The 113394-nt window shown below is 64.0% G+C and carries 101 protein-coding genes, 3 tRNA genes and 1 pseudogene (2 of these 105 only partly in view); 46 read left to right on the forward strand and 59 right to left on the reverse strand.

What is annotated here, in order from left to right:
* A pseudogene (locus KMZ29_RS05360) lies at positions 1 to 77 on the reverse strand (metallophosphoesterase family protein); its annotated part reaches 34 nt to the left of the window's first position; the annotation flags it as partial.
* Positions 78 to 345: 268 nt separating this feature from the next.
* Here KMZ29_RS05360 and KMZ29_RS05365 point away from each other — a divergent pair.
* From KMZ29_RS05365 to KMZ29_RS05380, 4 genes are all read left to right on the forward strand, one after another.
* Positions 346 to 726, forward strand: a complete 381-nt coding sequence (locus KMZ29_RS05365) for a hypothetical protein (RefSeq protein WP_215622765.1) — start codon at positions 346 to 348, stop codon at positions 724 to 726.
* 97 nt (positions 727 to 823) lie between these two features.
* Positions 824 to 1231 (forward strand): FixH family protein, encoded by a 408-nt coding sequence (locus KMZ29_RS05370; protein ID WP_215622766.1) that lies wholly within the window; start codon positions 824 to 826, stop codon positions 1229 to 1231.
* Positions 1228 to 2631, forward strand: a complete 1404-nt coding sequence (locus KMZ29_RS05375) for an efflux RND transporter periplasmic adaptor subunit (RefSeq protein ID WP_215622767.1) — start codon at positions 1228 to 1230, stop codon at positions 2629 to 2631. Before KMZ29_RS05370 ends, KMZ29_RS05375 begins: the two co-directional genes overlap by 4 nt.
* Positions 2628 to 5771 carry an efflux RND transporter permease subunit gene (locus KMZ29_RS05380; protein WP_215622768.1) on the forward strand — a complete coding sequence of 1048 codons (3144 nt, stop codon included), beginning with the start codon at positions 2628 to 2630 and terminating at the stop codon, positions 5769 to 5771. The genes KMZ29_RS05375 and KMZ29_RS05380 overlap by 4 nt, the downstream gene beginning before the upstream one ends.
* 12 nt (positions 5772 to 5783) lie before the next feature.
* Here KMZ29_RS05380 and KMZ29_RS05385 read toward each other — a convergent pair whose 3' ends face one another.
* Complete coding sequence (locus KMZ29_RS05385; RefSeq protein ID WP_215624148.1) at positions 5784 to 9476, reverse strand: PAS domain-containing protein; 3693 nt, start codon at positions 9474 to 9476, stop codon at positions 5784 to 5786.
* Positions 9477 to 9818: 342 nt separating this feature from the next.
* On the opposite strand from KMZ29_RS05385, the gene KMZ29_RS05390 reads away from it, so the two are divergent.
* From KMZ29_RS05390 to KMZ29_RS05405, 4 genes are all read left to right on the forward strand, one after another.
* Positions 9819 to 10223, forward strand: coding sequence for a phasin family protein (locus KMZ29_RS05390; protein ID WP_215622769.1), 405 nt, complete (start codon positions 9819 to 9821; stop codon positions 10221 to 10223).
* Positions 10224 to 10482: 259 nt separating this feature from the next.
* Entirely contained in the window at positions 10483 to 10914 is a 432-nt protein-coding gene (locus tag KMZ29_RS05395) for a phasin (protein ID WP_215622770.1), read from the forward strand.
* A 228-nt stretch (positions 10915 to 11142) separates the two neighbouring features.
* Positions 11143 to 11219 (forward strand) — tRNA-His (locus tag KMZ29_RS05400).
* Between the two features lie 116 nt (positions 11220 to 11335).
* Positions 11336 to 11725, forward strand: a complete 390-nt coding sequence (locus tag KMZ29_RS05405; protein ID WP_215622771.1) for an acyl-CoA dehydrogenase family protein — start codon at positions 11336 to 11338, stop codon at positions 11723 to 11725.
* On the opposite strand, the gene KMZ29_RS05410 is transcribed toward KMZ29_RS05405, so the two are convergent.
* A complete protein-coding gene (locus KMZ29_RS05410) occupies positions 11699 to 12226 on the reverse strand; it encodes a DUF2703 domain-containing protein (protein WP_215622772.1) in 528 nt (175 codons plus the stop codon). The genes KMZ29_RS05405 and KMZ29_RS05410 overlap by 27 nt on opposite strands.
* 128 nt (positions 12227 to 12354) lie before the next feature.
* Entirely contained in the window at positions 12355 to 12585 is a 231-nt protein-coding gene (locus tag KMZ29_RS05415; RefSeq protein WP_215622773.1) for a hypothetical protein, read from the reverse strand.
* Here KMZ29_RS05415 and KMZ29_RS05420 point away from each other — a divergent pair.
* From KMZ29_RS05420 to ltrA, 4 genes are all read left to right on the forward strand, one after another.
* The gene (locus KMZ29_RS05420; RefSeq protein WP_215622774.1) at positions 12584 to 12910 is read left to right on the forward strand and encodes a hypothetical protein; all 327 of its coding nucleotides are present in this window, start codon (positions 12584 to 12586) and stop codon (positions 12908 to 12910) included. The genes KMZ29_RS05415 and KMZ29_RS05420 overlap by 2 nt on opposite strands.
* A gap of 129 nt (positions 12911 to 13039) precedes the next feature.
* A complete protein-coding gene (locus tag KMZ29_RS05425; RefSeq protein WP_215622775.1) occupies positions 13040 to 13351 on the forward strand; it encodes a hypothetical protein in 312 nt (103 codons plus the stop codon).
* A 176-nt stretch (positions 13352 to 13527) separates the two neighbouring features.
* Positions 13528 to 14208 carry an AAA family ATPase gene (locus tag KMZ29_RS05430; protein ID WP_215605078.1) on the forward strand — a complete coding sequence of 227 codons (681 nt, stop codon included), beginning with the start codon at positions 13528 to 13530 and terminating at the stop codon, positions 14206 to 14208.
* A gap of 477 nt (positions 14209 to 14685) precedes the next feature.
* Positions 14686 to 16026 carry a group II intron reverse transcriptase/maturase gene (gene ltrA / locus KMZ29_RS05435; protein ID WP_369810114.1) on the forward strand — a complete coding sequence of 447 codons (1341 nt, stop codon included), beginning with the start codon at positions 14686 to 14688 and terminating at the stop codon, positions 16024 to 16026.
* A 129-nt stretch (positions 16027 to 16155) separates the two neighbouring features.
* On the opposite strand, the gene KMZ29_RS26845 is transcribed toward ltrA, so the two are convergent.
* The 5 genes from KMZ29_RS26845 to trxB all read right to left on the reverse strand — a co-directional run bounded on the left by KMZ29_RS26845 (position 16156) and on the right by trxB (position 20187).
* Complete coding sequence (locus KMZ29_RS26845) at positions 16156 to 16290, reverse strand: hypothetical protein (protein WP_256442494.1); 135 nt, start codon at positions 16288 to 16290, stop codon at positions 16156 to 16158.
* A 136-nt stretch (positions 16291 to 16426) separates the two neighbouring features.
* Positions 16427 to 16576 (reverse strand): hypothetical protein, encoded by a 150-nt coding sequence (locus KMZ29_RS05440; RefSeq protein WP_215622776.1) that lies wholly within the window; start codon positions 16574 to 16576, stop codon positions 16427 to 16429.
* A gap of 211 nt (positions 16577 to 16787) precedes the next feature.
* Positions 16788 to 17705, reverse strand: coding sequence for a 4-hydroxy-tetrahydrodipicolinate synthase family protein (locus KMZ29_RS05445; protein WP_215622777.1), 918 nt, complete (start codon positions 17703 to 17705; stop codon positions 16788 to 16790).
* 590 nt (positions 17706 to 18295) lie between these two features.
* Positions 18296 to 19219 carry a LysR family transcriptional regulator gene (locus tag KMZ29_RS05450; RefSeq protein WP_215614839.1) on the reverse strand — a complete coding sequence of 308 codons (924 nt, stop codon included), beginning with the start codon at positions 19217 to 19219 and terminating at the stop codon, positions 18296 to 18298.
* 2 nt (positions 19220 to 19221) lie between these two features.
* Positions 19222 to 20187: a thioredoxin-disulfide reductase gene (trxB, locus tag KMZ29_RS05455; RefSeq protein WP_215622778.1), complete on the reverse strand. Its 966-nt coding sequence runs from the start codon at positions 20185 to 20187 to the stop codon at positions 19222 to 19224.
* A 266-nt stretch (positions 20188 to 20453) separates the two neighbouring features.
* Between trxB and KMZ29_RS05460 the strand changes: the two genes are divergently transcribed.
* Complete coding sequence (locus KMZ29_RS05460) at positions 20454 to 20933, forward strand: Lrp/AsnC family transcriptional regulator (RefSeq protein ID WP_215622779.1); 480 nt, start codon at positions 20454 to 20456, stop codon at positions 20931 to 20933.
* Positions 20934 to 21061: 128 nt separating this feature from the next.
* Here KMZ29_RS05460 and KMZ29_RS05465 read toward each other — a convergent pair whose 3' ends face one another.
* The 9 genes from KMZ29_RS05465 to carA form a co-directional block, all read right to left on the reverse strand.
* On the reverse strand, positions 21062 to 21475 hold the full coding sequence (locus KMZ29_RS05465; RefSeq protein ID WP_215624150.1) for a DoxX family protein: 414 nt from the start codon (positions 21473 to 21475) through the stop codon (positions 21062 to 21064).
* Positions 21476 to 21732: 257 nt separating this feature from the next.
* Entirely contained in the window at positions 21733 to 22206 is a 474-nt protein-coding gene (greA, locus tag KMZ29_RS05470) for a transcription elongation factor GreA (RefSeq protein ID WP_215622780.1), read from the reverse strand.
* A gap of 142 nt (positions 22207 to 22348) precedes the next feature.
* Positions 22349 to 25678: a carbamoyl-phosphate synthase large subunit gene (gene carB, locus KMZ29_RS05475; RefSeq protein ID WP_215622781.1), complete on the reverse strand. Its 3330-nt coding sequence runs from the start codon at positions 25676 to 25678 to the stop codon at positions 22349 to 22351.
* Positions 25679 to 25913: 235 nt separating this feature from the next.
* Positions 25914 to 25990, reverse strand: a tRNA-Ala gene (locus KMZ29_RS05480).
* A gap of 98 nt (positions 25991 to 26088) precedes the next feature.
* Positions 26089 to 26784 carry a class I SAM-dependent methyltransferase gene (locus KMZ29_RS05485; protein ID WP_215622782.1) on the reverse strand — a complete coding sequence of 232 codons (696 nt, stop codon included), beginning with the start codon at positions 26782 to 26784 and terminating at the stop codon, positions 26089 to 26091.
* 249 nt (positions 26785 to 27033) lie between these two features.
* On the reverse strand, positions 27034 to 28476 hold the full coding sequence (locus tag KMZ29_RS05490; RefSeq protein WP_215622783.1) for a DUF1254 domain-containing protein: 1443 nt from the start codon (positions 28474 to 28476) through the stop codon (positions 27034 to 27036).
* Positions 28477 to 28533: 57 nt separating this feature from the next.
* The gene (locus KMZ29_RS26945) at positions 28534 to 28806 is read right to left on the reverse strand and encodes a DUF1214 domain-containing protein (protein WP_215622784.1); all 273 of its coding nucleotides are present in this window, start codon (positions 28804 to 28806) and stop codon (positions 28534 to 28536) included.
* A gap of 497 nt (positions 28807 to 29303) precedes the next feature.
* Complete coding sequence (locus KMZ29_RS05500; RefSeq protein WP_215622785.1) at positions 29304 to 29798, reverse strand: PaaI family thioesterase; 495 nt, start codon at positions 29796 to 29798, stop codon at positions 29304 to 29306.
* A gap of 175 nt (positions 29799 to 29973) precedes the next feature.
* A complete protein-coding gene (gene carA / locus KMZ29_RS05505; protein WP_215622786.1) occupies positions 29974 to 31164 on the reverse strand; it encodes a glutamine-hydrolyzing carbamoyl-phosphate synthase small subunit in 1191 nt (396 codons plus the stop codon).
* Between the two features lie 160 nt (positions 31165 to 31324).
* Here carA and KMZ29_RS05510 point away from each other — a divergent pair, with 160 nt between their 5' ends.
* The 4 genes from KMZ29_RS05510 (at position 31325) to KMZ29_RS05525 (ending at position 35333) form a co-directional block, all read left to right on the forward strand.
* Positions 31325 to 32026 carry an alpha/beta fold hydrolase gene (locus KMZ29_RS05510; protein ID WP_215622787.1) on the forward strand — a complete coding sequence of 234 codons (702 nt, stop codon included), beginning with the start codon at positions 31325 to 31327 and terminating at the stop codon, positions 32024 to 32026.
* Positions 32027 to 32085: 59 nt separating this feature from the next.
* A complete protein-coding gene (locus KMZ29_RS05515) occupies positions 32086 to 32541 on the forward strand; it encodes a GatB/YqeY domain-containing protein (RefSeq protein WP_215624151.1) in 456 nt (151 codons plus the stop codon).
* Between the two features lie 183 nt (positions 32542 to 32724).
* Complete coding sequence (locus tag KMZ29_RS05520; protein ID WP_215622788.1) at positions 32725 to 34335, forward strand: acyl-CoA synthetase; 1611 nt, start codon at positions 32725 to 32727, stop codon at positions 34333 to 34335.
* A gap of 218 nt (positions 34336 to 34553) precedes the next feature.
* A complete protein-coding gene (locus KMZ29_RS05525) occupies positions 34554 to 35333 on the forward strand; it encodes a DUF2189 domain-containing protein (protein ID WP_249779830.1) in 780 nt (259 codons plus the stop codon).
* A 22-nt stretch (positions 35334 to 35355) separates the two neighbouring features.
* Here KMZ29_RS05525 and KMZ29_RS05530 read toward each other — a convergent pair whose 3' ends face one another.
* From KMZ29_RS05530 to KMZ29_RS05540, 3 genes are read right to left on the reverse strand one after another with little or no spacing between them, the layout of a single operon-like run.
* A complete protein-coding gene (locus KMZ29_RS05530) occupies positions 35356 to 35868 on the reverse strand; it encodes an SRPBCC family protein (protein ID WP_215622790.1) in 513 nt (170 codons plus the stop codon).
* On the reverse strand, positions 35865 to 36341 hold the full coding sequence (locus tag KMZ29_RS05535; protein ID WP_215622791.1) for an SRPBCC family protein: 477 nt from the start codon (positions 36339 to 36341) through the stop codon (positions 35865 to 35867). The genes KMZ29_RS05530 and KMZ29_RS05535 overlap by 4 nt, the downstream gene beginning before the upstream one ends.
* On the reverse strand, positions 36334 to 36648 hold the full coding sequence (locus KMZ29_RS05540; RefSeq protein ID WP_215624152.1) for an ArsR/SmtB family transcription factor: 315 nt from the start codon (positions 36646 to 36648) through the stop codon (positions 36334 to 36336). Before KMZ29_RS05540 ends, KMZ29_RS05535 begins: the two co-directional genes overlap by 8 nt.
* Before the next feature lie 205 nt (positions 36649 to 36853).
* Here KMZ29_RS05540 and KMZ29_RS05545 point away from each other — a divergent pair, with 205 nt between their 5' ends.
* Entirely contained in the window at positions 36854 to 37471 is a 618-nt protein-coding gene (locus KMZ29_RS05545; RefSeq protein WP_215622792.1) for a LysE family translocator, read from the forward strand.
* Positions 37472 to 37567: 96 nt separating this feature from the next.
* Entirely contained in the window at positions 37568 to 38542 is a 975-nt protein-coding gene (locus KMZ29_RS05550; RefSeq protein WP_249779831.1) for a DUF3592 domain-containing protein, read from the forward strand.
* Here KMZ29_RS05550 and KMZ29_RS05555 read toward each other — a convergent pair.
* The 3 genes from KMZ29_RS05555 to KMZ29_RS05565 form a co-directional block, all read right to left on the reverse strand.
* Positions 38539 to 39474 carry a sigma-70 family RNA polymerase sigma factor gene (locus tag KMZ29_RS05555; RefSeq protein WP_215622793.1) on the reverse strand — a complete coding sequence of 312 codons (936 nt, stop codon included), beginning with the start codon at positions 39472 to 39474 and terminating at the stop codon, positions 38539 to 38541. The genes KMZ29_RS05550 and KMZ29_RS05555 overlap by 4 nt on opposite strands.
* Positions 39471 to 39899 carry an SDR family NAD(P)-dependent oxidoreductase gene (locus KMZ29_RS05560; RefSeq protein ID WP_215622794.1) on the reverse strand — a complete coding sequence of 143 codons (429 nt, stop codon included), beginning with the start codon at positions 39897 to 39899 and terminating at the stop codon, positions 39471 to 39473. The genes KMZ29_RS05555 and KMZ29_RS05560 overlap by 4 nt, the downstream gene beginning before the upstream one ends.
* 135 nt (positions 39900 to 40034) lie before the next feature.
* Positions 40035 to 40844: an N-formylglutamate amidohydrolase gene (locus tag KMZ29_RS05565; RefSeq protein ID WP_215622795.1), complete on the reverse strand. Its 810-nt coding sequence runs from the start codon at positions 40842 to 40844 to the stop codon at positions 40035 to 40037.
* 208 nt (positions 40845 to 41052) lie between these two features.
* Here KMZ29_RS05565 and KMZ29_RS05570 point away from each other — a divergent pair, with 208 nt between their 5' ends.
* The gene (locus KMZ29_RS05570) at positions 41053 to 41451 is read left to right on the forward strand and encodes a gamma-glutamylcyclotransferase family protein (RefSeq protein WP_215622796.1); all 399 of its coding nucleotides are present in this window, start codon (positions 41053 to 41055) and stop codon (positions 41449 to 41451) included.
* Positions 41452 to 41511: 60 nt separating this feature from the next.
* Here the strand turns inward: KMZ29_RS05570 and KMZ29_RS05575 are convergent, their stop codons facing one another.
* Genes KMZ29_RS05575 through KMZ29_RS05585 form a run of 3 tightly spaced genes read right to left on the reverse strand, consistent with a single transcriptional unit; the run spans position 41512 to position 42673 of the window.
* A complete protein-coding gene (locus KMZ29_RS05575) occupies positions 41512 to 42066 on the reverse strand; it encodes a chlorite dismutase family protein (protein WP_215622797.1) in 555 nt (184 codons plus the stop codon).
* Positions 42067 to 42096: 30 nt separating this feature from the next.
* Entirely contained in the window at positions 42097 to 42411 is a 315-nt protein-coding gene (locus KMZ29_RS05580) for a BrnA antitoxin family protein (protein ID WP_215622798.1), read from the reverse strand.
* A complete protein-coding gene (locus KMZ29_RS05585; protein ID WP_215622799.1) occupies positions 42353 to 42673 on the reverse strand; it encodes a BrnT family toxin in 321 nt (106 codons plus the stop codon). Before KMZ29_RS05585 ends, KMZ29_RS05580 begins: the two co-directional genes overlap by 59 nt.
* A gap of 256 nt (positions 42674 to 42929) precedes the next feature.
* Here KMZ29_RS05585 and dnaG point away from each other — a divergent pair, with 256 nt between their 5' ends.
* Both dnaG and rpoD read left to right on the forward strand, forming a co-directional pair.
* Positions 42930 to 44960, forward strand: coding sequence for a DNA primase (gene dnaG / locus KMZ29_RS05590; protein ID WP_215622800.1), 2031 nt, complete (start codon positions 42930 to 42932; stop codon positions 44958 to 44960).
* A 339-nt stretch (positions 44961 to 45299) separates the two neighbouring features.
* Positions 45300 to 47429: an RNA polymerase sigma factor RpoD gene (gene rpoD / locus KMZ29_RS05595; RefSeq protein ID WP_215622801.1), complete on the forward strand. Its 2130-nt coding sequence runs from the start codon at positions 45300 to 45302 to the stop codon at positions 47427 to 47429.
* A 279-nt stretch (positions 47430 to 47708) separates the two neighbouring features.
* On the opposite strand, the gene KMZ29_RS05600 is transcribed toward rpoD, so the two are convergent.
* Positions 47709 to 48074, reverse strand: a complete 366-nt coding sequence (locus tag KMZ29_RS05600; RefSeq protein WP_215622802.1) for a hypothetical protein — start codon at positions 48072 to 48074, stop codon at positions 47709 to 47711.
* Positions 48075 to 48307: 233 nt separating this feature from the next.
* Between KMZ29_RS05600 and KMZ29_RS05605 the strand changes: the two genes are divergently transcribed.
* Complete coding sequence (locus tag KMZ29_RS05605) at positions 48308 to 49114, forward strand: lytic murein transglycosylase (protein ID WP_215622803.1); 807 nt, start codon at positions 48308 to 48310, stop codon at positions 49112 to 49114.
* A 229-nt stretch (positions 49115 to 49343) separates the two neighbouring features.
* Positions 49344 to 50147: a lytic murein transglycosylase gene (locus KMZ29_RS05610; RefSeq protein ID WP_215622804.1), complete on the forward strand. Its 804-nt coding sequence runs from the start codon at positions 49344 to 49346 to the stop codon at positions 50145 to 50147.
* Positions 50148 to 50189: 42 nt separating this feature from the next.
* On the opposite strand, the gene KMZ29_RS05615 is transcribed toward KMZ29_RS05610, so the two are convergent.
* Positions 50190 to 51032 (reverse strand): SDR family NAD(P)-dependent oxidoreductase, encoded by an 843-nt coding sequence (locus KMZ29_RS05615; protein ID WP_215622805.1) that lies wholly within the window; start codon positions 51030 to 51032, stop codon positions 50190 to 50192.
* Positions 51033 to 51830: 798 nt separating this feature from the next.
* Here KMZ29_RS05615 and KMZ29_RS05620 point away from each other — a divergent pair.
* A complete protein-coding gene (locus KMZ29_RS05620; RefSeq protein ID WP_215622806.1) occupies positions 51831 to 53057 on the forward strand; it encodes a GGDEF domain-containing protein in 1227 nt (408 codons plus the stop codon).
* Positions 53058 to 53078: 21 nt separating this feature from the next.
* Positions 53079 to 53702: a peptidoglycan recognition protein family protein gene (locus KMZ29_RS05625; protein ID WP_215622807.1), complete on the forward strand. Its 624-nt coding sequence runs from the start codon at positions 53079 to 53081 to the stop codon at positions 53700 to 53702.
* 262 nt (positions 53703 to 53964) lie between these two features.
* Here the strand turns inward: KMZ29_RS05625 and rpoH are convergent, their stop codons facing one another.
* Entirely contained in the window at positions 53965 to 54864 is a 900-nt protein-coding gene (gene rpoH / locus KMZ29_RS05630) for an RNA polymerase sigma factor RpoH (protein WP_215622808.1), read from the reverse strand.
* A 216-nt stretch (positions 54865 to 55080) separates the two neighbouring features.
* Entirely contained in the window at positions 55081 to 56094 is a 1014-nt protein-coding gene (locus tag KMZ29_RS05635) for an RluA family pseudouridine synthase (protein WP_249779832.1), read from the reverse strand.
* Between KMZ29_RS05635 and KMZ29_RS26615 the strand changes: the two genes are divergently transcribed.
* Entirely contained in the window at positions 56093 to 56431 is a 339-nt protein-coding gene (locus tag KMZ29_RS26615; RefSeq protein ID WP_249779533.1) for a hypothetical protein, read from the forward strand. The two genes, KMZ29_RS05635 and KMZ29_RS26615, sit on opposite strands and share 2 nt — an antisense overlap.
* A 190-nt stretch (positions 56432 to 56621) precedes the next feature.
* Positions 56622 to 56696: transfer RNA gene (locus KMZ29_RS05645), tRNA-Glu, on the forward strand.
* A gap of 579 nt (positions 56697 to 57275) precedes the next feature.
* Here KMZ29_RS05645 and KMZ29_RS05650 read toward each other — a convergent pair.
* The 5 genes from KMZ29_RS05650 to KMZ29_RS05670 all read right to left on the reverse strand — a co-directional run bounded on the left by KMZ29_RS05650 (position 57276) and on the right by KMZ29_RS05670 (position 61775).
* Positions 57276 to 58529 (reverse strand): cysteine peptidase family C39 domain-containing protein, encoded by a 1254-nt coding sequence (locus KMZ29_RS05650; protein ID WP_215622810.1) that lies wholly within the window; start codon positions 58527 to 58529, stop codon positions 57276 to 57278.
* A 14-nt stretch (positions 58530 to 58543) separates the two neighbouring features.
* The gene (locus tag KMZ29_RS05655) at positions 58544 to 59971 is read right to left on the reverse strand and encodes a radical SAM/SPASM domain-containing protein (protein WP_215622811.1); all 1428 of its coding nucleotides are present in this window, start codon (positions 59969 to 59971) and stop codon (positions 58544 to 58546) included.
* Entirely contained in the window at positions 59964 to 60893 is a 930-nt protein-coding gene (locus KMZ29_RS05660; protein ID WP_215622812.1) for a radical SAM protein, read from the reverse strand. The genes KMZ29_RS05655 and KMZ29_RS05660 overlap by 8 nt, the downstream gene beginning before the upstream one ends.
* A 39-nt stretch (positions 60894 to 60932) precedes the next feature.
* Positions 60933 to 61151 carry a hypothetical protein gene (locus KMZ29_RS05665; RefSeq protein ID WP_215622813.1) on the reverse strand — a complete coding sequence of 73 codons (219 nt, stop codon included), beginning with the start codon at positions 61149 to 61151 and terminating at the stop codon, positions 60933 to 60935.
* A gap of 204 nt (positions 61152 to 61355) precedes the next feature.
* Entirely contained in the window at positions 61356 to 61775 is a 420-nt protein-coding gene (locus KMZ29_RS05670) for a CBS domain-containing protein (protein WP_215622814.1), read from the reverse strand.
* Between the two features lie 260 nt (positions 61776 to 62035).
* Here KMZ29_RS05670 and KMZ29_RS05675 point away from each other — a divergent pair, with 260 nt between their 5' ends.
* From KMZ29_RS05675 to KMZ29_RS05685, 3 genes are all read left to right on the forward strand, one after another.
* Positions 62036 to 64822 carry a UPF0182 family membrane protein gene (locus KMZ29_RS05675; protein ID WP_215622815.1) on the forward strand — a complete coding sequence of 929 codons (2787 nt, stop codon included), beginning with the start codon at positions 62036 to 62038 and terminating at the stop codon, positions 64820 to 64822.
* Positions 64823 to 64897: 75 nt separating this feature from the next.
* Positions 64898 to 66262 carry a serine hydrolase domain-containing protein gene (locus KMZ29_RS05680; protein ID WP_249779833.1) on the forward strand — a complete coding sequence of 455 codons (1365 nt, stop codon included), beginning with the start codon at positions 64898 to 64900 and terminating at the stop codon, positions 66260 to 66262.
* Positions 66263 to 66376: 114 nt separating this feature from the next.
* Positions 66377 to 67342 (forward strand): VOC family protein, encoded by a 966-nt coding sequence (locus KMZ29_RS05685; protein ID WP_215622816.1) that lies wholly within the window; start codon positions 66377 to 66379, stop codon positions 67340 to 67342.
* 63 nt (positions 67343 to 67405) lie between these two features.
* On the opposite strand, the gene KMZ29_RS05690 is transcribed toward KMZ29_RS05685, so the two are convergent.
* Positions 67406 to 68323, reverse strand: coding sequence for a J domain-containing protein (locus KMZ29_RS05690; RefSeq protein WP_215622817.1), 918 nt, complete (start codon positions 68321 to 68323; stop codon positions 67406 to 67408).
* A 556-nt stretch (positions 68324 to 68879) separates the two neighbouring features.
* On the opposite strand from KMZ29_RS05690, the gene KMZ29_RS05695 reads away from it, so the two are divergent.
* From KMZ29_RS05695 to KMZ29_RS05705, 3 genes are all read left to right on the forward strand, one after another.
* Positions 68880 to 69632 (forward strand): hypothetical protein, encoded by a 753-nt coding sequence (locus KMZ29_RS05695; RefSeq protein ID WP_215622818.1) that lies wholly within the window; start codon positions 68880 to 68882, stop codon positions 69630 to 69632.
* Between the two features lie 59 nt (positions 69633 to 69691).
* A complete protein-coding gene (locus tag KMZ29_RS05700; RefSeq protein ID WP_215622819.1) occupies positions 69692 to 70567 on the forward strand; it encodes a dihydrodipicolinate synthase family protein in 876 nt (291 codons plus the stop codon).
* 212 nt (positions 70568 to 70779) lie between these two features.
* Positions 70780 to 73305: a xanthine dehydrogenase family protein molybdopterin-binding subunit gene (locus KMZ29_RS05705; protein WP_249779834.1), complete on the forward strand. Its 2526-nt coding sequence runs from the start codon at positions 70780 to 70782 to the stop codon at positions 73303 to 73305.
* Here the strand turns inward: KMZ29_RS05705 and KMZ29_RS05710 are convergent.
* Genes KMZ29_RS05710 through KMZ29_RS05720 form a run of 3 tightly spaced genes read right to left on the reverse strand, consistent with a single transcriptional unit; the run spans position 73223 to position 76449 of the window.
* The gene (locus tag KMZ29_RS05710) at positions 73223 to 74419 is read right to left on the reverse strand and encodes an acyl-CoA dehydrogenase family protein (protein WP_215622820.1); all 1197 of its coding nucleotides are present in this window, start codon (positions 74417 to 74419) and stop codon (positions 73223 to 73225) included. The two genes, KMZ29_RS05705 and KMZ29_RS05710, sit on opposite strands and share 83 nt — an antisense overlap.
* A gap of 13 nt (positions 74420 to 74432) precedes the next feature.
* Positions 74433 to 75578 (reverse strand): acyl-CoA dehydrogenase family protein, encoded by a 1146-nt coding sequence (locus KMZ29_RS05715; protein WP_215622821.1) that lies wholly within the window; start codon positions 75576 to 75578, stop codon positions 74433 to 74435.
* Between the two features lie 22 nt (positions 75579 to 75600).
* Positions 75601 to 76449, reverse strand: coding sequence for an enoyl-CoA hydratase (locus tag KMZ29_RS05720; RefSeq protein WP_215622822.1), 849 nt, complete (start codon positions 76447 to 76449; stop codon positions 75601 to 75603).
* Between the two features lie 227 nt (positions 76450 to 76676).
* Between KMZ29_RS05720 and KMZ29_RS05725 the strand changes: the two genes are divergently transcribed.
* The 3 genes from KMZ29_RS05725 to KMZ29_RS05735 are packed head-to-tail and all read left to right on the forward strand — an operon-like array spanning position 76677 to position 78677.
* Positions 76677 to 77282, forward strand: a complete 606-nt coding sequence (locus KMZ29_RS05725; RefSeq protein ID WP_215622823.1) for a LemA family protein — start codon at positions 76677 to 76679, stop codon at positions 77280 to 77282.
* A gap of 21 nt (positions 77283 to 77303) precedes the next feature.
* Positions 77304 to 78158 carry a TPM domain-containing protein gene (locus KMZ29_RS05730; RefSeq protein WP_215622824.1) on the forward strand — a complete coding sequence of 285 codons (855 nt, stop codon included), beginning with the start codon at positions 77304 to 77306 and terminating at the stop codon, positions 78156 to 78158.
* A 21-nt stretch (positions 78159 to 78179) separates the two neighbouring features.
* Entirely contained in the window at positions 78180 to 78677 is a 498-nt protein-coding gene (locus KMZ29_RS05735; RefSeq protein ID WP_215622825.1) for a TPM domain-containing protein, read from the forward strand.
* Between the two features lie 183 nt (positions 78678 to 78860).
* Here the strand turns inward: KMZ29_RS05735 and KMZ29_RS05740 are convergent, their stop codons facing one another.
* The 3 genes from KMZ29_RS05740 to KMZ29_RS05750 all read right to left on the reverse strand — a co-directional run bounded on the left by KMZ29_RS05740 (position 78861) and on the right by KMZ29_RS05750 (position 80844).
* Positions 78861 to 79472, reverse strand: coding sequence for a glutathione S-transferase family protein (locus KMZ29_RS05740; RefSeq protein WP_215622826.1), 612 nt, complete (start codon positions 79470 to 79472; stop codon positions 78861 to 78863).
* Positions 79473 to 79663: 191 nt separating this feature from the next.
* A complete protein-coding gene (locus tag KMZ29_RS05745) occupies positions 79664 to 80476 on the reverse strand; it encodes an MBL fold metallo-hydrolase (protein ID WP_215622827.1) in 813 nt (270 codons plus the stop codon).
* Positions 80473 to 80844 (reverse strand): Crp/Fnr family transcriptional regulator, encoded by a 372-nt coding sequence (locus tag KMZ29_RS05750; protein ID WP_215622828.1) that lies wholly within the window; start codon positions 80842 to 80844, stop codon positions 80473 to 80475. Before KMZ29_RS05750 ends, KMZ29_RS05745 begins: the two co-directional genes overlap by 4 nt.
* 261 nt (positions 80845 to 81105) lie before the next feature.
* On the opposite strand from KMZ29_RS05750, the gene KMZ29_RS05755 reads away from it, so the two are divergent.
* Complete coding sequence (locus KMZ29_RS05755) at positions 81106 to 82113, forward strand: hypothetical protein (RefSeq protein ID WP_249779835.1); 1008 nt, start codon at positions 81106 to 81108, stop codon at positions 82111 to 82113.
* A gap of 160 nt (positions 82114 to 82273) precedes the next feature.
* Positions 82274 to 83890 carry a hypothetical protein gene (locus tag KMZ29_RS05760; protein WP_215622830.1) on the forward strand — a complete coding sequence of 539 codons (1617 nt, stop codon included), beginning with the start codon at positions 82274 to 82276 and terminating at the stop codon, positions 83888 to 83890.
* A gap of 80 nt (positions 83891 to 83970) precedes the next feature.
* On the opposite strand, the gene KMZ29_RS05765 is transcribed toward KMZ29_RS05760, so the two are convergent.
* Both KMZ29_RS05765 and putA read right to left on the reverse strand, forming a co-directional pair.
* Entirely contained in the window at positions 83971 to 85176 is a 1206-nt protein-coding gene (locus tag KMZ29_RS05765) for a CaiB/BaiF CoA transferase family protein (protein WP_215624155.1), read from the reverse strand.
* Positions 85177 to 85464: 288 nt separating this feature from the next.
* Positions 85465 to 88470, reverse strand: a complete 3006-nt coding sequence (gene putA / locus KMZ29_RS05770) for a bifunctional proline dehydrogenase/L-glutamate gamma-semialdehyde dehydrogenase PutA (protein WP_369810079.1) — start codon at positions 88468 to 88470, stop codon at positions 85465 to 85467.
* A 219-nt stretch (positions 88471 to 88689) separates the two neighbouring features.
* Between putA and KMZ29_RS05775 the strand changes: the two genes are divergently transcribed.
* A complete protein-coding gene (locus tag KMZ29_RS05775) occupies positions 88690 to 89247 on the forward strand; it encodes a hypothetical protein (RefSeq protein ID WP_215622831.1) in 558 nt (185 codons plus the stop codon).
* 148 nt (positions 89248 to 89395) lie between these two features.
* Here the strand turns inward: KMZ29_RS05775 and KMZ29_RS05780 are convergent, their stop codons facing one another.
* The 3 genes from KMZ29_RS05780 to KMZ29_RS05790 all read right to left on the reverse strand — a co-directional run bounded on the left by KMZ29_RS05780 (position 89396) and on the right by KMZ29_RS05790 (position 92153).
* On the reverse strand, positions 89396 to 89596 hold the full coding sequence (locus KMZ29_RS05780) for a cold-shock protein (protein ID WP_079600225.1): 201 nt from the start codon (positions 89594 to 89596) through the stop codon (positions 89396 to 89398).
* A 390-nt stretch (positions 89597 to 89986) separates the two neighbouring features.
* Entirely contained in the window at positions 89987 to 90235 is a 249-nt protein-coding gene (locus KMZ29_RS05785) for a hypothetical protein (RefSeq protein WP_215622832.1), read from the reverse strand.
* A gap of 181 nt (positions 90236 to 90416) precedes the next feature.
* Positions 90417 to 92153, reverse strand: a complete 1737-nt coding sequence (locus KMZ29_RS05790; protein ID WP_215622833.1) for an adenylate/guanylate cyclase domain-containing protein — start codon at positions 92151 to 92153, stop codon at positions 90417 to 90419.
* A 203-nt stretch (positions 92154 to 92356) separates the two neighbouring features.
* Here KMZ29_RS05790 and KMZ29_RS05795 point away from each other — a divergent pair, with 203 nt between their 5' ends.
* Both KMZ29_RS05795 and KMZ29_RS26920 read left to right on the forward strand, forming a co-directional pair.
* Positions 92357 to 93973, forward strand: a complete 1617-nt coding sequence (locus KMZ29_RS05795) for a glycosyltransferase family 39 protein (RefSeq protein WP_215624157.1) — start codon at positions 92357 to 92359, stop codon at positions 93971 to 93973.
* Positions 93970 to 96885: a caspase family protein gene (locus KMZ29_RS26920; RefSeq protein WP_215622834.1), complete on the forward strand. Its 2916-nt coding sequence runs from the start codon at positions 93970 to 93972 to the stop codon at positions 96883 to 96885. The genes KMZ29_RS05795 and KMZ29_RS26920 overlap by 4 nt, the downstream gene beginning before the upstream one ends.
* Before the next feature lie 212 nt (positions 96886 to 97097).
* Here KMZ29_RS26920 and KMZ29_RS05805 read toward each other — a convergent pair whose 3' ends face one another.
* Positions 97098 to 98129 (reverse strand): YcjF family protein, encoded by a 1032-nt coding sequence (locus KMZ29_RS05805; protein WP_215622835.1) that lies wholly within the window; start codon positions 98127 to 98129, stop codon positions 97098 to 97100.
* Positions 98126 to 99595, reverse strand: coding sequence for a YcjX family GTP-binding protein (locus KMZ29_RS05810; RefSeq protein WP_215622836.1), 1470 nt, complete (start codon positions 99593 to 99595; stop codon positions 98126 to 98128). Before KMZ29_RS05810 ends, KMZ29_RS05805 begins: the two co-directional genes overlap by 4 nt.
* A gap of 180 nt (positions 99596 to 99775) precedes the next feature.
* On the opposite strand from KMZ29_RS05810, the gene trhA reads away from it, so the two are divergent.
* Positions 99776 to 100468, forward strand: a complete 693-nt coding sequence (gene trhA / locus KMZ29_RS05815) for a PAQR family membrane homeostasis protein TrhA (protein ID WP_215622837.1) — start codon at positions 99776 to 99778, stop codon at positions 100466 to 100468.
* Positions 100469 to 100498: 30 nt separating this feature from the next.
* Positions 100499 to 101293, forward strand: coding sequence for an SDR family oxidoreductase (locus KMZ29_RS05820; RefSeq protein WP_215622838.1), 795 nt, complete (start codon positions 100499 to 100501; stop codon positions 101291 to 101293).
* A 109-nt stretch (positions 101294 to 101402) separates the two neighbouring features.
* On the opposite strand, the gene mdlC is transcribed toward KMZ29_RS05820, so the two are convergent.
* From mdlC to KMZ29_RS05850, 6 genes are all read right to left on the reverse strand, one after another.
* Positions 101403 to 103028, reverse strand: a complete 1626-nt coding sequence (mdlC, locus tag KMZ29_RS05825) for a benzoylformate decarboxylase (RefSeq protein WP_215622839.1) — start codon at positions 103026 to 103028, stop codon at positions 101403 to 101405.
* Positions 103029 to 103152: 124 nt separating this feature from the next.
* On the reverse strand, positions 103153 to 104007 hold the full coding sequence (locus tag KMZ29_RS05830; protein WP_215624158.1) for an HTD2 family dehydratase: 855 nt from the start codon (positions 104005 to 104007) through the stop codon (positions 103153 to 103155).
* 8 nt (positions 104008 to 104015) lie between these two features.
* Positions 104016 to 105146: a CaiB/BaiF CoA transferase family protein gene (locus KMZ29_RS05835; RefSeq protein ID WP_215622840.1), complete on the reverse strand. Its 1131-nt coding sequence runs from the start codon at positions 105144 to 105146 to the stop codon at positions 104016 to 104018.
* Between the two features lie 9 nt (positions 105147 to 105155).
* Positions 105156 to 106325: an acyl-CoA dehydrogenase family protein gene (locus KMZ29_RS05840; RefSeq protein WP_215622841.1), complete on the reverse strand. Its 1170-nt coding sequence runs from the start codon at positions 106323 to 106325 to the stop codon at positions 105156 to 105158.
* A gap of 103 nt (positions 106326 to 106428) precedes the next feature.
* A complete protein-coding gene (locus tag KMZ29_RS05845) occupies positions 106429 to 107703 on the reverse strand; it encodes a cytochrome P450 (protein WP_215622842.1) in 1275 nt (424 codons plus the stop codon).
* A gap of 33 nt (positions 107704 to 107736) precedes the next feature.
* Positions 107737 to 109008: a cytochrome P450 gene (locus KMZ29_RS05850; RefSeq protein ID WP_215622843.1), complete on the reverse strand. Its 1272-nt coding sequence runs from the start codon at positions 109006 to 109008 to the stop codon at positions 107737 to 107739.
* Positions 109009 to 109254: 246 nt separating this feature from the next.
* Here KMZ29_RS05850 and KMZ29_RS05855 point away from each other — a divergent pair, with 246 nt between their 5' ends.
* Entirely contained in the window at positions 109255 to 110427 is a 1173-nt protein-coding gene (locus KMZ29_RS05855; RefSeq protein WP_215622844.1) for an isovaleryl-CoA dehydrogenase, read from the forward strand.
* Between the two features lie 47 nt (positions 110428 to 110474).
* Here KMZ29_RS05855 and KMZ29_RS05860 read toward each other — a convergent pair whose 3' ends face one another.
* From KMZ29_RS05860 to KMZ29_RS05870, 3 genes are all read right to left on the reverse strand, one after another.
* A complete protein-coding gene (locus KMZ29_RS05860; RefSeq protein ID WP_249779837.1) occupies positions 110475 to 111242 on the reverse strand; it encodes a DUF2927 domain-containing protein in 768 nt (255 codons plus the stop codon).
* Between the two features lie 118 nt (positions 111243 to 111360).
* The gene (locus KMZ29_RS05865) at positions 111361 to 111933 is read right to left on the reverse strand and encodes a L,D-transpeptidase (RefSeq protein ID WP_215622846.1); all 573 of its coding nucleotides are present in this window, start codon (positions 111931 to 111933) and stop codon (positions 111361 to 111363) included.
* Complete coding sequence (locus tag KMZ29_RS05870; RefSeq protein ID WP_215622847.1) at positions 111933 to 112130, reverse strand: hypothetical protein; 198 nt, start codon at positions 112128 to 112130, stop codon at positions 111933 to 111935. Before KMZ29_RS05870 ends, KMZ29_RS05865 begins: the two co-directional genes overlap by 1 nt.
* A gap of 26 nt (positions 112131 to 112156) precedes the next feature.
* Here KMZ29_RS05870 and KMZ29_RS05875 point away from each other — a divergent pair, with 26 nt between their 5' ends.
* Positions 112157 to 113394 carry the 5' portion of an acetolactate synthase large subunit gene (locus KMZ29_RS05875; RefSeq protein WP_215622848.1) on the forward strand. It continues 307 nt past the right edge of the window, so the window shows 1238 of its 1545 coding nt (coding positions 1-1238); the start codon lies at positions 112157 to 112159; the stop codon falls past the right edge of the window.

Here is a 113394-nt window from a genome sequence, read left to right on the forward strand (position 1 = left end):
AAATTCGGCGCGGCGCTGACCAGCCAGTCGAATTGCGGCAGCGAGTAATGCAGATCGGCCACGACAAGGCAGCGCATTTCGACTTGTTCAAATGCTTAAGGAATAGGTCGTACCGGAGCGACTGTATTCAAACAGCGAAAGACAGAGCAAAAATTATGCCGTTCCGCGTCCGTTGGACGCGGCAGATTCCCGCACCGCGAAGAAATTGTACCGGGCACACCAGCCCTGACTTCTCGCAACGAGCCGATTTCCTCGTCACGTTACGTGAACCACGGACGGACGGATCACGGGGTCGTTAGCCTCGCCAGGCTGTCAATCCGCGCCATTTCGTGCGATTTTGAAACTATGAACTGCCATATCGCCATACGCCGGCTGCTCGCGGTCTTGACGATCGCGGGCCTTGTATTGGCTCCGGTCTCCCGGCCGGTCATGGCGGTTCTGGCTCCCGACGTCTCGATGGAAGCGATGGCGGCCGAGATGTCGCCGCCGGCTATGACCGGCGAGATGGCAAGCGACATGCCGTGCTGCCCGTCGAAGGCGCCGGTAGACTGCAGCAAATGCCTGTTGATGGCCACCTGCATGACGAAATGCTTCACCGGCATGACGGCCACCCTCGTACATCCGTTCCTCGTCGTTTCCGCCAGCATGGCGCTGCAGCGAAACGATTTCCGGCCCGATGGCCTCGGCCACCCGCCTCCCGAACATCCGCCTCGAATTCTGGTCTGAACGGCGTCACGGCGCCGTTTGTTGCCGCGCGGCTTGAACGCCGCGGGATCGACGCATGCCGCCTGGCGGCAGGACCATGATTTCAGAGGATTTCGAAATGAACAGGCTCAACAGCTCGCGCTCCGTCCGGGCCGCGCTCGTCGGCTTTGCCGTGATCGGCACCGCCGGTATCGCCCGCGCCGACATCAAGGATTATGAATTCAAGCTGGCCGAGCCGACGGTGACCGCCGGCAAGGACAAGATCGTTACCGTTCAGCTCGTCAACAAGAAGACCGGCAAGCCGGTGCCCGACGCCGTCATCTTTGCAACCCGTCTCGACATGGCGCCGGACGGCATGGCGGAGATGTCCACCAAGATCGTGCGCGAACCCGGCGGCGAGCCCGGCAGTTACCGCTTCAAGGCCGCCTTCGGGATGGAAGGAAGGTGGCTGCTCTCGATCGGCGCGAAGGTCCAGGGCGAGACCGGCACGGTCGAAGGCAAGCTCGTCATCACGGCGCAAAAGTGAAACGCGCCGTCCTCGCGGGCGTCGCTGTCGCTGCTGTGATAGCGGCAGGCGCCGGACTGATCGGTGTGCGCGGGCACCTTCATTCGACGGAAACGTCGCTGGTTGCGCCGGCGTCGGCGCAGACGGGCGACGAACCGATCTATTATCAGGATCCGGACGGGCGTCCGCTCTACTCGCTGACGCCGAAGAAGTCGCCTGACGGACGCGACTACCGCGCCGTGCCGGCCAGCGCCGATCTGAGCTTCGAGGACGAACCGGCGGCGGCTCCCGCCGCCGCCGCGTCCGCCGATCGCAAGATCAAATACTACCGCAATCCGATGGGGCTGGCGGATACCTCGCCGGCTCCGAAAAAGGATTCGATGGGGATGGATTACATCCCCGTCTACGAAGGCGAGGACCGCGACGACGGATCGGTGAAGCTGTCGCCCGGAAAAATCCAGCGCACCGGCGTCAAATCCGAGCCCGCGGCGATGCGGATCATCCGCACCGCGATCCGCGCGCCCGGCACCATCCAGCTCGACCAACGCCGCATCTCGGTGATCTCGATGCGATCGGAAAGCTGGGTTCAGAAGATCGCCGACGTCACCATCGGCTCCAGGGTCGCCAGGGGCCAGCCGCTGATGGAGATTTACAGCCCACTGATTTCGTCCGCCGCGGCCGAATACGTCGCCACCCTCAATTCGAAAACCACCGGCGGCACCGCCGTCTACGGCCGCGGTTCGCGGCAACGGCTGATGAACCTCGACGTTCCCGACGCGGTGATCGTCGCCATGGAAAGGAGCGGCGCGGTTCCGATCACGATCGACTGGTCGGCGCCGCGCGACGGCATCGTGCTCGAACGCAACGCGATCGAGGGCATGCGCGCGCAGCCCGGCGACGTGCTGTTCCGGGTCGCGGATACGTCCCTGGTCTGGGCCATGATCGACGTCGCCGAGCGCGATCTCGGCGCGCTGAAGGCAGGTCAGCCCGTCACGATCAGGGCGCGCGGCCTCGCCGGCCGCGAGTTCGCCGGGAAGATCGACGTGATCTATCCGCAGGTCAATCGCGAAACCCGCACCGTCCGCGTCAGGGCCGAGCTGGAAAATCCCGATGCGGCGCTGTTGCCGGATATGTATGTCGATGCCGAGATCGACACCGGAACCCCGCAAGCGGTGCTGAGCGTCGCGGAAAGCGCCGTGCTCGATACCGGCAGCCGGCAGGCGGTGTTCGTCGAGAAAGGCCAGGGTCGGTTCGAACCGCGCGACGTCAAGCTCGGTCCTCGCGGCGGCGGCTATGTCGAGATCCGCGCGGGCGTTGCCGAAGGCGAACCGGTCGTCGTCTCCGCCAACTTCCTGATCGATGCCGAAAGCAATCTGAAGGCGGCATTGAAGGGCTTCTCGGACGCGGGAGAAAAGCCATGATCGTCCGCCTGATCGCCTGGTCCGCGCGCAACCTGCTCTTGGTATTCTTCGGCGCGGGCTTCGCCGCCGCCGCCGGAATCTACGCGCTCGCGCATCTGCCGCTCGACGCCATCCCGGATCTCTCCGACACCCAGGTCATCGTCTATACCGAATATCCGGGGCAGGCACCGCAGGTGGTCGAGGATCAGGTCACCTATCCCCTGACCACCGCCATGCTGACGGTGCCGCGATCGAAAGTGGTGCGGGGGTTTTCGTTCTTCGGCGTGTCGTTCGTTTACGTGATCTTCGAGGACGGCACCGACATCTATTGGGCCCGCTCGCGGGTGCTGGAATTCCTCAACGGCGCCGCCTCGCGGTTGCCGGCCGGCGTGGCTCCAACCATGGGACCGGACGCCACCGGGGTCGGCTGGGTCTATCAATACGCAGTGATGTCGAAGGAACTGAATCTCGCGGACACGCGGACGATCCAGGACTGGAACCTGAAATTCGCGCTCGCCAAGGCGGAAGGCGTCGCCGAAATCGCCAGCGTCGGCGGCTTCGTCCGCCAGTACAACGTCATCCTCGATCCGCAGCGGATGCGCGATCTCGGCATCACCATGCAGAAGATGCGCGAGGCGATCCGCGCCAGCAATGCCGATGTCGGCGGCCGCACCGTCGAACTCTCCGAGTTCGAATATGTCATCCGCGGCAAGGGCTACCTCAAGGGCATCAACGATCTCGGCAATATCGTGCTGAAGACCAGCAACGGCACGCCGGTTCTGTTGCGCGACGTCGCCCGCGTCGAACTCGGTCCGGACGAGCGGCGCGGCATTACCGAACTCAATGGTGAGGGGGAAGTCGCCAGCGGCATCGTGCTGCAGCGTTTCGGCGTCAACGCGCTCGACGTGATCGGGAACGTCAAGAAGCGTTTCAAGGAGATCGCCAGCAGCCTGCCGGCCTCGGCCGAAATCGTCGCGGTCTACGACCGCTCCAACCTGATCAATGCGGCGATCGAGACTCTCAAGCACACGCTGATCGAGGAAAGCGTGGTGGTGGCGCTGGTCTGTTTCGTGTTCCTGCTGCATTTCCGCAGCGCGCTGGTGGCGATCGTCATGCTGCCGGTCGGCATCCTGATGGCGTTCGGCGCGATGAAGTTGCTGGGCCTCGGCTCCAACATCATGAGCCTCGGGGGCATCGCGATCGCGATCGGCGCCATGATCGACGCTGCCATCGTGATGATCGAAAACGCCCACAAGCATCTGGAGCGGGCCGAACCGGGGCGCTCGCGGGTCGATGTGCTGATCGAGGCGGCTTCCGAGGTCGGGCCGGCGTTGTTCTTCAGCCTGCTGATCATCACGGTCTCCTTCATGCCGATCTTCACGCTGGAATCGCAGGAGGGACGGCTGTTCAGCCCGCTGGCGTTCACCAAGACCTTTGCCATGGCGGCGGCGGCGTTGTTGTCGGTCACGCTGGTGCCGGCGCTGATGGTGATCTTCGTTCGCGGGCGGATCGTCCCGGAGCACAAGAATCCGATCAACTGTTTCCTGATCTGGATCTACCGGCCCGTGATCGCCGGCGTGATGCGTGCCAAGATGCTGGTGATCCTCGTGTCACTGGCCATTCTCGCGGCGACGATCTGGCCGGCGCGGCAATTGGGTAGCGAGTTCATGCCGAGCCTGAACGAAGGCACGCTGCTCTACATGCCCACCACCTTGCCCGGTATTTCCGTCACCAAGGCCGGCGAATTGATGCAGACCCAGGACCGCATCATCCGCTCGTTCCAGGAAGTGGCCTCGGTCTACGGCAAGGCCGGCCGCGCCTCCACCGCCACCGATCCGGCACCGTCGGAGATGTTCGAGACCATCGTCAACCTGAAGCCGAAGCAGGAATGGCGGCCGGGGGTCACGGTCGAGAGCCTGACCGCCGAGATGGACCGCGCCCTGCAGTTCCCCGGCGTCTCCAACGCCTGGACCATGCCGATCAAGGCGCGCATCGACATGCTGTCGACGGGAATCCGCACCCCGGTCGGGGTCAAGGTGATCGGCACCGACCTGGTCGAGATCGACAGGCTGGCAAAACAGATCGAGCAGGTCCTGAAGACCGTGCCCGGAACGTCGTCGGCCTACGCCGAGCGCGGCATCGGCGGCTACTATCTCGACGTGACGCCCGACCGTGCGGCGCTGGCGCGCTACGGCATCATGGTTCAGGACGTTCAGGATGTCATCGGCACGGCGCTCGGCGGTCAGACGGTGACCACGACGGTGGAAGGCCGGCAGCGGTTCGGCGTCAACATGCGCTACCCGCGGGATCTGCGGGAAAATCCGCAAGCCATCGCCAACGACGTGCTGGTGCCGATGCCGGCCGGCGGCGCGGTGCCGCTCGGCGAGGTCGCGAAAGTCTCGCCCGCGCGCGGCCCGACCTCGATCCGCACCGAGAACGGCCAATTGGCGACCTACATCTATGTCGACATCCGCGAACGCGATCTCGGCGGCTACGTCGCCGACGCGCAGGCGGCGGTGAAGGCCAGCATTCAATTTCCGCCCGGTTACTATGTGATGTGGAGCGGACAGTTCGAATATCTCGAACGCGCGGCGGCGCGGCTGAGGATCGTGGTGCCGGTGACGCTCGCGATCATCTTCCTGCTGCTGTATCTCAACTTCCGCTCGCTCGTCGATACGATGATCGTGATGCTGTCGCTGCCCTTCGCGCTGGTCGGCGGCATCTGGCTGATGTGGTGGCTTGGCTTCAATCTTTCGGTCGCCGTGGTGGTCGGCTTCATCGCGCTCGCCGGCGTCGCCGCCGAAACCGGCGTGGTGATGCTGATCTATCTCAACCATGCCCTGGCGGAGACCGAGGCGCGATGCGAGGCGCAAGGCCGCGAACTGACCCGCCGCGATCTCTATGACGCCATCATGGTCGGTGCGGTGGAACGGGTGCGCCCGAAGATGATGACGGTGGTCGCCATCATGGCGGGCCTGCTGCCGATCATGTGGAGCACCGGCACCGGCTCCGAGATCATGCAGCGGATCGCGGTGCCGATGATCGGCGGCATGATCTCGTCGACCCTGCTCACCTTGATCGTGATCCCCGCCATTTACGGCTTGGTCAAGCAGGCAGGTCTCGACACCGCAAATCAGGCACTGGAACCGGTTGCGACCTGACGCCGGCCGCGCTTACGCCCGCGCCATTTCGCGCGAGAACACCACTTCGATCAGGGTGCCCGAATGCGCGCCCGGCTTGATGTGGAATTGCGCGCGGTTGGCCTCGACCAGCGCCTTGGTCAGCGACAGGCTGACGCCGCTGTCGGAGGCCCGATCCGACGGCGCGTGGTTGCGGAACGGCTCCATCGCGGCGGCGACTTCGTTGTCGTTGAGTCCGTGTCCGGTATCGCGGACCCGCAACACCACCTCGCCGAAATCCGACAGCGCGGTGGAAACGATGACCTGGCCGCCGGCATTGGCGAGATGGATCGAATTGCCGATCAGGTTCAGCGTGATCTGGCGCAGCGCACGGGCATCGGCGATGACGGGCGGCAGCGCATGCGCCAGCGATGTGCGGATGATGATGCGCTCGCGATTGGCCTGCGGCTGCATCACCGCGACGCAGCTCTCCACCAGCTCGTTGAGGTTCTGGTTGGTGAAAGCGAGATCGAGCTTGCCGGTCTCGATCCTCGAGAGGTCGAGCAGGTCGTTGATGATCGCGATCACGCGCTCGCCGGAAGCGCGGATGTCCTTCATGTATTCGACGTAGCGCTCGTTGCCGAGGCTGCCGAAGCGTTCGCCGATCATCACCTCGGCAAAGCCGATGATGGCGTTCAGCGGCGTGCGGACCTCATGGCTGATCCGCGCCAGCATGTCGGCCTTGGCGTTGGCCGCGCGATCGGCCAACCGACGCGCCTGCTGCAGTTCGCCCTCGCTCTTCCTGGTCTGCGACAGATCGCGAAACACCGCGAAGAAATTCGGGCCCTCGGGCCGGGTCCGGCCCATGGTCATCGACACCGGGATGATGCCGCCGCCGCGCACCCGCGCCAGTGCATCGCGGCCGTGGTCGAGCAGGCTGGCGAAGCCGGCGCCCTTGATGCTCTCCAGGTAATCCTGCACCACGCGCTGGCTTTCCGGCGCGAACAGCTCGGCGAGATTGCGTTGCACGAGGGCTTCGCCGTCATAGCCGAACAGCGCTTCCGCGCTGCGGTTGCACGAATTGAGGTTGCCCTCGGCGTCGAACATCACGATGCCTTCGGCGGTGGTATCGAGGATGGCGCCGAGCTCTTCGGCATTGGCGTGACCGACGGCGGAGGGTTCGCTTGACGCAATGGCGGGCGCGATCGCCGCGGCAACGGCTGCGGCTTCGGTCGGCGCACCCGAGCAGATCAGCGCCAGTGCCGAATCGTCGTCCCACGAAATCGTATAGAGCCGGGCGTCGGTCGCAGCCATCGGTGCGCGTCCGGATGAATCCTCGCTCGCGGAAATCGTCACCGGCGTGCCGGTATCGGAGGTGCTGGAGGCGGAGGAGACGCCGGGTTCGACATAGAGCGCGTCGAGGCCGCCGGCCTCTTCGAGCGCGTGCAGGCTGTCGTAGCCGATCCGCTCAAGGAAGGCGCGGTTGGCATACAGCAGCCGGTCGAGCCGGTAGATCAGGACGCCGACGGGCAGAAGATCGAGCAGCGCCCTGTCGCGCCGGGTCTCGCCGCGCGCGGGCGGCTCGGGCTGCGTCAGCCATTCCGGCGCTTCGCCGGGTGGCTCGCGCGCTTCGGTTACGGCCGACAGCCCGACGACATCATCGGTCGCGCCGGATGCATCAGGCGCCGCAGAAGCGCCGTGCTCGCTTTCGAGCCGCGCCGCCAATTGCCGGGCGAGTTCGTTGAAGGCGCTGTTTTCCACCGGGGTCAGGACAGGCGATTTCGATTCGCTGATCGGGCGAAACGGCAGGACGTTCTTGAGCGTTTCGATTGGCGTTTCCACGGGCGTTTCCAAATCGGTTCGTTGTGAAGTCTCGTCGGCAATCGGTTCTGGCAATTCGGGCGTGACCGTCGATGCGGCCGGGGGCTGTCCGGACTGGTCCGCGGCGGGCGCATCGTTGGTGCGATCGGGCTCGACGATATCGGCCGACAGCGCCCGCGGCGCACCCGGCGCACCGAAGAACTCGTAGCGGCGCAGTGCTGCGAGCCGCGTCAGGCCGTCGAGATCGCGGCACACCCCGAAGCCGCGATAGCCTGCAAGCTTTCCGCTGTGATCGTAGATCGGCAGTCCCGACAGCTCCACCGGCAACCGGCCGCCGCCATCGACCGGCCAGTCCAGGGTGATGCCGCTCCAGGTGCTGCCGGCGGCGACCGCCTTGGCGACGCGGCCGTCGGGATCGAGCCCGAACGTCTCGGCGATCTCGCTCCACAGCCGTCCGAAGCCCGCAGCGGTGCGCGCCCCGATCAGGCGGCTGAATTCGTCCGAGCCGAGCAGGAAGCGGCCGTCGGCATCCATATGCCACATGAAGCGCAGCGGGTGGCGGCGGGCACCCGGCGTGGGCTCATCCAGCCATGACGGCGCCTTGATCGGCTCCGGCGTGACGACCGGCGCATCCGGCTCGTCGGCAACGGCCTCGACATAGGGCGAAGGTTCGTGCCCGTGAATTTCGAGATCAGGCGTTGTGGCTTCTGCCGGCGGCTTGGCGTGCGAGGCTTCGACAAAGGGCATGTCGAGCTGCAACACCGACTGCAGGTCGGGCTCGGAGGGCTCGCCGGGAGGTGTGGGTTCGGCGGCAGGCTCTGCTGATGGTCCCGCGAATTCGTCGAGCAATGTGAACTCGGCCGGGGCTTCGCCCGATATCGCCGGTTGCTCGTAGTCGGGCGTCGGCAGGTCGCCCGGCGGCGCGACCGTCTGCGGCGCGGGTTCGGCAGCTGCTGCTTCCGCCCGCTCGTCCGGTGGCGATGTGCCGAACTCGCCGATTAGTGCGAATTCGGCCGGGGCTTCGCCTGAAGCCGCCGGCTGCTCGTAGGCAGGTATCGTCCATTCCGCCGGCGGCGCGATCGGCTGCTGCACTGGTTCGGCCGGCGCAGTCGCAACGGGCTCAGCCGGTGGCGCCATCGCGAACTCGTCGATCAGCGCGAACTCGGCCGGGGCCTCGCCTGAAATCGCCGGTTGTTCGTAGTCGGGCAACGGCACCTCGCCCGGCGGTGCGATCGGCTGCTCGGCGGCGGGCGCGGCCGGTGCCGCTTCCGGCGTGGCGGCGGGCGCGATCAGCGCCACCAGTCCGATGTCCGCGCCGCTGCCGACGCGCTGCAGCACCATGTGGCCGATGCCGACCGGCGTCTCGACGCGGCCCTGCTTCAGCGCGTCGCTGCGCGCCTCATCGAGACCGGCCTCGGAGAGATTGCGAAAGCCCAGCAGCGGCCGCGCGGCGTCGCTGGCGCCGACGAACATGCCGTCGCGTGCGAAGGCGGCGATCGGCGAATCGATGCCTTCGACCAGGCGCTGCAACCGTTCGACCAGCGGCATCGCGCGGCCCACCGCCTCGGCGGCCGCAATCAGAATGCCGTGGTTGCCGTCGGCAAATTCGAGCCGCGCGCAGCCGCAGGTCACCAACGCGCCGAGCGGCGCGCCGAAGCCGCGCAGCCGCTCCAGCCGGGTCGCGCCAGCCGCCGGCAGCCGGCCGGCGAGTTGCGCCACCTGCCGGCGGTGCTGATCCGCCGGACCGAAAAGCTTCCTGGCCAGGATCGCGCCATTGGCGGCGCCGAACAATCTTGCGCCGACCGGATTGGCCCACAGAATCCGGGTGCCGTCGGTCGACCACAGCCAGGCGGGCAGCGCGCTCGTCGCATGCACCGCCAGTCGCGGATCGCCGACGCCTCGCAACTGGAATTCCGCGTTGTTCATCGTGGTGACATGACCGGCTGGTTGAGTGGTTGCATCGGCGACGGCGTCGGATTTCGGCGGCCAAACCATGACAGCCTTAACGAACTCTTAGTATCGCCCGCAGGCGATGGCAGGTCCACGGTCTGGCGGCCGCAGCCATATCCAAAGCCGCGATAACCTTAATCCGGTGCAACCCTGCGCCCGGCTGCCGCGTTGGACCGTTGCAAACGGCGGTCGAAGGTCCACGATGGCAGGCGGCGGAGCCCGCGTCATACCGGCGCGCGTATCCGTAGACTAACCTGACGCGGGCGAACGGGGAACCGGGGCCGTGGATGGCCCTGAATACGAAAGCAGGAGTGGAGCATGAGCGAAGAAGGGCGTGACCGTTTCGAGATTCCCAAGGAAATGCGATCGATGGCCGAGGCGAGCTTTGACCAGGCCCGCAAGGCCTTCGAGAAGTTCGTCTCCAGCGCGCAAGCGACCGCTGGAACGATCGAGGAGAAGGGGGAGGCGGTTCGGGCCGGCGCCAAGGAAATCAGCGCCAAGGCGATCTCCTACGCCGAAAAGAACGTTCAGGCGTCGCTGGACTATGCGCAGTCGCTGCTGCACGCCAGGGATCTGACCGAGGTGATGCGGTTGCACAGCGAATATGTGCAGACGCAGATGCGGTCGCTGGCGGAACAGGCCAGCGAAATGGGCCAAGCCGTGAGCCGTGCGGCGATGGATGCCGGCCGGGCCGCGATGGATGCTGCCAAGCGGAAAGACTAAGCCATCGCCTGCAGGGGTTGATTTCATGGCTATCCTCAGCCGGAACGTGCGTCCGGCGGGGGCCTGTTATGTGGCAATGCAAACTAAATTTCGTTGCGTTGCACAAATTTGACATGATATGAGTGTACTTCAGCGTTGCCCGACAAACGGGCACCCCCGTGAGGTAGCTTGCGTGATCCACGACGTTTCCGGCCGATGGGCTGCCGGGGCCGTTCGCAGGGGTCACATCGTTTTCACCCGATTGCGAAGGATGCATGAAATGGCCAATTCCGATCCCTTCTCTGCCTCGATCATCCCGTTCGAGGTCCCCGAGCAGGTCCGCGCGTTCGCCGAGAAGGGCGTTTCGCAGGCCCGCGACAGCTACGCCAAGTTCAAGGATGCCGCCGAGACCCAAAACAGCGCCATCGAGGCGATGTTCTCCAGCGCCAGCAAGGGCGCCAGCGAATATTCGGCGAAGCTGATGGAAATCATGAAGGCCAACACCTCGGCGACGCTCGACTTCGCGCAGGAGCTGATCGGCGTGAAATCGCCCACCGAGGCGATGGAGCTGTGGACCTCGCACGCCAGGAAGCAGTTCGAGGCTTTCACCGCCAGCACCAAGGAACTCGCCGAGCTCGGCCAGAAGGTTGCGACCGAAACCGTCGAGCCGATCAAGGCCAGCGCGTCGAAGCTGTTCAAGCCGGCCGCCTGATCGATACGGCCATTGCTTACCAAAGCCCGGGCGGCCAGCCCGGGCTTTTTGTTTTCGCCGGGGATCGCCGAGGGGACCTACGGATTTTCCGCCGGCGACGCCGGCAGGCGCGAACTTCGGGCGCCTCCGGACCGACCACAACAGGGCATCTGCCGGCCTTGCCAAAGGGCGGCGTTGCACCTAGTTTCCGGCCCATTCGGCGCCCCCTTTTTGGGGTGGCCCAAGGATGCAGTTGTAGCTCAGTTGGTTAGAGCGCCTGTCTGTGGAACAGGAGGTCGGTGGTTCGAGCCCACCCAACTGTACCACTCCCAAAATTCCCCTGTGGTTCCAGCATCATATTGATGGACCTGTCCCGTTGGCCCACTCTGGATAGCCGCGGGCCGCGCCAGCGCTGCCGGGATCGCTGAGGGGAGGCCGCCGGATGGATTTCGAATTTTCGTCACAGCACGAGCAGGTGCGTGAGACCGTCGCCCGGTTCGCTGCCGAGGAAATCGCGCCGCTGGTCGCGGAGGCTGAGGAGACCGAGGTTCTTCCCCGCGAACTGTTCCGCAAATGGGCCGCGCTCGGACTGCTCGGCGTGCGTAATCCGGAGGCCGATGGCGGCTCTGGATTCGACAAGATCAGCGACTGCATCGTCCGCGAGGAGCTGAGCCGGGTTTGCCAGGCATTTGCTTCATCCTGGTCGGCGCACACCCACCCGCTGACGAGAGCAATGCGGACATCTCGTTACTACGTCGCGATGTCAGCTAGTGACCCCACAGCGGACATCCCGGACATGCAACACTCAAGCTGTCTGGCCGATCAATCCTGAGGCGGCGATGAGCGCTGCTTTCATGATAACCGACTCGGGAATGTCCTCGAAGACAGCTCCCTCTACTTCCATCGTCCGACAAGGCTCGTCGCCGCAAACCGAGCAACACTTACTGCTTCCAACGCTGGCACCTATCCACTCTTCTATTGGTTTATCAGCGATCCAGATGCGGTTTGACTGGGACGACTCTTTCCTAAATGAGCTTTCGCTGATTTCCCGAACTTCGAGGATTGGCTCAACGTTTAGGGGCTTGAGTGCCTCTCTCAATTTCACGATAGCGCTTTGCAGATGTTGGTACGTCGCATCGCAGCGCGGACACGTCCCTCCGGCGCTGACCAGCCGCTGCCAGACGATCGGCAATTGCCTCATGTCAGCCTTTTCACTTCTTGCTGGCTTGTCGCCGCAGCACTTTTGTACGGTCTCAGTTGCAGTCTCAAGTCTCTGCGGTGCAACTGTCACTTCAACGGCCTTGGTAGACCCGCCACAGCATGAACCTGACATGATCCGGGCTCCATTTTCTGAATTTCATATTCATTGATGAATTTATACTCATTGGGCGATGCGCATTGCGCAAAATCAAGAATTTCTAGCTAGCGGTAATGGCCATTCGTTGCTGCGCTGAGCCATTGCTACAAAGGCAAATCCAGGCGGGAAAATAAGCCAATCTTTTCAAGGATAGGTTGGGCCGGTTCCCGATTCCCATCCAACAGCAGCAGCGGTTCGACCGGCATCACGCAGGCCTCGCAACGAAGCGACACGGCGTTTTCCACGCCGGGCGCGGAGCTTGCGTCCGGCCTTTGCTTGCCAATCCCCCGGTGTTCACCCACAATTCGCCAGGTCACTGCTTCGGGGGGATTCATGTCTGCACTCCGGTTCACGAAGTTCCAGCTTGGTTTGATGCTCGCCACGGTGCTGTCGGTTTCGATGTGGCCGGCCGCGGGCAGGGCCTATACGCCCGAGCAGCAGGAAGCCTGCACCGGCGACGCGATGCGCCTGTGCGGCGCCTTCGTTCCGGACGTGGACCGCATCACCGTCTGCATGATCCAGAACAAATCGCAGCTCTCGCCCGGCTGCCGGGCGCATTTCCGGCCCGAGCCGTCGTCCGAGGTCACGTCGGTCAACGCAGGCAAGCCGCTCAACATCAAGCCGGCCACTCAGCGCAAGCCGGTCAGTCGGAGGGATTGAAGCCGCTGGCCCCCGATTTCGGGGGCGCGGCCATTATTCCCTTCTGTGCCCTCCCTTGCGGCGCGACAGACTGACACCTTGCGGCGGGGCGGCCAATCCACATCTTCCTCAGGTCAGGAGAGAGATGCAGTGAGCGATCATCATAAACGGGAGCTGGACCGGCACTTTGCCTGGTTCGAAGGCAAACTGCCGCGGCGGCCCGCCCAATTCGTCGTTTGGCTGCGCAAGCCATCGTCGCGACTGGTCCGGATTCCGGTGGCCGGCCTGCTGGTGGTCGGCGGAACTCTGAGCTTCTTGCCGGTGCTCGGACTGTGGATGCTGCCGCTCGGACTCGTTTTGTTCGCGCAGGACGTGCCGGTGCTGCAAAAGCCGACAGCCAAGACACTCGGCTGGGTTGAGCGCAAATGGATCGAACGTCAGCGCGCAAGAACCCCGCAATGACTCTTTTTCAGGCGCCCGACGATTCAATTTTCGACTCTGTTGCAGCGCAGGTGTGACTCAAAAGCCTACTCCGCTGATTAATCAGGGGCTTCTCCACGCTTGCCGGTAAATTTTTCTTTCGCGAATCAGCGCGCTGATTCATTTTCGCCTCCTGGGGTCAATCTGGAGGCCAAGGTATGAACGTCATTGTTTTCGCATCGCGTAAAGGTGGCTCGGGAAAAAGTACCCTGGCGGCCCATCTCGCGGCGCATGTCCATAAGGCAACGAAGCCCTGTTTGCTCGTCGATGCCGATCCGCAGGGGTCGTTGACCCTGTGGCACAAGCTGCGCGGCACCAATGAGCCGCCGATCAAGACCGCCGTCAATTCCGTCAGCGGGATCGTGGCCGCCGCCAAGCGCGACGGCTTCGAATGGGTGTTCATCGATACGCCGCCGAACCTGTCGGCCGTCGTCGACGATGCCATCAAGAACGCCACCATGGTGATCATTCCGGCACGTCCGGGGGTATTCGACGTCAACGCCGTGCAGGAAACGATTCAGACCTGCCGTGCCGCGCGCAAGCCCTATGCGGTCGTGATCAACGGCGCACCTGCGCGCCGCGACGACGCGGAAAGCCCGATCGTCGCCATCGCGCGGGAAGCTCTCGCCAAGTTCCGCGCACCGGTGTGGGGCGGTCAGATCACCAACCGCGCCGATCTCCTGATGGCGCTCAGCCATGGCGAAGGCGCGCGGGAGTATTATGCCGAAGGCCGTGCGGCGGCGGAAATCGGCCGGCTCTGGGCTGCGATCGAACGCTCGGTGAAGGCGATCCGCGGCAACGCTTCCGCGACCGGCGCGATGCACAAGCAGGCGGCATAGTTCTGCCGTTCTGCAAGGCCTACAAAGAACGCGCGGTCTCCGCGCGTTTTTCTTGTGCGCCCAGCATGGGCGCACTCTTATGGGTGCAAGTCCCATCGTGAGTTGATCACAACGAACGAAGCGAAGCGCAACTGCATGAGGGAGACCGAGTGTGGGGAGGAAGCGTGGAGCGAAGCTGCGGGCCGATGAACAAGAACCGGATAGAAGGCGTTGCGGACCAGGGCGAGCGGGCAAGAAATCGCGAAGCTCTCGTGATCAAGGGGAAGCGGCGTAAATCCGGCGGTCGTGCAGTGAAGGAGTGCGTTCTTACCTGGGGAGATCTCGCCTTGTGCCCGAAAGGGCAACGGTGTCGAGCCGGAGCGAGAAGTCAGCCGAGGTCGTAGTAGTCGGTGGGAAGGCTGCGAGCCGTCTTGCAGGCGAAGGGCCGAACGAGAGGGAGTGTTCGACGCCATGTCGATGTGGCGAGCATCGCATCAGATGCCTGCGCGAGCAGGGCGGCCCGGGGTAGGACGCGGTGAATCCGCGTGTGGCTCGGGCAGCGATGAAGCTCGTCTCCCGCGGCATGAACCGAAGGACACAGGGTCAGCGCTGCTTCTAGCGGTACTGGCGAGAGAGAACCTGCAACGGGCGTGGAAGCGGGTGCGGGCCAACAAAGGCGTAGCCGGTGTAGACGGTCTGGATATTGACCAGACTGCCGCGCATCTACGCACGGCGTGGCCCGTGCTCCGCGAGCAACTGTTGTCGGGGACGTACCGGCCCAGTCCGGTGCGACGGGTGACGATCCCCAAGCCTGAGGGTGGGGAGCGCGAGCTTGGCATCCCGACGGTGACGGATCGTCTGATCCAGCAGGCGCTGCTGCAAGTGCTGCAGCCCATTCTTGATCCAACCTTCAGCGAGCACAGCTACGGCTTCCGGCCGGGCCGAAGCGCGCATGACGCCGTCCTTGTGGCGCAGTCATACGTGCAATCGGGCCGCCGGATCGTGGTGGACGTGGACCTGGAAAAGTTCTTTGACCGGGTCGATCACGACATCCTCATCGACCGCCTCCAGAAACGGATCGGGGACACCGGGGTCATCCGGCTGATCCGTGCGTATCTGAACAGCGGGATCATGGACGATGGCGTGGTCCGGACGCGCATGATGGGGACGCCGCAGGGCGGCCCGCTATCGCCGCTGCTGGCCAACGTCCTGCTCGATGAAGTGGACAAGGCGCTGGAACGTCGGGGCCATTGCTTCGTGCGCTACGCCGACGATGCGAACGTCTACGTTCGCAGCCGCCGGGCGGGCGAACGGGTGATGGCGCTGCTTCGGCGGCTCTACGGCAAACTGCGCTTGACGATCAACGAGACCAAAAGCGCAGTGACCGGTGTGTTCGGTCGCAAGTTCCTCGGCTACGGCTTCTGGCCGGGGCCGGGTGGTGTGATCAAACGCAAGGTTGCTGACAAGCCGCTGAGGACGTTCAAGCAGTGCATCCGGCAACTGACCGGCCGCAATGGCGGGCGCAGTATGCAGGATGTGGTGGATCATCTGCGGCCCTACATTCGGGGATGGAAGGCTTACTTCCGGCTGGCGCAAACCCCACGGGTCTGGCGAGAGCTCGACCGGTGGCTGCGTCATCGGCTGCGTGCCATCCAGCTCAAGCAGTGGAAGCGCGGCACGACCATGTACAGGGAATTGCTGGCGCTGGGAGCCAAGCTTGACGTTGCGCGAAAGGTGGCGGCCAACAGCCGTCGCTGGTGGCGTAACAGCGGCATGCTCCTCAACGCCGTGTTGACCCTGAACTGGTCGGACCGGCTGGGACTGCCCCGGCTCTCATGACCTCAACTTCTCGAACCGCCCGGTGCGGACCCGCATGCCGGGTGGTGTGGCAGGGGAGCGACCCAAAAGGTCGCCCCCTATGCCGATTTGGTGTGCTCCTTCCGCCGGCCGGAAGGGTGACGGCAGTGCTCAGGCCACCATCAGCATGTAGAAGATGATCACCGGCGACAGGGTCAGGATCACCGACCAGACGCCGAGCGCCCAGAGAATGTCCTCGGTGGTAAAGCCCTGAGCTTCAGGAAATGTATGGTCTTGAGTGTTCACGACGCCCCCGCGTTTTTGATTTTCTTGTGGGGATGACGCTAGCAGCCGAATTTTAAGAAGCCGGTCGCGATTTCGCTCGCATTTGAACACAGGTGCTACCGCCGGTTAACGACGATGCGCACCTGCCGTGCTCATTTCAGCTCATCAGTAGGCGATAGGCCAGCACCGGCGTCAGGCCGAGGACGGCCGCCCACAGGCCGAACGACGACACCAGCAGAACGTCCTGCATTCTCTGGACCCGCTCGCAAATCGGATATTTGGCGTTGGCGATGGTTTGAGTGGTCATTGGTCTCCCCCATATTCTTGTTATGGGGATTCAATAAGCCTCAAATTCTAAGAACGCCGCCGCGGTATCGTTCGGAGTCGAGCGTTCGAATTCACCGCGCATTAACCAGCCGGATCGGTCGCAGGCTGATCGATCCGTTTGCGGGACGGCCACGGCGGCTGAGGATCCCTCCCCACGACGCGACGGGGAGGGACCAAGCGCAGCGCGTTTGCTATGCCGCTTGCGGCGATGCCTCCCGCCTTCGCTCCATCTCCGCATCAAGCCGCGCCGCCAGTTCGGCGCCGACTTCGACCATCGGCAGGCGGACCTCGGCGCGCTCGATCAGCCCGGTCCGCGCCAGCCAGTACTTCGCCGGCGCCGGGCTCGGCTCGGCGAACAACAGGCGGGTGAGTTCGGCAATGCTTTCCCAGCGCGCCGAAGCGGCGTCGCGGTTGCCCTCCCTCAGCAGCGTGCGCACCGATGCGAACGTCTCGGTCTCGATGTGCGCCGACAGCAGGATGGCGCCGTCGGCGCCGTCGCCGAGTGCCTCGTAATATTGCGCGTCCTCGCCGGTCAGAACCCGAAAGCCCGCCGGCCGCCGGCGCAACAGGTCGATGGACTGTGCGCGGTCGGCGCAGCAATCCTTCAGGCCGACGATGTTCGGGTGTTGCGCGAGCTCCAGCAGCGTCTCGTTCGTCAGGTTGACCGCGGTCCGGTAGGGAATGTTGTAGAGCACGATCGGCCACGAGGCATGATCGGCCAGCGCGCTGAAATGTTGCTGGAGGCCGCGCTGCGACGGCCGCAGGTAATAGGGACTTGCGATCAGGTAACCGTCGATCGGCCAAGTGGCGGTCTCGTCGAGCGTGTCGAGCATCTTGCGCGTGCTGGCGCCCGACAGCCCGAGACAGATCGGCAGGTAGCGTCCGCTTTCGCTGATCTCGACGCGAACGAGAGCGACGACCCGCTCCAGTTCGGCGATGCCGAGCGTCATGCCTTCGCCCGACGTCGCCGCGAGGATCAGTCCGTCGACCGGTCCATCGGCATAGTGTCGCACCAGCCGGCGCAATGAGGTTTCGTCGAGCTCGCCGTCGCGGAACGGCGTGACGAGCGGCAGCCAGAGGCCCTGCAATTGCGATCGAAGGTCAGTCATTGGTCCATCTCCTTGGGGGTAGGCCGGAGACGGGACAATAAAAAACCCCGTCCGAACGGCGGGGTTTTGAGGATCGGCAGTGAGCGAGAAGTCTATCGCGCGCGTCGATCTCCAGTCCCCGGAAGGGGAGCTTTTTTCGACAGCGCCAGCGTGCACGGAATCGTGATCATTGCGAAATGATGATCGGCGACAGTAAAACTGTCAATGGTTCGCGAAGGTGCAAGCGTGTCGCAACAATGTCGTCTTGCAAAAAAAAGCCGGGCTCGAAGAGCCCGGCTTAAGGTATTGGCCACGTGAGGCCGACACAATCACCTTCCAAGAGGGATTACCTGAGTGTTCGCGCCACTGGAGGAGGGGGACAAATGCGCAGCGCGAAACCTCAGCGTGGAAGATTATGATCCCCGTTGGTGCCTTGCAGCAACCGCCCAAGTCGCATGTCAGTCATGCGGAGACCGGGGGTTTATGGAAAACCAGAGCCTTTTCAATTCTGATTGAATCAAAATCGGCTCCAGTCATTTGTTTGGATGCGTTTTCTTTACGCGAACCGGTACCCACCCCGCGTCAGGTGCGGGGCAGGCTTTCGTCGCAGGTCACGACGGCCAGCGCTGCGCCTTGCTCACCACGAAGTCGCGGAACACCTGCACCCGCGCCACCGTTTTCAGCTCTTCAGGATAGACGAAATAGGTGTCGAGCTGGATCGAATCCGACTCGCCGAACAGCTGCACCAGGCGGTTGTTTTCCTCGACCAGATAATCCGGCAAGGCTGCGATGCCGAGGCCCTGCTGGCACGCACGCACCAGGCCGAGGATGTTGTTGACCTTGAAATAGGCCTCGCGCGGACCGGAGCCGTTGCGGCCGGCCTCGATCAGCCAGTTGCGGTTCTGCAGATGCGGTGCGACCTGTCCGTCGGCGAGCGTGATGATGCGGTGCGCGTCGAGTTCGTCGAGCGTGCGCGGCGTGCCGAAGCGCTTGATGTATTCCGGCGAGCAATAGGCGTGGAAGCCCATCGCGAACAGCTTGCGCTGGATCAGGTCCGGCTGCGTCGGCTTGCGGGTGCGGATCGCGACATCGGCCTCGCGCATCGACAGGTCGAGTTCTTCGTCGGTGACGATCAGCGAAATCCGGATCTCCGGATAAAGCGCCGTGAATTCGCCGAGCCGCGGGATCAGCCAGTTGATGCCGACGCCCGGGGTGGTGGTGATCTTGAGATCGCCACTCGGCCGCTCGCGGCTGTCGGTGAGCTTGGCGCGCGCCGCCTGCAGCTGCATGAACACGTCATGCGCGGTGCGGAACAAGAGGTCGCCCTGCTCGGTCAGGATCAGGCCGCGCGCATGGCGGTGGAACAGCGATACCGAGAGCTCCTGCTCCAGCGCGCTGACCTGGCGTGACACGGCCGATTGCGACAGGCCGAGCTGCTCGCCGGCATGCGTGAAGCTGCCCGCTTCCGCCGCCGCGTGAAACACCTTCAGCTTGTCCCAGTCCATATCGGTAAATCCGTCGCGGGTTCGTGCCATGATCATTCAGCCGCTGCGCGTTCGCTGGCGCACAATGCGAGAAAACGTTCGGCCTCGAGCGCCGCCATGCAGCCGAGGCCGGCGGCGGTGACCGCCTGCCGGTAGGTTTCGTCGGCGACGTCGCCGGCGGCAAACAGGCCGGGCACCGAGGTCGCGGTCGAGTTCGGCGCCACCTCGACATAGCCCGACGGTTTCAGCTTGATCTGGCCGAGCACGAGGTCGGTTGCGGGCGCATGTCCGATCGCGATGAAGACGCCGTCGGCCGGCACTTCCGTCAGCGTGCCGGTCTTGACGTTCTTCAGGCGGACATGGGTGACCTTGCCGGGATTTTCGGTGCCGCAGATCTCGTCGATGGCACTATCCCATACCACCTTGATCTTGGGATGCTTGAACAGGCGATCCTGCAGGATGCGCTCGGCGCGGAAATGATCGCGGCGATGCACGATCGTCACTTGCGACGCGAAATTGGTGAGGAACAGCGCTTCCTCGACCGCGGTGTTGCCGCCGCCGACCACGACGACTTCCTTGCCGCGATAGAAAAATCCGTCGCAGGTCGCGCAGGCCGAGACGCCAAAACCCTTGAACTTTTCTTCCGACGGCATGCCGAGCCAGCGCGCCTGTGCGCCGGTGGCGAGGATGACCGTTTCCGCCAGATAGACCTCGCCGCTGTCGCAGGTCAGCCGGAACGGCCGCTGCGCCAGCTCGAGTTTGGTGACGAGATCGGTGACGATCCTGGTGCCGACATGGCTGGCCTGCTTTTCCATCTGCTCCATCAGCCAGGGGCCCTGGATGACATCGGCAAAGCCCGGATAGTTCTCGACGTCGGTGGTGATGGTGAGCTGGCCGCCGGGCTGGATGCCCTGGATCAGCACCGGTTCAAGCATCGCGCGCGCGGCATAGATCGCGGCGGTGTAGCCGGCCGGGCCGGAACCGATGATGACGACCTTGGCATGGATAGGGGCAGGCATAGGGCAGGTCCCTCTCTTAAGGGAATTTGGTCAGCTTTTCGCGGAATGCGCGCGGAAAGGCATCGCCGCGGCGCCGAAAGTGTCGAATCCAAGATAGGGCATCTGCCAAGCTATGCAAGAATTGCATTCCATATCAGCGAATTTTCTCCGGAGGTAGAAAAATTTCGCACCGCACGCGCAATAAAATTGCGCAAACTCCGCGAGCTGCGCTAAGAGTGTGACCGGTATTTTCCCCGCCAGCACCGTCAGCCAGGACCTGGACCCGCGTGTCGAAGAATCTTGACGAAATCGACCTCAAAATCCTCGCCGAAATCCAGGCCGACGGCCGAATCACCAATGTCGAATTGGCCAAGCGCGTCGGCATCTCGCCGCCGCCCTGCCTGCGCCGGGTCCGGACGCTCGAGGAAGCCGGCTATATCCAGGGCTATCGCGGCTTGCTGGATCCGCGCCGGCTCGGTTTCGACGTCACGGTGTTCGCGTCCGTGCACCTTTCCAGCCAGGCCGACGCCGATCTGCGCGCGTTCGAGGATTTCGTGCGCGCCGAGCCCCTGGTGCGGGAATGCTGGATGCTGTCGGGCGAGGTCGATTTCATCCTGAAATGCGTGGCTCCCGACATGGCGACGTTCCAGGATTTCGTCACCCATCTGACGGCCGCACCCCATGTGCGCAACGTCCGGACGTCGCTGGTGCTGCACAACTCGAAATACGAGGCCGCGGTGCCGCTGGAATTGAAAGTGCCGGGCTAGTTGCGAGTCATCCCGGGGCGCGCGTTAGCGCGAACCCGGAATCTAGAGATTCCCCGGTGCGCAATTGCGCACCTGCGGTCTGGTCCTACGGACCATCCCGGAATGACGGATTGTGTGACGGCGCTCGATTACTTCTTCCGCATCGCGTCGATGCTGTACGGCCCGCCGCCGGCGGTCGACAGATACAGGCACGCAAAGCAGAACAGGATCGCCGGGGTGCCGGCATTGAAGAGCGGATGCCATACCGGCGCGTCGATGCCGGCCTTGAACATATGGCCGATGAAGTAAGCGAAAGCCATTTGGCCGGCGAGAATGAACGCCACAATCTGCGTGAACAGGCCGATCAGCAGCAGCGCGCCGAGAACCAGTTCGATGGCACCTGCGGTCATGATCAACGGTGGCGGATTGGCGAAGAAGGGCAGCACCGGAATCTTGAATATCTTGGCAACGCCATATTGAAGCACAAGCAAGCCGGTGATGAAGCGAAACAGGCTCAGCGCTGTCGGCTGCCATTTCGCCAGAAGCTTCTCGAATGTGTCCATATTTGTGTCCCCCAAAGTTAAAGCGTCCAATTCGTAACGTGTCGCAGGCTGGATGGAAAGCATGTCGCCATCATGAATTTTTGCGTCCCTCGCAAAGCAGCATCGGAATAATGCTGTCGGTGCAGTGTTGCTGCATTGCGTCGCGTTTCATCACGCGATTGTCATGGGACGGCCCGCCGCCGACCGGACAATGAAAAAGGCCGGGAAACATCCCGGCCCTTTTCATGCAGAAATTTGAAAGTGCGTTGGCCGCGTTTCTAGCGCCACTCGACCTTGGTGATCTCGTAGGCCTTGGCGCCGCCGGGCGCCATCACTTCCACGGACGCGCCCTTCTTCTTGCCGATCAGCGCGCGCGCCAGGGGCGAGGTGATGGAGATGCGGCCCTTCTTGGCATCGGCCTCCGGCTCGCCCACGATCTGCCACACCGCCTTCTTGTCGGTGTCCTCGTCGACCAGGGTGACGGTGGCGCCGAACTTGACGGTATCGCCGGAGAGCTTGGAGATGTCGATGATGTCGGCGCGCGCCAGCTTGTCCTCCAGCTCGGCAATGCGGCCTTCATTGTGGGACTGCTCTTCCTTGGCGGCGTGATATTCCGCGTTCTCCGAAAGGTCGCCATGCGAGCGCGCCTCGGCGATGTGCTCGATGATGCGCGGACGCTCCACCGACTGGCGCTGCTTCAACTCGACCTCGAGAGCGGCATAGCCGCCCGCGGTCATCGGAACCTTTTCCATCGTTCTTTATCCTTCAACTTCATGCGGACCAATCCGCGGTACGCACAAACGCCGAAACAGAACACCTTCACGACTGGCGGGTTCCAGTCATGCCTGGCTTCATTGCCGATCCGTTGCCGGGCGAAGCTGCCCGGCGCGAGGATCAGGTTTCGGAAAAATAACTCTGCAGCGTGCGGACCTCAAGGTCCCCGCCCAGGTAGGCGCGGATGCCCTGCGCGGCCGCCACGGCGCCCGAAAGAGTGGTGTAATATGGCACTTTATGCAAGAGGGCAGCACGCCGCAATGAGCGGCTGTCGGCCAGCGCCTGCGGACCTTCGGTGGTATTGAAGACCAGCTGGATGTCGCCGTTCATGATGGCGTCGACGATATGCGGCCGTCCTTCCAGCACTTTGTTCACCTTTTCGGTCGGCACCCCGAAATCGGCAAGGAAGCGCTGGGTGCCCGAGGTGGCCATCACCTTGAAGCCGGCCTCGGACAACAGCCGCACCGCCTCGGCGATCCTGACCTTGTCGATGTCGCGGACCGAGACGAACACGGTGCCCTTGCGCGGCACCCTTGTGCCGCCGCCGAGCTGACTCTTGGCGAACGCCACTTCGAACGAGCGGTCGATGCCCATCACCTCGCCGGTCGATCGCATCTCCGGACCGAGCACGGTATCGACGCCGGGGAAGCGGGCGAACGGGAATACCGACTCCTTGACGCCGACATGGCCGAGCTTGCGCTTCTTCAAGTTGAAGTCTGCGAGCTTCTCTCCGGCCATGATCCGCGCGGCGATCTTCGCCACCGGCATGCCCATCACCTTGGCGACGAACGGCACCGTGCGCGACGCGCGCGGATTGACCTCGAGCACGTAGATGTCGCCGTCCTTGATGGCGTATTGCACGTTCATCAGCCCTACCACGTCGAGGCCGAGCGCGAGTTCCCGGGTCTGCCGCTCAAGCTCGGCAATCATCTGGGCGTCGAGCGAATGCGGCGGCAGCGAGCAGGCGGAGTCGCCGGAGTGAATGCCGGCTTCCTCGATATGCTCCATGATGCCGACGATGAAGGTGTCCTTGCCGTCGCACAGGCAGTCGACGTCGATCTCGATGGCGTCGGACAGATAGCGGTCGAACAGCAGCGGATTGGTGCCGAGCACGGTATTGATCTGGCCGGTCTTGTCGTTGGGGTAGCGCGCCTTGACGTCGCCGGGCACCAGCTCCGGCAAGGTGCCGAGCAGATAATCGCCAAGCTGGCTTTCCTCGCGAATGATCTGCATCGCGCGGCCGCCGAGCACGTAGGACGGACGCACCACCAGCGGCAGGCCGAGATCGGCGGCTACCAGCCGCGCCTGCTCGACCGAATAGGCGATGCCGTTCTTCGGCTGCTTCAGGCGAAGCTTGTCGAGCACGCGCTTGAAGCGGTCGCGATCTTCGGCGAGGTCGATGGCGTCGGGCGAGGTACCGAGGATCGGCACATTGGCGGCTTCCAGCGCGCGGGCGAGTTTCAACGGGGTCTGGCCGCCGAACTGAACGATGACGCCGTGCAGGGTGCCGTTCTTGCATTCGGTCGCGATGATCTCCAGCACGTCTTCCGCGGTCAGTGGCTCGAAATACAGCCGGTCGGCGGTGTCGTAGTCGGTCGACACCGTTTCCGGATTGCAGTTGATCATGATGGATTCGTAGCCCGCGTCGTGCAGCGCGAAACAGGCATGACAGCAGCAATAGTCGAACTCGATGCCCTGGCCGATCCGGTTCGGTCCGCCGCCGAGAATGATGACCTTCTTCGCATCCGACGGCGCGCTCTCGTCGGCAAGCGCGCCGGCGAACGGGGCTTCATAGGTCGAATACATGTAGGCGGTGGGCGAAGCGAATTCCGCCGCGCAGGTGTCGATGCGCTTGAATACCGGGCGTACTCCGAGCGCCTGGCGCTGCGCCGTGACCTTGGCCTCGGTGGTTTCGGAAAGCACCGCAAGCCGCGCATCCGAAAAGCCCATCGCCTTCAGGGTCCGCAGCCCGAACGCATGGGCGGGCAGGCCGCTCCGCTTGATCTTTGCTTCCATCTCGACGATGCCGCGCATTTCCGCGAGAAACCACGGATCGATCTTGCAGGAGGTGAAGATCTCTTCGTCCGACCAGCCGAGCCGCATCGCCTGCGCCACCTGCAGGATCCGGTTCGGCGTCGGCGTGCCCAGCGCGGCGCGAATCGCGTTCTTGTCGTCGCTGCGGCCGAGCCCCTCGATCTCGATCTCGTCGAGACCGGTCAGGCCGGTCTCGAGGCCGCGCAGCGCCTTCTGCAGACTTTCCTGGAAGGTGCGGCCGATCGCCATCACTTCGCCGACCGACTTCATCGAGGTGGTCAGGGTGTGGGAGGCGCCGGGAAATTTCTCGAACGCGAAGCGCGGAATCTTGGTGACGACGTAGTCGATGGTCGGCTCGAACGAGGCCGGCGTGGCGCCGCCGGTGATGTCGTTGGCGATCTCGTCCAGCGTGTAGCCGACCGCGAGCTTGGCCGCGACTTTGGCAATCGGAAAACCGGTGGCCTTCGAGGCCAGCGCCGAGGAGCGCGACACCCGCGGATTCATCTCGATCACGACCATGCGGCCGTCGGCCGGATTGACGCCGAACTGCACGTTGGAGCCGCCGGTCTCGACCCCGATCTCGCGCAGCACCGCCAGCGAGGCGTCGCGCATGATCTGGTATTCCTTGTCGGTCAAGGTCAGCGCCGGCGCCACCGTAATGGAATCGCCGGTGTGCACGCCCATCGGATCGAGGTTCTCGATCGAGCAGATGATAATGCAATTGTCCTTCTTGTCGCGCACCACCTCCATCTCGAACTCTTTCCAGCCGAGTACGCTTTCCTCGATCAGGACCTCGTCGGTGGGGGAAGCGTCGATGCCGCGTTCGACGATCTCGATGAACTCGGCCTTGGTGTAGGCGATGCCGCCGCCGGTGCCGCCCATGGTGAAGGAGGGGCGGATGATGGCGGGCAGGCCGATATCGTCGAGCGCGCGCAGCGCGTCGGGCAGGCTCTTGGTCTGGGTCGAGCGCGGCGTCTCCAGCCCGATCCTGGTCATGGCCTCGCGGAAACGGCCGCGGTCCTCGGCCTTGTCGATGGCGTCTGCGGTGGCGCCGATCATCTCGACGTCGAATTTCGCCAGCGTGCCTTGCTTGCGCAAGCTTAGCGCGCAGTTCAGCGCGGTCTGCCCGCCCATGGTGGGCAATAGCGCAAAGCCGCCGGGAATGACGTTGCGTTCCTTCTCGATGATCTTGGCGACGATTTCCGGCGTGATCGGCTCGATATAGGTGGCGTCGGCCAGTTCCGGATCGGTCATGATGGTGGCCGGATTGGAATTGACGAGGACGATGCGGTAGCCCTCGTCCTTCAGCGTCTTGACCGCCTGGGTGCCGGAATAGTCGAATTCGCAGGCCTGGCCGATCACGATGGGACCGGCGCCGATGATTAGGATGGTGGAGATGTCGGTTCTTTTGGGCATCAAGTCTCGCGAACTGGGATTTGGGCACAAAAAAAGGGCGCGCCTGCCGCGCGTCCCTTGAGCCTTAGCGCGTATTCCTCGCGCGCGGGTGGTCTTTAGACCAGATTCCGCAGCCGCGAAAGGGTCTTAAAGGTCCAATCAACCGGCATTTTGGGCGATTCGGCCCGGGGGCTGGCCGGGAATCGGCGAGGGGGAGCGCTGGCCTGCCGAGCCGAAGCTGCAGAGCAGCGAAGGCTGGAGGCCCGGCCTGGATTCGAACCAGGATAAAGAGCGATGCACTGCTCTCGCGTCGACGCTTTCCGCCACCGGGCCGCATCAATCATCGCCGATCACGCCGCCGTGAGCCATCCCGGCTATCTATTAACCTTAACTGGACGGAGGAAGGCGCGACCAGCCCGGCGGGGCGCGTCTCAAAAAGCGTGCCGCGCCACAAAAGTCATCCGCCACGGATTGTGACCGATGTTGAAATGGGCGCGCGAGGCGGTGAATCCGGCTGCCGCCAGCTTCGCCACCATCTCGGCTTCGCTGTAGCGCTGCAGCCCGACCTTGGCGCGCAACTGCCGATAGTCCGAAAGCGCGGTGGAGACCAGCCCGATCAGGGCGTCCTTCAGGAAGCCGTGCTTGAGAGCGAAGCGCAGCAGCGCGGCTACATCCCTGGCCATGCCGACCTCGGGACGCAATATATCGCCCACCACCAGCCGCCCGCCGGGCTTCAACAACCGCTTGATCACGAGAAACGCCGCATCCAGCTCATCCGGCGTCATATATTGGGCGACCGAGTTCATGACCGCGAGATCGATGGATTTTTCGTCCATATTCCTCAAGTCATCGAGCGAGCGCACCCGGATCTTGGTGTTGGGGGCAAACCGCGCGATCAGCCGGCCGCGCACGCCCGGCGCCGGCTCCGCCAGATAAAGCTTGCCGCAGGCGTCGGCGACCTTGGCCGCCGAGAGGGCTTCGCCGCAGGCGTAATCAAGTACCACCGCGTCCGGCGACGAGATGTAGCCGATGATGTCGCGGGCGATGATCTGGAAATGCAGGTCGCGATGCAGCTTGCTCGCATAAATCGTATGCGTGGAATCGTAATAGTCGATCCAGTCTTCCATCGGTGAAGGCGTCCGGCAAAACAGGGGTTCCGGCCGGGGAACCGGCAGGTACATGACGCGTTAGATGGTTCGGCGACCAGTGTCCAATGCCGTCATGCCCGGTTCCTAACAGGAAGGTCCCTCGCGAGCAAAGCCGAGCGCGTCCGCAAGCTCGGTGGCATCACGTTGCGCTTGATCGGGCAGATCGCCAGGCTGCAGACCATCCAGGGCAATAACGAGGATTTACAGGCGCCAACGCGGCGTAGGCAATTACTTTGCCGCCACGATCGCAGGTGGCTTCCAGGTCCCGTCGCCCGGCGGCAGGATCGACGGTGCCTCGGTCTTGGGCCAGTAAAGCCGCATCACGAGGTAGATCTCGCCGTTCGGTGCGGGGAGCCAGTTTGACTCCTTGTCGGCGCCCGGGGATTTGTTCTGGATATAGAGGGTCAGCGACCCGTCGGCATTCTTCTTCATGCCGGGCAGCATCGGCGAGTTGATCAGATAGCGGTTGATCGGATTTTCGATCAGGAGCTGCGTCTTGCCGTCGTACATGGTCAGCGACCAAAAAGCCTCTACCGGCGGATATTGTCCGGCCGGAAAAGTGAGCGTGTATTTGGATTTGGAACCATCAAGCACCTCGCCATTGGCAAGCGCCTTCGCCATTGGATAGACGGCCTCGACAGCGTCGTTGCCATAGATGCCGCCCTTGGCGGCGGCGGCTCGCTTCAGCCAGTCGCCGCTGTAGAATTGCCGGTCTCCGAACAGCGATCCGATTTTCCATCCATTTACGTCTTTCTGTCCGCTAGCAAGATACCCTTCGACTTTCTCTTCGCCGTCCTTCATCCCCAGCCCGATTTCAATCTTGTGGGTCAGCGGAAGGTCCTTGAAGTCAAAGGTCTTGCCGGCCCCGACGCCGATGCGCGCAAGCTTGGCGCGGATTTCCTTTTCTTCCGGTCCCGCCGGCGCGAATTGGAGAGCGAAGTCGAGATACTCAAAGAAGTTCTTCTTCACCATCTCCTTGTCGATCCTGGGAAAGTCCACTGCGGTCGCGGCGACCGTGGCCGGTTGCTTCAAATAGGCGGACAGTGGCTGCACCTTATAGCCGGCCTGGACCTTCTCAACGTTCGGCATGTCTGCAGAATTGAAAAGTTGCGTGCGGTAGGCAACGGCAGAAAACTGCGTCGAGGACTGGAAGACCTTCTTGATACCGGGCGGGGTGGCCCCCTTCCAATCGGGGCCAACCACCATATAGTCGCCGGCCTCGCCGCCGGTCGCGCGGCTACCGATATATCCGTAGTTGAACGTGTTGCCGTCGCACAGCATCACCGAATAATAGCGAGTTTTCTCGACAGCCGGCACCGAAAGAACGATCGGTTCGGCGCGCAGATCGAGCCATAAGAGCGAATACGGCGTGTCGCTGTTGGGAGTTATGACGGCCGTGTCCTTGTAGGTATAGACACGCGCCTCGTTCTTGATCTGATTGAACGGCGCCTTGAATTGCCCCGAGTTCCTGTCGACGGCATACTCGTACATGACAGCGTAGTTCATCACGATGGGCAGCCCGTAGATGAAGCCTTCCTCGGCGATGGCCTTGGCCTCGCGGATGTCAGGCCATTCCGCTTTGGCCTGCGCGTTCGCTGGGACAGCCTTGGCCGTTGTGACGGTGATTGCAGCCAGCGCTGCGGAACGGAGAAGATCGCGTTTCGTCAACATGGTACCGACTCCTTCCCTTCAGGGATGTTTGTGTTTGCACAGCGCCCTCAGTTCGCCTCACGGGACTTTCTTCATCGCCGGAATCTTCCACGATCCATCGATGAGCGAGGGCTTCTTCTCGCTCGGCCAGTAAGGCCGCATCATCAGCACGAAATCGCCCGATGGAGACGGAAGCCAGTTGGATTCCTTGTCCTTGCCCGGTGAATCCTTCTGGATGTAGAGATCGGCCGGACCGCGAGCATGCCGAGAATCCGATTCAGGCTTGTGACGTGCACGACATTCATCCCTTTCATCTTCTTGCAAAAGTTCGATCGATCGACTTGGAAGCATTCGCGCGCAAGGCACGTGAGGTCGCGTTCAAAAAGAACGTGCAATATAGGCTGCAAGAAAAGCCGCGGCGTATCGGAATCGAAGCAGGATCGCTGGAATTAGATGCTATAAAAGCCAAGCGTTGAAGGGCGAGTTCGGCTACCTCCACGAACAACAGATTAGCACGACCGAAGAATGAGGGCCAGCCGCGATCATTCCAGATTTTGTGCCTCTATCTTGTCGCGCTATGGGCCGTGTTTTCGAAATTCATGGTGCGGTGGGGCCTGGCTGTCCGGGACCATCTCGCTGTTCGCCGCGGATTTATCTTCGCGACATTTCCAGCGCTTCTTAATTATCTCAGCTCGTCGGGCCGCGTCACAGCGACTGGCCGCGTGGCTGAGTGACGCCGAATGTGACGAGACAAGGCGTTGCGATCCCGGTCAAGTCAACGTGCCGGTCAAAGCCAACGACGTGCGGTCTCAGATTGAACGGCGATGGCCTGCCTAACTGCCGACCGGTTAGGTGGCCGGAAGCTCGAACACCAGGCAGGTCGTGGTGGCATGCGCGAGCAGGCGGCCCTTGGCGTCGGTGATGCGCGCTTCCGCGGTTGCGGCGCGGCGGCCGACGCTCAGCGTGCGGCCTTCGGTGCGCACCGCTCCGGTATCCCTGGTCATGCCCTTGATGAAGGAGACCTTGAATTCCAGCGTGGTGTAGCCGATGCCCGGCGGCAGCATCGAGTGGACCGCGAGACCCATCGCGGAATCCAGCAATGTGGCGGCATAGCCGCCGTGCACCGAGCCGATCGGGTTGTAATGCCGGAAGCCCGGGATGCTGTGGAACGCGACGACGCCCGGCTCGGCGGTCTGGTCGAACGGTTCGATGGTCTGCATGATCGGCGGCGGAGGCAGTTTGCCGGCGAACATGGCGCGGACGAAATCGACGCCCGCCATCGACGCCATGACGTCGAGCGGCGTGACGCCGAATTCGATCTTGGGGGCGGTTCGGTCGTCCATGGGGTGGGCTCCTGCGCGTTACAATGATGGTCATCATACTAAATGTCCGATGATGAGGCCAGCCGTTTGACCACGCCAAACCTCGTCATGCCCGGACTTGATCCGGGCATCCATCGTCTTCAGGAAAGCTGGATTGCCGGGTCAAGCCCGGCAATGACGAGCGGTAGAGCGCGCGCTACGCCCGCTTGTTCGCCCGCATCAAGTCGGCGAACCGCTTGAACAAATAATGCGAGTCGCGCGGGCCGGGGGAGGCTTCCGGGTGATACTGCACCGAGAATACCGGCTTGCCCTCGAGCTGGATGCCGCAATTGGAACCGTCGAACAGCGAGATGTGAGTTTGCATCGCGCCTTTGGGCAGGGTCGCCTGGTCCACCGCAAAACCGTGGTTCATCGAGGTGATCTCCACCTTGCCGGTGGTCTCGTCCTTGACCGGATGATTGGCGCCGTGATGGCCCTGATGCATCTTCATGGTCTTGGCGCCGACCGCGAGGCCGAGCATCTGGTGGCCGAGGCAAATGCCGAAGGTAGGGGTGCCCGAAGAGATCAGCTTCTGGATCACCGGCACCGCATATTTGCCGGTCGCGGCGGGATCGCCGGGGCCGTTCGACAGGAACACGCCATCGGGTTTCATCGCCAGGATGTCTTCGGCGGACGTGGTCGCCGGCACCACTGTGACCTTGCAGCCTTCGCCGGCCAAGAGCCGCAGGATGTTGCGCTTGATGCCGTAGTCGATCGCTACCACGTTGAATTCGGGCTCGGTCTGCCGGCCAAAACCCTTCTGCCAGACCCACGGGGTTTCGTCCCAGGTGAAGCGCTGGGCTGAAGTGACCATCGGCACAAGGTCCATGCCTTCGAGGCCGGGCCATTCGCGCGCTTCTTCCTTCAGGCCGTGCAGATCGAACTGGCCGTCTTTGGCGTGCGCGATCACGGCATTGGGCATACCCTTGTTGCGGATCAGCGCGGTCAGCGCGCGGGTATCGATGCCGGAAATGCCGATGATGCCGCGCGCCTTCAGCCACTGATCGAGATGGTTGGTGGCGCGGTAGTTCGAGGGATCGGTGATGGCGCTGCGCAGGATCACGCCGCGCGCGCCCGGCGTCGCCGCCATATTCACCGTCTCGATGTCCTCGTCGTTGGTGCCGACATTGCCGATATGCGGGAAGGTGAAGGTGATGAGCTGCCCGGCATAGGAGGGATCGGTGAGGATCTCCTCATAGCCGGTCATCGCGGTGTTGAAGCAGACTTCGCCGACCGCCTGGCCTTCCGCGCCGAGGCCGAAACCCTCCAGCACGGTGCCATCGGCAAGCACGAGGAGCGCGGTCGGCTTGTGGTCCGGCCAGGCTGGGTTGTTTTCTGTTGATGTCATGAGCGCATTACATAGTCGCAGCATTCCCACCCGTCAAAGCCGGAAAAGGCGGATTCACATGCGGTTTTGCGCATATTTGACAGAAGGTGCGGGCGACCTAATCTGCGGTTCCCCGCTGTAGGCCGAATTGCCCCGAAAATCGCCCAATCCGGAGCCGAGCATGGACAATACGATGCCGATTCTGCTCGTTCCCGGGCTGGTGTCGTCGCCGCGGATTTACGCGCCTGTGGTCCCGGCCTTGTGGCGGTTCGGCCCGGTGACGGTGGCCAACCACATCCGCGACGGCAATATGGGCGCCATCGCGCGCCGGATCCTGGCCGAGGCGCCGCCGCGTTTCGCGCTGGCCGGGCACTCAATGGGCGGCTACATCGCCTTCGAGATCATGCGGCAGGCGCCGGACCGGGTGGCGAAGCTGGCGCTGATCAACACCCAGGCGCGGCCGGATACGCCGGAGGCCACCGCGCGCCGCCGCGGCCAGATCGCCCGCGCGCAAGAAGGCCAATTCCGCGCCATCCTCGATGAACTGTTTCCCGGCTTCGTACATCCGTCGCGGCGCGGCGACGCCTCTTTGCGCCAATTGGTCTACGACATGGGTGACGACGTCGGGGCGGAGGCCTTTGTCCGGCAGCAGACCGCCGTCATGACCCGGCCGGATTCCCGGCCGACGCTGGCATGGATCAAATGTCCGACGCTGGTGCTGACCGGCGACGAGGACAACACCATTCCGAATTCGCTGTCGGTGGAAATGGCGAACGGCATCCCCGGCGCAAGACTCGTGATCCTGCCGAATTGCGGTCACCTGCCGCAGCCGGAACAGCCGCAGGCGACCGCCGAAGCGCTGGTCGAATGGCTGCGGAACTAGTTGTTCTGACGCTGCGAACGGCCTAGATCAGTGCCCTGAAGGTTACAAAGGACATGACGATGCTGCGCGACGACATCAACAATGCGGTCAAGGACGCGATGCGGGCCAAGGACGAGCGCAAGCTCTCTACGCTGCGCATGGTCAATTCGACCATCAAGAACGCCGATATCGCCGCGCGCGGGGAGGGCAAGCCGCCCCTGACTGACGCGGATCTCCTCGGCGTGTTCCAGAAAATGATAAAACAGCGCCAGGAATCGGTCGAACTCTACGACAAGGGCGGCCGCGCCGAACTCGCCGCGCAGGAGCGCGAGGAGATCGCGATCATCTCCGCCTATCTGCCGAAGCAGATGTCGGACGACGACGTCAAGGCCGCGATCGCGGCCGCTATCACCGAGACCAGTGCGGCCGGCATGAAGGACATGGGCAAGGTCATCGGTGTGCTGAAGGCGAAATACGCCGGGCAGATGGATTTCGGAAAAGCCAGCGGCATGGTGAAGGCGGCGCTGGCGGGGTGAGTTTTCACCTCTCCCCGCGCGCGGTTCGAGTGAGCGGTCGCAAAATTTCTCATCCTCGTCATGCCCGGCCTTGTGCCGGGCATCCACGTCTTTCACACTGACGGCAAGCAACAAAGACGTGGATGGCCGGGACAAGCCCGGCCATGACGAAAAACGTTTTGGGACGACCAAGGGCGCGTTCGCATGCTCACCGAAGCCTCCGACTACGAAACCCTCTACCGCAACTTCCGCTGGGATATCCCTGATCGCTTCAACATCGCGACCGCGTGCTGCGACCGCCACGCCGATGGCACCAATCGGCTGGCGCTGATCTATGTCGATGAGGATGGTGCCGCGACGCGCACCTCGTTCGACGAGGTCGCCGAATTCTCCCGCCGCTTCGCCAATGTGCTGAAGCAGGACGGCCTGGTGCGCGGCGACCGCGTCGCGGTGTTCCTGTCGCAATCGCTGGAATTGCCGGTCGCGCATCTGGCGGCATTTCGTTCCGGCATGGTGTCGATCCCGCTGTTCACCCTGTTCGGCGAGGACGCGCTGGAATTTCGCCTCGCGAATTCCGGCGCCAAAGCCATCGTCACCGACGAGGCCGGTTACGAGAAGCTGGCAAAAATCCGCGACCGCTTGCCGGATCTGAAGAACATCTACGTTATCGGCGCCTCCGTGCCGGCGGGGACGAAATCGTTCTGGCCGTCGCTGAAGGCGGCATCCCCCGACTTTACGACCGTCGATACCGCGGCCGACGATCCCGCCGTGATCATCTACACCTCCGGCACCACGGGGAATCCCAAGGGCGCGCTGCATGCCCACCGCGTCGTGCTCGGCCATCTGCCCAATATCGAGATGTGCCACGACTTCCTGCCCAAGCCCGGCGACCTGATGTGGACGCCGGCCGACTGGGCCTGGATCGGCGGGCTGATCAACGCGCTGTTCGCCGCCTGGTATCATGCGGTGCCGATCGTCGGGCACCGGGCGCGCAAATTCGAGCCGCAGGCGGCGATGCAGATGATGGCCGATTACGGCATCCGCAACGTGTTCCTGCCGCCGACCGCGCTGAAGCTGATGCGGCAGGCCGGCGTCAAGCATGAAGGCGTCAGGCTGCGCTCTATCTTCACCGGTGGCGAGTCGCTCGGCGGCGAACTGCTGGACTGGGTCCGCGCCACCTTCGGTATCGACGCCCATGAAGTGTTCGGCCAGACCGAATGCAATCTCGTGATCGGCAGCAACTCGAAACTGTTTCCGATCCGGCCCGGCTCGATGGGCAAGGCGACGCCCGGCTTCGACGTCCGCATCGTCAACGACAAGGGCGAGGAATTGCCGAGGGGACAGCGCGGCATCATCGGCGTGCGCCAGCCCGTTCCCTGCACCATGCTCGAATACTGGCGCAACCCGGAAGCCACAGCGAAGAAATATGCCGGCGGGTTCCTGCTCACCGGCGACCTCGGCATCCAGGACGAGGACGGTTACTTCTGGTACGTCAGCCGCGAGGACGACGTGATCACGACCGCCGGCTACCGCGTCGGTCCCTCGGAGATCGAGCACACGCTGATGAAGCATCCGGCGGTGGCGATGTCGGCGGTGGTCGGCATTCCCGATCCGATCCGCACCGAGTCAATCAAGGCCTGGGTCGTGCTGCGGCCGGGCTTCGCACCGAGCGACGCGCTGGCGCGCGAGATCCAGGATTTCGTGAAAGTGCAGCTTGCCGCCCACGAATATCCGCGCTTCGTGCAATTCACCGACACCCTGCCGATGACCGCGACCGGCAAGGTGCTGCGCCCGGAATTGCGGACGCTGGGGTAGTTCGATGTCGCCCCGGCGGACGCCGGGGCCCATAACCACAGACGTCAATTTGTTCGTGAATTGCAGGTCGTTCTTCCTTTTCAGCAACATCGGCCGCGGAGTATGGGTCCCGGCGTTCGCCGGGACGACACTTTGAGAACCCTCGGCTGAATTGACGCAGATCAATACGTTTCGACTCGCCGCCTGCCCCAATGCGAAAAAATAGAGGGGGAAAACCGATGGCGTCGATTTCCGGCAAGGTCGATCCGGTGGTGCGGCAGATTACGGCGGCCGATATCGCAGAGGCGCTGGGGCAGGGGTTGCGCGATTTCCAGGCTCTGCCGCTCTATGGGCTGGCCTTCGGCGCGCTCTATGCCGGCGGCGGCATTGTCATCCTGCTCTGCCTGACCGCGTTCGGCATGGTCTATCTGGCCTATCCGCTCGCCGCCGGTTTTGCGCTGCTCGGTCCGTTCGTCGCGATCGGCCTCTACGAAGTCAGCCGCCGGCGCGAGGCCGGTCAAACCGTCTCGATATCGGGCATCTGGTCCACGGTGAAGTCGCGCAGCGAAATCGGTTGGATGGCGTTCGTCACCTTGTTCATCTTCGTGATCTGGATGTATCAGGTCCGCCTGCTGATCGCGCTCCTGATCGGGCTCAACGCCTCGTTCTCGAGCCTGAAGGAATTTATCACCGTGGTGCTCACCACCAATGAGGGCCTGTGGTTCCTCGCCATCGGCAATGCGGTCGGCGCGGCGCTGTCGCTGGTCCTGTTCTCGCTGACGGTGGTGTCGTTCCCGCTTCTGCTCGACCGCGACGTCGATTTCATCACCGCGATGATCACCAGCGTGCGCTCGGTGGTGGCGAGCCCGGTGCCGATGATCGGATGGGCCGCCGTGATCGTCGTGCTGCTGATGGTCTCGGCGCTGCCGTATTTCCTCGGCCTCGTGGTGACGCTGCCGGTGCTCGGCCACACCACCTGGCACCTTTACCGGCGGATTGTTGCGCCGGTGCCGGGTTAATTGCTTTCGCGGGGACGACAGTTTACGGCGTCGCAATCCCCATCTTCTTCAGCGCATCCAGCATCCGTTGCGGCGGCTCCATCTTGACGACCAGCGGCACGCCGGTCTCCAGGAGGCTCTTCAGGCTGGACAGGATCGCGGGCCAGCCGGCCCGTCCGCCGGACAGGATGTCGTCGCTGAGCTGCCGCTCATGGGCCTCGGTCATGGTGAGGCGGACGGCATCGCCGGCGCGTTCGATCTCGTAGGTGACGATCTCCGTGCCGAGATGTTCGGCGAGACCGTCCCAGTTGACGTTGAACGTGGTCGTCAGCTTCCGCGGCGGATCGCACTCGATCACCTCGCCGCTGATGTGAACCGAGCCGTCCGGCGCGCGCAGGACATACGCGCCGCCGACCTTCAGATCGATCTCGACGGCGAATCCGTGAAAGTACTTCCTGGTGAACTCCGCCGATATCAGTGCCTCCCAGACCTTTTCGGGGGTGGATGCAATGTAGATGGTGTAGACGATGGCGGGTTTGAATTGATCGATGTTCATGACTGGCGAACCTCCGGCTGACTCTCCATGCAGGAGAGGGGAATCGCCAGCGCCGCACCTTGCTCCAGCATGCTCTTCAGGCTCGACAGGATCGCCGGCCAGCCCCTGGAGATGCCGTCGAGCACGACGCTGTCCGGAGCAAAGCCTTGATGCGTCAGTGTCAGCTTCACGAGCTTGCCGTACGGCTCGAGCACGAAGGTCACGCGCGACGGTTCTTCCTGTTTCGCGCGCTCGTTGAGCAGGTGATGGAACGAATAGGACAGCCGCCGCGGCGGATCCGCCTCCAGGACCTCACCGTCGTCGGTGGCGGTGCCGTTCATCACCAGCTTGAACGGCGATCCGACCTTCCAGTCGGAGACGACGCTGGTGCCCCACCAGTACCGTTTGGTGAATTCGCTCGATGTCAGCGCCTGCCAAAGCTTTTCGGGCGTGGTCTCGATGTAGGTGACGTAGACGAATTCCGGTTTACTCATCACGCTTCTCCAGTTGCCGTTTCAATTCGCCGAGCGCGGCGAGCTTGCCGCGCTCGAATTTTTTGATCCACCGCTCGCCGATCTGATGGATCGGCACCGGATTGAGATAGTGCAGCTTCTCGCGGCCGTGCCTGACGGTGGTGACGAGGTTGGCCTGTTCGAGAATCCCAAGGTGTTTGGTGACGGCCTGCCGCGTCATGGCGAGGCCGTCGCAGAGTTCGTTCAGGGTCTGCCCGTTTTTGGAATGAAGCCTGTCCAGCAGCGACCGCCGCGAAGCGTCGGCTAGCGCTTTGAAGACCTCATCCATGGCAGTGATAATAGGCAACCAAATGGTTGCATGTCAAGCGAGAGCTACGAGAATGGTCGTTGAGTTGCTTGGCTCACCGCGCAATTATTCGTCATGCCCGGGCTTGTCCCGGGCATCCACGCCTTCTTATCGATCCCGCGTTCGGCTAAGACGTGGATGGCCGGGACAAGCCCGGCCATGACGCAAGTGCTTGCACGGGTGCCCCATGTCTCTTCAGGTCTATCTCGCTTTCGTCGCCGCCTGCGTCGCGCTGGCGCTGCTGCCGGGGCCGGTGGTTACGCTGGTGATCGCCAACGGGCTCCGCTACGGCACCCACGCGGCCCTGACCAACATCGCCGGCGTCCAGGCCGGGCTGGCGATCGTGATCGGCATCGTGGCGGTTGGGTTGACCTCGCTGATGGCGACGATGGGCTACTGGTTCGACTGGGTGCGCTTTGCCGGCGCGGCCTATCTGGTCTGGCTCGGCATCAAGCTGATCTGGTCGCCGGTCGAAGGCGTCGACGCCGATGCGCCGCCGCCCCCGCCGCGCGGCGGCTTCTTCCTGCAGGGCTTTCTGGTGCTGCTCAGTAACCCCAAGGTGCTGGTGTTCTTCGGCGCGTTCATTCCGCAGTTCGTGGACATGAACAGGGATCATTTCCCGCAGGTGGCGCTGCTCGGCGTCACCTTCATGGTCGCGGGCGCGATCTCCGATTCGATCTATGCGCTGCTGGCTGGCCGTGTCCGGTTGTTCTTCTCGGCGCGACGGACGCGGCTGGTATCGCGCATCTCCGGCGGCTTCATGATCGGCGGCGGCATCTGGCTGGCGCTGACGCGGGCGCAGTAAGACGCCCTCGCGTCATTGCATTGAACCTTCCATCGCCACGGCGCGTCTGAGGGACGGACGGCTCCCGCCGTCCTTTTTCCTTTGGGGGGAAATCCGGTGCCCGATCTGCCGTGGTTCGTCTATGCGATGCTGCTCGCGCCGCTCGGGCTGATCCTCGTCGCCGCCGCCTACAAGACGCTGCAGGTGCGTGCCGCGCGGGAATGGCCGTCGGCGCCGGGCAAGGTGGTGATTTCGAGTTCCGAAGTGCGCGAGGTCAGGGTGATCGACCGCGACAGGGAAGACAACTATCGTACCGAGCAGCGCAACTTCGCCAATATCGTCTACGAATATTCCGTCGCCGGCAAGAAGCTGCGCAACAACCGCGTCAGCATCGGCGAGGACCGCGGCAATTTCCAGGTTGCCGAGACGATCGCGAAGTATCCGGCCGGCGCCATCGTCATGGTCTACTACAATCCGCTGCATCCGCACGAAGCGGTGCTGGAGCGCGACCTGCCGAAGGGGCTGTGGGGTTGCCTCGGCATCGGAACGGCGATCATCGTCGCGGTGGTGTTCGGCTCGGCGATTGGCCTGCACCGGCTGGGCGAATTTGTCTCGACCAGGCTCGCGGACCCCAAACTGTCGGCGCTGGTCGTCGGGCTGGGTGCTTTCGGCTTCGTCACGGCGCTGTTCGCGCTCGCCCTGCATCGGCAGGCCTCGCTGGCGAGACAATGGCCTGTCGTGTCGGGCACCATCAGGACGTCGGGTCTCGAGCGGTTTGTCGGCACGCCGTCGGAACGGTTGGAGCGCGGACAGATCATGTTCCAGGCGAAGGTCACGTTCGCCTATCGCTACGACGGCGTCGCCTATGTCAGCGAGGCCGCGAGCCTCGGCGGCAAGGTGACCTCGACGTCGAGCGGGCTGGTGCAACGCTTCGCCAGAAAATATCCCGATGGCGCCACGGTAAAGGTCTACGTCAATCCGGCCAATCCATCGGAAGCGACGCTGGAGCCGCGCGCCGGTTTCGTATGGGTGCTGTGGCTGCTGGTCGCCGCATTCTGGGCCGGCGCGTTCTACATCGCCACGCACGGTTAGGCCGGCTGTGGCCCGCTCGGAGGCGCGGTGCCCGGCGCCAGCACCAGCTCCGCGTCGTCGATGACGTAGCGAACATATTTGTAGTCGCGAATGAAGCTGATGCGGCCGTCCGTCCACTCCAGCCACATCAGGTAGCTGGGCTTCACCGCCTCAGGCTCCTCCCAGACCGCGATCACCTCGCGGCCCTCGAGCCAGGCGGGAGCGACCCGCACCGGCGCGCTGCGCGAATAGATGCCGAAGAACATGCTCACGTCGCCGGCGCCGGCGCGCAGCGGGTATGTCGACTGGATCAGTCGCACGTCGTCGGCCAGCATCGCGCGCAGCCCGTCCCAGTCGCGCCGGTTGAACAGGGCGACATAGTGGGCCACGGCGGGTGACGGCGGGCGCGGCGCTGGCCGGGCCGGCGCCTGGGCGTTGATGGCCTTGAGCCGGGCTCGCCCGCGGGCGAGGTGGGCCTTCACCGCATTGACCGTGAGATCGAGCGTCGCGGCGATCTCCTCCAGCGACTGGTCGAGCACGTCCTTGAGGATCACCACGCTGCGCTGCACGGTCGGAAGCTCCGCGAACCGCGACACCGCCGTTTCGACCGCCTCCCGCCGCATCAGCGCCTCCACAGGATCTGGGCTTTCCGGATCGGCGACCTCGTGGGCCGCCTCGATGGGCTCGGCCGCGCGGATCGCGCGGCTGCGCAGCAGGTCCAGCGCGCGGTTATGGGCGATCCGGAACAGCCAGGCGCGGAGTGGTGTGTCTTCTCGCACTTCGTCCAGGGCGACCAAGGCCCGGGCGAAGGTGTCCTGCACCACGTCCTCGCCATCGATCACCGAGCCCATCAGGCGCGCGCAGTAGCGGTGAAGCTCCGGCCGCAGCTCGCCGGCGAGCGCCAGCAGCTGCGCATGGCGCGCCGTGGGCGGCGAGGATGGGCTTTCGCTCAAGCCGCTGCTCCCTCGAGCATTGTTATTCCCGTGTCGCCTTTGAGCCCGAAGGCGAAGCCCTCAGCATATTTCGGGTCGTCCAGCACTGAAACGACTTGGAGCCCGGCCTTGACATCGGTCTCCCAGGTCGTGGTGAAATCCGCCCAGCGCAGCTGGTCCAGCCGACCCATCCGCGGCTTCGCGCCGGCGTTCAGCGCGAGAATGTCCGGGCGGACCTCGGCAAGGATGCGGTGGGCGGCGGTCTCGTCCGTCACGTCGGCGGAGATCGTGGCGACGCCCAGCCGGGCGCGGACCGACTCGAGCGCATCGATGTTGCGGGCGACGACCGTCACCCTGGCGCCATGCGCGACCAGGGCCTCGACCAGTCCCAGGCCCAGGCCACGGCTTCCGCCGGTAACGACGGCATTCCTGTCTTTGAGGCCCATCAGTTCAGCTCCAGTGTTCAGGTTGCAGCCGGCACGATCGAGGAGTCCATCGACGCCGCCGCCTCCTGAACCCAGGACGTTTGGGACCGCGGAAAGGAGTCACCGTCTGCGCGTTGATGTCCCCGCGCCGCAAAATCAGGCCGGCAGCAGCCGCTGCTCGCGCATGGTCACTTCGATCCCGACGAATATCCGCGCCAGCCGGCCCGCCCATTGCCGTTGCCCGGCGGGCTCTGAAATCAGATCCTGGCGGATTTCGATGCCGCTGTTCATCAGCCCGCGCGCCTCGCCGTGCACCGGAATCGTGTAGTCGGTCGCGTCGCTCACCGCATAGGGCTCGTTGTCGCCGACCACGAGACCGGATTCCGCGCGCAACAGTTTCAACAGCAGCGGCGGCAGCCGCGTATCGCGATGATAGAGCGTGCCGATGTGCCAGGGCCGCGCGCTCCCCTTGTAGACCGGGGTAAAACTGTGCAGCGCCACCAGCACGGTCGGTACGCCCTTGCGCAAGCGAGTGTCGATCGCATCCTCGATGCGGCGGTGATAGGGATCGAAAATCTGTCGGCGCCGCGCCTCGGCGGCGTCGGCGGCAAGGTCCTGGTTGCCGGGAATCATCGTCGCCTCGGAGACGTGCGGGATCGAGCTCGGCGCGCCCGGCGGCCGGTTGCAGTCGATCACCAGCCGCGAATAACGCTGCGCGATCAGATGCGCGTCGAGCCGTTTCGACAGCGCCTCGGCGACGCCGGCGATGCCGATGTCCCAGGCGATGTGGCGCGTCAGTTCGCTTTCCGGCAAGCCCAGATCGCCGAGCGCGCGCGGGATCCGGCGGCCGTAGTGATCGCAAGTGAGCAGGAAGGGCGAGCGGCCGGCCGCATTTTCTTCCAGTACCGGCGGAACCTCCTGCCGTCCGAGGAGTAGGGATGTGTCGCCTGCGCTGTCCAACTTCATATCCTCAATTGTTACCTATCGAAGCAGCATGCCGATTTGGAAATGAGCAGCGATCTCTATAGATTAGATTGCACAGAATCGCGATGATTGCTGCGACGATGCCGCTCCTGACAATTCATCACAAGACCGAATATGCGACGAAGCGATCCACCCCTCCCATGCCGCGCCATGGATTGCTTCGCTGCGCTCGCAATGACATAGGAGGGCGATGAATTCGGATCGTCTCTTCGTCTACGGCACCTTGATGCGCGGCTTCGACCATCCGATGGCGCAGCTGTTGTCGCGCAGCGCCGATTTCGTCGGCGAGGCGCGCTGCCGCGGCCGGCTTTACCTCGTGAAGCATTATCCCGGGCTGGTGCTGTCGGACGATCCCGCGGACATCGTATTCGGAGAAGTGTACCGGCTGCGCCAGCCGGACGCGCTATTGCGCGAATTCGACATGTACGAGGCCTGCGGCGAGGGCTTTGCCGAGCCGACCGAATATCTCAGGCGGATGCTGCCGGTGACCCTTTCGGACGCGACGGCGAGCGAGGCCTGGACCTATGTCTACAACTGGCCGGTGACCGGCCTGCCGCGCATCGCCTCGGGCCGGTTTCTGGAGAAGTAAAGCGTTTTCGAGCGAAGTGGGCACCGGTTCGCGTGAAGAAAACGCATCGAACAGGGACCTCTAGATTTCCCGCACCAGCCGCACATCCACCTCGCGTTCGACGTAAGTCCATTCCTCGGTGGCGCGCAGCATCTTCACCAGGTCCTCGAAGAACATTGCGTTCTGCGGCGCGTATTCGAACCAGGCGAGAAAGTCGAAGGGTTCGCCGAGATCGCGGCAATGATAGAGCTGCCGCGCAATGTCAGGCAGGTATTGCAGGCTGGCGGCGATGTGATGCGACTGCTCCTCGAAGATCCGCCGCCGCTCTTCCTGGGTCAGCTCCCACCAGGCCGCCGATTTCCGGATCGGGATCAGCGCCGCGCAGCTGGCCTCCGCCCGCCCGAGCCCGGCCTGCGTGGCCTCGAGCTGCGTCTTCTCAGGCCGCTCGACATAGCGCAGATGGCTGGCGACCCCGGCCAGCCGCCACGAGGTCTGCGACGGCAACAGCGGCAGCGCAATCGCCTCGGAATGCACCACCGACAGCGACGGCACCGCCCGGAGCGACTCACCCTTCACCGGCGCGATCGAGACGATCCGCCACGCCCCGCTCTGGCCGCCCCTGAAGGTCGTGAACATGCGCTATCGAAGCTTGGAACCGGGGGCGGTTCAAGCGCGTTTTTTCGGCTTGGCCTTCTGCTGCATGTAGGAGCGCAGCACCGCATTGATGCGGCGCTGGTAGCCGTCGCCTTCCTTCTTGAAGAAGTCGAGCACGTCCTCATCGACGCGAATGGAGATGGCTTTCTTCTTGGCGGGCATCACTAGGACGGCGTCCGACCAGTCGATATCGATCGGTGCCGCATCGGGATCGTTCGCGACGGCCTTGGCGATGTCCTCATCGGTCAGGGCATCGAAGCGAGCCCAGTCAGTCTTGCCCTTCCGGCGGTCGCCCCACTTTCGCGTTACGATATTCGCTTTCTTCATTTTTCCTTGCGCGGCGCGCCGAGATAATCCGGATGACGTCTGCCCGCCGCGTGAATACGACGGCGATCATTCGATTTTCCGAAGAACCTATGGCGATCCAGCGCTCCTCATGGTTCCGATCCGAGCGTCGAAGAACAATTGGGCCGTAAAAAATTTCGACCGCGACGTCGAAATCAATTCCGTGTTTGGCAAAATTTGAACGGCTCTTCCGCTCATCCCAGTCGAACCCGGTGACGGATTCATAGTCGAATTTCTCGAACATCGGTTCGCGCTCTCAAATTGGGATCTATCACTGCCACTGCCCATGCGCGTTCCTTCCCGATGAGTTTTTATCTTTGCGGATTGTATATACATACGTATTTATATTGTCAATTCTCTTATGCAACTTTCGGATCGCGGAGCGGCGTGAGCACCCTGTGAATAACCGGGAGAATCCCAACAATCTTCGTATTCTACCCCCGCCACCCTATATCCATAATCGGTTGGCAGGGCCAACGACTCAGGCCACACATCACCCCATGCGCTTTACGCCCCAATTCCTCGACGAGCTGCGCGCCCGGCTTCCGGTTTCGGAAGTCGTGGGCCGGCGCGTCAAGTTGAAGAAGGCGGGCAGGGAGTGGAAGGGGCTGTCGCCGTTCCAGCAGGAGAAGTCGCCGTCGTTTACGGTCAACGACCAGAAGGGTTTTTACCACGACTTCTCCTCCGGCAAGCACGGCGACATCATCAGCTTCCTGATGGAGACCGAGGGTGTCGGCTTCACCGAGGCGGTGGAACGGCTGGCATCGATGGCCGGCATGCCGCTGCCGGCGGCGACCCCGGACGCCGCCCGGCACGAACAGCGCCGCAAGACGCTGTACGACGTGATGGAGTTGGCCGCGAAATTCTTCGCCGACACCCTGGCCTCGCGCGTTGGTGCCAAGGCGCGCGGCTATCTCGCCGACCGCGCGATCTCGCCGGCGGTGCAATTGCAGTTCCGGATCGGCTATGCGCCCGGCGAACGCTTCGCGCTGAAGGAATTCTTGGGCTCGCAGGGCATTCCGGTCGAGGACATGGTCGAAGCCGGGCTTCTGGTCGCCGGCGACGACATCCCGGTGCCCTACGACAAGTTTCGCGACCGCGTGATGTTTCCGATCACCGATCTCCGCAATCGCGTCATCGCCTTCGGCGGCCGCGCGCTGGAGAAGGAGGTCGCCGCCAAATACATGAACTCGCCGGAAACCCCGCTGTTTCACAAGGGCGACAATCTCTACAACTTGGCGCCCGCGCGGCAGGCCACCCATAACGGCGCAACGCTGGTGGTGGTGGAAGGCTATGTCGACGTCATCGCCATGGTCGGCGCCGGCTTTCCGGCCAGCGTCGCGCCGCTCGGCACGGCGCTGACCGAAAACCAGCTCGCGCTGCTGTGGAAGATGGCGGACGAGCCGGTGCTCTGCTTCGACGGCGACAAGGCCGGACAGAAGGCGGCCTATCGCGCCGCCGACCTCGCGCTGCCGCATCTCAAGCCCGGCAAGAGCCTGCGTTTCGCGCTGCTGCCGGAAGGACAGGACCCCGACGATCTCGCGCGCTCCGGCGGCCGCGGCGCGATCGAGGAGGTGATTTCCGCCGCGCGGGGCCTCGCCGACGTGATCTGGTCGCGCGAGCTCGAAGGCGGCAGCTTTGCCACCCCCGAGCGGCGCGCGGCGCTGGAAGCACGGATCGGCGAACTCACCAACGGCATCCGCGATGAGGTGGTGCGGCGCTATTATCGCCAGGATCTGGCGGAGCGCCTGCAGCGGACGTTTGCGCCGGAGGGCGGGCGCGGCGGCTATGGCAAAGGCAATTTCCGCGGCGGGGCGGGGAATTTCGGCGGCGAATCAGGCCGCCGCTTTCAGGCGCGCGGCTCGTTCACTCCCGGTGCTGCGGGCCGATTCGAGGCCCGCGGCGGTCGCGGGCAGGCCTCGGCCGGCAGCCAGACCATCAATCGCGGGCCCTATCAGGCGGCGAGCCCGCAGCTGGCGCTGAGCCCGATCATGCGCGGCCAGCGCAGCGCGATTTCCCGCCGCGAGGCGCTGATTCTGCAATCCCTGATCAACCATCCCTGGCTGCTGCACGACCACCTGGAAGAGGTGGCGGCGCTGGAAATGGCCCATCCGGAGGCCAACAAGCTGCGCGCCGGCATCATCGCGGCCTTTGCTCATGACCATCACCAGAGCCCGGAGCCGGAAGAGCAGGCCGAGAAGATGCGGGCCGATCTCGAAGCGCGTGGATTCTCCGAGGTACTTCAAAGGGTTGAGCGGGCGATCACGACCCAGGCGGTGTGGGGCGTCCGCGCCGGTGCGGCCCGCGACGATGTTCTTGCCACCTGGCATCAGCTGGTCTCCTTGCATCGCCAATGGCACTCATTACTTAGGGAATTGAAGGATGCCGAACTGGCCTTGGGCAACGAGGGCGGCGAGACCAATCTGGCATGGCTGCGAGATATCAAGGCCAGGCTGGAGGAAGTCGACGGTACCGAGGCCCTGATCGAGGGATTTGGCGATTCTTCCGGCAGGTCCCAGCGGGTCGTCTGATCAAAAAATGCTGCGGACGGCGGCCCCGGAACCGCGAAAAGACTCGCCAAATCCATGGTTTGGCGGCAAAAACAGAACTGACAGGGTTAATCGAAGCTTAAATGCCTGCGGGCTAGAAGCTCGTAACCGTCGAGAGCAATTTTGAGGGGGGGTGGCGAGACATCTGCGCCGCCCTTTCCGCGTCAGAGCATGATCCGGAAAAGTGGGTACCGGTTTTCCGAAAGGATCATGCTCGAACAAGGATGAGAGCGGGACGACAAACGTCGTCCTGCGTTAGCGACAGCAGATTCAAAGCGGGCGCGGCAACGCACCGGCATGAGCGCGTTTGGAGAACATTGAATGGCCAGCAAGGCAAAGACGCTGCAGGTGAAAGACAAGGAAAAGGACGACAAGGCAGCGGACGCCCCCGAGAAGGATTCGCCGGACGCGCCGTCGCCGTTGCTCGACCTGTCGGACGCCGCCGTCAAGAAGATGATCAAGCAGGCCAAGAAGCGCGGCTTCGTGACCTTCGATCAGCTCAACGAAGTGCTGCCATCCGACACCACCTCGCCCGAACAGATCGAAGACATCATGTCGATGCTCTCGGACATGGGCATCAACGTCTCCGAAGCCGAGGACGCCGACAGCGACGAAGAGAAGCAGGAAGAGGCCGAGGACGAGACCGACAACGAACTGGTCGAGGTCACTGCCAAGGCCGTCACCGAAGTCAAGAAATCCGAACCCGGCGAGCGCACCGACGACCCCGTCCGCATGTATCTGCGCGAGATGGGCACCGTCGAGTTGCTGTCGCGCGAGGGCGAAATCGCCATCGCGAAGCGCATCGAGGCCGGCCGCGAAGCGATGATCGCAGGGCTGTGCGAAAGCCCGCTGACCTTCCAGGCCATCATCATCTGGCGCGACGAACTCAACGAGGGAAAGATCTTCCTTCGCGACATCATCGATCTCGAAGCGACCTATGCCGGCCCCGACGCCAAGAACAACATGAACCCGGCGATGCTGGCAGCCCCGCTCGGCCCCGACGGCCAGCCGCTCGCCAACGGCAACGGCGCCACCGCCGTGCCGGCTGCTGCCGCTCCGCCCGCAGCACCCCCGGCGCCGACCCCGTTCCGCGCAGCACCCGCGGCCGCCCCTGAAGGCGAGGAAAAGGATCCCGCCGAGGCCGCCGCCGAAGGCGACATGGACGACGACGAGTTCGAAAACCAGATGTCGCTCGCGGCCATCGAGGCCGAGCTGAAGCCGAAGGTGGTCGAGACCTTCGACAAGATTGCCGACAACTACAAGAAGCTGCGCCGCCTGCAGGAGCAGGACATCTCCAACCAGCTGCAGAACGAGACGCTGTCGCCGGCGCAGGAGCGCAAATACAAGAAGCTGAAGGACGAAATCATCGTCGAGGTGAAGTCGCTGCGGCTGAACCAGGCCCGCATCGATTCGCTGGTCGAGCAGCTCTACGACATCAACAAGAAGCTGGTGTCGTTCGAGGGCCGCCTGCTTCGCCTCGGCGACAGCCACGGCGTCGCGCGCGAGGATTTCCTGCGCAACTACCAGGGCTCGGAACTCGATCCGCGCTGGCTCAACCGCGTCTCGAAACTCTCGGCCAAGGGCTGGAAGAATTTCGTCCATCACGAGAAGGATCGCATCAAGGAGCTGCGCGGCGAGATCCAGTCGCTGGCCGCATTGACCGGGCTCGAGATCGGCGAATTCCGCAAGATCGTGCACGGCGTGCAGAAGGGCGAGCGCGAGGCGCGCCAGGCCAAGAAGGAAATGGTCGAGGCCAATCTGCGGCTCGTGATCTCGATCGCCAAGAAATACACCAACCGCGGCCTGCAGTTCCTCGATCTGATCCAGGAAGGCAACATCGGGTTGATGAAGGCGGTCGACAAATTCGAATATCGCCGCGGCTACAAGTTCTCGACCTATGCGACGTGGTGGATCCGGCAGGCGATCACGCGAAGCATCGCCGACCAGGCGCGCACCATCCGCATTCCCGTGCACATGATCGAGACCATCAACAAGATCGTGCGCACCTCGCGCCAGATGCTGAACGAGATCGGCCGCGAACCGACCCCTGAGGAATTGGCCGAGAAACTCGGCATGCCGCTGGAGAAAGTTCGGAAAGTTCTCAAGATCGCGAAGGAGCCGCTGTCGCTCGAAACCCCGGTGGGCGACGAGGAAGACTCGCATCTCGGCGATTTCATCGAGGACAAGAACGCGATCCTCCCGATCGACGCCGCGATCCAGTCCAACCTGCGCGAAACCACGACGCGGGTTCTGGCCTCGCTGACCCCGCGCGAAGAACGCGTCCTGCGCATGCGCTTCGGCATCGGCATGAACACCGACCACACCCTGGAAGAAGTCGGCCAGCAGTTCTCGGTGACCAGAGAGCGTATCCGGCAGATCGAGGCGAAGGCGCTAAGGAAGCTGAAGCATCCGAGCCGGTCAAGGAAGCTGCGGAGCTTCCTGGATAACTAATTCGGTTCGTCATTGCCGGGCAAAAGCGCGAAGCGCGTCTTCGCGCTAGGTGACCCGGCATTCCATCGAAACAAAGCGGCGGGCGAAAGCCCGCCGTTTTCTATTGTTGAAGATAGTGCAGGCGCACCGGCGCATTTGGTGGCTCTCATCCTTCGAGACGGCGCTTCGCGCCTCCTCAGGATGAGGTTCTCCAACCCCTCGTGGTGAGGAGCGCGGCAACGCTGCGCGTCTCGAACCATGAGGCCCGGGATCGTGCGGCCTGGTTCAATTCAAAATGCTCTAACGTGGCCGGCCTGCGGGTGCGACGCCCCGGCCGATTGGTTGCGTCGCCAGCGTCGGTGTGCCCCGCGGCGGCTTGTCGTCATCCACCTCACGCTGCCCCATCGCCATGATCGCCGTCCCCATCGCCGTGGATCCAAACGTCACGACGAAGCCGAACAGCAACAGCCCGAGCGCGGTGCCGGGCGAGCTATCGGCAAAAATCAGGTCGCGCAGGCCCGAGGGATTCAGCGCCAAGAGGCCGCCGACCAAAAGCGCCGCCAGCGCTATTCCAATGCCGAGGTTGATCGCGAGCAGCCGGAACAGCGGCACGCGGAGGAAGCCCAATCGCCGAGTGGTGCTTTTGCTTCGCACGTCGTTCCGCATGATGGCCTGCCTGCAAACTATGAACTGTCGTTTCCGCTCGCGCCCGCCGCGGCAGACGATACGCGACAAATTATCCGAAATTATGGCTGACGGCGATACATGCGGCGAGGGCACGGTCCGCCAGGCATTCATGGGCGTGGTCTCGCCGCAGCCCTCGAAGACCGAGGTCAGACGTGATAGAAGCCAATGGATTGCATCCCGTGTTCCCTCCGCGCTACTCAGGGAATTTCCTGATGACCAAGAGCAAGCCATTTGCCACCGCCACCTTCCTGACCCTGACTCTGGTCACGCTCGCATGTTCGATCCCACAGGCCCACGCCGCCCAATGCGGCAGCTCGGCCGCCGGCTACGAAGGCTGGAAGCAGCAATTCGCCGGTGAAGCGCGTGCAAAAGGCATCAGTGCTTCGACCATCTCGGCCCTGATGGCGACGCACTACGCGCAAGCGACCATCAACGCCGACCGCGGCCAGCGCAGTTTTTCCCTCTCGCTCGACCAGTTTCTCGCCAAGCGGGGTGGGGCGGCCATCGTCGCGCGTGGACGTTCGCTGAAGCAATCGCAGGGAGCGCTGTTTGCTTCCATTCAGGCGCGCTACGGCGTGCCGCCGGGACCACTGCTCGCCATCTGGGGAATGGAGACGGGTTTCGGCAGCCAGCGCGGAAATCAGAGCATGCTCGCGTCGATTGCGACGCTCGCCTACGACTGCCGGCGCTCGGCCTATTTCACCGAGCACCTTTACGCGGCGCTGCAACTGATCGATCGCGGCGTGCTCTCGCCGGCCCAGCGCGGCTCCATGCACGGCGAGGTCGGCCAGACGCAGTTCATGCCCAAAGCCATCCTGGCCTATGGCACCGGCAATCTCGAGAACGCCGCCAACGCGCTGACCTCGACCGCGAACTTCTTGCGGGCGCACGGCTGGCGCGCGGGCGCCGGATACCAGCCGGGCGAGCCCAACTTCGCCGCCATCCAGGCCTGGAATGCCGCCGGCGTCTATCAGAAGGCCATCGCGCTGATGGGCCGCCAGATCGACGGCGGCGAGTGAGGGGTTGCGGCACGCTGACGCGTCTGTTGTAAACATCGCCAGCCCCTCTACCGTCATTGCGAGGAGCCAACGGGTCGCGCGAACGCGCGCGCCCGATGACAGGCTCCGCGACGAAGCAATCCATCTTTCTACGCGGCGAAAATGGATTGCTTCGCTGCGCTCGCAATGACGTTGTGCGGACCGCAACTTTTCATGGCATGATCGCAAGCAGCAGCAACAAGGGATTCGCATGCGCAGGCTTCTTCTGGCAGTTGTGTTCGGCGCCGTGATCGCCACCCCCTCTTTCGCCGCCCGCTGCGGCGGCGATTTCAACAGCTTCGTGGCGGCGATGTCGGCGGAGGCGCAGGCTGCGGGGGTTTCGCCGGCGGTGATCTCGCAGGCGCTTTCCGGCGTGACGCAGGATCCGGCGGTATTGAATTTCGACCGGCGCCAGCGCGGCACCTTCAACAAGACCTTCGAGCAATACGTCTCCACCCGGGTCGGTCCCGGGCGCATCAACATCGGACGGCAGATGCTGCAGCGTCACGCCACGCTGCTGTCGCGGATCGAGAAGCGGTTCGGGGTGCCGCCGCAGATCATCGTCGCGATCTGGGGGCTGGAATCCGATTACGGCAAGGGCGACATCGGCAAGATGCCGGTGGTCCGCACGCTGGCCACCATGGCGCATGATTGCCGCCGTACCGAACTGTTCCAGGGCGAACTCTTGGCGGCGCTGAAGATCGTGCAGCGCGGCGATCTGCCCTTGCGCGATCTGATCGGGGCGTTTGCCGGCGAAATCGGCCAGACGCAATTCTTGCCGTCGTCCTACATCAAATACGGCGTCGATTTCGACGGCAACGGCCATGTCGACCTGCGCCACAGCATCCCGGACGTGCTGGCCTCCACCGCCAATTTGTTGCACGTCAGCGGCTTCAAGAACGGCGCGCCCTACGGCGAAGGCACCGCGAATTTCGAAGCCATGCGCGAATGGAACCGGGCCTCGATCTATCGCAAGACCATCGCGTATTTCGCGGATCGGCTGGTGGGGCAGTAGGCGCTCTCACACCCGTCGTCCAAGCCCCGGAACGCCGCCAACCTACTTCCCCGCCGCCATCTTCTCGATCCGCCGCGCCAGCACCGCCCAGTAAGTGCCGGGGCGAAAGCGTTGCAGCAAATCCATGAAGCGGGCGTCGTTGCCGATCAGGATGCGTGGCTGGTTCTTCTCGATGCCTTCGATGATGCGCAGCGCCGCGGCCGCCGGCGAGGTCTTGGCCATCGCATCGAAGCGCTCGATCGATTGCGCGCGGCGCGCATTGTCGGTCATGCCGGAGCCGGTGCGGGAGTTGCGGGCGATGTTGGTGGAAACGCCGCCGGGGTGCACCACCGACAGCCGCACCGGGCTGTTCGCCATCTGCAGCTCGTGCCGCAGGCTTTCCGAAAAGCCGCGCACCGCGAACTTCGCCGCGCAATAGGCGGTCTGGCCTGGCGGCGCGATGATGCCGAAGATCGAGGAGAGGTTGACGATATGCGCCTCGCGTTGGCGCGAAAGCTGCGGCAGGAACGCGCGCGTGCCGTGCACCACGCCCCAGAAATTGATGTTAACAAGCCATTCCATCTGAGCCTGGTCGACCTCGTCGAACATGCCCATCAGCGCGACGCCGGCATTGTTGATGACGATGTTGAGGCCGGGGTGGGCCGCGATGGCTCCTTGCGCGAAGGCCTCGATCTGCTTGGGCACGCCGACATCGACCTGGTGCACCGTGACCTTGCGCTGCTGCTGCGCTTGACCGATCTCGGCGGCGAGCGCCTGCAGGCCCGCCTCGTCGCGGTCAGCCAGCGCCAGGTCGCAGCCGCGCGCGGCGAGTTCGAGCGCCAGCGCCCGGCCGATGCCACTGGCGGCGCCGGTTACGGCTGCCGCTGCTCCATTGATCGCAGTCATCAGATGTCACTCCAGGCAGGGAACAGGATTTTGCGGGCGAAGCCTTATATGGCCGGGAGGCTTTGGCAAAGCCATCCGGGCTACGATACCAGAGCCGTCATTGCGAGCGCAGCGAAGCAATCCATAGGGCCACAAAGGAAGGGTGGATTGCTTCGCTGCGCTCGCAATGACGGGTGGGCCTGCACCTGTACCCAGAATCAAAAAGGCGGGCACGAGGCCCGCCGCTTTAATAAAAATCACTTCGCCTGGCACCGGGTGCCCGGGCGGAGCTGAGGCTCCACCCGGGCTTGAAGGTTACTTCTTGGCCTTCTTCGCCTTTTTCACCTTCTTCGCCTTTTTCGCCTTCTTCGCTTTCTTAGCCATAGCATCCTCTTTGGGTTTAATGGGTGGAAACGCGACACGAGGCATGCTCGGGGAGGGCCTAGCCTCGCAACAGCCTCAATCATTATCCGAGCAGATTCGCGGGCGACTGCCTCGCGCTGTCACGCCGCTGTCATCACGTTATCCACAGCTGTTATGGGTTTTTGGCGTGCTTTTCGCCCGCGCCATGTGCCGCGTCGACGCGTCTCGGTTAAGCGCGCCAACACGGCGGCGCTGGCTGCATCGATCCGGTACAGCGGCGCGGTGGCGCCAAGTGTCCCCGCCGTATTCATCATTTCAAAACCACGGCAGCGATTGCCGCGCCGCGGTGAGGGTCCGTTAAGTGCCGCGGCTGCACTTTGCTGCCAACAAGGGGATCGTCATGGGTGGGCTGTTCGATAACGGGGGAGGCAGGGCCATGGGTGTTCTGACTTCGCGATGCTGAATGTTCCGACGCTGTGGACGGCATTCGTCATCAACTTTCTCGCGCTCGGCCTGATCTGGGCCTATGTCGCGCGCAGCTACCCGACCTTCGGGGCCGCACGGTTCTGGACCGCCTCGGCGTTCGCCGCGGCCGCCGGCGCATCGCTGGCAAGCCTGCGTGTCGTGGTGGATTCGCTGCTGCCGCTGCTGACCGGTGGCACCGTGCTGATTTTGGCCGCCTGCTTGGCCGCGATGGGCATCCGGCGGTTCTACGGCCGGCCGGTCGACTGGCGCCAAACCGCGCTGACTACCGGCCTGGGCTGCGCCGGCATGACCTTCTTCATCTTCGGCTACGATAACATGCCGGTCCGGCTGACGATCTATTCGGTCGCCCAGGTGCTGCCGATCATCCTGACGCTGAAGCTGTTGCTGTCGCGGCAGAACGGCCGCATCAACCCCGGCGCGCGGCTGGCGGCCACCGTCGCCGTCCTGATCATCGCCATCTATGCCTTCCGGGTGGCGAGCAACCTGTTCCATGCCGGTGTCGAATTCTCATTCATCCGCTTCAATCCGGTGCAGTCCGTCCTGATCCTGGTCCTGATGTTCCTGTCGATGGCGTGGAATTTCGGCTTCCTGCTGATGGCGATGGACCGGCTGCGCAACGAGGTCGCCGACCTGGCGCTGCTCGACGATCTCACCGGCGTCGGCAACCGCCGGCACCTGCTGCAGCGGCTGACCGAGGAATGCGCGCGGTCGGAGCGCAGCGGCGAGGCGTTCTCGCTGCTGGTGATCGATCTCGACGGCTTCAAGGCGATCAACGATACCCATGGCCACGCCGCGGGCGACGCCTGCCTGCAGCATTTCACCCTGATGGCGCAGACCCGGCTGCGGCCCGGCGACATGCTGGCGCGCACCGGCGGCGACGAGTTCTGCGTCGTGCTGCCGTCCTCGACCTTGCGCGAGGGCGCGATGATCGCCCGCCGGATACTGGATGTCTGCCGCGAGGATGCCGAGGCCTGCGTCGGCAGCGATATCCCGATCTCGCTCTCGATCGGGGTCGCGCAGTGGACGAGACAGATGGGAAACTTCCCGGACCGGCTGATGGCCGCCGCCGACCACGCGCTCTACGTCGCCAAGAAGGACGGCAAGAACCGCCACGCGGTCTACGATCCCGCCCCGCCGCTGGCGCCCGGGATCGACCCCGCGGCTATGCCGGAGCGAGCCCTGCGCAAGCATGCGTGAAGCGTGCTAGACGCTGGGGTCATGAACGTTCGCCTGTTAGCGATGGCGCTCGCCGCCATCATGATTGTTGCTCCGGCCGCCGCGCAGACGCCCGACCTCGGGACCATCGCGAAGGCGTCGGGCACGCCCGAAATTCCCGGGCTGAAGATGGTCTGGCTGGCGCCATGGGGCGAGGTCGCAAAGGCCCATCCCTGGCGCAATATCATCGTGCACCAGACCGAGGGGCCGGCCGGCTCGGCGCGCGGCGGCGCGCAGGCGCAGGCCAGGAATCCGACGCGGCGCGGCGTCACCGTCTGGGTCGAAACCGATGGCACGGTGTACTGGGCGGTGGCGGAGAATCTGGTGCCGACCCATGGCGACGGCGCCAACCGCAACGACAACAAATACATCGACAACCGCCCGACCTTTGGCCAGGTGGTAGGTGCCAATTCGATCGGGGTGGAATTCGCCGGCAATTATCCCGATGTCGCGCGCGGCCCGACCGAGGCGCAGATCGAGGCATGGCGGATTCTGGTGAAGCTGCTGCGGACGCGCTACGGCATCCCGCTCGAGCGGGTCTATGCTCATAACTGGATCGACTACAAGGACGCGCGCTATTGCGAAGGCTGCGCGCTGGCAACGCTGGCAAGGCAGTGGGGAGAGTAGGTACTGAGGGGGTAAACTCTCAACAATGTCGTCCCCGCGCACGCGGGGACCCATAACCCCAAATGTTCATTGTTACGACGAGCAGAAGAAAAGCAATTAGCACTGCCTCTCCCATGACCGCCGCGGAGTATGGGTCCCGGCGTTCGCCGGGACGACGCAGCATTTGTTGAAGCGTTCACCCGACAACAAAAAAGCCGGCGTTGCCGCCGGCTTCCCTGGTTCGTTTCGATCCGCCTAACTCTATTGGCGCATGATCATGCGATCAATGCGCGGCTTCAAGCGCGGCCGCTTCCTGCCTGGCGATCGTGCCCTTGACGGCCGACTGCACCTTCTCGAAGGCGCGGACCTCGATCTGCCGCACGCGCTCGCGCGACACGCCGAATTCGGCGGCGAGGTCTTCCAGCGTCATCGGCTCTTCCGCCAGACGCCGCGCTTCGAAGATGCGGCGTTCGCGCGGGTTGAGCACGCCGATGGCGCCGATCAGCGCCTGCCGGCGATGATCGAACTCCTCGTGCTCGGCCATGATGGCTTCCTGGTTGGGCGAGGTATCGACCAGCCAGTCCTGCCATTCGCCGGCTTCGCCGTCGTCGCGGATCGGCGCGTTGAGCGAGGCATCGCCGCCGAGACGGCGGTTCATGTCGATCACGTCCTGGTCCGTGACGCCGAGGCGCTTGGCAATCAGTTTCACCTGGTCGGGGTGGAGATCACCCTCGTCCAGCGCGGAGATCTTGCTCTTCGCCTTGCGCAGGTTGAAGAACAGCTTCTTCTGGTTCGCGGTGGTGCCCATCTTCACGAGCGACCAGGAACGCAGGATGTACTCTTGTATCGAGGCCTTGATCCACCACATGGCATAGGTGGCGAGCCGAAAACCCTTGTCGGGCTCGAACCGCTTGACCGCCTGCATCAGGCCGACATTGCCTTCCGAGACCACCTCGGAGATCGGCAAGCCGTAGCCGCGATAGCCCATGGCGATCTTGGCCACGAGCCGGAGATGGCTGGTGACAAGGTGGTGTGCCGCCTCGCGATCGTCATGCTCGCGCCAGCGCTTGGCGAACATGTATTCCTGCTGGGGTTCCAGCATCGGAAATTTGCGGATCTCGGCAAGGTAGCGGGAGAGGCCGGATTCTCCGTTGAGAACCGGCAGGGTAGCTGTACGGGCCATTCGAGCGCCCTCCAGTGGTTCAGGCCCCCGATAGCGGCGGGCCCGGCAGACGGACGCTGTGTTAAAGCCGCCCGGGCTGCGATGTTCCGCGTTGGATATTCAACGCAGATGCAACATACACTAAATCGAGAGGCTTTTGGAAGGATTGTGGGGGTCACGTCCCCGTGTGGCAGGCATAACCTGCTGGAATAACAGCGTTTTTTCAGCCGGCCTGCGTCATAGCGCCGCTCGCAGGGCGCTTTGCAGGAGAAGCAAATCCTCCGGCAGGTCGGCCTCCCAGTGCAAAATCTCCCCGGTTTTGGGGTGTTCCAGCGCCAGAAGGTATGCATGTAGCGCTTGGCGGCCGAGGCCGGCCAGGGCCGCCTGGGCCTGGGGGCCGAGGTGGCTGGCCTTGGTCTTGAAGTGGGGGCCATAGACGGCGTCGCCCATCAGGGGGTGGCCGATATGGGCCAGATGCACCCGGATCTGGTGGGTTCGGCCGGTCTCGAGCTGGCAGGCCAAAAGGGCGGCGACCGGTTTGCCGTCGCGCCCGTTGAAGGTCTCCCGGATTTCCCAATGGGTGACGGCCTCGCGGCCGCCCTCGCGCACCGCCATTTTCTCCCGGGCGTAGGGGTGGCGGTCGATCGGCGCGTCGACGGTGCCGCGCTGCCGGTTCGGCACGCCCCAGACGAAGGCCAGGTAGCCGCGCCGCATCTCGTTGGTGCGGCCGTGGTCGGCGAATTGCTCGGTCAGCGATTTATGCGCGCGGTCGTTCTTGGCCACCACCATCAGCCCGGTGGTGTCCTTGTCGAGCCGGTGCACGATGCCCGGGCGCTTGACGCCGCCGATGCCGGAAAGGCTGGCCCCGCAATGGGCGATCAGGGCGTTGACCAGGGTGCCGGTTTCGTGGCCGGCGGCCGGATGCACCACGAGGCCCCTGGGCTTGTCGATGACGACGATGTCGTCATCCTCGTAGACGATATCGAGCGCGATATCTTCGGCCTTGGGCTCGGCGGCGACCGCTTCCGGCACGTCGATTGTGATCGTATCGCCCGCGGCGACATGATAAGCGGGGTCGCGGATGGGGGCGCCTCCGGCGGTGACGGAACCGGCCAGGATCAGCGCTTTCAGCCGCGAGCGCGACAGCTCCGGCCGGCGCACCGCCAGCACGCGGTCGAGCCGGGCCGATCCCTCGTCGCCGGCGACGGTGACCCTGAACCTCTGACCGCTATTCGAAGACGAGCTTTGCATGACCGAAACCGTTGCGCCCGAACCGACCCCCGAGCAGGCCGCGCTGTTCGCGCGGGTGCGGCGGATGATGCTGATTGCGGGCCTTACCACGGCGCTGGCGGTAGCGGCCGTTCTGATCGCCATCGGCTACCGCCTTTTCCGATCCGAGGGAAGTGTGACGGCCGCCGCCACCGAAGTCACCGCCAGCCTGCCGAAGGGCGCCCGCATCGTCGCAACCGGCATCGCCGGCGACCGGCTGCTGCTGACGCTGGATATCGGCGGCGTGACCGAAATCCGCACCTTCGACGCGCGCACGCTGAAACCCGCCGGAAGGCTGAAATTCGTCAGCGAACCGTAAACCATTGCCGTCATGGCCGGGCTTTGACCCGGCCATCCACGACTTCCTTGCTCAGTTTGCGCGAAGACGTGGATGTCCGGAACAAGCCCGGGCATGACGAAGTTCTCAGCATGAAGCCCCGGTTTGCTGCATTCTCAGACCCAAACCCGCCTTGCGGCCAGCCGATTTCGAGGCTATTCCCTCTGCCAACGCTCCCTTCGTCTAGCGGTTAGGACGCGGCCCTCTCAAGGCTGAAACAGGGGTTCGATTCCCCTAGGGAGCGCCAGCGTTTTCAGTAACTTACTAGACGTGAAGCTGCTGTCCCGCCTGACCGAGCAAATATAAACCGTGTATCGACCCGGCTTAAGCGCAGTCCGCGCGACGGGCGTCCGGGCCAGGTTCTCCTCAGGGGTGAGTGGGTCCAGCCGGGGGCGGCAAACGCATTACGATAGCCACAGCAACAAGGGTATTAGCCCGTGGTGGGGCAAGGGGCGGGGGTTGTGGGCAAGCCGCCTACCGCCCTCTTCCAGTTGAGCCATCCACATGCGACAAATTTGGAGTTAGCGCCACCGGGCTATCGTGCGCTGGCGCCAACCTAGGCGACCTGCTCCGTCGGCTTCGTCCGCCTGCACTTACCGGGATGCTCGGATATGCCCCCTTCAATAGGGAACAGATTAATAGCTTAGCCTACCAATCGGCGTCGAGCCCCGCTGTGGATTTACACTACAAGCGGCGCAACCTCATTGAACGATGCGTCAAGCGGCTTAGGCAATTCCCCCGCACGTTACGAGAAAACTGCCAGGGCATTTCCCTCGATGCCATGCATTCCAACCGCAAGGCCTTGGATCAAAACCGTCAACACGGCCTAGGGCGCCGTCGGTGATAGCGACAACAGGTTGCGGTAGAAATCGCCGATCGGTTTCATCAGACTCTCCATGACCAACTGCCCGCTGCCGATAGGGTAGGGATCGTTAACGAGGTAATAGCTATCCCTGAACATAATATGGCCGCTCCGCGGCTCGACGTAGGAGTACTCGCGCCAGCCGCGCAGCAGCCGGGCGTGTCCGAGGATGCCGGTCTTCCCGGGAATCATGGAGCCAAGGTAGTCGCGGGCCTTGTCGACCGTGGGTGCGGTGTCGACAGCTGCCCGCCAACCGCCATTCGTCAGCGTCTCGAATCCACTGATCATGTCGGCGTTGTAAGTGCCGTATTCGCCGGTCTTGAAGACCTTGGCAATGTCTTGCTGGGTGAAACCCGTGTAGCCGATATATTCGAGGATCATCGCCGCGGTCGCCACCGCGCAAAACACCGGCGTCTCCTGTCCGATCAGTCGCAATATCGGCAGAACCGTACCGCTGATGGCCGGCCGGGGCGGCGCTGGTGCCGCGAGCGACGCTGCCATGCTCTCGCGAATTAGCCGTTCCGCCTGTTTTGTGCTTAGCAGCTCGACAGCCGCCGGAGCCGCTGATCGTCCGCTCTGGAAGGCTCTTACAGTTGCGACATAGCGCATGGCGGAATTCCACTGCTGGCCTATCACCGGGCTCGGTCCCGCCTCTGGCAGCCGATCGATAAAGGAGTAGAACGGCTCCCCCTCGGGCAGATCGCCGCCGCGGGCCCCGGCCTCGCCGATCTTCGTGCCGGCCAGCTCACGGACCCGGTATGACGTCATGTGAGCGTCATAGATCGCCCTGCGTTGCTGGCTGCCGTCGGCGACCAACACCACGATGCCGATGCGCGGATAGCCGTAGCACACGAAGCCCGCGGTCGACAGTTTGGCGCCGGGGTAATCCTTGGCGGCCTGTGCCAGGACCTGCCGCTCCGCCTCCGCCTGCTCGAACAGCGTTCGGCCGATCATGATGGAATCGATCAGGGGAAATTCGGTGCCGCGCGCGGAGCTGCGGACGACGCCGATCTTCTTGCCGCTCGCATTGATCACCGCATAGTCTAGGAATAGCGGCGAGCTGTTGAGGTCGGCAATGGGAAGCGGGAGATCTTTCGAGATTCGGCTGCCTTCCAGATCGAGTCCCGACATCAACCCGATATCGGCGCTGAAACTGCGAAACAGGAAGTCGAGTAGCTCCAACTGAACGTCGCTGCCGATCGAAGCTCCGTCGGCCATGGCTACGATTCCTTTCAAGCCTGCAGTCGGCGCTCGCGGGCTGTGCAATTACCGCACCCCGCCTTTGCGGCAGACGATCCCCACCTCGATCCGGCCGCTTGCGCGACCACCATCTCGGCCAATGCGGTCGGCCGGTGCTTGGCCAGATATTCGAACAGGATCATTTCCCTCAAATTGTAGCGGATCTGATTGCAGGTGAATTCCGACGGCGCGTGCTCCACGTGACGATGCGGACAACCGCCAAAACAGACCGGCAAGACGTTACAACTGCGACAGGGGTCATCGCGGGTCGGATCGAAGCGCAGCCAGCGCAAATTACGCTCGTCGGACAGATCCATTGCCCTGGTGATGTGGCCGACCCGCTTGTCATTCTCTCCGACCTCGAGCCAGCAACGCTGCAGGCTGCCATCCGGCTCCACAACAATCGAATGGGTGGTCACGGCTTGGCACTGCTGGAGCCAGGGGCCGCTCAACCTTTCAGATGTCGAGAATCCGAGCAACTTGGCGTGGGCGACGAGGCCGATCTCGGTGGCGGCAAAATCCTCGTTGGTCGCAACCTTCACCTGCTCCTTCTCGGCAATGTCATGACACCCCTGACCGAAGGGGTGGATGGGGGCGAAGGCAATGCGCAGGCGCCCTGCCAGCCCGCGCGCCGCCAGAAGCTCAAGCAGACGATGACAGCCATCCGGGTTCAGCGTGTCGACGTTCATCCGAAGGACCATGGGAAGCTGGCCGGCGGCGTATGTGAGATTGTCAACGACGCGCTCGAAAGTCGGGCTGCCAGCCTTGCTGGGGCGCTTGACGTCATGGGTCGTCGCGTCACCGTCGAGCGTGACTTGCACGGTACGCCAGTGCCCCAATTCGCGCAGGCGGTCGACGGCGTCGGCACGTAGCAGATAGCCGTTCGTCACCATGAATGCCTGATAGGAAGCACCGAGCTCGCTCGCGATTCCGATGAACGCTTCGCTCAGTCGATAGATGGTCTCCTTGCCCATGAGTGGCTCACCGCCATACCAGGTGACCGACAATGTCTTGCGTCCGGGCAGGAAACGCCGGACGTATTCGATGATCTGATCTTCAACCAGTCGCGACATGCGCCCCGGCCTCTTGTTTTCATAACAGTAGACGCAGGCGAAATTACAATCGATGGTAGGGGCAATGGTCAGCCCCAACATGTCGAACGAGAAACGCATGCGTTCGTACCGGCGCATCATGAAATCCGCTTCATCGAGCGTAGGGTCGACCAGCATCTTGTTCTCGCCAAGCTGCTCGCGCAAAGGCTGAGGCAGCGTTTCGAGCCCCGCGGCGGAAACCTTGGCGTCACGCCAAATGGCCGCGTCCTCGATGCCCAGTTCGAGATAAGTCCTCCAAAGCAGATTGGCGAGCAGCACGCGTCCCTCGCTCAGATCGAGTTCCTGCACGTAGCGCGACCGCTTAAGCATGGACCTCTCCTTGCATCATTGTGCGCGCTTCACCCTCCCCGTATGCCGCGCAGACGGCGCGGCAGGCCGCGCATTGATCGGTGTAGGATTCGGCGAATTCGAACGAGAATGCCGGATTGCGCCGCGCCTCGTGGAATGCGGCGCGCAGCGGACCTTCGGTCTGGATGTCGTCGAGCAGAATTCGCCGGTCGAGGCGTGCAATCAGCTGGGCGAGCGAGCGCTCGCCGAATCGTCCGGCGCATAGCGGGCTTGCGGGTCCGAACCCGATCGCTGCGGCACAACAGGCGTAAAGTGTCCCATCCGGCCCGAGCGCAAGCTGGCCCAACACGTGGCAAGGCGCGTCAGGTATGCCGCTGCAAAAATTGTCCAGTTCCAGGTTTGCCGCGCGGCCGGCCCGCGCGATACCGTGTGATCTGACCAGAACTCCCGGAATCCGGCGAAGCCGGGCCAACGCCGCGGCGGCCTCCCGGTCCGCTGGCCGAGAGGGCACGGCGACTTCGACGGTCATGCCGGTGGCCGCGGCGGCCCGGCACGCGTTTTCTACCCGCGTCACCGGCACGAAGGGCAAGTGGAACGCGTCCGTGCTCAGAAGCAGACAATCCACTCCGGCTTCAGTGAGGCTTTGCGTCATCCGTTCGGCCCGCGCGGGCGTCGTCGCCCAGAAGCCATTGGTGTAGACCGCGACCGACACGCCATGGAGGCTAGCGCGCGTTGCCAGATCGAAGACGAGCGTCGGGCAAAGCATCGCCTCGCCCCCAGAGAGCACGATATTCAGGCCGCTCGCTGCGGCCTCCTCGACGGCTTGCCGGGCGAGTCCGGGCTCAATTTTCTCGCGTCGCCGGGGCGACGAGTGGACGGCGCAATGCGCGCAACTCGCCGGGCAGCGCAGGGTGACAAGGATGGTCAGGCTCTTTACTTTCATGATGCCTCCCCACCGTTCAACCTGCGCTTGAACCCCGGCTCAGTGCAGTTGGCCGACGCAGCCGCCAATACACCATCCCTCAGGCTGCTCCGTTCCAGCCTCGGGAGTTTTGCTTTGCAGGCGTACGAAAGCAGCGACCATCTCGAGAACTTCAACAGGGACAGGCTTGCCAGCACGTACGCTAAGTCCGTCCGGTAGAGTAACCTGGAGCGTCGACGCATCGATCGCCGTTACTGAGACCGTTTTTGCTTTTGCCATTGGAAATCTCCTGTGTTTAGTCGAAACATCCCACGGTTGAAATCAAGCTTGAGTTGCATCAAGAATGATTTGATCCAAATCAACTCAGATAATTTTTTTATAGCGCCATCTCTCGGGCGCAGCAGAGCACTTCGCCCCGGCTTTGGTACCGTGCGATTGATCGTGCGGCCTGGCGGCTATCGCGAGAGGAGCACCGGCCGTGGTTCAGTGATGGGCCGAAACGCTCTTGACGCACTCGGACAGCAAATCACTGGATGCGAAGTGGCTGACGTCACCCAGACTGATCATGCCGACCATTCGCTTGCTCTTGTTGATCACCGGCAGCCTGCGGACCTTCAGCGCCTCCATGTGGTGCACCGCCTTTGCGAGGTCATCGTCCTCCCGGCAACAATGGATGCCCTCGGTCATCACATCGCGCGCCTTGGCGCGGCCGACATCGAAGTTGTTGCTCGCCAGCCCTTTGCAGACGATGTCGCGGTCGGTCACCATCCCGATCAGTTGGTCGTCCTCCCCAATCGGAATGCAGCCGATGTCATGGCCCCGCATCAGTTTCGCGAGTTCGGTAACGGGGGTGTTGGGGCTGACCCAGTCGACACCCTTGTGCATCACGTCTTTGACTTTCATGGCGGAACTCCCTTGCTGGGTTTCAGGTGTACTTGATGCAATGCAGCACAGCCCCCCGCTTTCACTATACAACCGATCGCGGGCGAGGTCGCAGGAGAAAGCATCATTCCTGCGCGATCGGACCTGGCAAACGCGTCGCTGCCGCCCTCCTGCGCAAGCGGATTGGTGGAACCCGGCAAATCCAGGTCCGTGGCCCTGGCGCGCCAATCCCGACCACGATTCAAGCGGTAAGCGTCCTTCATTTCTGCTACGATTAAAACATGACGATCGGGATTACTGGACCCGAACGGAAGGTACCAAGGCAAAGCGCCGTGGTCGGGTTCATCATTGCGGCCGTCTTGGTCGGGATTGGCCTGATCCTGCTTTGGCTCGCGAGCGACTTCCTGGTTGACTGGCTATGGTTTTCCTCGATCGGCTATCTGCAGGTTTTTTGGACGACGATCGGCGCTAAAGCCGTCGTCCTTTTTGCGGTCTGGACGGGAACGGCGGTCATCCTTTGGCTGAACGGATGGCTCGCGGTGCGATTTGCCCGCCGGCAGCCGAGGCAATCTGTCCCTGCATTCATGTGGAATCTTGCGGGCAACGTGCCGCCCCCCGACCTGTTGGCGGTCATGCGCGATCGGCTGCCGTGGTCCCGGGTCATCGCGGGCGGTGCAGGTTTGCTCGCTCTGCTGGTGGCCGCGGCCGAGGTCGGCAATTGGGGCGTCATCCTGCAGTTTTTCTATCACGTCCCCTATGGTGCAGGCGACCCGCTGTTCGACAAGGACATCGGTTTCTATCTCTTCGTCCTGCCGGCCTATATCCTCATCAAGAACTGGATGCTGCTCACACTCGTTCTGAGCGCGTTCTTCGCCGCAACGATCTATTGGGTGCATGGCGACATCGAATACGACATTCACCACCGATCGATGTCGCCGACGGCAATTGCCCACGGCTCGGCGTTGCTCGGTCTCCTCTTCGTCGTGAAGGCCTGGTCCTACGGCCTCGACCGTTATCTGCTGCTCTATGGCGACAACGGCGTCGTCGTCGGCGCAAGCTACACCGACGTACACGTGGGGATACCGGGTCTGTGGCTGTTGATCGGGCTCTCGATCGTCGCGGCGTTCGCCGCGTGGGCAAACCTCCGGGTGCGCACCTACTGGCTTCCCGCCGCCGCGTTCATACTCGTCGGCCTCGGCTCTTTCGTGCTGTCCGGCGCAGTCCCCGTGCTGTTCCGGCACTTCTTCGTCAAACCGAGCGAGTTGCAGCTGGAGAAGCCCTACATCGAACGCAGCATCGCGCTCACCCGGCAGGCATACAATCTCGATCGGATCACAGCCAGGCCGTTTGCTGCCGAACAGAGGCTTACCTTCAAGACGCTGGAGGCCAACAAGGCGACAATCGAAAATATCAGGCTATGGGACTGGCTGCCCTTGTCGGACACCTACGCGCAACTGCAGGAGATCCGCACCTATTACAAATTCCATCATCTCGACGTTGATCGCTACTGGCTTGATGGTTCCTACCAGAGCGTAATGCTCTCGGCGCGCGAACTGCGGCCCGCCTTGTTGCCGCCGAATGCCCAGACATGGGTCAACCGCCACGTGCTGTTTACGCACGGCAGCGGCGCGGTGATGAGCCCGGTCACTCGCAAGAGCGCCGAAGGGTTGCCATTCCTCTATTTGCGCGACATCCCTCCCGTTGCGGACGGAGGCCCCCCGATCCATGAACCGCGCATCTACTACGGCGAAGAGCGCGACAGCTACGTCATCGTCAAGGGGAGCACGCCGGAGTTCGATTATCCGAAGGGGAAAGACAACGTCTATGCTGCCTATGACGGTACCGGCGGCGTTCCGATCGGAGCGTTGGCGAGCAGAATGCTGTTCGCCTGTTACTTCAACGACCCGAACCTGCTGCTCTCAAGCTACATCACTGCCGACAGCCGGATCATGATCCGGCGCAATATCCAGGAACGGGTGCGAACGATCGCGCCGTTCCTCGGGCTCGATCATGATCCCTATCTGGTCATCAGCAATGGGCGGATGTTCTGGATGCAGGACGCCTACACGACGAGCTCCTATTTCCCCTCTGCGCAGCCGGCGCAAAATTTCGATCTCAACTACATCCGCAATTCGGTGAAGGTGATCGTCGATGCTTATAACGGGACCGTCGACTTCTATCTGATGGATCCCGGCGACCCGATTGTCACGACCTACCAGCGCATCTTTCCGAGCCTGTTCAAGCCGTTCGCGGCCATGCCTTCAGATTTGCAGAAGCATATTCGCTATCCGGAGGATATGTTCCTGATTCAGGCGCGGCTGTATCAAACCTACCACATGGAGGCGGCCGAGGTTTTCTACAACCGCGAGGATCTTTGGCAATTCCCGCGCCAACCGGGCGGAGGCGGCACCGCGATGATGGCGCCCTATTACATCATCATGCGGCTGCCCGGGGAGCCGCATGCCGAGTTCTTCCTCATGCTCCCGATGGTGCCGAGCCGCCGCGACAACATGATCGCGTGGCTCGCCGCGCGCTGCGATGGGCCCGACTACGGCAAGCTGATCGTTTACGAATTTCCCAAGGAGAAGCTTGTCTACGGGCCGTTCCAGATCGAGGCGCGGATCAATCAGAGTACCGAGATCTCCCAGCAAATCACGCTGTGGAACCAGATGGGTTCGCGGGTGATCCGCGGTGCGAACCTGCTTGTGATCCCGATCGAGAACTCGATTCTTTACGTGACACCGCTCTATTTGCGGGCGGAGCACGGACACCTGCCGGAGCTGAAACGCGTGATCGCAGCCTACGGTGAACATGTGGTGATGAAGGAGACGCTCGCGGAGGCCTTGTCAGCGCTGTTCATGGAGCCCGGCGCCGCGCCGGCGGTTTCAAGCACGGCAGGGGAGATGCCCGCCAGACGCCCGGCGGCAAGTCAGGCACGGGAGGCGCTTGATCGCTACAATCAGGCAGTCGAGCGATTGAAGTCCGGAGATTGGAAAGGCTTCGGCACGCAGTTCGATGCCATGCGCGAGCTTCTGGAGGAAATGAACCGGCACTCCACCGGCCACTAGCCCACTATCTGCAGTCTGGCGCTGCCTCCGACCCGGAGCGGTGCGGCCAGGAAGAGATGACGACCGGGTAGGAAAGTGTCCTGCCGCGAGCTAAGCTATCGATATGTTACCTGCGCGAAGTCCCCTGGGGAGAGACCGGCATTTGCGGAAGCCCCACGGCCAAATCGAGCGAGAAATTCTTTGCTCAGTCGGCGTGAAGCATTGTTGCGAACGGCGGGGCTTGCGGTCGCGGGCTTAATTCCTGCTGCGCCGTTGCACGGCGTCGCCGCGCCGCTGCGCAAGCCGGTTCGGAGCGGGGAGATCGGCGCCGCATTGCAGGCGAAAATCGACGCCGGTGAAATACCGGGCGTCGTTGCGATGGCCGCGAACGAACAGTCTGTCGTCTATGAGGGTGCATTCGGCACCCGCAACTTGGCCACGGCGACGCGGATGTCGACCGATACGGTCTTCCGCATCGCCTCGATGGTCAAGCTGCTGACGTCGGTGGCGGCCTTGCAACTGGTGGAGCGAGGCAAGTTGAAGCTGGACGAGCCGGCTGCCCACATCGACGAACGGCTCGGTTCGGCCAAGGTCCTCGCCGGCTTCGACGCGAAAGGTCTTCCGCAGCTGAGACCGCCGCACAAGCCCATCACGCTGCGCCATCTCTTGTCGCACACCTCCGGCTTCAGCTATCCGCTGTGGGACCCGAATGTCGTTCGCTACCTCAAGGTCGCCCGTAGCCATCCGGCGCTGCCTCGCCGGCCGCTGATGTTCGATCCGGGGGCAAGATGGGCCTATGGCGGCAGCCTCGATGATGTGGGCCGGCTGGTTGGAATCGCCGGCGGCAAGAGCATCGACCGGTATTTTCGCGACCACATCCTTGGCCCGCTCGGCATGAACGACACGGCCTTCGCGATCAGCGACGAGCAGCGCGCGCGTCAGGCCAGCCTGCATGTCCGGGGTGCGGACGGCAGGCTTCTGCCGCAGCCGCTGGAAAAGCCGGCCGCACGGAACGTGCCCTCGGGCGGAGGCGGCATCTATTCGACGGCGCCGGATTACCTGACCCTGCTGCAGGCGCTGCTGAATGGTGGAAGCCTTGGCGGCACCCGCATCCTGCGGCCGCAGACCGTCGCCCTGATGTCCGCAAACCAGATCGGCAACCTCCAGGCCGGCATACTCAAGACGGCGAATCCGGCGCTTTCGAATGACGTGGATTTTTTTCCGGGCGTTCGTCTGCGATGGGGGCTCGGCCACATGATCAATGTCGACCCCGTGCCGGACGGCCGCAACGCCGGCAGCCTGACCTGGGCCGGCCTGTTCAACACCTACTACTGGATCGATCCGACGATGCGGATCGCAGGCGTGATCATGATGCAGATCCTCCCCTTTGCCGACCCGCAGGCCCTGAAGGTCTATCGGCAATTCGAGCGCGGGATTTGCCATGCGGTCAGGCCGGCCTGAAAGTTGTCAGATCAACGTACATGTGATCGAACACGCGCGCCATGGCCGGCGGCAGCGGATCGAAAGCGTGATAGACCGCCGCCGACCGATCCCAACCCAGGCCAGAAACCCACGATGAACCTCGACCTGACCCGCCGCACCTTGCTGCATCTCGCCGGAGCCTCCTCATTCGCGGCGGCGGCCGCAGCGGCGGAGCGCGCCGAGGGAGGCGGAAGCGGCGGGGGGCCGACCTTCGCCAACCGCACGCCGATGCGCGTCGGCATGGTGACGATGCGCGTCCGCCAGCTGGATCCGGTCGCGGACTTCTACCGCGATGTGCTCGGCCTTGCCGTGATGGAACGCTCGGCCACCGGCGTGACGCTCGGCTCGGGCGGGGTGAAGCTCCTGGTGCTCGAGGCGCGTCCGGACGCCACGAACGAATCCCGAAATGCCGCCGGCCTCTATCACACGGCGTTCCTGATGCCGACGCGCAAGGATCTGGCGCGCTGGCTGGTTCATGCCGCCATCCATCGCGTGCCGCTGTCTGGCTTTGCCGATCACCGCGTCAGCGAATCCGTCTATCTCGACGATCCCGAAGGCAACGGCATCGAGGTCTATGCCGATCGCGATCCTTCGCTCTGGCAATGGAGCGCCGGAACCGTGACGATGGGGACCGACCAGCTCGATATCGACGATCTCGTCTCGCTCACCGATACCCGTGTCAGCGATTATGCCGGGGCGCCGGAAGGCTTGCGCATCGGACACATGCATCTGCGCGTCGGCGATCTCGCGAAGGCCGACGGCTTCTATCGCGGCGCCATCGGCTTCGACCCGACACGCGCGCGCAACGGCGCCACGTTCCTGTCCTCGGGGCGCTATCATCACCATCTCGGTCTCAATGTCTGGCAAAGCGCGGGCGCCGGCCGCCGCGACGATGCGGCCACCGGGCTTGCCTGGTTTTCGCTGGAAATCGAGCAGCCGGATGTGTTCGCGGCGCTGGAACAACGCCTGCGTCAGGCCGGCGTCGAAGTAGCAGCAGTCGCGAACGGGCTCGAGACCGTCGATCCCTGGGGCACGCGGCTGCGTCTCGTCAAGGTCTGAGCCGCCCGGAAAATTGCAAGGTAAGCGGCGCGCGTTGCGCCGTCCCCCACACAGTTTATCGTGTCAAGGCAGCCACACTGCCGTCATGCTTTCCTGCCGCGATGGATCCTGCGCGGCCGTTCGCGGACGGGGTACCGGTACCACCGGACGTGCAATGGCGGCTGGGCCGAGGCGCGGCGCGGCGGCCGTCGCTGACGCAGATTTGGCGCGGGCCGGCCTTTCGACCTGGTTCTTTGGCGCGATGTCCGCGAAGGCGCGTTCGAATCTGCGCAACCGATGGAACATGATGCCGCGGTCGTTGCGGGCGGCCGTCATTTTCGGATCGAGCAGGCTGGCCTGATTGCGGTCGGCGACAGCGCCGTTCGGATTGCCGTTGCGGTGGGCGAAAGCACTCCGCGCCCGGGAGGGTCTGGCATCGCTGGTGGCGAGGTCGGGTGTCGGGCCGACCTTGGCCGCCGGGATTTTCTCGGCATTGGCCTTGGGGGCGGTGGTGTTCGGCTCGCCGGTTTCAGCGGGAATGCCTGCACCCTCGTCTTTCAGCGAAGCGTTCTTGCCGGACGTGTCCGGCTGCGGCGTCGCTGGACCGACGGAAGCCGATGCGTGCATGGCGGGTTTGTCTGCTGGCGCAAGCATTGCCGGCGACACATGCACGAACAGCATATATCCACCAACGGTTACGACCGAGGCCGCGGCCAGCGCGATCACGCCGGAGGCGAGCTTGTGAATCCGGGCGGCGGTGGCCTGCCCGCTGGCCGATGCTTCTTCGATGTGCGCGAGATCGAGCAGATGGTCGTAGGCCGCGCGCTGCTCCGCGTCGCCAAGGATTTCGTGGGCACGGACGATCCGCCTGAACTTCCAGGCCGCATCGGGATCGCCGGGACGGATATCGGGGTGAGCGCCCTTGACGGCTCTGCGGAATGCGGTCCGCAGACCCTCCGCGTCATCGTTCGGAAGAGCGCCGAGCAATTCGTAAAGCGTCATCGTCGCTCTCGCTGCCGGGTTTCCTCGCCTCCGTTCGAAATTCCCGTCATGAATTTACTCTGGAGCACGCATACAAACTGAACACTAAAGCCTGTGGATATTGTTGAGGCAGTAGGGCGGAAAAAAGACTGGTCCGACGCGAACCGACCGCTGTTGTGGCGCAAGCATGGCAGTGGTGAGACGGCACAGCTTGTGCCTCACACCCCGATCGCGTTCTTCGCCACCACGTCCCGATAGAACGACGCGCTCAGCTTCGGCATTATCATCCCGTCTCTCATTCGTGCTCATCCGACTTCGGGCCGGCCTCACCCAGGGATCTGCCAGGCTGAAATTCTGTCGATCTCGAACGCAACTGTAACAGGAGATTCGGTAACCACGAATCCGATGCCTTGCAGGAAACGCAAGGCGACTGCCGATCGCCCGGGTGCGCGGCCTAGTTCTTGCGTAGCCGAGATCAGCGTCTGGAGCTTTGTCTGAATGGCGACAATCCCGTCGAGCCGGATCAACCGGCGCGGCGGCTTCCCGACAGTGACAGGGCCACATGGTGGAATGAAACATGACGGATATGGCGGAACTGAAAAAGCGCAAGGAGGCGCTCAATCTGGCGATTGTGTATGTCGACCCCGATGCCTTCATTGCCAATTTCATGGGTTGGCTGGAAATCACCGCGTTCATCACCGCGCAGCGGGCGGGCCTGGCGCGCATTCCCGATGACGGGATAACGCCGGGGCTGTCGGAAGATCAGTTGAAACGCGCCGATGTGCAGAATGTAGGAGATGACGCGATCTTCGCCTTCTGCATGACGGCAGCGCTGAAAGGCGACAAGGCGGCGGTGGACAAGGTGGAAGCCGCTTTGGTCGAGAGCATGGGGAAGGAGTTCCCGGGCTCGTCCGGCCTGTGGCACTTTCGCGCGACGATCGAAACTCCGGCAACGCTGGAAGACTTCGTCGGTCAAGCCGGCAAGAAATTGTTGCTCGGCGATATCCCGCCGCCGCCGCTGCGCGCCAAGGAAGACTGGAGCACCGGACTGCGCTTCTTCGAGAAGGCGCGCAAATCCAATTTCGTCCACGAGATCATGTATCCCCTGGCAAAATGGACGCGCGAGCGCTGGACCGAGACGCTGGAGAAGGGCGTGGCCTTTCTCCAGCACATCGAGGACAACGTTCCCGTCCTGCGCGAGGCTCTGGAAGACACCCGCAATGACCAGTCCTTCATCGCGAATTCGCTGCTGAAGCTCGCCCCTGCCGTGGATATGGAACTGAATGACGAATACCAGGGATTCCTGCGATCCCTGGCGCGCCGCATTTAGCGGGGTGCACCCGGCACGCATTTGACCGAGGCGCTGCGGCGGTTCTAAAGTCGGTCATCATGGCTGATTTCCACGGCGTCTTTCCCTATCTCGTCTCCCCCGTCGATCCCACAGGCCAGATCCGCACCGAGGTGCTCGCTCGCCTGTGCGACGATCTCATCAAGTCCGGCGTGCACGGGCTGACGCCGCTCGGCTCGACCGGCGAGTTCGCCTATCTCAACAACGCGCAGCGGCTGGCGGTGGTGCAGGCCACGATCGAGGCCGCCAGGGGCCGAGTGCCGGTGATCGCCGGCGTCGCCTCGACCTCGACCGCCGATGCGGTGGCGCAGGCGAAAGCCTGCGAGAGGCTCGGGGCCGACGGCATCCTGGCGATCCTCGAAGCGTATTTTCCGGTGCAGGATGCACAGATCGAATCCTATTTTCGCGCCATTGCGGACGCGGTCGATATTCCCGTGGTGATCTACACCAATCCGCAATTCCAGCGCTCGGACCTGACGCTCGACGTGATCGAACGGCTCGCTGCCCATCCGCGGATCGGCTACATCAAGGACGCCTCGACCAATACCGGGCGGCTATTGTCGATCATGAACCGCTGCGGCGACGGCATAAAGGTGTTCTCGGCGTCGGCGCATATTCCGGCCGCCGTGATGCTGATCGGCGGCCTCGGCTGGATGGCGGGACCGGCCTGCATCATTCCCAGGCAAAGCGTCGAACTCTACAATCTCTGCAAGGCCGCGCGCTGGGACGACGCGATGAAGTTGCAGCGCAGATTGTGGCGCATCAACGAAGCCTTTGCGCGCTTCAACCTCGCCGCCTGCATCAAGGCCGGGCTCGCGATCCAGGGCTACGACGTCGGCGATCCCGTTCCGCCGCAGGCGGCCCTGACCGCCGATCAGCGCAAGGTGGTCGAAGCGGCGCTGCGGGAGGTCGCGTGATTACCATCGGCCGTCATTGCGAGCGAAGCGAAGCAATCCAGCTTGACCGCCGCAACGCTGGATTGCTTCGTCGCTCCGCTCCTCGCAATGACGAGAGAGTGCCTAGATGCATCGCAATCCAGCTATTCCAAACCCCGGTTGCCGGGTTGGCACTTCCAATGCCGATCCGCTAAAACCCGCCCAACGTTACAAAAGACTCGAAGGACCAACTGATGAACATTCTTCCCGGCAATATGCGTTTCGGTGCGGGCCAGCCTGTCAAGCGTCTTGAAGATCAGCGATTGCTCACCGGGAAGGGGCAGTTCATCGACGACAAGCCGGAAGACGGCGCGCTGTGGCTGCATGTGCTGCGCTCGCCGCATGCCCATGCCAGGATCGTTTCGATCGACAGCAAAGCGGCCAGGGACATGCCGGGTGTGCAGGCGGTTTACACCGGCGCCGATCTGGTCGCCGACGACGTCGGCACCATCCCGACGCTGTCGGTGTTCATGCGGCCGGACGGCAAGCCGATGACGGTGCCGCCGCGTCGGCTGCTCGCCCATGAGGTGGTGCGCTTCGCCGGCGAGCCGGTCGCAGCCGTGGTGGCGACATCGCGGGTGGCGGCGCAGACCGCGGCCGAGGCGATCGAGGTTGAATATGAAGTGCTGCCGTCGGTGGTCGATCCGGTCGAGGCGATCAAGCCGGGTGCGCCGGTGGTCTGGCCCGAGGCGCCCGACAACATCGTCGCCGCCATGAGTTATGGCGACGCCGCCAAGGTCGAAGCGGCCTTCGCCGGTGCCGCGCATACCGTTTCGCTCGATCTGGTCAGTCAGCGGCTGGTGCCCTCCGCGATGGAGCCGCGCTCGACCATCGCCGAGATCGACAAGAAATCCGGCCGGCTGATCCTGCACGTGCAGTCGCAGACCCCGGGCTCGACCCGCGACGTGCTCGCCGAAGCCGTGCTGAAGCGGCCGAAGGAGAGCGTGCGCGTGCTGGTCGGCGATATCGGCGGCGGCTTCGGGCAGAAGACCAACCTCTATCCGGAAGACGGCATGGTGGCCTATGCCGCCACCAAGCTCGGCAAGAAAGTGCGCTGGCGCGGCGACCGCACCGACGAATTCGTCGGCGGCACCCATGGCCGCGATCTCACCTCGACCGGCGAATTCGCGCTCGACGCCAAGGGCCGCGTGCTGGCCTACCGGGTGCGCTCGGTCGGCGGCACCGGCGCCTATTCGACCGGCGCGGGCAACATCATCCCGCTGGTGCTCGGCCCCTTCGTGCAGTCGGGCGTCTACGACCTGCCGCTGGTGCATTACGAGGTCAAATCGGTCATGACCCACACCGCGCCGGTCGGCGCCTATCGCGGCGCGGGGCGCCCGGAGGGCGTCTTCATCGTCGAGCGGCTGATGGACGCCGCCGCGCGGCAGATCGGAATGGACCCGCGCGCGATCCGCAAGGTGAACTACATCAAGCCCGCGCAACTGCCCTACACCAACGCCGTCGGCCAGGTCTATGACTCCGGCGCGTTCGCGCACATGCTGGAGCGCGCGTCGAAACTCGCCGACTGGGACGGCTTTGCCGCGCGCAAGAAGGCAGCGAAGAAGAAGGGCCTGCTCTACGGCCGCGGCCTGACCAGCTACATCGAATGGACCGGCGGACGCGCGCATACCGAGAAGGTCAGCCTGCATGCGACCGCGGAAGGCCGCGTCATCCTGCATTCCGGCACCATGGCGATGGGGCAGGGGCTGCAGACCACCTACGCCCAGATGGTCTCGGAATCGCTCGGCGTCCCCATGGACAAGATCGACATCGTGCAGGGCGATACCGATCTCGCCACCGGCTTTGGCAGCGTCGGCTCGCGCTCGCTGTTCGTCGGCGGCACGGCGCTGGCGGTGTCGGCCGCCGACATGATCGCGAAGGCGCGCGAGAAGGCGTCGAACATTCTGGAAGCCTCCGTCGAGGACATCGAATACCGCGACGGCATGCTCACCGTGGTCGGCACCGACAAGCGGATTGGCCTGTTCGAGATCGCGAAGAAGGAGAGCGGCGCGCGGCTCAGCGTCGACAGCGAAGGCGAGGTCGACGGCCCGAGCTGGCCGAACGGCACCCATATCTGCGAGCTCGAGATCGATCCCGAAACCGGCGTCGTCAGCATCGTGCGCTACACCACGGTCGACGACGTCGGCGTTGCCGTCAATCCGATGCTGGTGACGGGGCAGATTCACGGCGGCGTCGCGCAGGGCATCGGCCAGGCCCTGTATGAAGGCGTGTCCTACGACGCCGAAGGGCAATTGCTGACTGCGAGCTATCAGGACTATTGCCTGCCGCGCGCCGATGACCTTCCGCCGATCGCGGTCGCGCTCGACGAAAGTGCGCCGTGCAAGACCAATCCGCTCGGCGCCAAAGGCTGCGGCGAATCCGGCACGATCGGCGGGACGCCCTGCATCGTCAACGGCGTGATGGATGCGCTCGCCGAACTCGGCATCAAGAACCTGGCCACGCCGCTGACGCCGATGAAGGTCTGGCAGGCGATAAGGGATGCGAAGGCGGCGAGGCGTAATTTGCCTCCGTCATTCCGGGATGGTCCGAAGGACCAGACCTCAGGTGCGCAATTGCGCACCGGGGAATCTCGAGATTCCGGGTTCGATGCTTCGCATCGCCCCGGAATGACTGGGGCTACAGCCCCAGCACCATCTTCGCCACGATCTCGCGCTGGATCTCCGAGGAGCCGCCGAAGATCGTGTAGGCGCGTCCGTTGAGATATTCGGGCACCACCGGCAGCATGTTTTCCGGTATCGCAGGCTGCTCGTTGAGCCTGTAGAGCGGCCGCATCGGCTCGACATAGAGCCCGTCATTGCCGATCACCTCCACGCCCAATCTTGTCACCGCCTGGCGGATTTCGCTGACCCGCAGTTTCAGTAACGACGACACCGCGCCCGGGTTCTGTCCGGTCTGCAGCGCCGACAGCACGCGCAGTTCGGTCATTTCAAGCGCGTCGATATCGACCTCGATCTCCGACATCCGCACCGCGATATCGGGATCGTCGATGGCGCGGCCGGTTACGTCGGACTCTGCCAGATCCGAAACTGTCCTGAGCGCGTCGCGCAGCTTGGCCGAGGCGATGCCGGAGCCGCGCTCGAATTCGAGCAGGTACTTGCCGTAGGTCCAGCCCTTGCCTTCCTCGCCGACGCGATTGGCGACGGGCACGCGGACGTCGTCGAAGAACACCTGGTTGACCTCGTGGTCGCCGCCGATGGTGAGAATCGGCCTTGTCGTAATGCCCGGACTTTTCATGTCGATCAGAACGAAACTGATGCCGTCCTGCTGGCGCTCGGTGTCGTGGGTGCGGACCAGCGCGAACATGCGGTTGGCGTGGTGCGCATGCGTGGTCCAGATCTTGGTGCCGTTGATGACGTAGTCGTCGCCGTCGCGCACCGCACGCGTCTTCAGCGAGGCGAGGTCGGAGCCGGAGCCGGGTTCGGAATAGCCCTGGCACCAGTAGTCTTCGCCCGAGACGATCCGCGGCAGATAGAAGTTCTTCTGCTCCGGCGAGCCGAAGCCGATGATCACGGGGCCGACCATCTTGACGCCCATCACGTTGACATTCGGCACGCCGGCGCGGGCGCATTCGGCCTCGAAGATCCAGCGCTGTGCCGGCGTCCAGTCGGGCCCGCCATGCTCCACCGGCCATCCCGGCGCGCCCCAGCCGTTCTTGTGCAGCGCTCGCTGCCAGGCCATGCCGATGTCGGGATCGGAAAACACCGACGGCGTCAGGGCAGTCGCGCGCTTCATTTCCGGCGTGAGGCTGGCGGCAATGAAGTCGCGGACTTCTTTCTCGAAAGCGCGCTCTTCGGCGCTGAAGGTGAGATCCATGGATGGCGCTCCTTTATGCGTGCACCCGCCCGCCCAATGCGGCGTGGCGGCGATAATGATGGGCGCTGCCGCCGAACAGGGTGTCGAAGGCGAGCAGCCGCTTGAAGTAGGAGCCGATGTCGAGCTCTTCGGTGACGCCCATGGCGCCGTGCAGCTGCACCGACTGTTCGGCGACGAAGCGGGCGCATTTGCCGATCTTTGCTTTCGCACCCGAGGCGGCGCGGCTGCGCGCCACCGGTTCGGCGTCGACCATCAGCGCCGCGCGCAACGCCATCGAGCGCGCCTCGTCGGTTTGCATCGCCATGTCGGCGAGGCGGTGGCGGATCACCTGGTTGGCGGACAGCGGCCGGCCGAACTGTTTCCGGATTTTGGTGTATTCGAGCGTGGTATTGAGCAGCGTCTGCATGATGCCGACGGCTTCGGAACCGATTGCCGCCATCGCACGATCGACCACCGCCTCGATCGCGGCCAGCACGTCGCTGCCGTCGCCAAGCAGGGCGTCGGCGGGGAGGCGGACGCCCGCGAGATGGAGATTGCAGGCGCGGCCGCCGCCAAGCCGCGCAAAATCGCGCCGCGCGAGGCCGGGCGTATCGCCGGGTACGAGGAACAGACACAGTCTGCCGGATGCGCCGTTGTTGTTGGCGACCCGGGCGGAGACGATGATCTGCCCCGCGGCGTTGCCGTCGAGCACGGCAATCTTCCGGCCGTCGAGGCGCCAGCCGTCCGGCATCTTCGCCGCCGTGGTCCCGACCTCGGCCAGATCGAAGCGCGCGGCGCGTTCGGAATGCGCCAACGCCAGAAACAGCGAGCCGTCGGCAACCCTGGGCAGGATGGCCTGCTTCTGCGCGTCGTTGCCGCAGGCGGCGACCAGCGCGGCGCCGATCACCACCGTCGACAGATAGGGTTCGGAAACCAGCCCGCGCCCGAAGGCTTCCATCACGATGCCGGTTTCCACCGCGCCTGCGCCGAGCCCGCCATAGGCCTCGTCGATCGGCAGCGCCAGCCAGCCGAGCTCGGCGAATTGTTTCCAGATCGCGGGGCTGAAGCCTGCCGGCTCGTCCGCCGCGCGGCGGCGGTGATCGGCGGTGTAGGTTTCGGCGATGAAGCGGTCGACACTTTCGCGCAGCAGGCGCTGCTCGTCGCTTAAGGTAAGGTCCATCTGATCTCTTTTGCTCGAACGGTTATACCTGGACTGATTTCTTGACCGAGGGATGCAGTCCGGCGGGATCGACCACCATGCCGAATTCCTGCAGGTTATGCGCGTGACACAGCTGATGCAGCGCGAACGCCTGATCGATCGCCGCGGGCTGGCCCATGACATCGACCGAGCGGTTGACCGCCTCTTTGGTCAGTTTCAGCGCGAACGAAGGTTTGGCGGCGATCCTCTCGGCCAGCTTCATCACGAATGACGAGAGGTCGGGCCGCGGCACCACGTGATTGACCATGCCGAGCCGGTGCGCCTCTTCCGCGCTCCAGGCGTCGGCGGTGAACAGCAGCTCCTTGGCCTTGCGCGGGCCGAGCTCCCAGGGATGCACGAACCATTCGACGCCGCACACGCCCATGGTGACCACGGGATCGCAGAACTCGGCGTCATGGCTGGCGACGATCAGGTCGCAGGCCCAGGCCAGCATCAGCCCGCCGGCGATGCACTTGCCATGAACTTCGGCGATCGTCGGCTTGGCCAGATTGCGCCAGCGCCGGGTGATCTGCAGGTAGATCTCCTGCTCGCGGGCGAAGCGGCCGTGGGCGTTCGGCTCGCCGAAACCGCCCCAATTTCCGATTGGCGGAAAATCCACGCCGGCGGCATTCTTTCCCGCGGCCCGCAGATCGTGCCCGGCCGAGAAATGCGGCCCGTGGCCGGCCAGGATGATGACCTTGACTGCATCGTCCTGCACCGCGGCATCGAATGCGGCGTTGAGGTCGTAGGTCATCTGCAGGTTCTGCGCGTTGCGCGCCTCGGGCCGGTTCATCACGATCCGCGCGATGCGCGGCTCCGGCCGTTCCACGATGATGGTCTCATAGGCGGTCATTGGGCGGTTTCCTCGTGTTTTGGTCATGTTGACTATTTCATCAAATGATAGGCAAGGGGCATTGGCGCAAAATAGGCCAGAACAGCCGTCATTCCGGGGCGCGCGCGAGCGCGAACCCGGAATCTCGAGATTCCGGGTTCGATGCTTCCGCATCGCCCCGGAATGACGGCGTGGAAGTTCCGGGCGGTTCTGCTACCTTGCGCAGAATTCCAACGGGAGAAATTTCGATGCGCAGATTTTGGACCGTGCTGGCGGCGCTGGCGTCGCTGAGCCTCACCAATTGCGGCTATAATGCGATCCAGACCAATGACGAGCAGGTCAAGTCGGGCTGGTCCGAGGTCGTCAACCAGTACCAGCGCCGCGCCGATCTCGTGCCCAACCTGGTCAATTCGGTGAAGGGCTTTGCGCAGCAGGAAAAGGACGTGCTGCTCGGCGTCACCAATGCGCGGGCCAAGGTCGGCAGCATCCAGGCGACGCCGGAGGTGCTCAACGACCCCGCCGCGTTCCAGAAATTCACCGCCGCCCAGGGTGAACTCTCCAGCGCGCTGTCGCGACTACTGGTCGTGACCGAGAATTACCCGCAGCTCAAATCCGACGCCCTGTTCAAGGACCTGATGGCGCAGCTCGAAGGCACCGAGAATCGCATCACCGTGGCGCGCAACCGCTACATCAAGGCAGTCCAGGAATATAACGTCGGCATCCGCACCTTTCCGAACAACCTGACCGCGATGGCGTTCGGCTACAAGGAGAAGCCGAATTTCTCGGTCGAGAACGAAAAGGCGATCTCGACTGCGCCGAAGGTGGATTTCAGTCCAGCACCGGCCGCAAAGTAGGGCAACTGAGAATTGGCCGCGATGAACGCTGCAAGAGCCGCCTTTCTTGCGCTGCTGCTGTGCTTCTCGTTTGCGGCGGCGGCCGACGTCGCGGTGCCGGCGCTCACCGGGCGCGTGGTCGATCAGACCGGGACGCTGTCCGGCGGCGACATCGCCTCGCTGACCCAGACGCTGAAGGACCTCGAAGCGCGCAAGGGCAGCCAGGTTGCGGTGCTGATCGTGCCGACCACGTCGCCCGAGACCATCGAGCAATTCGCAATCCGGGTGGCGGAAGCCTGGAAGATCGGACGCAAGAAGATCGACGACGGCGCGCTGCTGGTCGTGGCCAAGGACGACCGCAGGCTGCGCATCGAGGTCGGCTACGGCCTCGAAGGTGCGCTCAATGACGTCACCGCCAAACGCATCATCGACGAGGCCATCACCCCGAAATTCCGGAGCGGCGATTTCGCCGGCGGCATTTCCGCCGGCGTCGACCGCATCATCCGCGTCATCGACGGCGAGAAATTGCCGGAACCGGAGCAACGGCAAAGTTCCGGCTTGCTGAGCGATATCGATCCGTTCAATCCGTTCGTCATCTTTGCCCTCTTCATTGTCGGCGGCATCCTGCGGAGCGCGCTGGGCAGGCTGATCGGTTCGGCGGCGACGAGCGGCGTGGTCGGAGTGCTGGCATGGCTTGTGGTCGGATCGCTGGAGCTGTCGATCATCTTTGCGATCATTGCGTTCGTCCTCACCATGTTCGGCGAGAGCATCGCGTCGTCAGGCGGGCGAGGCGGCACCTGGTCCGGCGGCTCGTCTTCGGGAGGCAGCAGCTCGAGCGGCGGATTCAGCGGCGGTGGCGGCAGTTTTGGCGGCGGCGGCGCGTCGGGGAGATGGTAGATGTCTGGGAGCTGGTAAGATATGGGCATCAGGCGCATCGGCAGGCATCTTGTTGAATATCGCTGGCGGGTACGGCGCATTTTCCCGCCGGAGGTGATGGCTTCGATCGAACGCGCGATCAAGGCGGGCGAGGCCACGCATTCCGGCCAGGTCCGCTTCGTCGTGGAGGGCGCGCTCGACGGCGCTCCGTTGTTCCGCGATCAGCCGGCGCGGGAACGCGCGCTGGATATTTTTTCGCGACTGCGGATATGGGACACCGCGCACAACAACGGCGTGCTGATCTACCTGCTATTGGCCGATCACGACTTCGAGATCATCGCCGACCGCGGTATCGACGCCAAGGTCGGCGCCGCGGGCTGGGAAGAAATCTGCACGGCGATGGAGACCGATTTCAGGGCGGGTAATTTCGCCGGCGGCGTGATCAAGGGGATCGACGCCGTGTCGCGGCACCTCGCGGCGCATTTCCCGCGGCAAGGGGCGGGCCGCAACGAGCTGCCGGATGCGCCGGTGGTGATCTGAGATGCGGCCCCCGCCACGTCATTGCGAGCCAACGGGTCGCGCGAATGCGCGCCCGATGACAGGCTCCGCGAAGCAATCCATGCTTCGTCACAAGCGGGAAGCTGGATTGCTTCGTCGCGGAGTTTATCATCGGGCGCGCATTCGCGCGACCCGTTGGCTCCTCGCAATGACGACGAGACCCGCTTACGCCTTCGCCGACGGCCGCGCGCCGACGCGCGCCATCCATGCCACGATATTGGTATTGGCGGGATCCAGCGGCTGGCCGACCTGGTTGCCGAATTCGAGCCAGCCGAACAGCAGAACATCCGCCATCGTGAAGCGCTTGCCGCACAGGTATTCCTTGCCCGCCATCTGTTCGTTCAGCCATTTCAGGCGGTTCGCCGCGATCATCTTGAGGCCGGGCGAGGCTTCCGGCGCGACCGGGATCCGCTTTTCGAAGAACTTCAGGGCTTCGCCGAAGCGATAACCCATGGCGAGCGGCTCGCAGATGTTAAGATCGACGCGCCGGGTCCACATCCGGCACTCCGCGCGCTCTTCCGGCGTCTCACCGATCAGCGCCGGCTTCGGATTCTTCTCTTCGAGATATTCGCAGATCGCGGTGATCTCCGACAGATAGCTGCCGTCATCGAGCTCGAGGGTAGGCATCTGGCCCATCGGATTGCGCTTGAGATGCGGCTCTTGCCGGTTTTCGCCGCCGCGCAGGTCGACGGTCTGCTTGGGGATGTCGATGCCCTTTTCCGCCATGAACATGCGGACAATGCGTGGGTTCGGTCCGACCGAGTCGTAGAATTTCATCAGATATCTCTCCCCATGTTTCTTGTGACAGCTTCGTTGTTGACGGCTTTTGAGCAGACCGGCGGGCCACTTGTCAAACGGATGGAGGCACCGTAGCGTTTTCGAGCGAAGTGCATACCGGTTCGCGTGAAGAAAACGCGTCAGAACAAAGAATAGAGCCTCGGTTCTGATGCAATCAGAACCGTTAGGCCTCAGCCGTCGTCGAGCTTGTTGAGGTCGCGCACCGATTGCATGATCGGCTCGAAATTCGAGCGCGCGTCGAGCGCGTCGAACAGTTGCGCGGTGTCGGACAACAGCCCGTGCGAGCGCTGAATCGCGATCCGGACGTCGTCCTGCGGGGTATCCGACAGCCGGCCGTGTCCGGACAGCAGGATCTTCGAATTCAGACCCTTCAGCCGCTCCAGCGACTGGATGTAGTCGGCGATGCTGCCCGATCCGAACACGCCGCCCATCACCCCGCCGGGCATCAGGGTGTCGGAGGCGAACAACAGTCCCTGGTCCTGATCGAACAGGCTGATGCAGGCCGAGGTGTGGCCCGGCGTGTACATCACGTTGAGGCGGAAATTGCCGAGGTCGATCAGGTTGCCTTCCTCCAGCCAGATATCGATGTTGATCGGCACCGGCGGCTCGTTGAACATCTTGCGCAGCATCGAGAAATCGTCGCGCAGCATGATCTTGTTGGCGGCGAGCCGGTGCGCGGCGATGATGGTGCGGCCGTGGAAATGATAGGCCGCGCCGATGTGATCGAGATGCTCGTGGCTCAGCACCACCAGGTCGATCTTGTCGGGCGGGCAGCCGACGTGATGGAGGCATTCCAGCAGCGCCGGATAATTCGACGACAGCCCGACGTCGATCATGACGGTGCGGGATTTGCCGCGCACCAGATAGGCGTTGGCGGCGCGGTTCTTGAAGCGGATCTGGTAGACGTCCTCGGCCGCCTGGATCAGCGAACAGACGTCGTTGTTCAGGAGGATCGGAAACGGGCTTGGCTTGCGGTCGCTCATGGGTTGGCCGTCCGGAAAGTGACCGCGTTGGAGGCCCGCAAGCGCCTGCTGAGCGCGTCCATGATCATCAGCGCGAACGCCGGCTGCTGGCTGACCAGGTAGACGAAGCGGGCGTGGTTGATCCGCATCACCCTTGTGTTGGGGGCTGCGGATATCGCGGTCGCCGAGCGGGCCGAACCGTCGATGACCGCCATCTCGCCGAAGAATTCGCCCTTGCCCAGCGTGACGATGACGGTCTTGCTGGCGCTGTTGATCTTGGCGATGTCGACCTTGCCCTCGAGCACCACGAACAGCTCGCGCCCGGTCGAGCCTTCCTCAAAAATGACGTCATCGACATCAAACTCGTTGATGCATTTCTCGATGGCCATGGAGCACCCCGCCTTCTGGCTGGTCGCCATGGTCATGGTAGTCCGGAAATGAGGCGACGCCTACGACGTATCGGGACGGTCCGGGTGGATACTGCAGAGCAACATGAGCCAGGCTCGAACCGCCGCCGCCGGCCTGCTTCGCCCGCGGGGGCGAAAACCGGCTCCGACGAGTTCCTAAAATTTTCGTAAGGCCCCGCCCGGTAACGATTTCGCAAGCAATGAAAGTTACCAAATGGTCAACCTTTACTGGAGATTTTGAACGTGAGCGAACAACAGGCCGAGCAGACCAGCGGTGAATCCGGATCCGTCAGTGCCGGGCCGGCCGCTCCCAACTCATCCGCGGCGGCGCCGGAAACGCTGAAGGCGGCAACCGAGGTCGAATCTCCCGGTCTCGCGCCCGGGCAGGGCGAAGCCGCCAAGCTGGACGCGGCCAAAGCTGAAGCTCCCAAAGCTGAAACTCCCAAGGCTGAAACTCCCAAGGCTGAAATCCCCAAGCCCGAAACCCCGAAGGCAGAGGCGCTCAAGGCGGACGCGCCGCGCTCCCCCGGCAAGGTCATGATCATCTCGGCCGGCGACCGCGCCTGGGACGGCAAGGGCAGTGGTCCGGAAATCGAGTCCGAGCCGAACGCCGGAATGTTCGGCAAGCGCCGGGTCTCCGCCTTGGCGGCCGTGGTGGCGCTGGCGGCGGTGGCGGGCGCGCTCGGCGGCGCGCTGGCGACCGCGGGTGTGATGCATTTTGCCGGCGCAGGCTCGACCGCATCGAGCAATCCGGTTCTCGAAGCCTCCGTTGCGCGGATCGATGCAGATCTCCTGGCCCTGAAGGCCGGCGTCGAGCAGACCTCCAAGGCCGGCCTGAGCCAGTACAACAAGACCAGCGACCGTCTCGACAAGGTCGAGAGGGCGCAGGCGGAGCCGGCCGCCAAGCTCGCCAAGCTGAGCGAAGCCGTGGAAAAACTTCGCGCCGTTCCGGTGCCAGTCGCCGCCGCGCCGGCCGCGGCCAGGGACGTCACCGGCTCGATCTCGCCCCCGGCGGTCGCCGCACCCGTTCCGTTGCCCGTGCCCAAGCCCGAGTTGGCGAGGTTGCCGACGGTCGAAGGCTGGGTGCTGCGCGATGTCGCCCATGGCGGTGCCCTGATCGAGGGACGACAGGGGATCTACGAAGTCTATGCCGGCGATCCCGTGCCGGGCCTCGGCCGGATCGATGCGATCCGCAAGCAGGACGGCCGCTGGGTGGTCGTGACCAGCAAGGGCCTCGTCGTCGCGCGCTAGCGCATGATCCCGATCGCTTCACCGCGACGTGAAGCGATCGGCCTGACTGGATGCGGATTGCGGCGAGACATGCCGTCCGCTCTTCGGCTAGTTTCCTGACCGGAAGACGCCGCCCGCAAGACGCCTGGAATGAGGTCTCTGACGCGGTGTTTGTCAGGGTATGGGCCGCGCGTTGCAATTCTTTTTCATCATCCTTGTCTTGCTGTGCAGCGGTTTGCCTGCGCATGCCGTCGAAGGCGCGGCGCTGGAGCGTGGCGCCGCGGTCACCGATCCCCTGGCATTGCGCGAACTCGATCTCCGTGAGCACCGGCCGGACCGGCTCGACCGTGCCGGATTCGGTTTGCGTCCGTTCGTCGCGCCGGCAGGATCGGCCGCCGCTCCCATCCTCAACGATGAACTGTTCGCCTTGCCGTCGATGGCTCCGGTCCGCCGGGCGCTCGATGGTGAATTCGAGCGTTATGTGGCGCGCCATCGTGCCAGCCTGCCGGGCGAAACCATCGGCGTCGGCGCGTCCCATGACTGGCAGATGTTCGATCGCGACCTGCTCTATTCCCGTCGCGCGCGGTTCGTTCTGGCAGGCATCGTCAACCGGATGGACCGGGCCTATGTGTCACCGGAAACCTGCGGCGAGATCCGGCTGATCTACCGGCTCACGCGCGCAGGCGATGCGGAGGCAGTCGAGAGCGCGCAATCGTCCCGGCTGCCGGTGACGTTGAACGTGGTGCTGCGGGCGAAGGGCGAGAAGAAGCAACTGGTTCCCGGCGGTATCGCCATCGCCTGCAAGGAGATCGCCCGGCGCTGGCTCGCTTCGGCCGAATGGCGACAGACCGGCGCAGAACTTGCGATCAGGCTGATGTCGGCGGGCGGACCACTCGAATTCGTCGAGCCTGCCGATGTCGACCGTATCGAGACCAATCTTCAGATCGCCCATGCGCCGAAATCGTCGGTGCGCGATTTCCGGACCGACTATCTGTTGAAGGTGTTTCGCTTCGATCCAAGGGCGCGCGTGTTCGAGGAGGCGCCGATGGAAAACCAGATCGATCGGACGCGGATTCTGGCCGACCGGAATCTCGCGCATGACTTCAAGGCCTGGCTGCTCGATCCCAGACGTTTCAATGAGTTCGATCGCGGCACGATTCTGATACCCGAACGGTTTCTGGCCAAGGCGGCGATCGCCGCCACGCCGGTCGGCTTCGATCCGTCGGAACTGCAGCCGGCATTCGGTCTGGTGCAGGGCGAGGGCGCCGGGGCGCCCCCCGTGTTCAGCGAAAGCGACGTCGTTGCTGCGCTCAGGAAAGCTGCGGAGGCCGGGGTGACACCGGCCAACATCCGCTCGGTGGCCGGCTTCGCGCGCCGATTGAACGATGTCACCTGTTCGGGTTGTCATCAGACGCGCGGTATCGGCGGCTTCCATTTCCCGGGTGTCGACTGGATGGCGGCCCAACCTTCGAACGCGACGGTCGTGCCGGCGTCGCCGCATTTCTTTGGCGATCAGATTCGGCGACGCGATATTCTCAACTCGCTTAAATGGGGCAGCAGCCCGGATTATTCACGCGGTTTTTCCGGACGCCCGCAACTACGCACGAGGTCGGAATTCCTCGGAGAACTCGCGGGCACCGGCTATTACGACGGCTGGGGCGCGCATTGTTACCAGCAAAGCGCGAAGGCCGCTGACAACGACCCGAGCTTCCGCGCCTGGACCTGCGCCAAGGGTCTCGCCTGCCAGCCTGCCGGCAAGACATCGCGGATGGGAATGTGCTTCGTCAGGAGCCGGTAGCGAAAGCGGGTGATCCAGTATCCGAGAGACCTCAGTGATGGAATCGATAAGCCGCGGTGTACTGCTGACCCTCGAGTCCTTCACGCCACCGCGCCCGACGCCCGCAACTGCCGGATCGCCGCATCGTCGTAGCCCGCCTTGCGCAAAATCTCGTCGCTGTGCTCGCCGATCCCGGGCGGCTTGCGCGGCTGGACCTTCTTGCTGCCGTCGACCCAGATCGGGCTGCTGATGGTCAGCATGGTGTCGTTCTCGAACGGCACCAGCACCTCGTTGTCCAGCATCTGCCTGTCGTTGGGAATGTCGTCGAGAATGCCGACCACGCCGAACACTAGGCCATTGCCGTCGAGGATCCGCCGCCACTCGGCGAGGGTCCTGGTGGCGAAGATCTCGTCGAAGATCTTGATCAGCTCCAGCGAACGCGCGTGGCGGCCGGGCTTGGTGGCGAACCGCTCGTCGGTGATGAAATCCTCCCGGCCGATGCAGCGCGCCAGCGCCGGCCACTGCCGCTCTTCGTTGAGCAGCGACAGGATGATCCAGCGTCCATCCTTGCATTTGTAGTGATTGGTGACCGCGTTGAGCGCGTGCTCGCGGGGACGGCGCTCGCCGAATTTCGCGCCGCAGAGCTTGGCCTGCGCCAGCACCGAGGCGGCCCAGACGCCGTTGGCCATCAGGTTGGAGCTGACATGCGAGCCTTTGCCGGTGCGTTCGCGCTTGTAGAGCGCGGTGACGATGGCGCCGTAAAACGCCATCGCGCAGGGATGGTCGCCCATGCCGGCGACCGAGCGCGCCGGCGTGGTGTTTTCATCCGCGCGCACCAGATCCATCAGGCCCGAGCGCGCCCAATAGGCGTTGCTGTCGAAGCCGGGCTTGTTGGCCTCTTCGCCCTTTTCGCCGTAGCCGGTGAACGACGCGTAGATCAGCCGCTCGTTGAGCGGGGCCAGCTGGGCATGGGTCAATCCGAGCCGTTCGCGCACCGCGGGCGGAAAATTGGTGATGAAGACGTCGGCCTCGGCCGCGAGGCGATGCAGCACCGCCTGGCCTTCCGGCTTCGAGAGATCGAGCGCGAGGCTCTTCTTGTTGCGGGCTTCCAGCAGCCACGCGAAATTATGCTGGCTGGCGGGATAGCCCGGCAGGTTCGGCAGGTTGCGGTAGGGATCGCCGGAACCCGGCGGTTCGATCTTGATCACGTCGGCGCCGAAGTCGGACAGCACGGTCGCGGCCGCCGGCGCTGCGATGAAACTCGCGCAATCCAGAACCTTGAGGCCTTCGAAAATGCCTTTTTCCATCATGCCGTCGCTCCCGTGCCTTTTGTTGGTTTTGTCCGTGTGCTGGAATTATTGCTGCGATCGATCAGGATCGAACGCCATTTGAACCATGTTGGGTGAGCGATGCAACGGCAGATTCCCCGTCATTGCGAGCCAACGGGTCGGCGCGAAGCGCCGCCCGATGATAAACTCCGCGAAGCAATCCATAGCTGCAACGGGGAAAGATGGATTGCTTCGTCGCGGAGCCTGTCATCGGGCGCGCGTTAGCGCGACCCGTTGGCTCCTCGCAATGACGGAAAAACCTCTGCTCTACTCCCCATCCGACATCAGCGCCGCATTGCCGCCGGCCGCCGCCGTATTCACGGTCACCGTCTGTTCGGTCGCAAATCGGGCCAGGTAATGCGGCCCGCCGGCCTTGGGGCCGGTGCCGGACAGGCCATGGCCGCCGAACGGCTGCACGCCGACCACGGCACCGATCATGTTGCGGTTGACGTAGATGTTGCCGGCCTGGAGCCGGTCGATCACGTCCTCGATGGTGTCGTCGATCCGCGAGTGAATGCCGAGCGTCAGTCCATAGCCGGAGCGTTCCACCGATTGCAGCACGTCATCGAGCCGATCCGCTGGATAGCGCACCACATGCAGCACGGGTCCGAATACTTCCTCGGTCAGTTGATCCGCGCTCGACAGCTCGAAAATGTGCGGCGCGACGTAGTTGCCGTCGGGAGCGGCGCCCGCAAAATGCTCGCGGGCCTCGCTCTTCATGCGCGCGATATGCGCCTCCAGCCGCTGCTTCGCCTCGGCATCGATTACCGGCCCGACATGGGTGGCCGGGTCGCGCGGATCGCCGATTGCCAATTCGCGGGCGGCGCCCGCTATCATCTCGATCATGCGGTCGGCGACGTCGTCCTGCATGAACAGGAGGCGCAGCGCCGAGCAGCGCTGGCCGGCCGAGCGGAATGCCGAGGTCACGACGTCGTCGGCGACCTGCTCGGGCAGCGCGGTGGCATCCACGATCATCGCATTGATGCCGCCGGTCTCCGCGATGAGCGGAACGATCGGGCCGTCCTTGGCGGCGAGCCGGCGATTGATCGACCGCGCGACCTCGGTCGAGCCGGTGAAGACGACGCCGGCGACGCCTTCATGCGCGACCAGCGCCGCGCCGATGCTGCCGTCGCCGGGAAGCAGATGCAGCGCCGAGGAGGGCACGCCGGCCTCGTGCAGCAGGCGAACCGCCTCGGCCGCGATCAGTGGCGTCTGTTCGGCGGGTTTCGCCACTACCGCGTTGCCGGCCATCAGGGCGGCCGAGACCTGGCCGACAAAGATCGCCAGCGGAAAATTCCACGGCGATATCGCGACGAAGACGCCGCAGCCGCGCAGCCGCAAGCGATTGCTCTCGCCGGTCGGTCCCGGCAAGGTCTTGTCCTGGCCAAACAGTTCGCGGCCCTCGGCGGCGTAGTAGCGGCAGAAATCGACCGCCTCGCGGACTTCCGAAAGCGCGTCGTCGAGGGTCTTGCCGCCCTCGCGCTGCAACAGCGCGATGAAATGAGCGGCTCTCTGCTCCAGCAGGTTGGCGGCCTGTTCGAGAAGTCTCGCGCGGTGATCCGCCGGCGTCCGGCTCCAGTGCTTGAATCCCTCCCGCGCGGCGGACATCGCGGCGTCCACCTGTTCCGGCGTCGCATCGACGATGCTTCCTGCCTCAAGGCTAACCTCCGCAGCGACGGCCGAAACCAACTCGCTCAAGGCCGCCCGATCGCCGAACTCCATACCGCGCGAGTTTTGCCGCTGCGGCTGATAGAGATCGCGGGGAGCGCGAATATTCGGGTGCCGCGCGTTGCCGGCTGTGCCGAGGATATCGGCCGGGCGATGCAGCAGCGTGGCCACCGGCACGGCATCGTCGGCGGCGGCCGCCACGAAAGAAGAATTGGCGCCGTTCTCCAACAGACGCCTCACCAGATAGGCCAGCAGATCGCGGTGGCTTCCGACCGGCGCATAGGTGCGACAGGCGATCCTGGGGCGATCCTCGCGCAATTGCGCATACAGCGCCTCGCCCATGCCGTGCAGCCGCTGAAACTCGAATCCGTCTTCACCGCCGGCCAGCTCGAGAACGGTCGCCACCGTCAGCGCATTGTGGGTGGCGAATTGCGGGAAGATGCGCCGCCGCAGCGCCAGCAGCTTTTGCGCGCAGGCCACGTAGTTCAGGTCGGTCATCGCCTTGCGGGTAAACACCGGATAGCCGTCGAGGCCGCGCTCCTGCGCGCGCTTGATCTCGGTGTCCCAATAGGCGCCCTTGACCAGCCGCAGCATCATCCGCCGGTTCAGCGCGCGTGCCAGTTCGTCGGCATAGGCGGTCACTGCCTCGGCGCGCTTCTGATAGGCCTGGATCGCCAACCCAAAACCGTCCCAGCCCTTCAGCGAGGCGTCGCTGAACGCGGCTGCGATCACCTCGAGCGACAGTTCCAGCCGGTCGGCTTCCTCGGCATCGACGGTGAAATTGAGGTCGAAGTCACGGGCGCGGCGCGCCAGATCGATCAGCCGCGGCACCAGTTCCGCCATCACCCGCCGCCTGCTCACCGCCTCGAAGCGCGGATGCAGGGCGGAGAGTTTGACCGAGATGCCAGGGCGGTCGGGCAGCGGCCGGGAATCGGCGACGCGGCCGATGGTCTCGATCGCGCTCGCATAGGAATTGAAATAGCGCTCGGCGTCGGCGGCGGTGCGCGCGCCTTCGCCGAGCATGTCGAAGGAATAGCGCGTGGCAAGGGAGGCATGCGCCCGCGCCAGCGCGGCCTCGATGGTTTCGCCCAGCACGAAATGGCTGCCCATCAGCCGCATCGCCTGCCGGGTGGCGGCGCGCACCGCGGGAATCCCGAGCCGCTTGGCGAGGCGCCCGATCGTGCCTTGTGGGGTTTCGCCGGGCTGAATGACGCGCGCCGACATCCCCAGCGCCCATGCCGAGGCATTGACCAGGAACGCGCTGGATCTGGTCTCGTGGTGGATGAAGTCACCCTGGCCGAGCTTGTCCTCGATGAACTGGTCGGCGGTGCGGCTGTCGGGCACGCGCAGCAGGGCTTCCGCCAGCACCATCAGCGCCAACCCCTCTTTGGTGGAGAGCGCGAATTCGCGAAGCATGTCCTCGACGCCGCCGAGCCGGTCGTCATGGGCGCGGATGGCGCCGATCAGGCGCGTCGCGGTGCGGTCGATCCGCGCATCCTGTTCCGCGCTCAACGCTGCCGCGGCGAGAAGCCGCGCCGCCATGGCGCCGTCGTTCGGCGCGTAGGCCGCCTCAAAGGACGGAAGGGGCAGGGGTTCCAATGCCATGACCACGCGACCTGAAGATTTCCGGGTGCTATCATGCAGCCGATCTTGGCACCGTGGAACCGCCGCGTTAGTTTTCGCGGGATTTTTCGGTTTGAACCGTGGCAGGCGATGGCGCTGACGGAGAGGCGGAAACGATCCGGCCGACCGGGCAAGACCTCGGGGTTTTGCAGTTCAGCCGCATGCCTTCTGGGTTTGGTGTTTACCGCGGCCTCGCCGGCAATGGCGGCGGAACTGAGCGCGCCGGTCGCGGCGCTCTACAGCACGGTGTCGATTTTTCCTCCCACGGCGCAGCGCATGACGGTTTGCTACGGATTCGTGTGCCGACGCCGTGAGATACTCGATTTCACCGCCAACGACCGCAACGCCCTGACGCAGATCATGGCGGCGGGCCGCGCCTCGGCCGCGGCGGAACGGGCGGCGGTGCAGAAGGCGGTGGTCTGGTTCGATCGCCGCATGGGGCCGATCCTCGGAACCGACAGACGCGTCGCCAAGGCGGATTTCCGCTACTTCGACGACAAGCACAATTACGATTGCTGGGACACCACTCGCAACACCACCAGCCTGCTGCTGGTGCTGCAGCAATGGGGCCTGCTCAAGCATCACGCCATCGGCGACCCGCGCTACCGGGGCAACGCGCTGGTGCTGCAGACGCCGCACAACACCGCGGTGCTGGTCGACCGCGCGACCCGGGTCGAATGGGTCGTCGACATGTGGCCGCGCGGCTACGCGCAGCTGCCGGACGTCATGACGGTTGAAAAATGGGTCAAGGAAGATTGAGCGAACCAGCGCGTTCTGCGCCGATTCCAATTCGCGCAAGAGCGATGCCCGCTCCTGCCCATGGCACTCGGTTCTTTTGAGATGTTCTTGGCAGTTTCACTCCCGGATCAAGTCCGAGAGTGCGCTGTTGCGGACCGCGCTCCCAGCCTCAAACCTTGAGGTTTTCGGCCGAGGTCTTGCCGCGATTGGCAACCTCTTCGTATTCCACCGTCTGCCCTTCGTTGAGCGTCGAAAGGCCGGCTTTCTCGACCGCCGAAATATGAACGAAAACGTCTTTGCCGCCACTCGAGGGCTGGATGAATCCAAAACCCTTGGTCGCGTTGAACCACTTCACAGTACCCTTAGCCATCACGTCGTCTCCGCGGGATCAAAAATAAAAACGGGCCGCCGGTCCCCGCAAACCGGCTGCCCGATAACCCACGATACGCCGGATGGGGCACGCTTGATAGCTCAAACCTCCTCTTGATTTCGGCGGAAACGAACGATATCGCGGCGCATTCGTGCTTTTTGCAGGTTTCCCGCTCATTTTGTGCCGCGGAACAACGCCATACGTGGCGGGTTCCGGTTGCTTGAACTGTCAAACAACGGCCGCCCGTTGCACTTGGGGACGGATGCCCAAGGTTCGTTGGCAACCGGGATTCAGCCGGTCGTCGCGGATGATCGACGATCCGGAGAAAAGGAAGCCCCGGCCGCCTGAGGCGACCGGGATTTTTTGAGCTGAGCGAAACCGACGTTCCCCTTACCAGGCGCAGACGTTGACGACGCGAAAGCGATAGCCGTACGGGGTCCAAACGCGGCGAGTCTGGTAGCAGCCTTCGCCGCCATAGCCGCCACCGATGAAGCCGATGCCGAAACCAAGACCGTGGTGGTGGTGGTGATGATGATGAGGCCATCCGCCCTTCCATCCCGCCGAAGCGGAGGTGGGAGCCAGCGCCATCGCGCCGAGGGATGCTGCTGCAACGAGGGCGAGAGAGAGTTTGCGAAGCATTGGTCGTTCTCCTGAATGTGCGCCGTGGCGCGGGTTGATAGTTACGGTTTCAGTCTTACCCATCGCACATCAGTCGCTGCCCTCGGGAGCGCGGTTCGAGAAAACAGCATGTGGCTCGGAGACAATTTTCTGAACGACTATTCAGGTGTGAAAAACATCACACAGCGATGTCACGCGGCAATCAGGCCGCGATAGCGTTCAATTCACTAACCAACGCAGACAGCGTCTTTGCATCAGCGACAGCGCGGACGATCATCGGCTCGGCGCGGCCGCGGATCGTGACTTCGTGCTGCGGCAGGCAATCTGCCGCAAGGCCGCCGGTGACGCGAACTTCTTCCGAAATGACGGCCTCGCAGGCGAGGGACTTCGTCATATCCTGCAGCCGCGCGGCGACATTGACCGCGTCGCCGAGCGCGGTGAACACCATGTGATCGCGGTAGCCGATGTCGCCGATGATCACCTCGCCGCCGTGAATGCCGATGCCGAAGCGGATCGGCTCTTGCAGGTCGTGGCTGAGAAATTGATTCAATTCGTCGATATTGGCGGCGATCAGGCTTGCGGCCTTGAGCGCCTGTCGGCAGGCGGTTTGCGGATCCGTCCCGAGTCCGAACAGCGCCAGCTGTCCGTCGCCGACGAACTGATTGGGCTGACCGCCGCATTCCATCACCGCCTGCGAGACCGCGCCGAGGAAGCGGTTGACGATGAAGACAGTGTCGAACGGCAACCGCTTTTCCGCGAGCTTGGTCGAGCCGCGCATGTCCACGAACATGCTGACGAGATAGCGTTCCTCGCCGATGCGGGACGGACTTGAAGTCCGCAAGGTCGCCGCCGTGATCTGCGGCAGGAAGATCTGGAAGAAGGATAGATCGGCTTCCGGCCTGAGCTGGCAGGCGAGGCGGATGGCCGGATCCGCGCCGGCCCCGACGCGGTTCAGCACGAACGCTTCGCGCTTGGAGGGCTCCGGCAGCGACGCGCAGTCGCCGATCACGCGAATGCGGCAGGTGGAGCAGCGGGCGCGCCCGCCGCAGACGCTGGCATGCGGGACATTATTGCGCAGGCTGGCCTCGAGCACGCTGAGCCCCTTCGGCACGCGAACCGTTTTGCCATTGCCATAGGACAGGCTGACCATGCCGGCCCGGCGTTCGTTGATGGCGCGTACGCCCCTTGCCAACATCACAAATCCCAACAGGCCGAGATAGCCGATCAGGAAATAATCCTCGATGCTCTTCAGTACGGCTTGTTCGGCTTGTGTGCCGACCTGCCGGGGCGTGAGATTTTCCGCCCTCCATTCCTTGCTGTCGTTGTCGACGACGGTTCGCCCGGCCTGATAGAGCCCGAGCATGGCCAGCGCCGGAACCAGCACCGCCGCCGCAAGCAGAAATGGCGCCGCGTTCTTGTAGAACGCTTTCATCCGCAGCCAGAAATAAAGACCGATGCAGCCATGGACCCAGGCGACGGTCATGACCGCGAGCATCAGCCAGATCTTGTACGGCCACACGATCCAGTACGCAAAAAGTACCTGCGGATAGAGCTTTTCGTGTGCGAACAGCGTCTGGCCGAGCCGCACGCCGGCAATGTGGGTGATGATGAGCGCCGGAATGCTCAGGCCGAGCACGAGTTGCAGGGGCTCGATCGCCTTCCAGCGGAATTGCCGACGCTCGTAGAGCGCCCAGAGGCCGAGACCGGCATGGACCAGTGCCGCGGTGTAAAACAGCATGGCGACCGGGAGAAATTGCCAGAACAGGGTGTGGAAATAGACCCCATCGGCCAGCGCCTCCATCGAGATATTGCCGAGCGCGTGATTGAGGAAGTGGCTGACCAGATAGGCGAACAATACCAGTCCGCAGCCGAGCCGGATTTGCCGGACGCTGATGCCGCGGATGAATTTCATGAGCGCTTCCGGGGATAGTGAGGCCATCTGGTGCTGTCGAATAATCCTGCGGTTCTGCCGATGTTAGTGGGGGAACGGCCCGGACGCCATGGGGAGTTGCTGCAAGTTGACACCCCCACCGGAGTCGGAGAGAAAGCGCCGTGACGATCACCCCGCCCGATCAGGCCAGCGCCAGGCTGGCCAGTCCTGCCTCTCGGCAACTGCTCGCGGTTGCCGCCGTCATCGTGGCGATGACGGCGATGCGGTTGATCTACGCAAGCGCGATCGATCTGCGCACAGACGAGGCCTACTACTGGACCTGGTCGAAGGAGGGCGTGCCGTCCTTCCTCGATCATCCCCCCGTCATTGCGTGGTTCATCCGCTTCGGCACCGCCATCTTCGGCGACACCAATCTGGGCGTGCGGTTTGCCGGCATACTGGCGATGCTGGTCACGCAGCTCCTGCTTGCCGATATCGTCCGGCGCGTGACCCATGACGTCCGCGCGGTTGCGCTGGCGTTGCTGATGCCGGAGGCCGCGCTCTATTACGGGCTGCTGATGGCCAAGGTCTCGCCCGACGTGGCAATGATCCCGTTTGCAGTGGCGATGATCTGGGCGTTGGTCCGGCTCGCCGAGAGTAACGATGCGCGCTGGTGGCTGGCCGCGGGTGTCTTCGCCGGGCTGGCGCTCTCATCGAAATTCACCGCCGTGATGCTGCTTCCGGCGGTCGCGGCCTTCATGCTGGTGCCGAAATGGCGCGGCCGCTGGCTGGCGAGCCCGTATCCGTGGCTCGCGGCGTTGATTGCGGTCGTGGTGTTTCTGCCGGTCCTGATCTGGAACTATCAGCACGACTGGGCCTCGTTCCGCTTCCAGCTGGTGCGTGCCACAGCGAGCCATGCATTGTCGCTTCGTACTGTCGGGGACTATATCGGGCTGCAGTTCGGGCTGGTCGGGTTCATCCTGCTGCCGGTGGTCTTGTCGGGCGTGGCGCTGACGGCGTGGCGGGGATACCGCCGGGGCGATGCGGTGGCCATTCTGCTGTCGACCGCCGTCATCGTTCCGTTCGGTTACTTCTTCTGGAAATCGCTGTCCTTAAGGGTCGGCGATACCTGGCCGATGTTCATGTGGCCGGTCGGATTTGCCGCCGCGGCCATCAACATCGCGATGCTGCCGCGCGACGGTTTTTCGGCATGGATGATCCAGTCAACGATGGCTTGGGCGAAGGTGGCGATCGCCTCCGGGATCATCTTCGTCGTTGCGGTGTTTCTCTATTACGTCGTCGGTCCCTGGAATTTCATCGGCCGGGCCGACCCGATCGGCGGCGAGGCGGGCTATGAGCAGGTGGTCGAGCGGGCGCAGGCGCAATTGCAGAAGACCGGCGCGACCTGGATCGCCACCACGGACTACCGGACCTACGCCATGCTGCGCTGGTTCTTCAAAGACCGCGTGCCGGTCATTCAGATCAACGAGCGCGGCAGGTTCGAAGGCTTCCGCGATCCCGGCATGAATGCGATCCGGGGCCACGCCGGCCTCTATGTCGGGCGCGAGCCCGACAACATCAGCCCGGTATGGCGGTCGACGACCGCGATCAGGGAGCCGCTCGAACGGGTCGAGCGCAGCTGGCGCGGCATCGTGATGGATACCTATGCGCTTGAAAAACTCACCGGCTGGACGCCGGAGCTGTCGCCGCCAAAGGACTCGCCGCTCTACCGCCCGCGGGTGCTGGCAGGCGATGATCAGCCGCTATTCCGCGGCCCAAACGAAATGGCAGATCAGCCGCCCGCCTTATTTCTGACCGCTTCCATTCAGACCTCGTTCAGTGGCAAGCTAGATAATCTGCATCGGCTCCTTATCGCGGGATTCTCATGAAGCATCAGCGCAAATTCCTGTTGGTCTTGTTCTCGGTGCTTCTTTTCTGGGATTTGGCCTTGGCCAGCGCCCATGCGGCGGAAACGCGCATCGCGCTGGTCGTCGGCAACGCAAATTACTCAGCGGGAGCCCTTCCGACACCCGCCAACGATGCCGGTTTGATCGCGCAAACCCTTCAGGCTGCCGGCTTCGACGTGGTCGGGGTTCGCGACCTCGATCAGGATTCCCTGCGCAAGACGTTCCGCGATTTTATCGCCAAGGTCTCCGCGGCAGGCCCCGATACGGTGTCATTCGTCTACCTCAGCGGCTACGGATTGCAGCTGGAAGGCGAAAACTACTTTGTGCCGACGGACGCGAACATTGCACGTGATGCGAATGTCTCCTCCGAGGCGTTGCGCATTTCGGACTACACCAAGCCGCTTGCAGCTCTCGGCATCAAGGCAAACATCATCGTTCTTGATGCTGCTCGAGCCAACCCGTTTGCGAAATCCGGCTCCCCGCTTGCGGGCGGGTTGGCCCTTGTCGAGCCGGAACCCGGAACTCTGATCGCCTTCAACGCGGCGCCGGGAACGGTCGTGCAGAACGAGGCCGGTCCGTATTCGCCTTACGCCCAGGCACTTGCGGAGATGATGCGCGAGGGCGGCCTTCCGGTGGCAGACCTGTTCAGCCGGGTCCGTCTTCGGGTGAACGAGATCACCAAGGGCGCGCAAGTGCCATGGAATGCTTCAAAGCTGCAGGCGCCGTTTTACTTCTTTGAGCGGGCGCCGGATGCGCCTCCGCCCCAGGTTTCGCCCGAGCAGTCTTCAACGATCCGCTCGAAACCGATCCGTGATTTTGACGCGCGGGATGCCTATCTCGCGGCCCTCGATCGCGACAATCTGCAGGACTATGAAAACTTCCTCGTTGCCTATCCCAACGATCCGATGGCTCGCCGCGTGCGGGCAATTGTTGCAGCTCGCCGCGAGGCCATAACGTGGCGGCGCAGTCGGAGCGTCGATACGCCAGCCGCTTACTGGTCGTATCTGCGCCGTTATCCGAACGGCTTTCATGCCAACGATGCGCGACGCCGGCTGGCATATTTGACGGCCGCGCTCGAGCCGCCGCCGAGATTCGAAATCATCAGCTACGACGTGCCTCCGCCGCCGCCGGAAGAGATCATTTACGTTGAACGGCCGGTGCTGGTTTTCGACGATCCGGATTTCGGATTTGCGCCGCCGCCGCCACCGCCGGTTTTTTTCCTGCCGCCGCGACCGGTCTATTTCGTGGAGTTGGCTCCGCCGCCGCCGCCGGTCTATGCCTATGTTCTTCCCGTTCCGGTTTATGCGCCGGTACCGGTGTGGGTCAATCCACCGCGATACGTCGCGCCGCCGCCGAATAACTTCATCTACAACAACATCCACAACACGGTTATCGTCAACAACACGACCAATACCGTGACGGTTACCAAGCCAGGCGGACAGACCCAGACACTTACACCGCCGGCGCCACCCCCCGCGTCGCAGCCGCAGCCTCCTGTTGCCGGCGGCAAAATTGCTCCCGCCGGCGGGGGCGCTGCCGCTTTGCTCGCACCTTCGCTGCCGCCATCGGTGGCGCCGAAAGCGATCCCGGTTCAGACGACAACCCCGCCAAGCACGCCATCTCCGGGTCAGGCGCCGCCTGCCGGTGCACCGCCGGCGATCGGCAAGCCTCCGGTCGCGGGTCAGCCGCTGGCTACTCCTTCTCCTTCGCCGCCGGGGCAAACGGCTCCTCCGGGGCCGGCACCGAAAGCGCTAACAGGACAGCCGCTGCCGGGCGCTGGCGGTCAACTGCTGCCGCCAGCAAGCGGCAAGCCACCGGTCGCAGGTCAACCGCTGCCTCCTTCCTCGGCTTCACCTGCGCCGGTGCAAACGCCTCTCCCTGGGCAAGCGCCGAAATCGCTGACAGGACAACCGCTGCCCGGCGCTGGCGGTCAACTGCTGCCGCCAGCAAGCGGCAAGCCACCGGTCGCAGGTCAACCGCTGCCTCCTTCCTCGGCTTCACCTGCGCCGGTGCAAACGCCTCTCCCTGGGCAAGCGCCGAAATCGCTGACAGGACAACCGCTGCCCGGCGCTGGCGGTCAACCGCTGCCGCCAGTAAGCGGCAAGCCACCGGTCGCGGGTCAGCCGCTGCCTTCTCCCTCGGCTTCCCCTGTGCCGGGGCAAACGACTCTCCCTGGGCAAGCGCCGAAATCGCTGACAGGACAACCGCTGCCCGGCGCTGGCGGTCAACCGCTGCCGCCAGTAAGCGGCAAGCCACCGGTCGCGGGTCAGCCGCTGCCTTCTCCCTCGGCTTCCCCTGTGCCGGGGCAAACGACTCTCCCTGGGCAAGCGCCGAAATCGCTGACAGGACAACCGCCGCCCGGCGCTGGCGGTCAACCGCTGCCGAAGCCACCTGCGGTTACACCCCCAACTTCGCCACCACCGCCGCCTGTGGTGCGAGCGCCGCCACCGCCGCCGCCTGTGGTGCGGGCGCCGCCACCGCCGCCGCCTGTGGTGCGGGCGCCGCCACCGCCGCCGCCTGTGGTGCGGGCGCCGCCACCGCCGCCGCCTGTGGTGCGGGCACCGCCACCGCCGCCGCCTGTGGTGCGAGCACCGCCGCCACCGCCGCCTGTGGTGCGAGCACCGCCACCGCCGCCGCCTGTGGTGCGGGCGCCGCCACCGCCGCCGCCTGTGGTGCGGGCGCCGCCGCCACCGCCGCCTGTGGTGCGGGCACCGCCACCACCGCCGCCTGTGGTGCGGGCGCCGCCACCGCCGCCGCCGCCTGTGGTGCGAGCACCGCCGCCACCGCCGCCTGTAGTGCGTGCGCCACCACCGCCGCCTCCGGTTGCGCGACCAGCCCCGCCCGCGGCAGGAAAGCCGTGCGTACTTCCGAACGGTCAACCCTGTCCTCGATGACTTGGGAGCGCGCTTGAGATTGGAGCCGCGGCACAACGCGATGAGAGTTCAAGGAAAGACCGCGAAAGAAGTGCATCTCTCTTCGGGCGCTTCCGAAGATAATTGGTCCGCTCGATCGCAGCAATTTCCGGCGCTCGGCCTGAACAAGATCAAAGCTGGCCATCCCTTGGGGTGGCCTTCTTGTTTGGCTTAGGAAATCGCGCCGGAATCTCTCACCCCTCGCCGTCGCGTTTGCGCAACAAATCCCTGGCGAGGTCCGCGAGCGCGGGACGCGGCAGGGCGGTGAACGGCAGCGGGCGGGTGACGTCGATGGCGGCAAGCCCGAGCCGCGCGGTCAGCAGCCCGTTCAGGACGCCTTCGCCGAGCCGCTGCGACAGCTTGGCCGCGATGCCGTGGCCGAGCACCTGCTGAATCAGGCTGTCGCTCGCCGCCATGCCGCCGGTGATGGCGAGGTGCGCGATGACGTGGCGCATCAGCCTGAGCATGCCGAGCGCGCCCGGCCGTCCGCCGTAGAGCAGCGCGAGCTGCCGGATCAGCCGCAGCGACGCCACGAAGACAAACAGCACGTCGAACAGCGCGCGCGGGCTGACAGCGGTGACGATCGAGACGCGCTGCGCGGCCGATGAGACCAGCCGGCGCGCCTCCTGATCGAGCGGCATCATCAGTTCGCGCTCCGCCAGCCGGATCATGTCGGCGCCGTCGATGATGTCGCCGGCATGGCCCTGCAATGCGGCGCGGGCCCGCGCCAGATGCGGGTTCTGGTGCGCAAGGCCGAGGAGATCGCGGACGATGGCGCGGCTTTCCGTGCGATCGTCGCTGACGAGCACGGCGCCGGCGCGCAGATGCAGTTTTTCGATTGTGGCAAGCCGCGCCAGCCCGAAGGCTTCGCGCGCGATAACGATCGCAAGCGCCAGCGCGGCGGCGATGGCAAAGGCCAGTCCGACAATGCCGAGGCTCTCGCTGCGTGCGAACAGGTCTTCGATCAGGCGGGTCACGCCCAGCCCGAGGCCGAGCAGGGTCAACCCACCGACCGCGCTCCAGAACACCATGCCCCAGCGAAAACGGCGCTGCACGGGAACGAGCGGCGCCTCGACCGGGACCGGCAGCAGCGAGGGATCCGCTTCCGGCCTGACATGCACGGTGCCGCGGGACGGGCGGCTTGAATCGTCCGGATCCGTCACGATGACGGCGGGGTCGTCGAGCTTGAAGGTCGCCGGCCGCCGGTGATGGGGACGCTCGCTCATTGCAGTCTGTCTCCGATCAGGAACTGGAGGGCGCGGTCGAGGCGGATATGAGGCAGGGCCGGCTCCTCGGTGCCTTCGTGCTCGAGCAGGGGCGGACGAAAGCGAAGAAAGCGGAAGTCGGTCTTTTCGGCCGACGCGCTGGAGAGGCCGCGAAAGGCGCCGTCGCCCTTGAACAGGTCTTCCGGGTCGGCCGGCAGGTCGCCGGGAAAGGTCGCGACCTCGGTGTTGCCGTCGAAGGTTTCGCCGTTTGCGACCTCGCCGGGGGCGGGTGTCCCCAGGATCGAAGGCAGTTTGTCCCGGCCGCGCGCGACCTGCGCCTCGCGGGTGGCGCGGACTGCGGCCAGTGCGACGACGTCGATCTCGGCGCCGGTGTCCTCGGCGCGCGCGGCGGCCTTGCCGACGGTTCGCCGCAGCACCGCCTCGAGGCGGTCGTGGCTGGAATGATGCAGATGATCGGCCTTGGTCGCGGCAAACAGGATGCGGTCGATCCGTGGCCGGAACAGGGTGCTCAAAAAGGTGCTGCGCCCGATCCTGAAGCAATCCAGGATTCCCGCCAGCGCCGCTTCGAGGTCGTGCAACGCTTCCGGTCCGGCATTGAAGGCCGAGAGCGCATCGACCAGCACGACTTGGCGGTCGAGCCGCGAGAAATGATCGCGGAAGAACGGACGGACCACGACGTCCTTATAGGCCTCGTAACGCCGGACCATCATCGCCCACAGCGATCCCTCGGGGGCTGACCCGCCAACCGGCAGGTCGAGCGGCGCGAAGGTCAGCGCCGGGGTATCGGCGAGATTGCCGGGCATCAGGAAGCGGCCGGGCGGCAGCAGGCTCATGGCGAAACGTTCGTCGCGGCAGGCGCGCAGATAGTCGGTGAACAGCCGCGCGGCCGTCAGCGCCGCCTGTTCGTCTGCCTGCGCTTCCGCGACCAGGGTGGCGAGATGGCCGTGCCATGGCGCCGCCAGCCCGGCGCGAAGCGGCTCCCGCGATAGCGCGAGGCTCTCGGCCGACCATTGCTCGTAGCTCTTGTTGAGCAGCGGCAAGTCGAGCAGCCATTCGCCGGGATAGTCGACGATATCGAGGGTCAGCGTGCGGTCGGCGCCGTTCTGCCGCTGGTAGTCGATCACGAGCCGGAGCTCGCTGATATCGATCGTCGAATTCGGCCAGTGCCGCTCCTCGATCAGGGTACGAACGTGGTTCTCATAGGCAAAGCGGGGCACCGCGTCGTCGGGCTGCGGCTCCAGCCGGGCGCGGGCGATCCGCCCAGTTGCGAACGGTTCGAAGATCGGGAAGCGGCCGCCGCGGGTGAGGCCATGGATCAGCGCGGTGATGAATACGGTCTTGCCGGCGCGTGACAGCCCGGTGACGCCAAGCCGGATCGTCGGATTGAAAAAATGGTCGCCATAGTCCATCAGGGCCCGCGCCGACAGGCGCGCTTCCTCGACGATATCTTGAAAACTGAGGGCCATGCGGGCGGGGAGAGCTCGGTTTGAGGGAGGCCGTCGGCGGGAGAATGAGGGGAAAGTGGCGATTTGCCGGGCAAAATCAAGTTTCATACTTAGGACGCGATTGCGGCGGAGAAGTCCGGCTTCGTTGACCTCCCCGGAGGTATGTCTTAACGCTTCGCTACCGAAGCCTGCCGGGGCGCCATGACCGTCTTCAAATTGAAACAACTCGCCTCGACCTCCGTCCATGCGGCCGGCGCCATGCTCTGGAATTACGATCGGGCCGAGCTGATCGCCGACGGCGTCGTGCACGGCATCGGCGTGTTCTGCGGCGTGGTCGCGGCCACCGTGCTGATCGTGTTGACCGCGGTCTACGCCACCGCATTCCAGGTGGCTGTCGTCTCGGTCTACGCCGCCGGGCTGTTGGCTATGCTGGTGCTGTCGGCGACCTACAATCTGTGGCCGGTGTCGCGCGCCAAATGGGTGCTGCGCCGCTTCGATCACTCGGCGATCTATGTGCTGATCGCGGCGACCTATACGCCGATCATCATGGAATTGAAGGACAGCGTCTTCGCGGTCGTGCTGCTGATCGGGGTGTGGTGCGTGGCGATCGTCGGCGTCGTGCTCAAGCTGGCGCTGCCGGGCCGCTACGACCGGGTCGCGGTCGGCCTCTATCTGGCAATGGGCTGGAGCGGCATCATGCTCTACGATGCGGTGGTGTCGGCGCTGCCGAGCCTGGCGCTGTGGTTCGTGCTCGCGGGCGGCGCGCTGTATAGTTTCGGCGTCATCTTTCATGCGTGGCAGCGGTTGCGTTTCCAGAACGCGATCTGGCATTGCTTCGTGCTGCTGGGCGCGGGCTGCCATTACACTGCCGTGCTCGATCTGGTTCTGACCTGAGATTTTCAACAAACAATTCGGAGCGTGGCGATGCAGGTGGCGGGTAAGGTCGTGGTTGTCACCGGAGGCGCCAACGGCATCGGTCGCGCGCTGTGCGAAGCCTTTCACCGCGCCGGCGCCGCGAAGGTCGTCGTCGCCGATCTCGATGTGGCAAATGCGCGAGCCGTCGCTGCTTCGGTCGATGGTGCTGCGTTCAAATGCGATGTCGGGCAGGAAAAGGACATCATCCACGTCATCGAGGAGACCGAGCAGAAGTTCGGCCCAATCGCGCTGTTCTGCTCCAACGCCGGCATCGGCGGCGGTTTCGATCCGCTGTCGGTGAATGCCGGCGGCAATTCCGACGAGCCCTGGGCGCGAAGCTGGGCGATCCATGTCATGGCGCATGTCTATGCCGCCCGGCATTTGATCCCGCGCATGAAGGCGCGCGGCGGCGGCTATTTCCTCAACACGATTTCCGCAGCCGGCCTGCTGTCGCAGGTTGGAAGCCCGGCCTATTCGACCACCAAGCACGCCGCGGTGGGGTTTGCGGAGAACCTTGCGATCTCGCACAAGGCCGACGGCATCAAGGTTTCGATCCTGTGCCCGCAAGGCGTCGACACCAATATGCTGCGGTCGATCCCGAAGGGCCCGCAATCCGGCGACGGCGATCTCTCGCCGGAACAGGTGGCGCAGGATGTGCTGAAGGGGCTCGAACAGGAGACCTTCGTGATCCTGCCGCACCCGCAAGTGCTGGGCTACATGCGCAAGAAGACCGAGGATTACGATCGCTGGATCGCCGGCATGGCGAAGATCCAGGCGAAGATGCGGGAAAGTTACGGCAAGTAGGAGCCCTCGCCGTCATTGCGAGCGAAGCGAAGCAATCCATAGAGCGGCAAGAAAGAATGGATTGCTTCGTCGCTGACGCTCCTCGCAATGACGGCGTGAGCGTTGGGCCTCAGCTCTTCTGCGCGTAGAGCAGCGGCACCGCGGAATCCACCATCACCTCGATCAGGCTGACGCCGTCATGTGCGAGGCCGCGCTGCAGAGCGGGCGCGAGATCGGATGATTTGTCGACGCGCACGGCGTCGCAGCCCATGCCTTCCGCGATCCGGACAAAGTCGATACCGGGCAGGTCCAGGCCGGGCACGTTGCGCACCTGCATGACCTGGCTGAACGAGCGCATCGCGCCGTAGCCGGCATTGTTGATCACCACCACCGTCAACGGCAGCCTGCGCTGCGCCGCGGTCCACAGCGCCTGGATCGAATACATCGCCGAGCCGTCGCCGATCAGGCAGACCGTCCTGCAGCCGGGGCGGCCGAGCGCCATGCCGACCGCGGCGGGCAGGCTGTAGCCGAGGCCGCCGCTTGCCATGGTGTAAAAACTGTCCTGCCCGCGCATCGGCATGAATTTCTGCATCGCCGGACGATGCGACGGGGCTTCCTCCACCAGCACGGCGTCGCCGGGCATGGCCGACGAGAGCGCGTGCAGCAGGTATTCGACCGGAATCGGATCGGCCGCTTTTGGTGCGGGCGGCACGATCCGGCCGGCCGGAATCGCGCGTTTGGTCTCGGGTAGCCATTCCAGCAGCATCGCCAGTGCCGGCTTCATGGTCGCGATGATGCTGGTGCCAACAGGCGAAACCGAAGCCGCATCGGCATCGTCGGTGATCTGGAAGATCGTGGTGGCGCCGTCGAAGATCGAGGCGTGGCCTTCGACGTGGAAGGTGAAGACCGGCGCGCCGATCACGACCACCAGATCATGCTCGCGCAGGGCATCCGAGAGCTGCGCCGGCGAGGCGTGCAGGAAGCCCGCGAATTGCGGATGCCGCTCCGGGAAACTGCAGCGCGCCGAAAACGGGCTGACCCAAACGGACGCTCTCGTCTTCTCCGCAACCTTCACCATCAGGTCGACGGTTTGCGCGCGGTCGACGCCGGGCCCGACCACCAGGGCAGGGCGCCTGCTCGCGGATAGCGCTTCAACCAGCGCCTTCATCGCGCTGGCGTCGGGGCCGAGCTCGCGGCTGACACTGCGGGCCTCGATGGCCTGGGTCTGATGGCTCCAGTCGTCGATCGGCACCGAGACGAAGGTAGGACCGCAGGGCGGCTGCATCGCCACGTAATAGGCGCGCGCGATTGCGGCCGGGACGTCCTCGGCCCGCGCCGGCTCGACGCTGTATTTGACGTAAGGCCGCGGAAATTCCGATGCGCGTTCGGCATAGAGAAAGGCCTGCAGCGGCAGGATCGAGCGCGCCTGCTGGCCAGCCGTGATCACCAGCGGGGTCTGGTTGCGGTGCGCGGTATAGATATTGCCGAGCGCGTTGCCGACGCCGGCGGCGGAATGCAGATTGACGAAGCCGGCGTTGCGGGTGGCCTGCGCATATCCATCGGCCATGCCGATCACGGAGGCTTCCTGCAACCCCAGCACATAGTCGATGTCGCCGGGCCAGTCGCTGAGGAACGGCAATTCGGTCGAGCCGGGATTGCCGAACACTTTCTTGATGCCGAATGCCCGCAACAGATCCAGCGTGGCCTGCTTGACGCTGACCAATGTCGATGCGGTTTTGGCGGGCTTGCGGGACAATGCCTTTGACCTCAAAAGCGATTTGAGCCGGTCATTCCGGGATGGTGCGTCAGCGCCAGACCCGGAATCTCGAGATTCCGGGTTCGATGCTTCGCATCGCCCCGGAATGACGGGGCCGTGTGTATCACCACGTGGCGGTACCCTTCATGGTCGGCTGACCTGCCGAATTCGCGGTCCATAGCTCCATGCCGGCAGCGGTGTCGTTGGCGTTGATGGAGAACTCGCTGCCTTCGAACAGCGGCTGCACGCCGCGATAGCTGAATTTCTTCGGCGCCTTGCCGCCGTGAAGCTTGGCGGCGAGTTCGACGATGAAGGCCGCCTGCATCGGACCGTGGAAGACGAGGCCCGGATAGCCCTCGACCCTGGTGACGTAATCGCGGTCGTAATGGATGCGGTGGCCGTTGAAGGTCAGCGCCGAATAGCGGAACAGCAGCACGGGATCGGCCATGTGGCTTTCGCGATATTTCGCGACGGGCGGCGGTGGCGGGGCCTTGGCTGGCGCCGCCGGCTGCGCGGTCGACATGTCGCGATAGACGATATCCTGCCGTTCGCGGATCGCGGTGCCGCGCTGCGTCGTGATCAGATGTTCGACCGAGACGAAGCACAGCACGCCGGTGCTGCCGCTCTTCATCGTCACGTCGGAGATGCGCGAGGTGCGCTTGGCTTCATCGCCGACCCGGAGCGGCTCGAGAAATTCCAGTTCGCCGCCGGCCCACATCCGGCGCGGCAGCGGCACCGGCGGCAGGAAGCCGCCGCGGGTCGGGTGGCCGTCCTGACTCAGTTCCGACATCGGGAATACCGGCTGCGCCAGGCACCAATGCACGGTCCACGGCGCCGCGTCTCCCGGCTTCGGTTCGCCGATCTCCTGGAACAGCGTGGCACGCAGGCCCTTCACCAGTTGCGCGGTGACGATATCGGACGCCTCCTCGGTGCGGCCGATCCATTGCCGCAGGTGATCGATGTCGAGCTTTTCGGCGATGGCTTCGGTCATGATGATGTGGCCCGGGCGCGAGGGGTTTTCGGAAGTTCGCCGTGGTCGCCGATGCCGGGAACGGCGCCATAGTGACGCGGCTCACCCACGAAGATCGCGGCGGGCGCGGCATAGGTCACTTTGCCGTTCGGCGTATCGACCTCGATACGGCGCAGATGCGGATGCACGGCGAGATCGGCCATGGTGTTGACCTCGGCAAACGCAATGTCGGCATCCGCCAGGCGTTTCAGGAGATTTTCGCGGGTCATGGTGGCAAAGCTGTCGCCGACCGCCTTGTCGGTGAGCGCGCGGTTGCGGACGCGCTCGACCATGTTGGCGAAGCGGGGATCATTCGGCAGGTCGGGCTTATCAAGCACGTCGGCGCAGAGCTTTTTCCATTCGCGCTCGCTCTGGATCGAGATCAGGATTCCCTTGCCGTCCTTCGATTGGAAAACCCCGTAGGGCGCGATCGAGGGATGGGCCAGCGCCATCCGCTTCGGCGGGTTGCCGGCTTCCGAATTGAGCAGCGGCACCGCCAGCCAGTCGGCCATGACGTCGAACATCGAAATCCGGATGTCGGCGCCCTTGCCGGTGCGGCCGCGCGCGATCAGCGCCTCGAGGATCGAGGCGTGCGCGGTGGCGCCGGTGGCGATATCGACGACCGAGATGCCGACCCGCGACGGTCCTTCCGGTCCGCCAGTGATCGAGGCCAGCCCGCTCTCGGCCTGGATCAGGAGGTCATAGGCCTTGCGATCGGCATAGGGGCCGTCGTCGCCATAGCCGGAGATGGTGCAGCAGATCAGCGCCGGATAGTCCTTCCTCAGGCGCTCCAGCGAAAAGCCGAGCTTGTCCATCGAGCCCGGCTTGAGGTTCTGCAGCAGGACGTCGGCGCCGGCGATCAGCTCTTCGAGGCTTTGCCGGCCTTCCGTGGTGGCGAGGTCGATCACCACGGAATCCTTGCCGCGGTTGAGCCAGACGAAATAGCTGCTCTGTCCCTTCGCCGCAGCGTCATAGCCGCGAGCGAAATCACCCTCCGGCCGCTCCACCTTGATGACATGGGCGCCGGCATCCGCCAGCCGCGAGCTGCAGAACGGGGCGGCGACCGCCTGTTCGACGGCGATGACGGTCAGTCCTTCGAGCGGCAGCATTGGTTTTACTCAGTAGGAGCGAGGCATGCCGAGCACGTGTTCGGCGACGTAAGACAGGATCAGATTGGTCGAGATCGGTGCGACCTGGTAGAGCCGGGTCTCGCGGAATTTGCGTTCGACGTCGTATTCTTCCGCGAAGCCGAAGCCGCCATGGGTCTGCACGCAGGCATTGGCCGCTTCCCAGGAAGCGTCGGCCGCCAGCATCTTGGCCATATTGGCCTCGGCGCCGCAATCGAGCCCGGCCTCGTATTTGCGGGTCGCTTCCCGCACCATCAGCTCGGCGGCGCGCATCGCCGCATAGGACTTGGCGATCGGAAACTGGATGCCCTGATTTTGACCGATCGGGCGGCCGAATACGCTGCGCTCCTTGGCGTAGGCGCTAGCCTTGGCGATGAACCATTTAGCGTCGCCGATGCATTCCGACGCGATCAGGATGCGTTCGGCGTTCATGCCGGAGAGGATGTAACGAAAGCCCTTGCCTTCCTCTCCGATCAGGTTTTCGGCCGGCACCCGCATGTCGGTGAAGAACACTTCCGTCGTGGCGTGGTTCATCATGGTGCGGATCGGGCTGATCGTGAGCCCGTTGCCCTTCGCCGCCTTCATGTCGACGATGAACACCGACAGGCCGTCGGTGCGCTTTTTGGATTTCTCCTTCGGCGTGGTGCGCGCCAGCAGGATCATCAGGTCGGAATATTCGGCGCGGCTGGTCCAGATCTTCTGGCCGTTGACGATGTAGTCGCCGTTGCCGTCGCGCCTGGCAAAGGTCTTCAGCGAGGAGGTATCGGTGCCGCTGGTCGGCTCGGTGACGCCGAACGCCTGCAACCGCAACTCGCCGGTGGCGACCTTCGGCAGCCATTTGGCTTTCTGCTCGTCGCTGCCGTGCCGCAGCAGCGTGCCCATGGTGTACATCTGGGCATGGCAGCCGCCGCCATTGCATCCGGCGCGCTGGATCTCCTCGAGGATTGCGGCCGCGGCCGACAGCTTCAGTCCGGCACCGCCATATTCCTCGGGGATCAGAACCGAGAGATAGCCGGCTTCGGTCAGCGCATCGACGAAGGCCTTGGGATAGGCCATCTCGCGGTCGAGCTTGCGCCAGTATTCGCCGGGAAACTGGGCGCAGAGCTTGGCGACGGCGTCGCGGATATCGGCATAATCGTCGTGGTGTTCGGTTGCGGTCATCTGAACTCGGCTGGTGGATCGAGGGCGCATGGCAGCCCGCGGCGCGGTTAAAACCCTGCGCCGTGGATAGGCTGCTCAAAGCCGGCGATCAAGGCCGGTCTGTTCATGCAGGTATGCGTACCGGCAACGACTCGATGCCCCTGACGAAGCTGGAATAGACCCGCTTCGGCTCGCCGACCACCTCGATGCGGTCGAACCGCTTCAGCATCTCCTGCCACACGATCTTCAGTTGCAATTCGGCGAGCCGCATGCCGACGCAGCGATGGATGCCGAAGCCGAACGACAGATGGGTGCGGGGCCGGGCGCGGTCGATGATGAACTCGTTGGGGCTCTCGATGCCCTCCTCGTCGCGGTTGCCCGAGACGTACCACATCACCACCCGGTCGCCCTTCTTGATGGTCTTGCCGCCGAGTTCTGTGTCGACCAGCGCGGTGCGGCGCATATGCGCCAGCGGCGTCTGCCAGCGGATCACTTCCGGCACCATGCTGTCGATCAACGCCGGATTGTCGCGCAGCTTCTGGTACTGGTCGGGGTGCTCGTTCAGGGCCAGCACCGAGCCGCTCATGGTGTTGCGGGTGGTGTCGTTGCCGCCGACGATCAACAGGATGATGTTGCCCATCAGGTTGTCGGGATCCATGTAACGGGTGGCGTCGTTGTGCGCCATCATCGAGATCAGGTCGTTGCGCGGCTCGGCGTTGACGCGCTCGTTCCAGAGCTTGGTGAAATAGGCCCGGCACTCGTCCATTTCCTGGCGCCGCTGCTCCGGCGAATTCACGACGCCGCTCTTGGGCAGCGCAGTCGAGACATCCGACCAGCGCGTCAGCTTGCGGCGTTCCTCGAACGGGAAATCGAACAGTGTCGCCAGCATCTGTGTGGTCAGTTCGATCGACACCCGGTCGACGAAATTGAAGGTCTCGTTGCGGGGCAGGGCGTCCAGCACCTTGATGCTGCGCTCGCGGATCAGCTTTGCGAGTTCGTCCAGATGTGTCGGTGTAAACATCGGCGACACCGTCTTGCGTTGCGCCGAATGCTTTGGCTGGTCCATCGCGATGAAGCTCGGCCAGTCATAGCCAACCGGGGCGTCGCGGATGTTGATGCCGCCGAGCGCCGCGTCGGACGAGAAGATGCCGTGATTGGTGTCGACATGCATGATGTCGTTGTACTTGGTGACCGACCAATAGGGCTCGATCGGCGCATTGGTGCAGTAGTGCACCGGCTCTTCCTTGCGCAGCCGTTCGAACCAGGGCCACAGCGTATCGTTCTGGAACAGCCGTGGCGCGCCGGGATGAAAGTCCTTCAGCGGCGTGGAATAGGCCTCTTCGCGCGCCAGGCGCTGAAGTTCGGCTTTATCGGCTTTCACGGATGTCTGAATATTCATTGTTGATCGATCCCAAATGGAAGCAGTCGGAAATCAGCCGGCAATCCGCACCGGCAGGGTCTCGTAACCCTTGACGAAGCTCGAATACACCCGCTTGGGCTCGCCGACCACCTCAATATTGTCGAAACGCTTGAGGATTTCTTCCCAGATGATTTTGAGTTGCAGCTCGGCCAGCCTGATCCCGACGCAACGGTGGATGCCGAAGCCGAAGGAGAGGTGGGTGCGCGGCCGGGCCCGGTCGATGATGAAGTCGTAGGGGCGGTCGATGATCTCCTCATCGCGGTTGCCCGAGACGTACCACATCACGACCTTGTCGCCTTTTTTGATCTGCCTGCCGCGGAATTCGAAGTCCTCCAGCGCAGTCCGGCGCATATGCGCCAGCGGCGTCTGCCAGCGGATCACCTCCGGCACGAAACTGTCGATCAGATCGGGATTTTCGCGCAGCTTCTTGTACTGATCCGGATTCTTGTTCAGGGCATAGACGCTGCCCGACAGCGTGTTGCGGGTGGTGTCGTTGCCGCCGACGATCAACAGGATCAGGTTGCCGAGGAAATTCTTCGGGTCCATGTCGCGGGTGGCGTCGCTGTGCGCCATCATCGACAACAGGTCGCTCTTCGGCGGCTGGTTGATGCGCTCCTTCCAGAGCCCGGCGAAATACGTCGCGCATTCCAGCAGTTCGACCTGGCGGTCTTCTTCGGTCGCGACCAGGCCGTCCGGACCGGGAAGCGTGGTGGCGATGTCGGACCAGCGCGTCAGTTTGCGGCGGTCCTCCCAGGGGAAGTCGAACAGCACCGCGAGCATCTGCGTGGTCAGCTCGATCGAGACCTTGTCGACCCAGTCGAACACCTCGTTCTTCGGCAGGTTGTCGAGGCACTCCGCCGAGCGCTTGCGGATATTGATCGCGAGCTGGTCGAGATGCGTCGGCGTGAACATCGGCGCCACGGTCTTGCGCTGCGCCGAGTGGCGCGGCTGATCCATGGCGATGAAGCTTTCGCGGCGCAGGTCGGGCGCGACGTCGCGGATGGTGATGCCGCCGAGGGAAGCCGCCGACGAGAACACCGCATGGTTGGTCTCGATGTCCATGATGTCGTTGTATTTGGTCACCGACCAGTACGGCCCGAACATGCTGTCCTTGCAGTAATGCACCGGGTCTTCCCGGCGCAGCCGGTCGAAATACGGCCAGAACGAATCGGTCCGGAACAGTTCGGGCTGGCTGACGTCGATTTCTGCAAGCGGAACGGACCATGCCTTGTCGGAAGCGGCCCTCAGATGGGAATCCCCGGCATGATCGATTGTTCCGTGCATCGGACCTCTCCTTGTTATTCCGTCATCCCGTCGAGACCTCCGTGATTGGCTCCGGAGGGCGATTATTGGGCGAATTACATCCCGTTGCGCGCGCCAGAGCAAGGGCGAGTTTGCCGCAATCCGCCGCGTGGCATGCCAAGCGGGCGGAAGGCCCCTTCTCAGCATCTTTGGCCCGTGACAAGGTTATTTCCAAAGAATAAGGCTCTGCGTCAGCACCAGTGCCATTTGCCCGGAGGCAGCCCGACCATGATCCCCAACGCGTATCGGATTTTCAATTTCGATCTCGGCGAAACCGCGGACGCCATCCGCGAAACCGTGCATGCTTTCTCGTCCAACGAGATCGCGCCGCGCGCCGCCGAAATCGACCGCAGCAACCAGTTTCCCCGCGACCTGTGGCCGAAAATCGGCGCGCTCGGCCTGCACGGGATCACCGTCGAGGAGGAGTATGGCGGATCGGGCTTGGGCTATCTCGAGCATTGCATCGCGGTCGAGGAAATGTCGCGCGCCTCGGCGGCGGTCGGGCTGTCCTATGGCGCGCATTCGAACCTGTGCGTCAACCAGATCCGCCGCAACGGCAGCGAGGCGCAGAAGCGGAAATATCTGCCCAAGCTGATTTCGGGCGAACATGTCGGCTCATTGGCGATGTCGGAGCCGGGCGCCGGCTCCGACGTGGTGTCGATGACGACCCGCGCCGAAAAGAAGGGCGACCGCTTCGTCATCAACGGCAGCAAGATGTGGATCACCAACGGCCCGGTCGCCGATACGCTGGTGGTCTATGCCAAGACCGATCCCGGCGCCGGTCCGCGCGGCATGACCGCCTTCATCATCGAAAAGGGCATGAAGGGGTTTTCCACCGCGCAGAAGCTCGACAAGCTCGGCATGCGCGGTTCCGACACCTGCGAGCTGGTGTTCGACAATTGCGAAGTGCCGGAAGAAAACGTGCTGAGCGAGGTCGGCCGCGGCGTCAACGTGCTGATGTCCGGCCTCGATTACGAGCGCGCGGTGCTGGCGGCGGGCCCGCTCGGCATCATGCAGGCGTGCATGGACGTGGTGCTGCCTTACGTGCACGAGCGCAAGCAGTTCGGCCAGCCGATCGGCACCTTCCAGCTGGTGCAGGGCAAGATCGCCGACATGTACACCACGATGAATGCGTCCCGCGCCTACGTCTATGCGGTGGCGAAGGCCTGCGACCGCGGCGAGACAACGCGCGAGGATGCCGCCGGCGCCATACTCTATGCCGCGGAAAAGGCGACGCAATGCGCGCTCGACGCCATCCAGTTGCTCGGCGGCAACGGTTATATCAACGATTATCCGACCGGCCGCCTGCTGCGCGACGCCAAGCTCTACGAGATCGGCGCCGGCACCAGCGAAATCCGCCGCATGCTGATCGGGCGCGAGCTGTTCGAGAAGTCGGCTTGATCTCGTCGTCCCTGCGAACGTTCGCAGGGACGACGCGTCGAGACTTCCTACTCCGTCAGTCCGTTCACCTTCCTCACCCACCTTCGCACGTCCACCAGCACCGCGGGCAGGACTTCCTTGACCTCTGCCACCGTCATGCCGGCCTTGATGCGCGGGTCGTACAAGAGGTTGAGGATGTACTGGTCGTAGACGTCGAAGAAACCCATCGAGACGCTGTCGTTGAACATGGTCCACGGCACCGTGGCGGTGTCGTTGATCGGCCCCAGCGACTGCAGCAGCTCCTCATAGGCGCAATCGAAAAAGGTGAAATCGCCATTGTCGACCGTAATGATGACGTCGGAATGCTCGATCTCGAATTGTTCATTCTTGCGAAAGCCGGACAGGCACTGCGGATCGAGTGAGCCGCGAATCTCGCGGGCCCTTTCGCTGCCGTAGAATGTCGAAATGGTGCGATTGAGATCGCGGTCGCGCACCAGCTTGACCCGAACATTGGCGCCGTCGCCGGTGTCGGCCATGGCGATATCGAGATGCTGAACCCGCCTGGCGATATCGGCGACGATCTTCGTCAATTGGGCCTTTCGATCCGACCGGTTGCCGTCGGCGAACACGCGCACCGGCGTTTGATATTTCCGGATGCGATCGACCCGGCCGGCGAGATGGTATTCGGCGCCGAAGGCGGTCTTGAGGAAGCCGTCGACGATCTCGCTGTCGGTGAAGATCTTCCTTTCGGCGCGCTGACGCGAGGCGATCGCGGGAATTTCGGCCGACGCAACGGGCGGCCAGGCGACGGCCTCAAACCCGATGCCGGCTAGCATGACCGCAACTATCCGGAGAAAATGCCAAGACCAGTCGAGAGCGCTCATCCTGGTGACGCTGCAGCAATCGGAGCGGGCGCGCAAGGCTTGATCGCGCGCCCCCGGCGCAGATACCCGTCTAGTTCTTCACGACCACCGGGGTGCCGACGGAAACCCGGCTGTAAAGGTCGGTCACGTCGTCGTTGGTCATGCGGAAGCAGCCGGAGGACACCGCCTGGCCGATCGTCTCCGGCTCGTTCGAGCCGTGGATGCGGTAGAGCGTCGAGCCCAGATACATCGCCCGTGCCCCGAGCGGGTTGTCGACGCCGCCGGCCATGTGGCGCGGCAGATCGGGCCGCCGCCTCAGCATCTGCGAGGGCGGCGTCCAGCTCGGCCATTCCTTCTTTGCCGAAATGCGGTGGGTGCCCGACCAGCGGAAACCGTCGCGGCCGACGCCGATGCCGTAGCGTAGCGCCTGGCCATTGGACAGCACGAGGTAAAGCCGCCGCTCGGCGGTATCGATGTAGATGGTGCCGGGCGCATAATTACCGGAAAAGCTCACGGTCTGCCGCCGAATCGGGCTGGAGCCGCCGACGCTGAAATTGGGTCCGCCGCCCATGATATCGCGTATGTCGAAACCCTGGGCCTGGGCATGACCGGCGCCCGTCAGCAATGTCGTAGCCGCAACCAGCAAAGCAAAAGCCCGGACCATTATCTTCCCCGCAAAAATCCCGTTCCCGGCGCGACAGGCCACAATTGGCGCAGTTTCGCAAGCAACGAGCCCGTGAGCGCCTGATTTTCAAACACGGCGGTTAAAAAAGCACCCGCTTGTTGCGCGATGGCAGCAATGTCCGCGTAACCTTTGACGAAACCCGCCAGGAATGATTGATCCTCAAGGAGATGCTTCAAGAAACGATCGCGAACGGGAGTGAATGATGAACGGTGCGGAAAGTCTGGTGCGGACATTGGTCGCCGGCGGCGTTGACGTCTGCTTCGCCAATCCCGGCACCTCGGAGATGCATTTTGTCGCCGCACTGGACCGGGTCGAGGGCATGCGCTGCGTGCTCGGCCTGTTCGAGGGCGTGGTGACGGGCGCGGCCGACGGCTATTTCCGCATGAAGGGCTCGCCGGCTTCCACCCTGCTGCATCTCGGCCCCGGCCTCGCCAACGGCCTTGCCAATCTGCACAACGCCAAGAAGGCGAATTCCGGCATCGTCAATATCGTCGGCCAGCACGCGGTCTATCATATCGGATTTAACGCGCCGCTGACCTCCGACATCGAAGGCCTGGCGCGGCCGATGTCGTCCTGGGTGCGGACCTCGCCGGATGCGAAATCGGTCGCCAGGGACGGCGCCGCCGCGATCGCCGCGGCCAAGAGCTCTCCGCCGCAGATCGCCACGCTGATCCTGCCCGCCGATACCGCATGGAACGAGGCCGATGGCATCGCCCAGGTGCCGGAGGAATCCCAGCGCGTCAGCTATTCGTCGCAGGCCGTCGACAATGCCGCGAAGGTGCTGCGCGGCGGCGCGCAGACGCTGTTGCTATTGACCGGCAATGCGCTGACCGAGCAGGGCCTGGCGCTGGCGGCACAGATCGCCGGCAAGACCGGCTGCAAGGTGATGGGCCAGACCTATAATCCGCGGATGGCGCGCGGGCGGGGGCGGTTCTCGATCGACCGGATCCCTTACGTGATCGAGCAGGCGCTGCCGATCCTGAAGGATTTCAAGCATATCGTGCTGGTCGAGGCCAACGATCCCGTGGCGTTCTTCGCCTATCCGAACAAGCCGAGCCTGCTCAAGCCGGAGGGCTGCGAGGTCCATCGCATGACCTCGGGCGGCGAGAACTCGGTCGCGGCCCTGGAGGCGCTGGCCTCGGCGCTCGGCGCCAGGCCGCAGGATGCAAAACCGCAGGCCCTGGTCGAGCTGGTGAAGCCGACCGGCGCGCTGACGCATGCCTCGATCGCGCAGGCGATCGCGATGGCGATCCCGGAAAACGCCATCGTGGTCGACGAATCCGTCACCACCGGCCGCGGCTTCTTTCCGCCGACCGCGGCGGCTCACCAGCACGACTGGCTGCAGAACATGGGCGGCTCGATCGGTTTCTCGACGCCGGTCGCGACCGGGGCGGCGGTGGCCTGCCCGGACCGCAAGGTGATCTGCATGGTCGGCGACGG

Source organism: Bradyrhizobium sediminis, from assembly GCF_018736085.1.
Classification (GTDB): Bacteria; Pseudomonadota; Alphaproteobacteria; order Rhizobiales; family Xanthobacteraceae; genus Bradyrhizobium; species Bradyrhizobium sediminis.

Excerpts from the sequence above, each read along its gene's own strand:
- KMZ29_RS05670 (WP_215622814.1), bottom strand. The coding sequence starts at position 61,775 with ATGAAAGTCAAAGACGTGATGCACAAGGGTGTCGACTGGGTCAGCCCC.
- putA (WP_369810079.1), bottom strand. The coding sequence starts at position 88,470 with ATGGCATTGGAACCCCTGCCCCTTCCGTCCTTTGAGGCGGCCTACGCG.
- KMZ29_RS05620 (WP_215622806.1), top strand. The coding sequence starts at position 51,831 with ATGCTGAATGTTCCGACGCTGTGGACGGCATTCGTCATCAACTTTCTC.
- KMZ29_RS05450 (WP_215614839.1), bottom strand. The coding sequence starts at position 19,219 with ATGGCACGAACCCGCGACGGATTTACCGATATGGACTGGGACAAGCTG.
- rpoD (WP_215622801.1), top strand. The coding sequence starts at position 45,300 with ATGGCCAGCAAGGCAAAGACGCTGCAGGTGAAAGACAAGGAAAAGGAC.
- KMZ29_RS05860 (WP_249779837.1), bottom strand. The coding sequence starts at position 111,242 with ATGCTAGCCGGCATCGGGTTTGAGGCCGTCGCCTGGCCGCCCGTTGCG.
- KMZ29_RS05420 (WP_215622774.1), top strand. The coding sequence starts at position 12,584 with ATGTCTGCACTCCGGTTCACGAAGTTCCAGCTTGGTTTGATGCTCGCC.
- greA (WP_215622780.1), bottom strand. The coding sequence starts at position 22,206 with ATGGAAAAGGTTCCGATGACCGCGGGCGGCTATGCCGCTCTCGAGGTC.
- KMZ29_RS05510 (WP_215622787.1), top strand. The coding sequence starts at position 31,325 with ATGGACAATACGATGCCGATTCTGCTCGTTCCCGGGCTGGTGTCGTCG.
- KMZ29_RS05385 (WP_215624148.1), bottom strand. The coding sequence starts at position 9,476 with ATGAACAACGCGGAATTCCAGTTGCGAGGCGTCGGCGATCCGCGACTG.
- KMZ29_RS05765 (WP_215624155.1), bottom strand. The coding sequence starts at position 85,176 with ATGGAAAAAGGCATTTTCGAAGGCCTCAAGGTTCTGGATTGCGCGAGT.
- KMZ29_RS05410 (WP_215622772.1), bottom strand. The coding sequence starts at position 12,226 with ATGTCAGGTTCATGCTGTGGCGGGTCTACCAAGGCCGTTGAAGTGACA.
- KMZ29_RS05525 (WP_249779830.1), top strand. The coding sequence starts at position 34,554 with ATGGCGTCGATTTCCGGCAAGGTCGATCCGGTGGTGCGGCAGATTACG.
- KMZ29_RS05465 (WP_215624150.1), bottom strand. The coding sequence starts at position 21,475 with ATGGACACATTCGAGAAGCTTCTGGCGAAATGGCAGCCGACAGCGCTG.
- KMZ29_RS05795 (WP_215624157.1), top strand. The coding sequence starts at position 92,357 with ATGACGGCGATGCGGTTGATCTACGCAAGCGCGATCGATCTGCGCACA.
- KMZ29_RS05585 (WP_215622799.1), bottom strand. The coding sequence starts at position 42,673 with ATGTTCGAGAAATTCGACTATGAATCCGTCACCGGGTTCGACTGGGAT.
- KMZ29_RS05575 (WP_215622797.1), bottom strand. The coding sequence starts at position 42,066 with ATGTTCACGACCTTCAGGGGCGGCCAGAGCGGGGCGTGGCGGATCGTC.
- KMZ29_RS05440 (WP_215622776.1), bottom strand. The coding sequence starts at position 16,576 with ATGACCACTCAAACCATCGCCAACGCCAAATATCCGATTTGCGAGCGG.
- KMZ29_RS05395 (WP_215622770.1), top strand. The coding sequence starts at position 10,483 with ATGGCCAATTCCGATCCCTTCTCTGCCTCGATCATCCCGTTCGAGGTC.
- KMZ29_RS26945 (WP_215622784.1), bottom strand. The coding sequence starts at position 28,806 with ATGCTTCCAAGTCGATCGATCGAACTTTTGCAAGAAGATGAAAGGGAT.
- KMZ29_RS05625 (WP_215622807.1), top strand. The coding sequence starts at position 53,079 with ATGAACGTTCGCCTGTTAGCGATGGCGCTCGCCGCCATCATGATTGTT.
- KMZ29_RS05600 (WP_215622802.1), bottom strand. The coding sequence starts at position 48,074 with ATGCGGAACGACGTGCGAAGCAAAAGCACCACTCGGCGATTGGGCTTC.
- KMZ29_RS05415 (WP_215622773.1), bottom strand. The coding sequence starts at position 12,585 with ATGAATCCCCCCGAAGCAGTGACCTGGCGAATTGTGGGTGAACACCGG.
- KMZ29_RS05500 (WP_215622785.1), bottom strand. The coding sequence starts at position 29,798 with ATGGACGACCGAACCGCCCCCAAGATCGAATTCGGCGTCACGCCGCTC.
- KMZ29_RS05675 (WP_215622815.1), top strand. The coding sequence starts at position 62,036 with ATGACGATCGGGATTACTGGACCCGAACGGAAGGTACCAAGGCAAAGC.
- KMZ29_RS05530 (WP_215622790.1), bottom strand. The coding sequence starts at position 35,868 with ATGAACATCGATCAATTCAAACCCGCCATCGTCTACACCATCTACATT.
- ltrA (WP_369810114.1), top strand. The coding sequence starts at position 14,686 with ATGCCTGCGCGAGCAGGGCGGCCCGGGGTAGGACGCGGTGAATCCGCG.
- KMZ29_RS05865 (WP_215622846.1), bottom strand. The coding sequence starts at position 111,933 with ATGGTCCGGGCTTTTGCTTTGCTGGTTGCGGCTACGACATTGCTGACG.
- KMZ29_RS05775 (WP_215622831.1), top strand. The coding sequence starts at position 88,690 with ATGGCGGCGGAACTGAGCGCGCCGGTCGCGGCGCTCTACAGCACGGTG.
- KMZ29_RS05570 (WP_215622796.1), top strand. The coding sequence starts at position 41,053 with ATGAATTCGGATCGTCTCTTCGTCTACGGCACCTTGATGCGCGGCTTC.
- KMZ29_RS26920 (WP_215622834.1), top strand. The coding sequence starts at position 93,970 with ATGAAGCATCAGCGCAAATTCCTGTTGGTCTTGTTCTCGGTGCTTCTT.
- KMZ29_RS05635 (WP_249779832.1), bottom strand. The coding sequence starts at position 56,094 with ATGCAAAGCTCGTCTTCGAATAGCGGTCAGAGGTTCAGGGTCACCGTC.
- KMZ29_RS05850 (WP_215622843.1), bottom strand. The coding sequence starts at position 109,008 with ATGCACGGAACAATCGATCATGCCGGGGATTCCCATCTGAGGGCCGCT.
- KMZ29_RS05715 (WP_215622821.1), bottom strand. The coding sequence starts at position 75,578 with ATGGACCTTACCTTAAGCGACGAGCAGCGCCTGCTGCGCGAAAGTGTC.
- KMZ29_RS05750 (WP_215622828.1), bottom strand. The coding sequence starts at position 80,844 with ATGGCCATCGAGAAATGCATCAACGAGTTTGATGTCGATGACGTCATT.
- KMZ29_RS05605 (WP_215622803.1), top strand. The coding sequence starts at position 48,308 with ATGACCAAGAGCAAGCCATTTGCCACCGCCACCTTCCTGACCCTGACT.
- KMZ29_RS05580 (WP_215622798.1), bottom strand. The coding sequence starts at position 42,411 with ATGAAGAAAGCGAATATCGTAACGCGAAAGTGGGGCGACCGCCGGAAG.
- KMZ29_RS05720 (WP_215622822.1), bottom strand. The coding sequence starts at position 76,449 with ATGACCGCCTATGAGACCATCATCGTGGAACGGCCGGAGCCGCGCATC.
- KMZ29_RS05745 (WP_215622827.1), bottom strand. The coding sequence starts at position 80,476 with ATGAGCGACCGCAAGCCAAGCCCGTTTCCGATCCTCCTGAACAACGAC.
- KMZ29_RS05695 (WP_215622818.1), top strand. The coding sequence starts at position 68,880 with ATGACGGATATGGCGGAACTGAAAAAGCGCAAGGAGGCGCTCAATCTG.
- KMZ29_RS05540 (WP_215624152.1), bottom strand. The coding sequence starts at position 36,648 with ATGGATGAGGTCTTCAAAGCGCTAGCCGACGCTTCGCGGCGGTCGCTG.
- KMZ29_RS05710 (WP_215622820.1), bottom strand. The coding sequence starts at position 74,419 with ATGGATCTCACCTTCAGCGCCGAAGAGCGCGCTTTCGAGAAAGAAGTC.
- carB (WP_215622781.1), bottom strand. The coding sequence starts at position 25,678 with ATGCCCAAAAGAACCGACATCTCCACCATCCTAATCATCGGCGCCGGT.
- KMZ29_RS05650 (WP_215622810.1), bottom strand. The coding sequence starts at position 58,529 with ATGGCCGACGGAGCTTCGATCGGCAGCGACGTTCAGTTGGAGCTACTC.
- KMZ29_RS05380 (WP_215622768.1), top strand. The coding sequence starts at position 2,628 with ATGATCGTCCGCCTGATCGCCTGGTCCGCGCGCAACCTGCTCTTGGTA.
- KMZ29_RS05700 (WP_215622819.1), top strand. The coding sequence starts at position 69,692 with ATGGCTGATTTCCACGGCGTCTTTCCCTATCTCGTCTCCCCCGTCGAT.
- KMZ29_RS26615 (WP_249779533.1), top strand. The coding sequence starts at position 56,093 with ATGACCGAAACCGTTGCGCCCGAACCGACCCCCGAGCAGGCCGCGCTG.
- KMZ29_RS05685 (WP_215622816.1), top strand. The coding sequence starts at position 66,377 with ATGAACCTCGACCTGACCCGCCGCACCTTGCTGCATCTCGCCGGAGCC.
- KMZ29_RS05790 (WP_215622833.1), bottom strand. The coding sequence starts at position 92,153 with ATGGCCTCACTATCCCCGGAAGCGCTCATGAAATTCATCCGCGGCATC.
- KMZ29_RS05785 (WP_215622832.1), bottom strand. The coding sequence starts at position 90,235 with ATGCTTCGCAAACTCTCTCTCGCCCTCGTTGCAGCAGCATCCCTCGGC.
- rpoH (WP_215622808.1), bottom strand. The coding sequence starts at position 54,864 with ATGGCCCGTACAGCTACCCTGCCGGTTCTCAACGGAGAATCCGGCCTC.
- KMZ29_RS05370 (WP_215622766.1), top strand. The coding sequence starts at position 824 with ATGAACAGGCTCAACAGCTCGCGCTCCGTCCGGGCCGCGCTCGTCGGC.
- KMZ29_RS05690 (WP_215622817.1), bottom strand. The coding sequence starts at position 68,323 with ATGACGCTTTACGAATTGCTCGGCGCTCTTCCGAACGATGACGCGGAG.
- KMZ29_RS05735 (WP_215622825.1), top strand. The coding sequence starts at position 78,180 with ATGGGCATCAGGCGCATCGGCAGGCATCTTGTTGAATATCGCTGGCGG.
- KMZ29_RS05365 (WP_215622765.1), top strand. The coding sequence starts at position 346 with ATGAACTGCCATATCGCCATACGCCGGCTGCTCGCGGTCTTGACGATC.
- KMZ29_RS05805 (WP_215622835.1), bottom strand. The coding sequence starts at position 98,129 with ATGAGCGAGCGTCCCCATCACCGGCGGCCGGCGACCTTCAAGCTCGAC.
- trhA (WP_215622837.1), top strand. The coding sequence starts at position 99,776 with ATGACCGTCTTCAAATTGAAACAACTCGCCTCGACCTCCGTCCATGCG.
- KMZ29_RS05520 (WP_215622788.1), top strand. The coding sequence starts at position 32,725 with ATGCTCACCGAAGCCTCCGACTACGAAACCCTCTACCGCAACTTCCGC.
- KMZ29_RS05430 (WP_215605078.1), top strand. The coding sequence starts at position 13,528 with ATGAACGTCATTGTTTTCGCATCGCGTAAAGGTGGCTCGGGAAAAAGT.
- dnaG (WP_215622800.1), top strand. The coding sequence starts at position 42,930 with ATGCGCTTTACGCCCCAATTCCTCGACGAGCTGCGCGCCCGGCTTCCG.
- KMZ29_RS05835 (WP_215622840.1), bottom strand. The coding sequence starts at position 105,146 with ATGCTGCCGCTCGAAGGACTGACCGTCATCGCCGTCGAACAGGCGGTC.
- KMZ29_RS05515 (WP_215624151.1), top strand. The coding sequence starts at position 32,086 with ATGCTGCGCGACGACATCAACAATGCGGTCAAGGACGCGATGCGGGCC.
- KMZ29_RS05740 (WP_215622826.1), bottom strand. The coding sequence starts at position 79,472 with ATGAAATTCTACGACTCGGTCGGACCGAACCCACGCATTGTCCGCATG.
- KMZ29_RS05490 (WP_215622783.1), bottom strand. The coding sequence starts at position 28,476 with ATGTTGACGAAACGCGATCTTCTCCGTTCCGCAGCGCTGGCTGCAATC.
- KMZ29_RS05485 (WP_215622782.1), bottom strand. The coding sequence starts at position 26,784 with ATGGAAGACTGGATCGACTATTACGATTCCACGCATACGATTTATGCG.
- carA (WP_215622786.1), bottom strand. The coding sequence starts at position 31,164 with ATGACATCAACAGAAAACAACCCAGCCTGGCCGGACCACAAGCCGACC.
- KMZ29_RS05760 (WP_215622830.1), top strand. The coding sequence starts at position 82,274 with ATGGGCCGCGCGTTGCAATTCTTTTTCATCATCCTTGTCTTGCTGTGC.
- KMZ29_RS05560 (WP_215622794.1), bottom strand. The coding sequence starts at position 39,899 with ATGGGCCTCAAAGACAGGAATGCCGTCGTTACCGGCGGAAGCCGTGGC.
- KMZ29_RS05445 (WP_215622777.1), bottom strand. The coding sequence starts at position 17,705 with ATGACTGACCTTCGATCGCAATTGCAGGGCCTCTGGCTGCCGCTCGTC.
- KMZ29_RS05660 (WP_215622812.1), bottom strand. The coding sequence starts at position 60,893 with ATGAAAGTAAAGAGCCTGACCATCCTTGTCACCCTGCGCTGCCCGGCG.
- KMZ29_RS05610 (WP_215622804.1), top strand. The coding sequence starts at position 49,344 with ATGCGCAGGCTTCTTCTGGCAGTTGTGTTCGGCGCCGTGATCGCCACC.
- KMZ29_RS05820 (WP_215622838.1), top strand. The coding sequence starts at position 100,499 with ATGCAGGTGGCGGGTAAGGTCGTGGTTGTCACCGGAGGCGCCAACGGC.
- KMZ29_RS05535 (WP_215622791.1), bottom strand. The coding sequence starts at position 36,341 with ATGAGTAAACCGGAATTCGTCTACGTCACCTACATCGAGACCACGCCC.
- KMZ29_RS05665 (WP_215622813.1), bottom strand. The coding sequence starts at position 61,151 with ATGGCAAAAGCAAAAACGGTCTCAGTAACGGCGATCGATGCGTCGACG.
- KMZ29_RS05655 (WP_215622811.1), bottom strand. The coding sequence starts at position 59,971 with ATGCTTAAGCGGTCGCGCTACGTGCAGGAACTCGATCTGAGCGAGGGA.
- KMZ29_RS05855 (WP_215622844.1), top strand. The coding sequence starts at position 109,255 with ATGATCCCCAACGCGTATCGGATTTTCAATTTCGATCTCGGCGAAACC.
- KMZ29_RS05780 (WP_079600225.1), bottom strand. The coding sequence starts at position 89,596 with ATGGCTAAGGGTACTGTGAAGTGGTTCAACGCGACCAAGGGTTTTGGA.
- KMZ29_RS05545 (WP_215622792.1), top strand. The coding sequence starts at position 36,854 with ATGTCTCTTCAGGTCTATCTCGCTTTCGTCGCCGCCTGCGTCGCGCTG.
- KMZ29_RS05840 (WP_215622841.1), bottom strand. The coding sequence starts at position 106,325 with ATGACCGCAACCGAACACCACGACGATTATGCCGATATCCGCGACGCC.
- KMZ29_RS05705 (WP_249779834.1), top strand. The coding sequence starts at position 70,780 with ATGAACATTCTTCCCGGCAATATGCGTTTCGGTGCGGGCCAGCCTGTC.
- KMZ29_RS05845 (WP_215622842.1), bottom strand. The coding sequence starts at position 107,703 with ATGAATATTCAGACATCCGTGAAAGCCGATAAAGCCGAACTTCAGCGC.
- KMZ29_RS05405 (WP_215622771.1), top strand. The coding sequence starts at position 11,336 with ATGGATTTCGAATTTTCGTCACAGCACGAGCAGGTGCGTGAGACCGTC.
- KMZ29_RS05810 (WP_215622836.1), bottom strand. The coding sequence starts at position 99,595 with ATGGCCCTCAGTTTTCAAGATATCGTCGAGGAAGCGCGCCTGTCGGCG.
- KMZ29_RS05565 (WP_215622795.1), bottom strand. The coding sequence starts at position 40,844 with ATGAAGTTGGACAGCGCAGGCGACACATCCCTACTCCTCGGACGGCAG.
- trxB (WP_215622778.1), bottom strand. The coding sequence starts at position 20,187 with ATGCCTGCCCCTATCCATGCCAAGGTCGTCATCATCGGTTCCGGCCCG.
- KMZ29_RS05615 (WP_215622805.1), bottom strand. The coding sequence starts at position 51,032 with ATGACTGCGATCAATGGAGCAGCGGCAGCCGTAACCGGCGCCGCCAGT.
- KMZ29_RS05390 (WP_215622769.1), top strand. The coding sequence starts at position 9,819 with ATGAGCGAAGAAGGGCGTGACCGTTTCGAGATTCCCAAGGAAATGCGA.
- KMZ29_RS05730 (WP_215622824.1), top strand. The coding sequence starts at position 77,304 with ATGAACGCTGCAAGAGCCGCCTTTCTTGCGCTGCTGCTGTGCTTCTCG.
- KMZ29_RS05725 (WP_215622823.1), top strand. The coding sequence starts at position 76,677 with ATGCGCAGATTTTGGACCGTGCTGGCGGCGCTGGCGTCGCTGAGCCTC.